The organism is Pseudomonas sp. GW821-FHT09C10 (genome assembly GCF_059418085.1).
On the sequence record NZ_JBWKPE010000001.1, the window covers coordinates 342927 to 455330 of the forward strand.

Consider the following 112404-nt stretch of genomic DNA (forward strand, 5'->3'; position numbering starts at 1 on the left):
CAAGCGCCAACGTAAGCAGTGATTGAATCGGCACCCGGAGGTTGTCAGGTGCTCTGATGAGCGGAAACCTGACAAATGACTACATAAAATATCGGTTGTAACGAGCCACAGCATTGTTCATAAGCGAATCAAAGACAGGTCTGGCCATGTACCGTACTACTGCCTGACTTCCATAAACTGTAACTGGAAAGTCGTAGAGGAATTCCGTGAACGCGTCAACCAAATCCGCAGTTTGCTGCGTTTGGGTTAGGCCATGAGCATTGATCCACACAAGCTTGGTTAAGCATGAGGGCAACGGCCCAGGCAGCATGAGCCGAAGAGTACCTATCTTGTCCCTGAGTCGGTCAGTCGCATGAAACCAGGCGAGTATTTTCCTCGACGGAAATGAAACGAACATCCCTACATCCGCCTGCGCCCCGAGAACCCCGCCATCTTCGGTAACGGCAAATGGCAGGGAAAAGCGAACCTGCGTTACGAACTGCAGCAGCATATCTCCTCCCGATGATAACTATCCAACCCTGCCACCAAACGCTGCAATAAATTCTGCCAGGTAAGGGCTGTGAAATTTGCTTGAGAGCTGAATCAATTGCACGAAGAGCTGCCTTCCATGTTCTGGAGTGAAGACGTTAGCAGATCGACCCAAACCGGCTGGGCTATCAAAAAAGTAATGATGGCGGTCAAATGATTGAAGATACTGCTCCGCTTCTAGTCGCTCACCTTCCTCCAAAACATTCAAGATCAAGCCAGTCAGCAGTATTGCTAGCTGCCTACGCATTACCGGACTTATTAACGGCCCCAAATGAAAGTTATATCGGAAAAACCTGGCATCAGAACTAGTCGACTGCTTGGGGAACAAAGAATTAATTATGCCATATCGGGGATAAAGCAATATTCGTATTAGAGTCTGGATTAATCGCCACTCAGAATTCTCTCCATCACCCGAGGCAGAAATCTCAACGCTGGACATATACGCCTGCACTGACAGCATAGCGTCAAACACCTTAGGTGTCAGAGTGGCACGGGGAAATTCTACCGGACTTGACTGGGCATGGTAGTAAGCGAAGATCTTCACTGCAATGTTAAGTTTGTAGCTCTGCTTTCCGGGCGTGTCGAGCAGCGGAACTGCGTGTGCAGGGCACACAGTTTGAATAACTGAACACCACTCAGTAAGCATTGTGGGAAGCCTAAATGATCGAATGTGATCACAGAAGCATTCGTAGCAGAAGGCTCCGCGATAATAGCGTGGTATTAGCCACGCGCTCTTCGGTGCAAACATAGAAAGATCAGAGTCTGTCTTTCCAAGCCGTTCAAGCGCGACGCTACTAAACTTGTTAGGCAAACAAAAATCAGGATCGAAGTTCGCATGCTGCATTGAGGATTGATAGATCTCCAACAGATCATCAATAGGTCGACCCGCATCAGTTGGAATGGCTCCTTGGCGGTACAGCCAGGAAGTAAATAGTTCGTTCGAGACTGGGAAGATGGCTCCATTCATTTGATATGCACATTCCTTATTTCCACTTGCGTTTCAAAAGGGGGTGACAAAGATGCTGCATGGTTGAAGCGAGATTTCCGTCAGTAATTTCATACAGTCGCGTTAGTGCCATGTTCGATAGATCATGCAATCCAAGCGATGCGGCGACGCCTTGAAAGTGATCAATGTACTGCGCCATACCTGAAAAGCTGCGCAAATAACACTCATGACGCGTCTGAGGCCCCTCAATATGATTGTGACGGATACTACGATCGCGATCCCACCTCGACAATGTCTGAGAAATGATTAGACTCATACCCGGCAACGCTGAAGAAATTTTGCTCAAATGCCCTATAGTCATCTTTCTTATCGGGATAGTTATAGCAAAGTCATCGATATCTTCAATAATCACTCCGGTGATCGGCTGCAATTCTATGAGAGGGGATACAAAAGCCGGAATAGGTGAACGGTGTGAGATACCCTCAGCGCCTAGTCCCAAATGACAGTAAAATGTTTCAAGCAGGTTGCGTCCATTTATGGCTGGCCTCGATGTGAGGGGAATACATGCTGCCCCGATAGAATTCGTGATCTTTTCCATTAATGTCGAAAGGCCTGAACCTGGCTCGGCATTTAATATTATTATAGAGGGCTCAGGCAGCGCCAACTGATCCGAGACCAGATCATAAACTTCTTTCTGGCATGGTGTTAGCCTATCGTTGAGTAGACAACTCTGCATTACGATCACTCTTTGGAATATGTACGTTAAAACCGAATCGCATAGCAATGTTATGCAAACGAGGGAATTGTTCCAGCGAAATGCGCTCGACTCCCGAGTCAATTGCATCCATGGCGAGACATTTCATTATCTTGACAACGTTATCCATGATGCCGTACGACTCGGTATGAATTAGCGTTCTAAGCTCTTCTTCTGAGAGGTCGGATTTGAGTTTGAGCGGAAGATGTGCCTCATAGGTTGCAATGAAATCAACGAAGTCTTGACCCATCTCCCAATCCTTGATGGCAAACTGCACAAACCGCCGATCAATGATACGATCCAGCATGAGGACGCTACATGCTTCAGTATTTCCAAATGCAATTACGCATAGTTTTAGAGTTCCCGACAAGTTACGCATTAGTGAAAGAAGCGTACGTTTCTGAGCGTACGGTTGTAGAAGCGCATCGTTTAGTTCATCAATAACGATGGCACAAATATTGTTCGCCTTAATGTATTTGAAGATTAGCTCTTCTTTGTCAGCAGTGCTACGGCGACCGATCTCAATGCCAAACGCTTCCAGGATACGATCGTGTAACTTGAAGCGATTAGTATTCTCGGTCAGTTCGACAAATACCATTTTCCTGTCAGAGTTTGCGCTGAGAAATTTCAGCCGATGCCACGCAGCTGATTTCCCATCCCCACCCGCACCGTGTATAAAGATGCAAGACGATTGAATCTGATTGCGGGTGTACAACATGTGGTCAATACACTCAAACATCAAAGCGAATTTTGGTGTGTCGATCCAAAAATCATGCCTGCAGATCTCAATACGCTCAGTCGCAGAGAGTTGAAGATTATGGCGAAGTTCTGGTAACACGTGTTCGTATGATGAGAATTCGTCCATGATCATTTTTTGAACCTGTCAATTATCAGTGTAGGCTGCAAAACCTCGGGCGCACCTCGACTACTTTCAATGATACGTGGTGGGCCAATTACTGGTTGGACTGCTGGGTGAGTAGGTAGCCGCTCCGTTTTCGCGGTGATATCTTTGGGCGGCCTTGGCTTTTTATTTTTTTGTGTCTCAACCTCAACTGCTAGTTCGCGCTGCCTTTTTTGGGCTGCCAAAGCATGCTCATCGTCAATCAGCCCTGCGGGCGCGCTATGACCGACGTGTCGGGCACTAGACAAGGCTTTATGGCTACTATAAGACTCCCAATTTTTGGACAGTTGATTCTTGGTATATATGCACGGGACATGTAGAAATCTCCCTGGCACCATAACCCAGATTGAATCCAGGTCATAAGGCTGAAACCTTATCTCCACATCTCTTGCACCAATATACGGGTCAAGTTCGATACTATGATACCTTCTGCCCGCAAAATTTATCCCATATGATTGAATCGTGTGATTGTAAGATGGCGCCAAAAAATCAATCTCAAAGCGCTTCTGTTGATCCGGCCTAATCACCCTCTCATGATCTAGAAGCCCTTGTGAATCATAATGAACCCACGCCTGGCGCGGAGTGCTATGCAAGCCTTCATGCACCGTACCATGGTAAATAATCGCCTGTTCAAGCAGCCACTTACCACATTCCACTATGTTATATCTAGCGTCTCGCTCTGGATTTAAGCCTGCTCGTTGAATCACATTACTACCTGTGGTTCCGGGCAGGAAGTGAACTTCCCCCATGAAAGTTCCTATTACGCGCTCGATCAACCCGCCGTACCACTTTTTGTCGACTGGACGATGATCCCAATCCATCCCCCATCTCCTACACGTTGCCATGAATCTAGGACTTGTGAACTCAGCAGCATTGTCCGTGTATATCAAAAAGGGGATGCCGTAAAACGGATATTCCCTGGGATCGATCCCGTAGAGTTCTAAAAACCTAGACTTGTCCTGGACTGCAAAGGCGAGAGCGCTTGCTACAGTTATTAAGTTCGGGGGGCGGAAGCTCAGATACATCCCAAGTATCACCCTTGTGAGGGAACACATGATTATTGTCAACCAAGGGCGCCCTAGCAAAACCTTGCGATCAAACTCGTCGACCAAAAGCATGTCAACCATAGTGTGATCCATCTGGACTTGCTGAAGCACACGCTCCATAATTTTTTTCTTGGGCTTCGGCTTGTATTTGTTGTCGCCAGCCTCCTTGCCATACTTTCTGTAATACTTTTCTTTTTCCGGCTTTGCAGCCACAAACTTCCTACATTGATACCTGCTGGGCGGCAACTCATCTTCAGGCACCAGTCCTTGTGCCCCCTTCCAAACTTTCGCTGATGATGCTTTTGGCCCCTTATAATTCTCCTGATATGAAAGTTCGAGAGCGCTGAGCTGGCCCGGTGTTAGCTTATGGTTTCCGGGCTTGGTTCCGCGCTTTTTTCTAGTTAGCTCAAGATAGCTAGTCGACTGTAAAAATGACCGATAGAGATTGTAGAACTGGCTTTTTTTGACCTCCAAAAGCTCCATGGCTTTGGCTTGACCTATCAAGCCTAGTCTCAGTTGCTTGAATATCGCATCGCGCTTCCGCGCAAGCCGTAACTCTGCATCGCTCACATCGAGAGCTTCATAAGGCACGGCGGATTGAGTAACTGTAGCGTTAGCTGGCTTCCAAGGCCGTGGGATCTTCAGGGGTGGAACCTTAACTCGAACCGGCTTAGAAGCATGAATAGTTATGGCCGTGCGAATTTCCTTACTCACCTTAGTTATCACCTGTCATGTCAAACTCATAGTAGTAATCAACCATCCGAGACCCATTGACTCTTACATGCTCGTGGTTAACACCATCACTTTATTTCACTAAAATGGTGAGGCGACCTCTTGGAACCATGACTCTGCGCCGCCATCAGAATGATCTTGGTTGAGGTAATCGCCGCCGCTGGTAAGTGGCCGGCGCTCGCCTACATCAAACCTTTTGCAGCCGTATGCCGGCCAGGTCTTCATGGGCATGCAGTCCCATCACGCAGGACTTACGTTTTGATAGACGACTACTGAAATCTATCAGAAGACTACACGTCAGTTGCTAGTGACAGACGCTAGCTTACAACGCCGATAGCCACAACAACTTTTATTAACGCACTACCGTCAACAAACTGGCAGTCCGAATAATGCTTAAATTGAAATTTAAACATTGGGATTTATTTGGTATTTTTTTCGATGTATTTTTCCTGCCAGCACAATCACTTGTGAGCGAGCAATTTAATTACCTATAAATTGAAAATCGCAATATATAAATAAAGCGACGATCCGATTACCCCCAGACATGGTTATAACGCCCGAAAGAATATGAAATTTTTCGTCTATTAAATCGCGTCTCTTATGAGTGCAGGATAGCATCTGCATCCCTGATGGTATGGCGTGAACCTCGTTCCAGAACTGAATGTACTTTCGCCTGGACGCATTCTTGTAATGCAACCATCGGCTTCCTTGGGCTCGTTGGGTAAGATTTAGACGAGCCATTTAAGCGCTTAGGAGAGCGAACGCGTTGAATTCACTTTCTGAAAAATGATTGCGGACTGCCAGTCTGTTTCCCGGCGATGACTAACCGCCGTTGACAGCTGAGCTCGCGGCGAGGCAGCGACAAAGCCCCTTAAAGACATTCGCGCTTGGCCTGTGACTGAGTTCAGGATGGGGCTAGAGGTTGTCGTACAACTGGTCGACTAAGCCCCCGTTCAGTGCAGTCGTTGAGTGGAAAATGGCTGGAATTGCAGCTTTTTACCGGAAAACAGAAATCTGTTTTCCAATCTAGGGCTAGCACTGTTCATTTTGCTCAATGAAATCAACCGCTTGTACGATTCCGATAAAGCGGTGCCCGTCACAGTTCGTACCTGACGGCATTACTCATCGCCGGAGGGAACGCTAATGCTTGACTTACTTCTCAGCGAATCAAGATTCATGAGCGTGTTCCCGGAACGCTTACGTATTCGGCATCGTGAATCCGGCTTTACGTCCATGATAGCGCTCGAAGCGTTTAAGGGAGAAAGACGAGAGATCCAAGTCGGTCGAACCGCGTATGCACCACTGTGCAAACGCTTCGCCTAACGCGGCGGAATGTTTGAAGCCGTGACCGGAACAGGCGGACACCACCAAGGTGTTCTGCCACGACGGATGCTCATCGATAATGAAATGGCGATCCGGCGTCACGGTGTAGGCGCAGACAGCAGACTTGACCACGTTCGAGGTAACACCGACGATGCGGCCGCGCACCTGGTGCTCATACATGTCCCGCTCTTCCGCCGACGAGACCGTACGATCCATTGTTTGCGGCAACGAAGTAGTGTGGTATTGCGCGGTGGCGATTTTCAGGCTGCCCTCGCCGTGTAATGCGGGAAAGCCGTAGTTGATTTTGTCGTCGCCACGGCCGTGAGTGAGGATAAACGTCGGTGAGTGATCCACCCACTCGGCGCCCTCCTCCAGCCCGAACCAGAACAGCTTCTGCCGGTAGACGCTGAGCAGGCTGTCAAACGGCTCGCCCAGCAAACCGCCGCTCCAGTTGCCGGCGCTAATCACAAGCTTGTTAGCAAAGAGCGTGCGCAGATTCGTAGTGACATGAACTCCCTGCTCATTCGAGCTAATCCCAGTGACGGTTTCGCCTTTGTAGAGGATTGCTCCGTGTTGCTCGGCCAACTTGAGCTGCACATCAATGCAACGTTCAGGACGTACAAAACCTCCACCTGGCTCGAAATAGCCGATGGCAGTGTCGTGTACGTTGGCAAATTGTGGAAAGCGCTGGCGAATCTGTTCGGCGGATAAAACGTCGTGCTCGATACCATAGGCCTGTGCTAGGCCGATGGTGCGCAATGTGAAGTCGGTTTTATCGTTGGGGTCAAACTCGGGACTCGAAGTCAGAACCAATAGACCCGACTGTTCGAACAGCGACTCCCCGGACAATTGCTCAAGCTCGCGCCAGATGCGGTGGGAATTGCGCACAATGGGCACGTACTGCGCGCCCTCACCCACCGAAAGCCGGGTAATACGCGTATCGCCATGGCTGGAGCCCAGGTTGTGAGGTGGGTGATGGCGGTCGATACCCACAACATTCGCACCCGCCTTCGCCAACTGATACACCGTAGCGGCCCCCATGGCCCCCAATCCCAGTACCACTACATCACACCGCTCGGACATCAACGCTCACCGGTCAAAAAGAAGCCAGTTGAAAGTGAAGCCGATTAAGAATCAACGACTAAAAGAGCATATGCATATTATCAACCGAGCATCACCGGCCGCTCTGCTGCTGCAATACTACGCAGTGCTGAGTCCAAACACGCGCCTCTCCCGGCAACACAGGAGAGGCCGTCTGCCTGCATACCGTTGAGCTATCAGAGGAATAGAAAAAACAACATCATAATGATGGCACTGTCTGATACCGTGCACATAAACACAGCCACTCCGAGGATTGTCATGGGCGCAGGCGCTCCTATTCCGCCGAATGAAATTGAACGGCTTAAAGAGGTCGCGAAATTTTGTCCAGCTGACAGCGAGTACGATACTGTCTTCGATAAAATCGTCGAGATGGTTTCTGCTTACTTCAACGCACCCATAGCGCTGATTTCGATCGTCGATGAGCATCAGCAATGGTTCAAGGCGCGCGTAGGGCTTGAAGAGACGCAGACACCACGAGAAGTGTCCTTCTGCGCTTACTCGACGCTGGAAAACGCCCCGCTGGAGGTATTGGACGCGACGCTTGATCCCCGTTTTAAAGACAATTCCCTGGTAACGGGGCCTCCGTATATTCGTTATTACACGGGCACCCCACTGATTACCGAAGAGGGTTTTACGCTGGGAAGCCTGTGCATCATTGATACAGTCTCACGCGCCGCTATGAGTGAGCGTGATAGCGCGATGCTCAGCGGTTTTGCTGAACTGGTGATGATGCACATCCACAGCATGCGCTCTCGAAACTTCGTCGACCAACCCACAGGGTTATTTAATCGACTCCGGTTTGAGGAGGATATACGCCAAGCGCTCAAGACCCACAGCGCGTGCCAAGCGTATGCGGTTGACATCATCTCGCCAAAGTTCCTCAACGATATCGTGAAGGCGCTGGGTTACAGTTTTGCCACAGACTTGGTCCTGGCAATCAAAGCGCGCCTACAAAAACTATTACCGCCACAGTGTCTACTTTATAAAATTAGCCCGACGCGGTTTGGTTTCCTCCTTGAGGAGGATCAAACGGCCGAGCACATTTGTGAAAACATCCTCAAGGACTTCAAAAAGCCTGTCGAATGCCACGCCATCCCCATACTCATGCAAGTCGGGATTGGCGTCCTGCCTATTCATAGCTCAGGGCTCCAGCAAGACTGGCTTCGCCTGGTGGTCAGCGCTGCGGATGAGGCGCGTGACCGCAGGCTGGGATGGTCGCGCTATGAACCCCATTTTGATGCGGCTCAACAACGCGCGTTCATGTTGTTGAGTTCGTTGCCGGAGGCGGTCAGCGCCGACAAACAGTTCAGCCTGGTGTACCAGCCAAAAATCAAACTGCCCTCAGGACGGTGTCATTCAGTAGAAGCACTATTACGTTGGACACATCCTTTACTGGGGCCCATCAGCCCTGCTGAATTCATACCCTTGGCTGAAAAAACCGCACTCATACCCTCCGTTGGATTGTGGGTGCTCAACGCAATCATCCAGCAAGCGGTTATTTGGAAAGCGCAAGGTGTGCGCCTGCGGATAGCGATGAACATTACCGTCAGCGATCTTGAAAGCGCCGAATTCGTCGACGCGATGATCCATGAGATTCAACAGCACGGCCTGGACCCCGCTGGCTTTGAACTTGAGTTTACCGAAAGCATGCTCATGACCAACCCTGAAGAAGTCATCCGGCAACTGGAGCGTGTCCGTAAGTTTGGCGTAGAGGTTGCTGTTGATGACTTTGGCACCGGCTACAGCAACTGGGCTTATTTGAAGGAGCTCCCGGCCAATACCGTCAAGCTTGACCAATCTCTGATCAGCGGGCTGGGCAGCAATCAAAATGACAAGCAACTGGTTAAAACCCTGATCGGACTGGCTAAGGGGCTCGGCTACCGGGTGGTTGCAGAAGGCGTAGAAAATCAAGAAATCCTGGACCTGTTAATACAGTGGGGATGTTCCGAAGCACAGGGTTATTTGATAGCCAAGCCTATGAGCGCCGAGGCATTAGAAGCCTGGATAGCACAAGGAATCGATGGAGGTCGGGGCCGGTAGAATGACTGCCGGGGACGCGCAAGCAAGGACTCTGTAGATCGCGGAGATCACCTGCATCGTTGCGTCCTCGATCGTGCCTTCATTACGGCACAAAACCCAACCGTGATCTGCAATCGCTCGCTCGAATGCCTGGGTACAAGCGCTATGTTCTTCCAGCTTATGGATCACGGTACTGCTCAGCCCACGCCGTCGTGCCGCTGCCCTCGCCCATGAAATCTCAGGGGCGGTGACAATCCCGACATGCAGGTCTGGCACTCGCACGTTTCGATCAATGTTCAACTGCAGGATCTCTGCAAACGGAATTATCCGGCGAAACGCGGCATCCGACGGGTACCAGCGATCGATCAGGATGATGCTGCCTGGTGGCTGTTTAGCCAGCACCTGCCGGGAAATCCAGGCGCGGCTGTCAGCAAAGCGTTCACACACCCGCAGCTCCAACTCCCGGGAGGGACTTCTGACGAGCTGGTTAACAAGCGCCATTGTTCCCTCCCGGTACGGATCGCTTTTTCTCTCGCAAAGCCGGATCACCTTTTTGTTGTCTGCCCTCAGTGCTTTCGTAACGGCCTCCAACAGCGTGGTTTTGCCGGTGCCCTTGGGCCCATCCAGAGAAACAAACAGCGGATGATTCATTCTTCACTTAACAATTGAGATACCGTTTTTTTGCCCTGTCCGGACGCTGGAACCACTGAGGGCGACTACGCGAAGGCCCTTATGAACAGAAAGTGATGAACACTCTACCCTTGTTTCGGCTCACGGCCCCCCAATCCACGGAGACAACCGCTGATGAGCATCGGTTATCGCCCATCAGTCATGTGTGATGGCTCATTGCGGCCACTGTTCAAGCAGTATCGAGACGAATTTTTCTGCCGCCGGCGAAAGCGATGCTCCCCGGCGATAGACCAGGCCCAAGGAGCGGTTCACAACCGGCTCGATCAACGGGACGCTGACCAAGGTTGGATGATCTTCAGCCGGCATGGCCAGGCTCGGCATCGCCGAAACCCCCAGGCCGGCCTCCACTAGGCCCAGCGAAGTCGAGAGGTGCTGGACCTCGTAGAACCATTGCGGCCGCCAACTCAGGCCAGACAGCGCGTGATCGAGCAACATGCGGTTGCCGCTCAGGCGCCCTACCCCGATCAGGCGGTAATCGCTCAATTCGGACCAGGTGACCGAACTGCGTCCAGCCAATTCATGATCACGCCGGCACGCCAATACGAAAGGCTCGCTGACCAGGGGCACGAACTCAATGTCCGGATGCTGCCCGCTCATCATGTTGATCCCGAAGTCGGCCTCCCCCCGCAGCACCGCTTCAAGCCCCTCATTGGCACTCAAGTCCAGCAGGCGGATGCGGATTTTTGGGTAGCGCTCGTTATACAGGCGAATGACTGACGGCAAGAAATAGAAAGCCGCAGTCGGGATACACGCCAGGGTTACCCGGCCAATCTGGCGTTCGGCCAGTTCACGGATATTGAGAATCGACTCATCGAAGTCATCCAGCAACCGACGTGCCTTGGGCAGAAAGTCACGACCGACACTCGTGAGGCTGACCTTGCGCGTGGTGCGATCCAGCAACGAGGTGCCCAACCCCTCTTCCAGTTTTTTAATTCGGCGACTGAGTGCCGGTTGAGACAGGTGCAAGGCATCGGCTGCTTCGTGAAAACTGCCAAGTTCAGCGATTTTCACGAAGGATCGAATGTCATTCAGCTCATATTCCATGTCTTATCTCACCCGCACAAGGCGTCAAAAGGAAACTCAGCGTAAATTCATCATTCGAAAAACGCAATAATCTCTTCAATCTTTGCATTTGAAACATTTTTTAAAGCTTGAGACTCTTGCTCCAAGAACATCAATTACACCGATTGATCAACAAGAGTCAGTATCATGCAAAGAATTCCCTGTGTGCTGATGCGCGGCGGCACCTCGAAAGGTCCGGTTTTTCTCGACTGGGATTTGCCCGCCGCCGTGGAGGCCCGCGACGAACTGCTGCTCAACCTGATGGGCTCCGGTCATGAACTGGAGATCGACGGCATCGGCGGTGGCAGCCCGCAAACCAGCAAGGTTGCGATTGTCAGCCCTTCGCTGCACCCGGATGCGGACGTTGATTACCTGTTCGTTCAAGTGATGGTTTCACAACGCAGGGTCGACAGCGCACCCAACTGCGGCAACATGCTGTGCGCGGTGGGCCCGTTCGCCGTCGAGCAGGGTCTGGTCAAAGGCACCCCGGAGCGCACCCGTGTGCGTATTCGCAACGTAAACACCGGCACCTTTATTCACTCCGACGTGTACACGCCGGATGGCAAAGTCAGTTACGAGGGCGATACCGCCATTGATGGCGTGCCCGGTACGGCCGCACCGGTGCAACTGACGTTCCTCGACGCAGCCGGCAGCAAGACAGGCAAGCTCTTTCCCACCGGTAACACGCAGGACGTGATCGATGGCATTGCGGTGACCTGTATCGACATGGCGATGCCCATGGTGCTTGTCGAAGCCAGCCAACTGGGCAAGCGTGGCGATGAGAGCCCGGCGGAACTGGACGCCGATAAGGAATTCCTGCGGCGCCTCGAGACGCTGCGGCTTCAGGCGGGCCTGGCCATGGGCCTGGGCGATGTCAGCGACAAAGTGATTCCCAAGCCGGTACTGGTTTCGCCCGCGAAAGCCGGGGGCACGATCCAGGTTCGTTACTTCATGCCGCACAACTGCCACCGCGCGCTCGCCATTACCGGCTCGATTGGTTTGGCCACTGCGTGCGTGATCGAAGGCAGCATCGTTGCGCAGATGCTCGGCGGGATCAGTACGCCGCGCCTTGAAGCGGTGCGGATCGAACACCCGAGCGGCGGAATTGATGTCGTATTGTCCTACACCGGCGTGAACGGTGAGACAATTCAGGCCTCAGTCGTACGCACCGCCCGCAGGCTTTTTTCCGGCTACGTCTACGCCACTGACTCGCAGCGCCTTGCCGGATAAATTCCGATAGTCGTTGGCATTTTTGCATCCGCACAATTCTAAAAATGGGTGATGCCATGAAAGTTGTTAAATCGCTCTACTTCCAGATCCTCTGCGCCGTGGCGCTCGGCATCGTGGTCGGGCATTTCTGGGCCCAGCAGGCCATTGCACTCAAACCCCTGGGTGACGCGTTCATCAAACTGATCAAGATGATGATTGCGCCCGTGGTGTTCTGCACCATCGTCACCGGCATCGCCGGGATGAGCGACAAGCGCTCCCTCGGGCGCCTGCTGGGCAAAACCATGCTGTTGTTCTTCGTCCTCACGGTGATCAGCCTGGTGATTGGCCTGGTCGCGGTGTACATGTTCCAGCCGGGCGCCGGCATGAACATCGATCCCAGCCAGCTGAGCACCAAAGGATTGGCCCAGTACACGGAGTCGGCCGCAAAACTTGGGGTGGTGGAGTTTTTCATGCACATCATTCCCGAGACGTTTATCGGCGCCTTCAGTAAAGGTGAAGTGTTGCCGGTGCTGTTTATCGCGGTGTTGTCCGGCTTTGCCCTGTCGTCGCTGGGCGAGCGTGGCAAACCCGTGCTCGACGTGCTCGAATCCGCCTCGCAAATGGTCTTCAAGATCTTTTCCTACCTGATGCGTTTTGCACCGGTCGGCGCTTTCGGGGCCTTGGCGTTCACTGTCGGCCAGTACGGCATCACTTCGCTGGGTTCGCTGGCCAAGTTGATCATGACCTTGTACATCGCCTGCGGCTTTTTCGTCTTCGTGGTACTGGGCAGTATTTGCCGCGCCAACGGCTTCAGCCTGTGGAAGCTGCTGCGCTACTTTCGGGAAGAGTTCCTGGTGGTACTCGGCACCTCCTCCACGGAACCGGTGATGCCGCGCATGCTGGAGAAACTCGAGGCACTGGGCTGCAAAAAAGGCGTCGTCGGCCTAGTACTGCCCACCGGCTACTCGTTCAACCTGGACGGCACGGCCATCTACCTGTCGTTGGCGGCGATTTTCATTGCCCAGGCCTGCAACATTGATCTGAGCCTGATGCAGATCATCACCATGCTGGCGATCATGCTGCTGTCCTCCAAAGGCGCCGCCGGGGTTACCGGCAGCGGGTTCGTGGCACTGGCCTCGACCCTGACGGTCATTCACGACATCCCATTGGCCGGCCTGGCATTGCTAATCGGCGTTGACCGCTTCATGTCTGAAGCTCGCGCCCTGACCAGCCTGGCCAGTAACGCCGTAGCGACGGTGGTGATTTCGATGTCTGAAAATGCCTGCCACCGCGACACGCTGAACCGGATGCTCGACGCAAAATCTTCTGCCGCACCGGGAAAAGCCTGGGACGACCTGAAGGACGCCAAACGCGTCTAGAGACAACCGGATAACGCTTCCCCCCTGACTTGACTGAACCCCCCTCCCCGCCAGGCGCGTTGTGCCGCCCGGCGGGTCAGGGCGCGTGCGCCTCGGCGTCAGCCATTTTTACGATAACAACAAGAGAATCGTCCTATGCTCGCTTTCCTTGGCTTGGCCATGGTGGTCGTATTCACCTATCTCATCATGACGAAGCGCTTGTCGCCCATCGTCGCGCTCACCGTGGTTCCCATCGTCTTCGCGGTGATCGGCGGCTTTGGCGGCACCACCGGCAAGATGATGCTCGACGGCCTGAAAATGGTCGCCCCGTCTGCCGCGTTGCTGCTGTTTGCGATCCTGTTCTTCGGCCTGATGATCGACGCAGGCCTGTTCGACCCGCTGATCCGCAAAATCCTGAAGAGGGTCAATGGCGACCCGATGAAGATCGCCGTAGGCACGGCCCTGCTGTCGTTGCTGGTAGCGCTCGACGGCGACGGCACAACGACCTACATGATCACCTGCGCCGCAATGCTGCCGCTGTATAAACGCATCGGCATGAACCCGATGATCCTGGCAACCATCTCCATGCTGTCGCTGAGCATCATGAGTGGCATGACGCCTTGGGGCGGCCCTGCGACACGGGCTATTGCCGCGCTGGGCCTGGATGCCGGCGAGTACTTCGTGCCGTTGCTGCCGACCATGATCGGCGGTGCCCTGTGGGTGATCTTCACGGCCTTCATACTGGGTCGCGCAGAGCGCAAACGTATCGGCAACGTGCAGCTGCAAAGCGGCGGCGGCGATTGCTACATCGAGGCGATTCTCGAGGACACGCCCCACAAACGTCCGAAGCTGGCCTATGTCAATCTGGTGCTGGTGATCGCGGTGATGGCGGCGCTGGTGATGGGGCTGATGCATTCCGCGATCCTGTTCCTGATCGGCTTCGTGCTCGCGCTGATGATCAACTACCCGCAATTGGACATTCAGAAAGAACGCATCCTGGCGCACTCGGGCAATGCCATGACCGTGGTGTTGCTGGTATTTGCCGCCGGGATCTTTGCCGGGATCTTTTCCGGTACAAAGATGGTGGATGCCCTGGCACAGACCCTTGTCGACTGGATCCCGCCATCCTGGGGCCACCTGTTTCCATTGGTGGTTGCGATCACCAGCATGCCGCTGACCTTTGTACTGTCCAATGACGCCTACTATTTTGGCGTGGTGCCGATCCTGGCCAATGCCGCCGCCGCTTATGGCATCGACCCGGTCGAAATCGCCCGCGCCTCGATCCTGGGCCAGCCTGTTCACCTCATGAGTCCGTTGGTGGCCTCGACCCTGCTGCTGGTGGGCATGGTCGATCGCGATATCGGCGACTTCCAGAAGGCCACCGTCAAATGGGCCGTGCTGACCTCCCTGGTCGTCACCGCCCTGGCCTTGTTGACCGGTGCCATCAGCCTGTTCACCTGATCCACCCATAACCCCTGCTGCCTTCCAGCGCGCCTCACTCACGAGGCGCGTGCCGACCTGTACCCCAAATAACAACAACGAGTCATTTGCCATGAACCCTATGTATACCCGTCGAGCTTTGTTTTGCGCGTTAGGCCTGGTACCCGTCGCGGCGGCCAACGCCGAAGGTTTTATTGATGACAGCAAGCTCAAGCTGCAACTGCGCAATGTGTATTTCAACGAGAACTTTCGCGACGAGCACGGCTTGAGTGCGCGGGCCGCCAGAACGGCAAAGAGCGAACGCACCGAGTGGGCCCAGGGATTTCTGCTGGACTATCAGTCCGGATTTACTGCGGGCACCCTCGGCTTCGGCGTGGACGCCCTGGGGCTCTATGGGGTAAAGCTCGATTCAGGGCGCGGGCGCAGCGGCACTGGGCTCATGCCGGTGCATGATGACGGGCGGGCGGCCGGCGAGTTTGCCAGCGCCGGCGCTACGGCAAAAGCCAGGTTCGCCAAAACCACGGTCAAGTACGGCACCTTGCTGCCCAAGACGCCGGTGCTGATTTACAACGATGCGCGCTTGTTGCCCCAGACCTACCAGGGCACCCAGGTCAGCAGCAGCGACATCGAGAACCTGACCGTGACCGGCGGGCATCTGGACCGTTTCAAACTGCGCGACTCCACCAACAGCATGCCGATCGTGCCTGATGGCTACAGCGGGGAAAAATCCGGTGATTTCAACTACGCCGGGGCTGAGTACAAATGGGGCAAAAACCTGCGCTTGAGTTATTTCTACGGGGAACTGGAGCACTTCTACCGACAGAACTTCGCCGGTATCCAGCATGACCTGCCGCTGGCCGGTGGCGTGCTGACCAGCGACCTACGCTACTTCAACAGCGTTGATAGCGGCTCGGCCTACGCAGGCAAAATCGACAATGACATGTTCAGCGGCCAGTTGTCCTACGTGATTGCAGGCCATACCCTCGGTGGCGGCTACCAGGCCCTTCGCGGTGATGCCGGATTACCCTACATCAGCGGCGCGACCGTCTACTCGTTCAGTAATGCCGGCATCGGCAAATTCATTGAGGAGGACGAGAAGACCTGGATGCTCAACTATGGCTACAACTTCGCCGCCGTCGGCGTGCCCGGCTTGACCTTCTCAACGCGCTACCTGAGCGGCAATGACGGCAAGTCCGCGACAACGGTCAAGGAATGGGAGCGTGATACCGAGCTGGCTTACGTTGTGCAAACCGGCACGTTCAAGGGGCTGGGCGTGCGCATGCGCAACTATGTCTACCGTTCTGAGTTCTCCCGCGGCCGCGACAGCAATCGCCTCTACCTCACCTATGACATTGCCCTTTGGTAAGTCGACGATCGCGGCCCTTGCGGCCGCTTTCCTACAGATTCAGGTGAGGAACCCCACGCATGCTGTTTAAAAACAAAGTACTGATGCTGGTGCTGGCCCCGGTGGTGCTGTTGTCCACGGTACTGGCGCTGACAACCAGCACCACCTTGCTGTCGAGCGCCGAGCAGGAAGTCACGGCGACCCGGGAACGCCTGCTGGATGAAAGCCGGGAACGCTTGAAAGACTACGCCAACCTTGCCCGAACCTCGGTAGCGGAACTGTATGCGCAGGCCGAGACAGGGGACACAGCAACGCGTGCGCTGGCGATCGCGCGGCTGTCCCGGATGAAGTATGGGGACGACGGCTATTTTATCGGCTACGACAGTCAGGTCGTGCGCCTGTTTCGTGGCGACAGCAGCGAAGGCGTCGGCACCAACATGAGTGAGCGCAAAGACAGGAACGGGCTTTACCTGAACCGGGAAATGGTTGCCGCCGCGAAGAACGACACCCACTTCGTCAACTATTCGGGGGCCCTGATCAATACGGATAAAGTCGTTCCCAAGCTGGCTTACAGCTTTTACCTGCCGGCCTGGGACATGGTCGTGGTCACCGCGATCAATCTCGACCGAATCGAAAGCCAGGTTGCCCAAGTACGAGGGGAAATCCATCAGCGTGTGCGCAGCCTGGTCTACGGGATAACCGTCATTGCCTTGATTGCGCTCGGGATCACCGGCGTGCTCGCAGTGTTAATGGTTAAAAGCAGCCTGCGTCCCCTGTCGCGGATTCGCGAACACCTCGATGAGATCGCCGCGGGCGAAGGCGATCTGACGCGGCGCTTACCCATCAGCCGCGACGAGTTCGGCCAGGTGGCCGTGTCGTTCAATGCCTTCGCCGATAAGATTCATGGGCTGGTCGGCCAGATCGTCGGCATGGCCAGAGAACTGAATACGTCCGTGACCCAGGTGGCCGAACAGAGCAAATGCATCGATCAGGTCATGGAACAGCAACGCCAGGAAACCGATCAAGTCGCTGCAGCAATCAATCAGATGTCATCTGCGGCGCAAGAGGTCGCCAACAGTGCCCAGAGCGCTTCAGAGGCAGCAGGCGAAACCGATGTGCAGGCCCAGCACGCCAGGCAGGTCGTCAATGAAAGCATCACCCGATTGGGCAGCCTGACCGAGGACCTGTCCGCGGGAGGCGCCTCGCTGAAAAGCCTGCAAGGCGATGTAGCAGGCATTGTCACGGTGCTGGATGTAATCCGCTCGATCGCCGAGCAAACCAACCTTCTCGCACTCAATGCCGCGATCGAAGCCGCCCGGGCCGGGGATGCAGGTCGTGGATTTGCCGTGGTTGCCGACGAAGTACGCGCGCTGGCAAGCCGGACGCAACTCAGCACCCAGGAAATTCAAGCGATGATCGAGCGCCTTGACCAGGCCACCACCAAGGTCGTCACTGCAATGAGTCACTCCGGCGCAGCAGGTCATGGCGCCAGCCTGCACGCTGAACAAGCCGGGCAGTCGCTGGGCAAGGCGGTCGAGTTGATCGTTACCATCAACACCATGAACGCGCACATCGCCAGCGCCGCGCAAGAGCAGACGTCGGTTGCCGAAGCCATCAATCGCAGTGTCCACCAGATAGCCCGCGCGATTGAAAACGTCGCAGACCAGACCCAAAGCGGCGTACACACGGTCGATGAACTGTACGCCATCGGTCATCGCCTGGAAGGCCTGTTGAGGCAATTCAAGATTTAACCGGCGTGTTTTCGGTGCCCAGTGCGCTGAGGCATTGTCCGCGGCGCTCAAAGCGCGGAATCGGCAACCCCAGGCTTTCGCGCAGGGTCGTCCCTTCATACGCTTTGCGATACACGCCACGGGCCTGTAATAACGGTATGACGTCCTGGGTAAAACGCTTGAATTGCTCGGGGTGGCCGATGTAGATGTTGAAGCCATCCACGGCGCGGGCCTCGAACCAGTCGGCCATTTCCTGCGCGACCGTGTCAGCTGTGCCGACAAATGCGCCGGGACGCAGTTGTCGACCAAACTCTACGGCCTGGCGCAGCGTGAAACCTTTCTCGCGGGCCTGATCGGCAATCCGTTTGGCCGCAGTAAAAAAGCTGCTGCGCGCAGACTCGAGGCTTTCCTGGGGAAACGGCGCATCGAGGTCGTACCGGCTGAAGTCATGCCAGCCAAAGTTACGTCCGAATTCCTTCAGCGCGAGTTCAAAGCTGTGGTCGACCTGATGGTAGTGCTGCTCGATTTCACGGGCGTGCTCATCCGTGTCGCCGACGTAAATTTCAGCGCCAGGCATGACCAGTATCTGCTCCGGGTCGCGCCCCCGTTGTGCTGCCCTGCCCTTTACATCCCGATAGAACGCCTGGCCCTGTTCGATACTGGCGGCATGGGTAAAGATCACATCGGCCGTGGCGGCACCCAGCTCGCGCCCCTGGGGCGAATCACCGGCCTGGAATATCACCGGCTGGCCTTGGGGTGAGCGTTGGATGTTCAGCGGGCCGACCACCGAAAAGTGCTCGCCCTGGTGATTCAGGCGATGCAGTTTGCTCGGGTCAAGAAACTGCCCGGTCGCCCGGTCGCGCACGAAGGCATCTTCCTCGTAGGAGTTCCACAAGCCCTGCACAACCTGGACGTGTTCAGCCGCTCGGCCGTAGCGCGTGTCGTAATCGTAGTGTTCGTCCCGGCTGTAATTGCCGGCGGTACCGGCATCGCCGCTGGTCACCACGTTCCATCCCGCGCGACCTTTGCTGATCAGATCCAGTGAGGCCAGGCGCCGCGCAACGTTGTAGGGCGAGTTGTAAGAGGTGGTCAGCGTACCGACCAAGCCTATATGGCGTGTGCTCACGGCCAGCGCCGAGAGCAGCGTCAGCGGTTCCAGCCGATTCAGATAATGGGAGGGCGACCCCGGTGTGATGAACTGGCTGTCGACGATAAACATCAAGTCGAACAACGCCGCCTCGGCCTGACGCGCAATATCGATGTACCAGTCGACGTTGACGCTGGCGTCAGCCGGTAATTGAGGATCGAGCCACAGGTTATGGCGACCCGGCCCGCCACTGCCCATCGTCAAGGCACCCAGTTTGAGCTGTCTGTTGGTCATGTTCAGAGTCTTCCTTGGCGCCTTCACGGCTGGATCTCAGCGACGGCCGGCTGCAGGGACGCCGCGAATGACTGATCGAACAGATTGGCTGCCGGGTACGACTTGACCAACCCTTGGCCGGCAAAAAAGTCCACGGTCTTTTGCGCCTCTATTGGCGACTGCGCCGTCACGGGCTCGACGGTCGTGCGCGCACGGGCAAACCAGGCCCGCGCTATACCAGCGTCCGCACGCGTACGTCTGGCCCACGCATCGGCATAAGCGTCGGTGTTGGCCGGGGTTTGGCGAGCCCAGTCACGCGCCTTTTTCAGGCGCAGGAGAAAATCGCTGATCTGCACACGCTTGGCTTCGACGGCGCGGGCGTTGGCTGCAATGAAGCTCTGGGCCGGAATCAATCCATCAGCCGTCGCAAGCACCCGCGCGCCTTGGCGTTCCTGCTGCGTAACGTAAGGTTCCCAGGTGGCGATAACGTCCACCGAACCGCCTTCCAAGGCATGGGAGGCGTCCAGCGCACTGAGGTAGCGCAACTCCAGTGAATCCGATGGCACGCCGGCTTTATCCAGCGCAGTCAACAACAGTTGCTGGCTCCAGGAGCCTTTCCAGATGGCCGCACGCTTGCCTGCAAGGTCTGCAAGGCTCCTGATCGGCGAATCGTTTTTCACCAGAATGGCCACGCCGTCGAGATTTTGCCGACTGACCGCAATCACCTTGATGGGCGCGCCCAATGCGCCCAGGAACAGCACGGGCGCATCACCCAGCAAGCCAATGTCCAGGCTGCCGACGTTGAGTGCTTCGGCAACCGGCGACCCGGCGGTGAACTGCTTCCATTCAAGGGTATAGGGCAGGTTTTCAAGCACCCCCGCCGCTTCCATCGCGGCCTGGGCGTTGTAGCTTTGGTCGCCCACCACCAGCGTTTGCGCATTCGCGGTCAGGCACAGCAATACGGCCGCCAACCCGGCCGCCAGTCTCGTCAGGTAACGCACGTTCGTCTCCAGATGCCTTGTCAGGCCGTTCAAGTCGATCCGCGCGTACGGTCTCGGTAGTGTTCACAGGAATAATCTGCCCACACCATAAGGACCGGACTGGCCGCTGTAAACTTCCTATAATGCATAACGTAATTCTATAATAATGCGGAATCAGCATTTTAAGGCCGACGTGCACCATCTGTTTCCAGCATACCCCATGCTCAAACGTCATAATCCCCGCCCCGCCTGCATGGTAATCTCGCGCGACCACGAATAGACATAGATCGTCACATGACGATGACCAGAGCCAGGAAAGAACATGCCCAAAAAATCTCACTCGACGCTGCGCCGCAACTTCCGCGAACTGCTGGCCAAGCCGAGCTGCGTTGAAACCGCTTCCGTATTCGACCCCATGTCCGCCCGTATCGCGGCAGACCTGGGGTTTGAGGTGGGTATCCTGGGAGGGTCAGTTGCGTCGTTGCAGGTACTGGCAGCACCCGATTTTGCCTTGATCACGCTGAGTGAGTTCGTCGAGCAGGCCACCCGTATCGGCCGCGTCGCCCAGTTGCCCTTTATTGCCGATGCCGACCACGGTTACGGCAATGCACTCAACGTGATGCGCACCGTCGAAGAGCTTGAGCGCGCCGGCGTTGCGGCATTGACGATTGAAGACACGCTGCTGCCGGCACAATTCGGGCGCAAATCCACTGATCTGATTTCCATCCAGGAAGGCATCGGCAAGGTCCGCGCCGCCCTGGAAGCCCGTGTCGATCCTGAACTGTCGATCATCGCCCGGACCAACGCCGGCGTATTGCCGACTGAAGCCGTTATCGAGCGTACCCTGGCCTATCAAAAGGCCGGTGCCGATGGGATTTGCATGGTTGGCATCAGCGACTTCGAGCATCTGGAAAAAATCGCCGAAAACCTCACGGTACCGCTGATGCTGGTGACCTACGGCAACCCCAAGCTCCATGACGCCCAACGCCTGGCCAGCCTAGGCGTTCGCGTGGTAGTTGCCGGTCATGGCGCGTATTTTGCGGCGATCAAGGCCACCTACGACAGCCTGCGTGCCCAGCGTCAGTTGACCCACAGCACCTCGAACCTCAGCGCTACCGAACTGACCCATACCTACACGTTGCCAGAGAGCTATGTGGCGTGGGCTGAAGAGTTCATGGATGTGAAAGAGTAATCCCGAACCATCACCCTCCTTGCCTGGGTTGACTGACCCATGCACCTGCCCAGGCTTGGGCCTGCCCTTAGCCTGGTCCTGCCTTAAATTCTCCCGCCTTGGCTGCCAATTCTGGCCATTTGCCTCTATGCTTGCCGGCTTGACCGCCACACCTATCGAAAAGGACTCCGATGTCGACTGAACACGCCCCTAATCAAGCCGTTGCGCTGTGGAATATCCTCGTGGCCTCCGGTCTCGCGTCTTCGCCTCAGGTCGCTGTCGAGCAAATTGCCTGCCTGATTCTGATCAAGTATCTGGAGCACCTACGGTTTGACCGGTCCTGGACCGCGCTGCTGGAGAGCGCCGACCCCGCTCCCCTCCTCGCGGGCAATGTCTTTCGGCGCCTGCGGGACTATGAAGCGATTCACGATGTGTCCGACAAGGTGCGCCTGGACTTGAATGGGCTGTTCAGCGACGCCTATTTCCAGTTGGAATCCTCCAAACCCGAAGCCTTGCTCATGCTGTTGAAGGCCGTGGACGGGCTGTTCAACTTCGTTGAAAAAAGAACGCTTACAGCCCCGTCGGCCGGCAAGGCGTTCGATGATCTGCTCAAGCTCGCCGCCGTGGGTGGAAATTCGCTGAATACCACGCCGCCGCGACTGTCGCGATTTATCGTGTCGTTGTTGGACCCCACACCCGGTGCCCGCTTGATCGATCCCGCTGTGGGCACGGCGCGGTTATTGCTCGACGCCGAGCACTACATGATGAATAGCGGCAGCAAAGCTTCGCGCAGGATCCCTGTGGGCATCGACGTAGACAAGTCAATGGCGCGCATCGGCTGGATGAGCATGCTCTTGCACAAGCTCAATCCCACCCAGTTGCACACCGGTAACAGTGTTTCCCGACTGCTCGACGGTCAGGCCGTCAAAAGGTTGCTGCAAAGCGCTCATTACGATTATGTCCTGTGTGACCTGCCACTGGGCAACGTAGGTGATGATGCCCTGCCGGCCAGTGCGGGTTACCTGCCGCCTAGCGCATTCAGTGAAAAAGATAAACTCACCCGCCGGCTGGAGCTGCTGTTCATTTGGCGCTCCCTTGACCTGCTTAAAATCAAAGGCCGTGCCGCCTTGATCGTGCCCCAGGGCGTGCTCTACGGAACCACGCGAGCACAGCGCCGATTGCGCCACGAGTTGCTCGTGCGGCATGCCGTCGAGGGGGTGATTCTGCTGCCGCCCGGAACACTGCCACAAGTCTCTACCCCCGTCGCCTTGCTGATCTTCAAGAAAGTCCAGAGTTCGGAGCATGCCTCAGCGCTGGACACCCACACCGCCCCCAAGACCGGCAGCGTGTGGTTTTACGAAGTCGGGGACGACAAGAACGACCTGTACGACGCCATGGTGCACTTTCGGCGGCGAAATAAGCGGTTGGAAAGCGGTGTGTATTATCAGCCTCTGGATGGGACAAAACAGGCCACTCGCGACTACTTTGTGAACGAAGTGATCGCACTGTCTACAAACGACCTGGATGGCAGTGCTCCGGGCCGTCAGTTCATGCAGTTCTTCCCAAGCCGGGCCAGCGTTACCAAGCAATGGCGAGTGCCTGTTCGCGAGTGGGTGCCCAACCCCGAATGGCAGGACCTTACCGGTCAAATCAAGGGTTCCCACGACGAGGCCCAACGCGTGCGTCCGGAATACGCGGCTGAGATGGCGCGGCAACTCTATGTCGACGGCGTCCTGCAGGAGGGTTTCCTGGCCCCCCACTGTATCGAGGCCAACCAATGGAGCCTGGATCTCAATGATTACCGCTGGCCTGAAGCGCCGAGGGTTCCTGAGGGCGCCAGCACGCTGGAGCTGCTTGATGAGCTTTGCGCGATAGAACAAAGCATTCTCGACCGGTTAGGCGACTTACGTGGGCTGCTGGAGGCAGGCCAATGAGTGCCGTTTCCCGTTGGCGGGAAATGCCGTTGCTGCAGGTGTGCAAGCTCAACCCGAGGCACAGCCTGCCCGCCGATGAATTGTCGGTCGACTACGTCGACTACGCGGGAATTGACGATGAAACCGGCGAAATCCTGAACACCAACCAGCGCTTGTTGGCCGACGTCCCTGAAGGCACCGCCATGTTTTGCCAGGGCGATGTGTTGTTTGCCGGCGTCACGTCAGGGCGTTGGATTTCGGCGGTGGTCGGCGACTTGCCACAGGGGGTGGGATTCGGCCCCCAGATGAGCGTTCTACGCCCAGGCCCCCAACTCTCTGCCCACTATCTCTGGCATTTCTTCCAACAACCTTGGCTCCGGCAACTCGCCGCACGCAGTAACACCTCAACGCGCAGCCAGCCCACCTTGTCCCATGGCTTTTTTCGCAACCTGCACATTGCGTTGCCCTCAATCGACGAGCAGCGGTATATCGTCGACGCGCTTGAGCAAGCGAGTGTCCGTCCCTATCGCGAAGCCGTAAACAGAGCCCACCACCTCAAGCGCGAACTGACAACGCGGCTCATGTTGCCACCTGCCGGGACAACAGGGCCAGGCTGGGCACTGCTGACGTTGGCTGACATCGTTTGGATCAACCCTCACGATGACGGGGCCAAGGCTGGGTACGCAGCGGATACCGAGGTGGCGTTCTTTGCCCACCGGGATCTTTTAATGTCCCACCTACGGCCAACCTTGGTGCGTTTACACGACATGCCCAATCCCGGCCGTGAAGTTCGCACCGGTGACCTGTTGCTCGGAGCACATCCCGACCGGGTTACCTATGGCCAAGTGGGCGTCGTGCCCGAGGGGGATATGCCGAAATTCGCCTCACGCACATTGACCGTCTTGCGCCCAAAGAATGAGGTTTGCGCTGACTACCTCGCGTCGTTGTTCCGATCGGCCTGGTTCGGCCTGACCGTAACGACCGAACGGCCTCTCGTTGAAAAGTATCTGGGGCGCATGAAGGTTGCACTGCCGACTCGGGCCGAGCAGCGCAGCATCCTTGGAATACTTGACGCGGTGCCTGTGACCGCGCTTGAGCAGGCCAAGAAAAAGTCCCGTGTTCTCTATCATGCAATCGCTAGGGACGCCTTCGACGGCAAGTTGTCCGCACGTTGGCGCGCGCCTTCACCGCCGTATGTGGCGCTATCGGTACCCGACGATGAAATCGACGCCAGTGAGGTTTCACCGGTCTTATCCAGCGCATTCAGACGTGCCTACCGCACCACGGCGACTGAACAACTCTCCTTGCTCCAACGCCTGGTATGGCGCGGCCTGCGTGGACGCCGCCAGGCGCTGATTGTCGACGACCCTGAAAGCTTCGACGCCTTCTGCACCTCGCACACCTTGAACCCTCTGCATGAATACGTCAGTCCCAGCCAGATCCGCCGGACCTTGGAGCAACTCTGTGCGCTGGGCTTGATCCAGCACATCAGCCTTCCGCCCCGTGGCCAGGGCGATGCAGCGCCCTATCTGGCAGCGTTCCGCGCCTATCGGCAGAGCGCGGACGGGCACGTAAAAGACGGCCTGGCATCACGGGATGCCAAAGCATTGAGAGCGAGCATTCTCGAAGCCGAGTTGGGGTTATAAATGCGCCTGCGTTATCTGAGTATCGACCGTTACCCTCCACTGTCCCACGTAAAGATCAGTTTCTCGAACAAGGCCCCTTGGCCGGTGCTGGGTGATGAAACCAACCGCTGCGGGATCCATTTCATCGCCGGGCTTAACGGAAGTGGCAAGAGCCATCTGCTCAGGGCGATTTCCGCAATCTTCCTGGCAATGGCGGACGGGCAGCTCCCGGGTTTTCCCTTTACGCTGATCTATGAGTTGGGCGCGGATGAACAGTTTTCCGAAATCGTCTTCGACAACCCTGGCAAAAAAAGCGAAGCCGCCATCTGGCAACGCACGGAGAATCCTTTTCCCAAGCATTGCGCCGAAGCCACGTTCACCCAGTGCCTTGCCGCGTTGCGCAAGGGTGAGCATGAGTCACTTGGATTCGTCACGCGGGTACCCAGGGGCAGCTTCCCCCAGGGCGTGAAAGATCTGCTGCCCAAGGTCCTCGCCTACACATCCGGGTCGTGGAGGCCCTGGCAAGCCATCTGGCAGCCACCGCTCAGCGCCGATGCGCTCCCCGATATCAACGATCAGGAGCTCTACGGCCAGGGCATGGAGCGCCCGGCCGGCTGGACTCATTACGATGAGAGCAGCGTACGGCTCACCGAGTTGCCGAGCCCGCCAACCAGCCCCTTGGAGTATACCAACCGGGATGCCAGTGACCTGCTCAGTCGGCCATTCCTGCTGAGCGACAATCGTCCTGATGCAGCCCTGCTGGCGGTGGCGCTGCACGATAGCCTGGTTACCCGCAACGGCCAGGGAGAGCCTCGGTTGGCCGCGCTGCTGCAAACAGCAGGCTGGCATCAATTGGTCAGTGTGGGCCTGCTGATTGACTTGGATAAAGTGAAGGACGCGCCGCCCGCGTTCCAGAAAAAAATCCATGACCTGCTGCTGATGGCCGGTGATGTGATTGCAATCCCCCATCCGAATCGCTCCTTGCGCAGGGTTTATTTCGATATCGAAGGAGATGTGCCTGCTACGCGAACGTCCTGTTTCGACGCACGCTTTCACAACCAGGGCATTCAACATCAGGGCGACGTACTGGCGCTGATGCTTGGGGAAGCCAGCCAAAGTCCATTCAGTCGCTTCCATGAGTTGATCCGCTGGATGGCCCTGGGCTTGGTTGGCGATCTTGAGATGTGCATTCGTCGCGATGGCAAAACCAGTCGCGAAGACGCCCTCCACGACCAAGGCATCATGGCCTACAGCGAAATGTCGGACGGCGAACAGATGGTCCTGCGGCGCTGGGCGCTGTTTTATCTGCTGGCCGGCGAGCCGGATGCGCTGTTGCTGTTGGACGAACCCGAGACCCATTTCAATGACAGCTGGAAGCGCGAAATTGTCAGCATCATCGAGCACGCCATGGGCAGGGACAACAGCGCCGTGCTGGTGGCCAGCCATTCGTCAATTGTGTTGTCCGACGTGTTTGACGAGGAAGTCATTTTCATCGCCAAGGACAGCGTCGGCCACTCCCGCGCCGGCACATTGAAAACACGCACCTTCGGCACCGAGCCTGGGGCTCTGTTGATGTCGGTGTTCAAGGCCAAGGACAGCATCGGTTCACGGGCGAAGGCTCGCATCGAGAAATTCCTGGACGAGGTGAAAGGTATCGAAGTGCCGCTGGCTGAGGACATTGCCCGCGTCGAAACCTTGATTGCGCACCTGGGCACGGGTTTCCACCGTTCGGAACTGCGGGTGCTGTTAAACCGCTGGAAGGAAGATGACGAGGTCAGGGCATTGAAGCAACTGCTGCCAAGCTTGAAAGACGGTGCGATGCGCAACGGTGTCCTTGAGTTGCTCAAGCAACATTACGAGGGCAAATCGGATGCTTAAGCCGATTCAATACAGCAAGTGGGCACCGGCGTTGGCAGCCTGCCAGAAAATGATGCACACCTTTGCCTTGTGGTTGTGTGAACCCACGGTCCACAGCGGCCGACTCACTGAAGCAGAACTCATCAAGGCACTCGGCACGCGGATCGAGGGTAAATGGCTCTGGCACTTTCTGGGGCGAAAGGTGGGTAAAACACCGCTGTTGACGCACGCCATTCGATTGGCCGATCTCAGCGTCAGCGACAAAAACAACCTGAAACAGTGGGTGATGAAAACCAGCGATGTGTCGGGCTATTTTTCATTGGCGCCCAACACCCCTGTGCTCCCGATCAAAAAACCATTCCAGACCGATGCCGACTGGGACGCGCTGCAAATACTGATGGAAGCGTTCTACTCGCCAGGGTTACGCAAGGGATTGCCCTATGGTGTCGCGGGCAATGTCACTGACGACAAGCCCAGCCAGGTTACCTACGAGTTCTTCAAGCAGGACTTTCAGCAGATCCACAAAGTCGACGACCATCCCGATGCTCGCGAGGCGTGCGTAGTGTGTGGGGATGAACTGGGCAAGGCGCATGTGGATCACTGGGTAGCCAAAGCGCAATTCCCGATGTTGTCAGTGTGCAAAGACAACCTCATCCCCATGTGCGACGACTGCAACGAAGCCCCGAATAAAGGAACGGACAAGGTCCACACAGATGGCTCGTTTCAAGAGTGGTTCCATCCCTACAAACGGCCACCGGCGGGAAAGTTTGCGCTGAAGCTGCTGCCGGTCGACCTTAAGGTTGAACTGGAAAGCATCGACCCGATTGATGCACCAAGGGTTGTCAACCTGAATGGCGTGTTCAATCTGAGCGAACGCTGGAGCAAAGAAGTGCGCGCCGAATACCGTCGGGTCCAGCGCTGGCTGGAGCGCTGGCAGGTGGATAAAAAGGCCGCCCTGACAACCCAGGAACTTGATCGGGAAGTGTTGGATATGGCCAAGCGTCTTTGCGCGGCAGAACCCAATCATGCCGTGCATCAGGCATTGTTTGAGGTGATCTGCGATCCAGCTCGACTGCTGGCGTGGCAGACCGAGCTAAAAGCTGACTTCGAGGAGAAAGTAGCACTGGGCCTGGTCTGAGCCCTGCCCGTGCAGGTAAGCCTGTCGGTACGCGGGAATTATCCCACCCAGCCGACAGCCGTCTTGGGAATAACCTCCGACTCATCCAGTTTCGACGCAAACATACTCACGGCCTGCACCGCATCACTGGTGCTGGTGCGGATCTGCAAAATCACCGAACCCGCCTGGTCCGCCAGGTTCACGCCACGCTGCGCGCCTTCCTGGGTGGCGCTCATGCTGGCCACCGCGTCGCGGGTTTCCGAAAGGATCATGCCGATCATTTCAGAGATCTCCGCCGTGGAGCGGCTGGTACGCCCGGCGAGTTGCCTGACCTCGTCGGCCACCACCGCAAAACCACGGCCCTGATCCCCCGCGCGGGCGGCCTCGATCGCCGCGTTGAGCGCCAGCAGGTTGGTCTGGTCGGCGATACCGCGAATGGTGTTGACGATGGCGGTGATTTGCTCGGAGCGATCACCCAGTTGGCCGACCAGCCGTGCGGACGCGCCGATGTTGTCGGCGATCCGACGCATTTCACTGGCGGTCTCCTGGATGACCTGGGTACCGTGCTCGGCAAACCGCTCGGTCTCGGACGAAATATGGTAGGCGCGAGAGGCGCCACGCGAGTCTTCCTCGAACTTTTCCACGCGCTCGGTAATGTCGCTGGCAAACTTGACGATTTTGATCAGTGTGCCATCGCCGTCATAGACCGGGTTGTAACTGGCCTCGAGCCAGACCACCCGGCCCTGTTTGCCCAGGCGCTTGAACTGCCCGGTGAAGAATTCACCGTTGTTCAAACGGCGCCAGAAGTCCGCGTACTCATGGCTGTTGACCAAGGCCGGTTCGCAAAACTGACGGTGGTGCTTGCCCTTAATATCCGCCAGCGAATAGCCCATGACGTTCAGGAAGTTCGCGTTGGCATCCAGCACCTGGCCGTTCAAATCGAACTCGATCACCGCCATGGCACGATCCACCGCAGTCAATTTGCTGCGGGTGGCGGCCTCTTGTTCGACCTTGGCGGTGACGTCCAGGGCGTACTTGACCACTTTCAGCACTTGGCCACGCTCATCCAGTACCGGGTTGTAGCTGGCTTCCAACCAGATGGTCTTGCCGTGGGCATCCACGCGTTTGAAGGTGCCCGACACGAACTTACCGGCCTTGAGCTCACCCCAGAACTGGCTGTAGGCCGGGCTGTTGGTCAGCGCCGGCAAGCAAAAGTCCCGGTGGGATTTGCTCGCCAATTGGTCGCGACTGTAGCCCAGGGTTTTCAGGAAGTTATCGTTGGCACGCAGAACCTTGCCGTTGAGGTCGAATTCGACGACCGCCATGGAGCGTTCCAGGGCGCTGATCAGTCCTTTGTACTCGGTGACTTCGGCCGTCCTGGCCGCCAGTTCTTTTTTGAGTGTTGTATTGAACATGACGAGCCCTCAGCCGTGCGGAAAAACCTCTGTCTTGACTCGCTATCGGCTGGGAAATACGCGACTTTAAGGGGTGCAGCAGGATTATTTTCTGGCGTCAAATTATTGCTTGAGCCCGCAGGATTCAAGGCTTTGCGGCAAGCGAAGCCAAGCGCTCCCGCATACCGGTACTGGCCGCCGGGCCGGCCTGCAACACACAGTCCTCCAACGCTACGATGTGTCCCTCTGCACTCGCCAACATCGGCTGCACCGGCCGCCCCGTGTCCCGCTCGACCAACTCGACACTGGTGCCCTCTTCGGCGTAATGCCGGTTACCCCACGCCACCAGCGACATCAGCACCATGCGGAAATCCTCGCCCTTGGCGGTCGGCACATATTCATAACGCGGCGGCCGCTCACTGTAGGCCCTGCGCTCCAGCATCCCCGCCTCCACCAACGCTGTCAGGCGACGTGTGAGCATGTTCGGCGCGATGCCCAGGCTGCGCGAGAACTCATCGAAGCGGCGCAGCCCCTGCAACGCGTCGCGCATGATCAGGATGCTCCACCACTCCCCTACCCGGTCGAGGCTGCGGGCGATGGGGCATTCGTCGCGGGTCAGGGACTTGCGTTGCATAAGGATTCCTTGGGGCCGGTGCACAGTTGTGTGATGCCATGTTACTTTCATCATGATAGTGACGTCCATAAGGTCTGGACCCTCAACGCAACCGGAGTCGATTGATCATGAGTAAACGTATCGTTGTGACAGGCATGGGTGCGCTGACACCGCTGGGCGCCGATGTGGAGTCAACCTGGAAGCGCCTGTTGAACGGGCAGTCGGGCATTCGTCGCCTGCCTGAAGAACTGATCGGCGACCTGGCCATCAGCATCGGCGGCCAAGTGCAGAGCGTGCTGCAGGACCCTGAAGCCGGGTTCGATCCTGATCGCCTGCTGGCGGCAAAAGAGCAGCGCAAGATGGACCGTTTTATCCTGTTCGCACTGGCGGCGGCCGACGAAGCCTTGAAGCAGGCCGGCTGGGCACCGAACACCGTGCAGCAGCAGGAACGCACCGCCACCATCATTGCCTCGGGCGTCGGCGGTTTTCCGGCCATCGCCGAGGCGGTACGCACCACCGACAGCAAGGGGCCGCGACGCTTGTCGCCGTTCACCATTCCATCGTTCCTGAGCAACATGGCCGCCGGGCATGTGTCGATCAACTATGGCTTGAAAGGCCCGTTGGGGGCACCGGTCACGGCCTGTGCGGCGGGGGTGCAGGCGATTGGCGACGCTGCGCGGATGATCCGTGCCGGTGAAGTGGACGTGGCGGTGTGCGGTGGCGCCGAAGCGGCGATCCACCGCGTCAGCCTGGGCGGCTTCGCGGCGGCACGGGCGTTGTCCAGCGCCTTCAACGACGCCCCCGAGCGCGCCTCGCGCCCGTTCGATCAAGCGCGTGACGGCTTTGTGATGGGCGAAGGCGCCGGCATCCTGGTCATCGAGGAACTGGAACACGCCCTGGCACGCGGTGCCCGGCCTATTGCCGAATTGGTGGGCTATGGCACCAGTGCCGATGCCTACCACATGACCGCCGGCCCGGAAGACGGCGACGGTGCGCGCCGGGCGATGACGCAGGCGTTGCGTCAGGCGGGGATCGAGGCGTCTGCGGTGCAGTACCTGAATGCCCACGCCACCTCGACCCCGGTGGGCGACAAAGGCGAACTGGCAGCCATCAGGACCGTATTCGGTGCCGGTGGCCCCCTGGCGATCAGCTCGACCAAGTCCGCCACCGGCCATTTGCTGGGCGCCGCGGGCGGCATCGAGGCGATCTTCACCGTACTTGCCCTGCGCGATCAGGTCGCACCGGTGACCCTCAACCTGGAACACCCGGATGACCTGGCCGAGGGGCTGGACATGGTGCGCGGTGATGCGCGGGCGATGGCGATTGAATACGCGCTGTCCAACGGCTTCGGGTTTGGTGGCGTGAATGCCAGCGTGTTGTTCCGCCGCTGGGTATAAGCCAGCGGTTTGCCCCTGGGATTGTTTTCGGGGACCATGGCGCCTTTCCGTTATTGCCAACAAGAGGCGCCCATGGCCAACCACGACCTGTCCTACACCCCCGATCCGGATGCCGACTCGATTTCCTCCGACGTTATCGGTTTCAACGGCATCCTGGTCTCCACCCAGATCCCGACCCGCGCCGACGGCAGCCTGGAACTGGGTGACATCACCCTGCAAAGCGAATGCACCCTGCAAGCGCTGAAAGTCGCGCTGGAAAAAGCCGGCAGCTCCATGGACCGGGTCATGCACCTGACCATTTATCTGACCGATATGGCCGACCGCGCCGCGTTCAATGAGGTCTACAAACGCTTTTTTGCCAAGCCCTGGCCCGTGCGCGCGGCGGTTGGCGTGGCTGCGCTGGCGGTAGACGGTATGCGCGTGGAAGTCACCGCGATGGCCGCTCAAGCCTGAAGTAATGCCGGTCAGGCATTTCACAGCTACAATGCGCGCCTCAACCGTGACAAGCCTGACTAAAAAAACTATGTCCTTGCCCAAGCATCACCTGGAATTGCTCAGCCCCGCCCGCGATGTCGCCATCGCGCGCGAGGCCATCCTGCATGGCGCCGACGCCATCTACATTGGCGGACCCAGCTTCGGCGCGCGCCATAACGCGTGCAACGAAGTGAGCGATATCGCTCAACTGGTGGAATTCGCCCGTCGTTACCACGCCCGCGTCTTCACGACTATCAACACCATCTTGCATGACAACGAACTCGAAGCCGCGCGCAAGCTGATCCATCAGCTCTACGACGCCGGTGTCGACGCGCTGATCGTGCAGGACCTTGGGGTGATGGAGCTGGATATCCCGCCCATCGAGCTGCACGCCAGCACCCAGACCGACATCCGCACCCTGGGCCGCGCCAAGTTCCTCGACCAGGCCGGGTTCTCGCAGTTGGTGTTGGCCCGCGAGCTGAACCTGCAGGAAATCCGCGCCATCGCCGACGAGACCGATGCCGCCATCGAGTTCTTTATCCACGGTGCCCTGTGCGTGGCGTTCTCCGGGCAGTGCAATATCTCCCACGCGCAAAATGGCCGCAGCGCCAACCGTGGCGACTGCTCCCAGGCGTGCCGCCTGCCGTACACCTTGAAAGACGACCAGGGCCGCGTCGTGGCCTTTGAAAAGCACCTGTTGTCGATGAAAGACAACAACCAGAGCGCCAACCTGCGCGCGCTGGTGGAAGCCGGCGTGCGTTCGTTCAAGATCGAAGGCCGCTACAAGGACATGGGCTATGTGAAGAACATCACCGCCTATTACCGCCAGCGCCTCGACGAAATCCTCGAAGACCGTCCGGACCTGGCACGCGCGTCCAGCGGCCGTACCGCGCACTTCTTCCTGCCCGACCCGGAAAAAACCTTCCACCGTGGCAGCACCGACTACTTTGTCAGCGACCGCAAGATCGACATCGGCGCCTTCGACACCCCGACCTTCACCGGTTTGCCGGTGGGTATGGTGGAAAAAGCCGGCAAGCGTGACCTGCAAGTGATCACCCATGAGCCGCTGTCCAACGGCGACGGCCTCAATGTGCTGGTCAAGCGCGAAGTGGTGGGGTTCCGCGCCAACATCGCCGAGCCCAAGGGCGAGTTCGAGGAAGACGGCGAGAAGCGCTACCGCTACCGCGTCGAGCCGAATGAAATGCCGGCCGGCCTGCATCAGTTGCGCCCGAACCACCCGTTGAACCGCAACCTCGACCACAACTGGCAGCAGGCGTTGCTCAAGACCTCAGCCGAACGCCGTATCGGCCTGTCATGGGTCGCACGTTTGCGTGAAGAGCAGTTGGACGTCACCGCCACCAGCGAAGAAGGCATCCACGCCAGCGTCACCCTGCCCGGCCCGTTCGGCGCGGCCAACAAGCCGGAACAGGCGCTGGACACCCTGCGCGACCTGCTTGGCCAACTCGGTACCACCGAGTATCACGCCACCCGCATCGAACTGGATGCACCCCAGGCGTTCTTCATTCCCAACTCGCAGCTCAAGGCATTGCGCCGCGAAGTGATCGAAGCCCTGACCGCAGCCCGTGTTGCCGCCCACCCCCGTGGCGGGCGCAAGGCCGAGACCACGCCGCCGCCGGTCTACCCGGAAGCGCACCTGTCGTTCCTGGCCAACGTCTACAACCAGAAAGCCCGCGACTTCTACCACCGTCACGGGGTGAAGCTGATCGACGCAGCCTTTGAAGCCCATGAAGAGAAAGGCGAAGTGCCGGTGATGATCACCAAGCACTGCCTGCGTTTCTCCTTCAACCTGTGCCCTAAACAGGCCAAGGGGGTGACAGGGGTGAAGACCAAGGTCGCGCCGATGCAGTTGATTCATGGCGACGAAGTGCTGACCTTGAAGTTCGACTGCAAACCCTGCGAAATGCACGTGGTGGGCAAGATCAAGGGGCATATCCTTGGGTTGCCACAACCGGGCAGTGTGGTGGAGCATTTCAACCCGGAAAATATCATCTTTCAGGGCACGCACTGACCCTATGGGAGCGGGGCCACCACCAGCCCCGCTGCAACCCCGCCGCCGCCAGCAGAATCGCCGCCACGCCCAGCCATTGCAGCCAACCCAGGCGATGCCCGAAGGCAATCCAATCGACGAAGATCGCCGCAATCGGGTAGATAAACGACAGAGCGCCGGTGATGGCGGTGGGCAGTTTCTGGATCGCGCCATAGAGCAACACATACATCACGCCGGTGTGCACCACGCCGAGCGTGACCAATGCCGCCCAGGCGTTGGTGGTGACCGGCAAGCTATGCCAAGGTACCAGCGGCGCCAATAGCAGTGCGCCCGTCGTCACTTGGATCAACGCCATCAAATGCGGCGGTACGTCCTTCAAACGCTTGATGATCAGTGCGGCAATCGCGTACAGCAATGCCGCGCCCAGCGCCAAGGCAATGCCTGCAAGGTAGTCGTCGCCGGTTGGCTGATCGCCATGGGCGGTGACAATCGCCAGCATTCCCAGGAACGCCAGGCTCAGCCACGCCAGTTTCTGCACGGTGATCTTTTCTCCCAGGAACAGCGCCGCCAGCATCACCAACATGAACGGCTGCACGTTGTACACCGCCGTGCTGATGGCGATCGAGGCGCGGGAATAGGATTCGAACAGCAGCAACCAGTTGCCGACAATCGCCACGCCACTGAGCGTCGCCAGGCCGAACGTGGCCCAACTGAGCAGGTCCAGGCGCAGGTAGCCGAGCAACGCGCACACCAGCAACAGGGTCAGGCCGCCGATCACGCAGCGCCAGAACACCACTTCGATCACCGATACGCCGGACACCAGCACGAACCAGCCGATGGTGCCCGAAATCAGCATGGCGGCGATCATTTCCCACGAACCGCGACGGATGGATGAATCCATGATTGATGCTCCTCAAGTGAGGCTCAATTATGGCAATCTGCTTGTGCGCGGCTCCAGTGGGTAAAAAAGGCAGAATCCCGCAATCACCTTTTCTTATTAGGCGAACACCATGATCGACACCATCGACCAGCAACTGATCGCCGCCTTGATGGATGACTCGCGGCTGTCCCTCAAGGCCCTGGCGGGCATCACCGGGCTGTCCTCGCCCAGTGTGGGCGAACGCCTGCGCCGCCTGGAAGAACGCGGCGTGCTGACCCACTACACCGTCGACATCGACCCCAGGCACTTCGGCTACCTGCTGCAAGCCATCGTGCGCATCCGCCCCCTGCCCGGCAAATTGCAGGAGGTGGAGCGCCAGATCCAGGCGATCCCCGAATTCACCGAATGCGACAAGGTCACCGGCGAAGACTGCTTCATCGCACGCCTGCACGTGCGCACCCTGGACCATCTCGACAGCCTGCTGGATCGGATCAATGCCTATGCCGAAACCAACACCGCCATCGTCAAGAAAACCCCGGTAAAGCGACGTTTGCCACCGCTGACCAACGACTGAACAACAACACACCGATTCCTGTGGAGAGTGGGCCGGGTGTGGTGAGCAGGCTTCCTGTGGCAAGCAGGCCTGTTGTGGTAAGTGAGCTTGTTGTGGTGAGCGGGGCTGTTGTGGTGAGCGGGCTTGCCCCGCGCTGGGGCGCGAAGCGGCCCCTAAACCTGACTACTCACCATGCCTGGATAAACGCGGTGCCTTTATTGGGGCAGCTTCGCAGCCCAGCGCGGGGCAAGCCCGCTCACCACAACAAGCTCACTCACCACAACAGGCCCGTTCACCACAACAGGTCTGCTCACCACAACAGCCCCACCCACAACAGGAGCCTAATCGTGAAGGGCCTTGGCGGCGGGCAGCAAACTTTGAAACTTGCGATAACGCGCCGCCAACACCGGCTGCTGCGTCAGGTCAGGTGTGTACCGGGCTTTAACCGGCATCCCCGCCGCGAGTAACTCAGCCCCCTGCCCCATCGCCACAAACCCGAGCTTTGCCGCGCCAATACACGCGCTCAATTCACTGCCCTGCAACGTGAAGATCTCCCGCTGCAGGATATTCGCCAGCAGCTGCGCCCAGTACTCACTGCGCGCGCCGCCCCCCACCAAGGCCAAAGCGGTAACGTCGGCGCCGGTCGATTGCACCGCGCGCAACGCATCGAGCAAACCGAAACCCACCCCTTCCATCACCGCATAACCGAGCATCCCCGGCGTGCAATCGTGGCCCAGATTCATAAAGCCGCCGCGCAGCAAAGGATCATTATGGGGCGTGCGTTCACCGGCCAGGTACGGCAGGAACAACGGCGTCCCCAAAGGCACGTGCTGTTCAATCGGCAATTGCGCCTGCACCTGCTCCAGCAACGCTTGCTCATCGGCCGTACCCGTCAGACGTGTGACCCAGCGCAGGCAACTGGCGCCGGCGAGCATGGCGCCCATGGTGTACCAGCGGTTGGGCAGCGCGTGGCAGAAGCTGTGCACTGCACTGGCCGGGTTGCCTGCAGCGTGACCGGTGATCGCAACAATGGCCGCGCTGGTGCCAAGGGTGATAAAGCCATCACCGGCGTTGACCGCGCCGATGCCGACCGCCGCCACAGGGTTGTCACCGCCACCGCCGGCAATCACCACGTCAGCTGACAGGCCCAGTCCCGTGGCCGCCAACAACGCGCTCGCCGCACCACCCTCCACCAGCCTGGGCAATTGCTCAGGCGTAAGGCCTGTAGCGCGAACCATTGGGGTAAACCATTGCCGCCGCGCCACATCCAGCCACAACGTACCCGCCGCGTCGGACATCTCGCTGATGCGCTCGCCACTCAAGCGCAAGCGCAGGTAATCCTTGGGTGACAGCACGCAGTCAATCGCCTGGAACACCTCGGGCTCATGCCGTTGCAGCCACAGCAGTTTCGGCGCGGTCAGCCCGGCCATGGGCAGGCTGCCGGTGACGTCGGCGAGGCCGGGGCCCAGCTGTTCGGCTTCCGCCACCGCACGGGAGTCGTCCCACAGGATCGCCGGGTACAACACGCGGTTGTCCGCCCCCAGCAACACCGCGCCGTGCATCTGCCCCGACAGGCCGATACAGGCCACGCGGGTAAACGCCTGGTGCTGGCGCAGTTGCTGCAACGCCTGCAAGCAGGCTTGCCACCAGTCTTCCGGCGCCTGTTCAGACCAGCCGCTGTGCCGGCGCGACACGCTCAAGCGCACGCCGGCATGAGCCAGCACCGCGCCCGTGGCGTCCATCAGGATGGCTTTGAGTTCCGATGTGCCCAGGTCAATGCCCAGGGAAACAGGACTGTTCATGCGTGTGTTATTCCCATCAATGACAGCCACAGGAGTTACGTAACTGCAGGGTCGGTGCCAGGCGCACGCTCTGGGGCGCTGCGTCAGGCGACGCCATGCGTTGCAGCAACAGGTCGACCGCGCGGGCGCCAAGGGCCTTGACCGGCTGTGCGATCAGGCTCAGGCGCGGCACGAAAAAATCCGCCCAGTCAAAATCATCAAAACCCACCAGGGCCATTTGTCTCGGCACTTCAAGCTGCGCGTCACGCAGGGCGTGCATCGCGCCGAGGGTCATCAGGTTATTGCCGGCCATGATCGCCGTGGGTGGCGAAGCCAGGCCCAGCAACTGGACTGTGGCCTGGCGCGCCGGCTCGGTATTGGAGCCGCCGTTGACCAGCAGCTGTGGATCGAAGGCCAGCCCCGCCGCGTGCAACGCCGCGCGGTAACCCGCTACCCGCTCATCCGTAGTACTGAAACCCGTGCGCCCGGCGATAAAGCCGATGCGGCGGTGCCCGTGCCCGATCAGGTGCTCAATCAGGGCCTGGGTGGCCTGGGCATTCTCCACCCCGACCTGGTCAAACTGCTCGCTCATCATGCGGTCCACCAGCACCGCCGGAATCGCGTTGGCGCGCAGGTATTCCAGGGCCATCGAACCGTTCGACGGCGCCAGCACAATACCGTCGACCCGCCGATGATGCAGCGCCATGACGACCCGCAGCTCCTGCTCCGGGTCGTCGTGGGTGTCGACAAACAGCATCATGTAGCCGTGCTTGGCGCACTCGGTTTCAATCGCGTGCACCGTCTCGCTGAAGTAATGGTTGGACAGCGCCGAGATCGCCACGCCGATCGTGTTGGTACTCGACCGCGCCAGCGAGCGCGCCAGGGTGTTGGGGATATACCTCAGTTCCTGGATCGCCCGCTGCACTGCCAGCACCGTGGCCGGGCTGACCTTGCGGGTACCGTTCAACACGTGTGACACGGTCGACGTCGACACCCCCGCCCTGCTTGCCACGTCATCCATGGTCACCACGACGCTGTCCCTCTCACGCTATCAGTGTTTACTCGACCAGCCGCTGTACGTACCGACGTTGTCGCGGGTGATCAGTTTTGGCGTGAGCAGGGTCACCGCTTCGGCCGGGGCCTTGTCGTTGAGCAGGTCATTGCCGACATTCACCGCCGTCTGCGCCATGGCCCATGGGTCCTGGCTGGCTGACGCCTGAATCTGGGTGTCGGTCTTCAGCGCGTTCTCGATATCCGGCGCGCCGTCCACCGAGGTGATGATAATGCCGCTGCGCTTGAGCTGCTTGGCCGCCAGGTCGCTGCCGATGGCTTGCGGGTCGTTGATCGCAAACAGGCCGTCGATTTTCGGGAAGCGCGTGAGGTAGCCCTGCATCACGTTCAGGCCGCCTTCGCGAGAGCCTTTGCCGTCCTGGTCGTCGGACAGCACCTTGATCTCCGGCGCGCCGGCCAATGCGGCTTTACAGCCTTTGACGCGGTCGGTCACGGCGGTGACTTGCGGACCGTTCTGGATAATCACGTTGCCCTTGCCGGAGAGCTTGTCCACCAGGTATTGGCAGGCCAGCTTGCCGGCTTCGACGTTATCGGTCTGCACGGTGGCATTCACGCCCTTGGCGTCCACATCCACCGCCACCACGACGATGCCGGCATCGCGGGCTTTCTTGATCGCCGAGGCCATGGCTGACGGGTCGACGGCGTTGATCAGGATCAGGTCGACCTTGGACGAGATAAAGTTGTCGATCTGCGAAAATTGCTTGCTCAGGTCGTAGTCGGCGGACACCGAGGTGACCTTGACGTTGGGGTTCAGCTCCTTGGCCCGGGCCGTGGCGCCATCGGCCAGGGTCACGAAATACGGGTTGCCGAGCGAGCCCATGCTGATGCCCAGGGCCTTGAGTTCGCGGGCCTCTGCGGCTTGGGACATCAGGGCAGCCAAGGCAATGACGGGAAACATGCGTTTAAGGTTCATGCGGGTCTCTCTTGTGATTGTTATGGAAGTGAAATCAGGTCCGCGCACCGGACTGGCGGTAGCGATCCAGCGCGACCGCGCCGATGATCACAATGCCCTTGATGATGTACTGCCAGATGTCCGACACCCCCAGCAGCACCAGGCCGTTGGTGAGTACCGCGATGATCAGCGCGCCGATCAGCGTGCCGCCGATGGTGCCGACGCCACCGGTAAAACTGGTGCCGCCGAGGATCACCGCGGCAATCGCATCCAGCTCGTAGGATTGCCCCAGTTGCAGGCCGTTGGCGGCAAACAGGCGCGAGGCGCTCATCACCGCCCCCAGCCCGGCCAAGGCGCCGGACATGGCGTAGACGAACAGCAGCACCTTCCACACCTTGATCCCGGAGAGTCGCGCCGCTTCGGGGTTGCCGCCCACCGAATAGATCTGCACGCCCATCACCGTGCGCCGCAGGATAAACCACGACAGCGCCACCACCGCCACGGCGATCACCACCAGCCACGGCACGCCGAGGATCGAGTCGTTGCCGATAAAGGCAAACGGCAGGTCGGGGTTGAACACGGTCTTGTCATCCGCCAGCAAACGCGCCAGGCCGCGCATGGCGGTGAGTGCACCGAGGGTGACGATAAACGGCGGTAGGCGCATGAAGGCAATCAACCCACCGTTGACCAGGCCCAGCAACAGGCCAAAGCCGATACCGGCCGCAATCCCGAACATGCCGAACTGCGGCGACATCGACGCCTGCAACGCCACCACGGCCGACGCCGCCAGGATCGCCCCCACCGACAGGTCGATCCCCGCGGTGAGGATCACAAAGGTCATGCCCGCCGCCAGCACCACGTTGACCGAGGCCTGCTGGGTGATGATCGACAGGTTCTGCATGGTCAGGAAGTTCTCGCTGGCCAGGGCGAAGCCCACCAGCAGCAAAATCAGCACCGGCAACATGCCGACGGTGCGCATCAGTTCGCGGGCACGTTCGGCCTTGCCTGTTGTTGCAATCATCGAATCAGCCATGGGCAACCACCTGATCGCCACCGGTGGCGAGGTCAATAATACGTTCCTGGGAGATGACGTGGCCGGAGGCCCCGCCGACTTCGGCCACCAACTGGCCTTCGCGCATGATCAGCACCCGGTCGCAGGTGCCGATGATTTCCGGCAGCTCGCTGGAGATCACCACGATGCCCACGCCGGCCTGCGCCAGTTGATTGATGATGCGGTAGATCTCGGATTTGGAGCCGATGTCCACGCCGCGTGTGGGTTCGTCGAGGATCAGCACGTGTGGCTTGACCTCCAGCAGCCGCGCCAGCAGGACCTTCTGCTGGTTGCCGCCGGACAGCGTGCCGACATTGACCTTGCCCGACGCCACGCGAATCGACAGTGACTTGATTGCATCATTGGCGCGTTGCCAGCCATGGCCACGGTCGAGCACGCCACCGGCGCGGGCATCCGGCACACAGGCGCAGACGTTGATGTTGTCGGCCACGCTCATGTCCAGGAACAGGCCCTGGGCCTTGCGGTCTTCGGTGAGGTACACCACGCCGGCACGAATCGCATCCGCCGGGTTGCGCAGTTGGGTCACGGTCTTGCCCACCACTTCCAGGGTGCCGCTGGTGCGCGGGTCGGCGGCGAAGATCAGCCGCGCCAACTCGGTGCGCCCTGCCCCGACCAGCCCGGCGATACCCAGCACTTCACCGGCGTGCAGGTCGAAACTGCAATTACGCACGCGCCTGCCATCGGCCATGTCCCGCACGCGCATCACCACCGCACCGGGGTCGTAGGCGGCGTGTTCCTTCTTGTAGAAACCGGACAGATCGCGGCCCACCATCATCTTCACGAGGACCTCAGCCGACAGCGCGTCGCGGCTCAGCTCGCCGATGTATTGGCCGTCGCGCAGCACCGAGACACGGTCCGACAGTTCATAGATCTCGGCCATGCGATGACTGATGTAGATGATCGCCAGGCCCTGGCTGCGCAATTGCTTGATCAGCGCAAACAGGCGGTCGGTCTCGCGGGACGACAATGGCGTGGTCGGTTCGTCCATCACCAGGATCCTGGCATGGGCGTGCAAGGCCCGGGCGATTTCCACCAGCTGGCGCTCGGCAATCGAGAGGCTGCTGACCTTAGTGGCTGGAGTGAATTCGGCGCCCAGACGCTGCAGGACTTCGACGCAACCGGCTTGCATGCCCTTGCGGTCGATGGTCCAGCCACGGCGCAGTTCGCGGCCCAGGTAGATGTTCTCGGCCACACTCAGGTTCGGGCACAGGCTCAATTCCTGGTAGATCACGGCGATGCCGAGGGCTTTGGCGGTGGCGGGGGTAAAGGTGGCGAAGGCCTGGCCGGCCATGCGGATTTCACCGCCGGGATCGGCCTGGTAAGCGCCGGAGAGGATTTTCATCAGGGTCGATTTGCCGGCGCCGTTCTCCCCCATCAAGGCGTGGATTTCGCCGGGGTAGACCTTCAGGCCGACATTCTTGAGCACGCGCAAACCGTTGAAGGTTTTGCTGATGCCCTGCATCTCGAGCAAGGGTTCAAGGCTCATCAATGAGCTCCTGGTTTTATTATTTTTGTCGTTCAGCCCCCTTTGATCAGAGCCGATTGCCACCGACTCTAATCAGATACATTTACTTACGCAAGCGCTTGCGCAGCCCGTTTGTCGCTAGAAGAAACGTTTCATCAAGCACATAAAGTGCAATTTTGGCATTTTTAACGTTTTGGCAGCAGGTGCTCAGGGTGTTCTGCGCGCGGGCTTTCAAGGCGTAATCGCGACTTTCATCACCCCATCGCGCTGATGGGCGAACAGTTCATAGGCCGCCTCGATGTCGTCGAGCTTGAAGCGGTGGGTCACCAGCGGAGACAGGTCCACCCCGCCGCTGGCGACCACCGCCATCAAGCGACGCATGCGTTCCTTGCCGCCGGGGCACAGGGTCGAGACGATGCTGTAATCCCCCAGGCCTGCGCCAAACGCGTCATAGGGGATGCGCAGGTCGCTGGAGTACACCCCAAGGCTGGACAAGCGGCCACCGGGACGCAGCACGCGCAAGGCCGATTCGAAGGTGCCTTGGGTGCCCAACGCCTCGATGGCCACATCCACGCCACGCCCGTCGGTCAGGGCCATGATCTGCTCGACCACATTGCCTTGCTTGAAGTCGACGATATGGGTCGCGCCCAGGCCACGGGCGACGCCCATGCGTTCGCTGACGCCGTCGACCCCAATGATCATCGACGCACCTTTGAGCCGTGCCCCCGCCACCGCGCACAAGCCGATCGGCCCGAGGGCAAACACCGCCACGGTGTCGCCAATGTTGACCTCACCACGCTCGGCACCGGAAAAGCCGGTGGACATGATGTCCGGGCACATCAGCACCTGCTCGTCGCTCAGGCCATCGGGGATCGGGCACAGGTTGGCCAGCGCATCGGGCACCAGGACGTATTCGGCCTGGCAGCCGTCGAGGGTGTTGCCGAATTTCCAGCCGCCGGCGGCACGGAAACCATGGCGGGTGTCGGGGCCGTCCTGGGCGCCGCAGCCGCACAGGCAGGCATAGCTCTGCCCGCTGGGCGTGATTGCGCCGGCGATCACCCGTTGCCCTTCGACGAAACCGCGCACCTGGGAGCCCAGCCGCTCGATGACGCCCACCGGCTCATGGCCCACCGTCAACCCTTTGGCCACCGGGTACTCACCGCGCAGGATATGCACGTCGGTGCCGCAGATGGTCGTGGTGGTGATCCGCACCAGGGCGTCCAGCGGGCCGACTTCGGGGATCGGTTTATCCTCGAGGACGATGCGGTTTTTCTCAACGAAGACAGCGGCTCTCATGGTTGCCATGGTGTGACCTCCTGCTGGGCATGTGGGGTGGAACCAGACTGCGCCGCGACGGCGCGCCGAACGTTGATCATCGTCAACCCTTTGCCGATGCACATGACCGAACGTCGCCTGCCCTGCCCGGCGGCCAGGCGTCTTGATGCAGATCAATGGCGCCCCTGCTCCCTGGGGCATGATCGAACAAGGCACTGTTGCCCGATGCTGACCGCCAGGAGCCCACCATGCCTACCCTCGAAGCACGCAACCGGCGGGCCGCCCTCGCCTACGCAGCGCAACCGAGACCCCACTGGATCGATCGGCTCGACGATGGCCGTCATGTGCTGGTGCGCCCCCTCGGCGCCGACGACCGTGAACGGGAATACACGTTCATCAAGGGCCTGTCCCGTGAATCGCGGCACGCGCGCTTCCTGGGGGAAATCAACGAGCCCGGCAAGACCCTGATGGACCAATTGATGGATGTCGATAACCAGCGACGCCTGGCCTTTATCGCCCTGGTGCACGACAACGGCCAGTTGATCGAAATCGGCGTGGCCCGCTATGCAGAGGCCAGGACGGATGAATGCGAATGCGCGGTCACCGTGGCCGATGCCTGGCAGCACCTGGGCCTGGGGCGCCTTTTGATGCTGCACCTGATGACGGCGGCCCGCGCCAATGGCTTCAAACGCATGTACACGGTCGACGCGGCAACCAATGCGCCGTTGCGCGAATTGAACCAGGCCTTGGGATTCCACAGCGTCATCGACCCGGATGACAGCACCCAGGTCATCAGCAGCGTGCTGCTCTAAGCCACGCCGCACGGTAACAGGGCGGCCCGCCGCCCTTTGCCGGCGTACACCCGTTTGAGTGTATCCATACCGTAGTGCGGACAGTATCTGCTATTGTCCGGGGATCTCATCTCCTCCTCATCGCGTCCACGCGATTTTCTGTGAGCATGCTCTGCGGCCCTGTCATCGACATGGCCGGGCCGATCTGCCTGGAAAACACCGCCATGGACAAACCCGTCACTGGACCACCGCTTGAAGCCCAATCACGGGCTGAAAAAATCGTCGAATTCAAACGCCAGAAAACCCTGCTGAAAACCGGTGCCCTGCAAGACGCAATCTTCAACAGCGCCTACTTCTCTAGCATCGCCACCGATGAAAAGGGCGTGATCCAGATCTTCAATGTCGGCGCCGAACGCATGCTCGGCTATGCCGCCGAGGATGTCCTCAACCGCATTACCCCCGCCGATATCTCCGACCCCGACGAACTGATCACCCGCGCCGCCGCCCTCAGCCTGGAGCTGGACACGCCGATCACGCCGGGCTTCGAAGCCCTGGTGTTCAAGGCGTCCCGTGGCATCGAAGATATTTATGAGCTGACCTATATCCGCAAGGACGGCAGCCGCCTATCGGCCATGGTCTCGGTGACGGCGCTGCGCAACCGTCACGACACCATCATCGGTTACCTGCTGATCGGCACCGACAACACCGCACGCAAACACGAAGAAGCCGAACGCAAGGGCTTTGAGCGCGCGCTGGAGGAAAAGAACCTGGAGCTGGAACATGCCAGCCATATGAAGTCCGAGTTCCTCGCCACCATGTCCCACGAATTGCGCACACCGCTGAATGCGGTGATCGGTTTTTCCGAGGCGTTGAAGGACGGGCTGGTGGGCGACATGAGTGAGACCCAGCGCGAATACATCGGCGACATCTTCACCAGCGGCCAGCACCTGTTGTCGCTGATCAACGACATTCTCGACCTGTCCAAGGTCGAAGCCGGGATGATGGACCTGGAGCTGGAAGCCGTAGAGCTGGCGGGCCTGCTGTCCAACAGCCTGTTGATCGTGCGCGAAAAAGCCGCCCTGCAACGCATCCAGTTGAAGCTCGAAAGCCAGGGCGACTTCGGCACACTGGCCCTGGACCTGCGCAAGACCAAGCAGATCATCTACAACCTGCTGGCCAATGCGGTGAAGTTCAGCGCCCACGGCAGTTCCGTGACCCTGGCGGTGCGCCAGGTGGCCCGCGCACAGGTCGGGCGAGTGCCCGGCGATTGGCCGATGCACGGGTTTGTCCTGCAACCCAGCGCCCACCAGCAGTTCCTCGAATTGAGCGTCAGCGACACCGGTATCGGTATCGCCGAGGAGGACATGGGCAAGCTGTTCAAGGCCTTCAGCCAGATCGACAGCAGCCTGGCGCGCAAATTCGAAGGCACTGGCCTGGGCTTGGCGATGGTCAAGCAACTGGTCGACCTGCACGGTGGCAGTGTTGCGGTGGCCAGCCGTGAAGGCCTGGGCGCCCGGTTTGTGGTGTGGCTGCCACTCCACCGCGGCACGGAGGCGCAATGGCCCATATCCTGATCGTCGAAGACAACGAGGCCAATATGCGCCTGGCCCGACTGCTGCTGGTCAACGTCGGGCACACGGTGGTGTGGGCCGCCGACGCCGAGAGCGGCCTGACCCTGGCCCGTGAAGCCCAACCGGCGCTGATCCTGATGGACATCCAGCTGCCGGGCATGGACGGCCTGGCCGCTACCGCGCTGCTCAAGCAGGACCCGCACACCGCCCATATCCCGGTGATTGCCCTCACCGCCATGGCCATGAAGGAAGACCGTGAAAAGACCCGGTTGGCCGGTTGCGATGCCTACATCAGCAAGCCGCTGCGCTACAAAGAGCTGTACCAGGTGATCGACACGCTGTTGCAACACACCACCCTCTCCCCCCTCAGATGAGTCCTCTCCATGGCCAGCCAACCCGCAACGCTGTTGATCGTTGATGACGAACCCCAGGTTCGCAAGCTGCTGGAAACCCTGTTGCAACACGAGGGCTACCAGACCCTGACGGCGGCCAGCGGCGAGGAAGCCTTGCAACTGGTGGCCAAACAGCCACCTGACCTGATCCTGCTGGACATCATGATGCCGGGCATGGACGGCTACGAAGTGGCCAGCCAGCTCAAGGGCGATGCGGCCACGGCGAGCATTCCGATCATCATGCTGTCGGCTCTCAGCGAGTCGAGTGCACGGGTCAGTGGCCTGGAAACCGGTGCCGAGGAGTTCATCAGCAAGCCGGTGGAGCGAGTCGAACTGTGGCTGCGCGTGCGCAACCTGCTGCGGCTCAAGAGCCACGGCGATCAACTCAAGCGCCATAGCCAGTTGCTTGAGCAGCAACTGCTACACCATGCCGGTGACAGCGCACGCATGAACGTGCACGACCTGGCCCGCCAGGACCTGGAAACCGCCCTGCGCCAGGCCGTGGAGCGCGAGGAATTCACCTTGCACTACCAGCCGAAAGTCGCTTTGGCCGACGGGCAGATCTGCGCCCTGGAGGCACTTCTGCGTTGGGAGCGCCCGGGTTACGGCGCGGTATCGCCAGCGGTGTTCGTGCCTGTTCTGGAAAGCCTGGGCTTGATCATGGAGGTGGGCCGTTGGGTGATCCGCAGCGTGTGCCAGCAGATTGCGACGTGGCAGCGCAGCGCGATCGGCGCCGTTGAGGTGTCGGTGAACGTCTCCGGTCATCAGTTGATCGAGGGCGACCTGATTGCCGATATCGCGCGCATTCTCACTGAGACCGGCGTCGAACCCCATTGGCTGGAAGTGGAACTGACCGAAGGCTCGCTGATGGAGAATACCCAGCACACCATCGCCAGCCTGCAACGCCTGCACGCCATGGGCGTGAAGATCTCCATTGACGACTTCGGTACCGGCTATTCGAGCCTGGCCTACCTGCGACGCTTCCCCATCGACACGCTGAAGATCGACATTGCGTTTATTCGCGAAGTCACCAGCAACCCCCAGGATGCCGCGATCACCCGCACCATTATCGAGTTGGCCCATAGCCTGAACCTGCGGGTGGTCGCCGAAGGTGTGGAAACCCAGGCGCAATTGGCATTCCTCAAGGAGGCGGGGTGCGATCAGATCCAGGGCTACCTGTTCAGCCGGCCGCTGCCAACTGAAGACCTGGAGCGCCTGCTGATCAATCGCCAATGAATTCAAAGCGACGCAATCACATTGAACCTGCAGTCGGCGACACGCCTCGAACGTGAATAGACCACGGCCCTGGATACCCTCCCGATGACTTTTATTCTATGGATGGCCGTCCTCGGTGCCGTGCTGCTGACCCTTGCCCTCACCTCCTCTTACCTGCGCTGGATGCCGGTGACCACCTCGGCGGTGTGCCTGTTGCTGGGCGTGGGCATCGGCCCCCTCGGCGTGGACCTGCTGCACCTGGATATCAAGCAGTCTGCCCGCTGGATGGAGCACCTCACCGAAGTCGCGGTGCTGTTTTCACTGTTCGTCAGCGGGCTCAAACTGCGCCTGCCCCTGGGCCATCGCACCTGGCGCATCGCGTTCGGCATGGCCGGGCCGGTCATGCTGTTGACCATCCTCGGCAGCTGCCTGGCGCTGCATTACGTGTTTGAACTGTCATGGGGGGTGTCGCTGCTGGTGGGTGCCATTCTCGCACCGACCGACCCGGTGCTGGCGGGGCTGGTGCAGGTCAATAATGCACAGGATTACGATGCGCTGCGCTTCGGTTTGTCTGGAGAAGCCGGGTTGAACGATGGCACGGCCTTTCCCTTTGTGATTTTTGCCTTGGTCTTCATGCAGCACGGCGGCTTTGATGGTGACTGGCTAGGCGGTTGGGCGTTGAAGAACCTGCTGTGGGCGGTGCCGGCAGGGCTGTTGATCGGTTACTGGATGGGCCGGGGCATTGGCCGCACGACCCTGTGGCTGCGCGTCAACAACAGTGATAGTACGCTCTCCCCCAATGACTACCTGACCCTCGCCCTGATCGCCCTGGCCTACGTGGTGGCCGAAGCGGTGGGGGGTTACGGCTTTCTGTCAGTGTTCGCCGCCGGGCTCGGGCTGCGTCAGGCAGAGTTCAGGTCAACCGGCCACTCGCACACGCCATCGGAGCATTTGGCGCTGCCGGTGGTGGGTCATCTTGAGGTGGAACCGGAGCACGCCCTGCAAGGGGATGTGAGCGAGCTGGCCGAGACCCAGATCGCCGCCGGCGTAATGATGGGCGACATGCTCTCGTTCGGCAGCCTGGTGGAGCGCTCGATGGAAGTGTTCCTGGTCACGGTGCTCGGCATCGTGCTGGCCAGTCATTGGGATTGGCGGGCATTGCCGTTGGCGGCGTTGCTGTTCTGCGTGATTCGACCGGTCAGTGTGTTTGCAATGCCCTGGGGCCGCCTGGTCGATCGCCAGCAGCGCGGGCTGATGGGCTGGTTCGGGATTCGCGGAATCGGCAGCATCTACTACCTGTTCTACGCGCTCAACCATGGCCTTGTCGGCACCAGCAGCGCGGTGGCGGTGAACCTGACGTTGTCAGTGATCGCCTTGAGCATCGTCGTTCATGGCTTGAGTACCCAGCCGATGCTCGCGTGGTATGAACGACGTGCCCAGGCGAAAGCTCAGTCCTGACGCTCGGTATTGCCCACATCCGCCGCGTCATCCAGATCATTGAGCGGTACTTCTGCATCATCCATCAGGGAACCCGGGTCTTCATTGCCCGGATCGTTGAGTTCTTCTTCCAGTTCTTTGGACATGACCGTCTCCTCTAACCGCCTTGGGTGTCGATATCGGCATCGGTTTCAGGCTTGGGCTCGCGCTCAGGCTTGAAGTCTGGACTGTAGTCGTTTTCCCTGGCTTTGGGGTCGGCGGCGGGTTTCGGGTCTTTCGGTGCATCGGCCGCCGTGCCTGGGGCCGGTTCGCCGCCGTCGATTGCCGGGTCGTTGCGGTTGCTGACTTGGGGATCATTGTCTGGGCACATGGGTCACCTCTGTTGAAAAAACGCAGCCTAGGTAAAGTTAAGGCCCCTTATGGCGCGATGAAGTTCCAATTGCTTCGCCATAGGCACCTGCTCAGTCGGCTGGTGCCTATGGAAACCTCAGAGCGCCTGCTTGCGTTATAAGCGTTTCAGCCCGCGGGTGAAAACGTGACTGGCCGATAGGTGAATGTCCAGGCTTTGATAGGGTTGTAATGCGGATTTTTCTTCGCGACTTTGAACGCCTGGCTGGCGAATTTGTATTCCACGTAGAAATTAGCGAGACCATCAACAGCCTTGCGCTCTACCGGAAGCAGCTGCTCTTCCCCTCCCAGGGTTCGTGAAATGTATTGTGTCGATTTGAGCTTGAGTTCGTTGATGAGCTCCGGTGTGACATAGGCCGACAGGGTGCCCTCGTAGCCCTTTACCGGCTTGCCGATCAGCTTGCTGAATTCGGCGGCAAAGGAGTTCTCTTTGCCATTGCCGGAGTAGCACATCAATAACCGCACATTGTCATATTCGCTGGGATCGACCCCTTTGGCTTTCAACGTATCCAATAACTCTTGTGGCGTGTGCGGCTTGCCGTCGTAAAAAATTCTCGTTGGTGTCTTGGTGTCAGTGCTCAATGTCCAGGTATTTGGCTCTTCGCCGTGCGCCAATATATTCAAACGCACCTTGGTGTCTTTTTTATTGAGATCGGCAAAGGTAAAGAGGCCATCACCCGCTTCCTTGAGATTCTCCATGGTGCCCCCCAACTTAATCAGTTGGCCGTTCTGAACAGACATTTCGCTCACAGGTTGTTTGCCGTTCACAGGGCTATGCGAGGTCTCCTCAGGCAACTTTTCTGTCGCGCCCGGTATCTTGGTCCGCACCGAACTTTTAGGTTTGCCAAGCATCTCTGAGGCAGGTATGTTTTTTCTGGCGGGGCTGTCAGGTTTCAATGCAAGCGCATCCGCCATGTCCCTCGTCTCTTGATCACTGAGCGGTTCATTTCTTATCGCCTTAGCAAGCAATGCCCCCAACATTCTTGCCTGCCCATAAAAAGGAACAAAACCCTGGGCTACGTTCCCAACGCCACTTAATATCGAATCCATTTCTACTTTTTCGAGACCGAACACCTTGCCGATCTGATTATTCTTATTCAAATCCAGCAGCAGTGCGCTGAAGGGATTATCCATGTAGCGCTCTATGCTGTCTGCGGTGCTTTTATCGACACCAAACACCTGCAATGCGTCGCCAATACCGTTGAAAGGATGTTCAAGGTGTGTCAGAAGTTCTTCGTACAGCCCTCGAATATCATTGGCGCCTACGTTATTGGCCGCCTCGTTCTCAACCTTTGCGGCGAATTCTCCGGCCGTCATCGGCACCAGCGGCTTGTAGGTATTCAAGCCCCCTTTGATAAAATAAAAATTCTCTTTTTTATCTTCTCCGATGAAGTTCCCATAAGCGTCATATGTATAAAGTACTTTTTCTCCGTCAGGCTTCACGCCGGAATAAAAAACACGCCCTTCAGGGCTGACGCGCTCTTTTTTAAGGCTGGTCAACCCGTTGACTTTAGCCGGAGGTTCAGAGTTTTGTTTATCCAGTCGATTGAATACATCTTCGCCCTCATTGGCATAGGGGCCAACGATGGCATTGATATCGTTATTCTTAAACCGGGTCATGGTGTCGATGACATGATTTTTTGCCCCGGTGCCACCCTCTGCAAAGTGCTGACTGAAAGAATCCAGCTGAGTGGTGTCACTCGCCACTGTTTTTAGCCAGTTATTCATCTCCTCCATGGTGTTGAATGCCTGAAATGAAGTACCGTCCTTTTGAGGAATGAAAAGCACGATATTGACGCTGTCTGTACGAGTAGGCACACGCTGCATGAAAATTATATCGCTGGCTTGTATACCATCCACGGCAAAAGTCTTGACTTGGACATTAGGCAAATTTTTTTTGCCCGGTGATAACAATGCTTCAACGATATTATTCGTGTCCGGTGTCACACGGCCACTAGTCAAATCCTTCACCAGAGCTTCACTCAACTTTTCCTGGGAATTTTTGAGCGTATAAGCGGTATGTGACGGCTCTGCGGTGCCAGAAGCCGTTGGGGCACCTGACGATTGCGTCTTGAACTTGAATTCATTACGGGGAGCAGACCAGGCAGAGGGAGCTATAGACATTAGTTTACCAAGATCGATGGAATTATCGGAGTAATGACTCAGCAACGCAGGATCCTTCCGGCGAGGTGATCGATCTTATGTGATTTTGTTATAGGAAATTGTTCCTACAGCAACTATTACTTATTGTTTCAACAGTAACTATCATCAGTTCCAAATGCCTAGGAGCCCGGATTATCCACCTGAATGTAAAACGCATACGCCCCCAGCAACACCCAGAACACCATGAACAGCCACGGCGCACGCATGGAGAACAACAGCGACTTGCGATAGCCCTTATGGGACGACTCCATTTCGGAAAACAGCGGCGACTCATCGTAGGCCATGCCCATCACCGGCTCGCTGCGCAGCAGTTCGCTCTGTTTATAGTGCCAGTGATCGATGATTTCATACGCGGCCCGAATCCCCGGCCAGGCATTCAGGGAACTGAGTATGCCGAGCAGCGTCAGGAACACCGGCACCACCAGGGTGAACAACTTGCCCCACTCGGGGTTGAGGTTGCCCATGCCGGAGACAAAGGCAATCACCAGGAACGACTGCGCCGTCAGGTAGGCATCGGTGCGGTTGGCAAGGATGGTGGTTTCGTATTGGATTTCGCGACGGTAGAAGTCCAGGCGGTCCTTGGGCGAGCCGAAGATCTTGGCGTTGTGCTCGCTGTGGTCGGCCAGGTTCGCTTCCGGGGTGTCGGGTGAAATGATTCTGGGCACATCCGTGCTCCCTGCTGGGTTCAAACCCCTTAGAAGAATCGGGTCGTGGCGAAGTTCAAGTTTGTTGCTGCACCATCTCTGTGCGCAAGCCGCTCCCTTATGGTGAGCAGCCTTGTCATGGCCTGCCTTTTTTCTGTGATAAGCGGGCTCACCACAGCAGTCCAGCTCCCCTCCCCAGCATTCCAGCTCACCACAACAGCCCAGCTCACCCCAGAAGGCCCGCTCACCACAATGGGAAATCAGCGCGGGATGCCCATTCCGGCACACGCATTGCTTTATCCATTCATCTGCCCGAATACAGGAACATTCGTTACCCCCCGACCCAGAGCCGACCCCATAAGAAAGTAAGGACCAGGCCCGGTGGCACCCTCAGCCACGGGCTCATAAAAAAATGCGTTTTTTAAAGCGGCAGTGCCACCCAAGGCAACCCTCGGCACTGACAAGGTACTGGAATGGCTCGATCTTTCTTCGATGAAATGAATGACGCAAACGGCGTGTGCCGTGCGCACTATCAGGACTTCTCCCGCTGGCTGGCCAACACGCCGCCGGAACTGCTGGCCCAGCGCCGTCGCGAAGCCGATCTGCTCTTCCATCGCGCGGGAATCACCTTCACCCTTTATGGCGACGAGCAGGATACCGAGCGCCTGATCCCCTTCGACATCATCCCCCGCAGCATCCCCGCCAGTGAATGGAGCGTGATCGAACGCGGCTGTATCCAGCGCGTCAATGCACTGAACATGTTCCTCGCCGACATCTACCACGACCAGCGCATCATCAAGGCCGGGATCATTCCGGCCGACCAGGTGCTGGGCAACGAGGGTTACCAGAAGGCCATGGTCGGCCTGGATCTGCACCGCGATATTTATTCCCACATCTCGGGGGTGGACCTGGTACGTGATGGCGACGGTACCTACTATGTGCTCGAAGACAACCTGCGCACCCCCAGCGGCGTGAGCTACATGCTCGAAGACCGCAAGATGATGATGCGCCTGTTCCCCGAGGTGTTCGCCAAGCAGCGTATCGCGCCGGTGGACCACTACCCCAACCTGCTGCTCAAGACCCTGAAAAGCTCCAGCCGCCTGGATAACCCCAATGTGGTGGTGCTGACGCCTGGGCGCTTCAACAGCGCGTTCTTCGAACATGCGTTCCTGGCGCGGGAAATGGGTGTGGAACTGGTGGAAGGCGCCGACCTGTTCGTGCACGACCTCAAGGTGTTCATGCGCACCACCGACGGGCCCAAGGCGGTGGACGTGATCTACCGGCGTATCGACGACGCCTTCCTCGACCCGCAGGCGTTCAACCCTGAATCCATGCTCGGCGTGCCAGGGCTGGTCGCGGCCTATTGCGCCGGCAATGTGGTGCTGGCCAATGCCATCGGCACCGGCGTGGCGGACGACAAATCGATCTATCCCTATGTGCCGGCGATGATCAAGTTTTACCTGGATGAAGAGCCGATCCTGCAAAACGTGCCGACCTTCCAGTGCCGCAAGCCGGATGAACTGTCCCACGTACTGGCCAACCTCGCCGACCTGGTGGTCAAGGAAACCCAGGGCTCCGGCGGCTACGGCATGCTGGTAGGCCCCGCTTCCAGCGCCGCCGAGATCGAAGACTTCCGCCAACGCATCAAGGCCCGCCCCCATGCGTATATCGCCCAACCGACCCTGAGCCTGTCCACCTGCCCGACCTTTGTCGAAAACGGCATCGCACCCCGGCATATCGACCTGCGGCCCTTTGTGCTCTCGGGCAAGGAAACCCGCCTGGTGCCGGGAGGCCTCACCCGTGTGGCACTGAAGGAAGGCTCGTTGATCGTCAACTCGTCGCAAGGCGGCGGAACCAAGGACACCTGGGTGGTGGAGGGCTGAGTATGTTGAGTAGAACCGCCGCAGATCTGTATTGGATGTCCCGCTACCTGGAGCGCGCCGAGAACCTGGCGCGCATGCTCGAAGTCAGTTACTCCCTGTCGCTGATGCCCCAGGCCGGGCGTAGCGATGGCCTGGACGAACTGGCGATGTCGTTGCTCAGCAGCGGCACCCTGGACAGTTACCTGGAGCGCCACCAAACCCTGGATGCCGAGCGCATGCTGCACTTCTTCGCCCTCGACGAAGAAAACCCGGCCAGCATCTACAACTGCCTGCGCGCCGCGCGGGGCAATGCCCATGCGGTGCGCGGACGCATCACTGCCGACATGTGGGAAAACCTCAACGCCACCTGGCTGGAAATGCGCAGCATCGCCGCCGGCGGCCTGGCACGCCATGGCATCAGCCACTTCTGTGACTGGGTCAAGCAGCGTTCGCACCTGTTCCGCGGCGCGACCTCGGGGACCATCATGCGCAACGACGCCTATCGGTTCATTCGCCTGGGCACCTTTGTCGAACGCGCGGACAATACCTTGCGCCTGCTGGACGCGCGCTACGAGATGTTCGGCGAAGAGTCGGAAGAAGTCAGCGACCTGTCGGCACGCGGGTATTACCAGTGGAGCGCCCTGCTCCGCGCGTTGTCGTCGTTCGAGGCGTATACGGAGCTGTATCCGAATGCGCTGAATGCGCGGTCGGTGTCGGAGTTGCTGTTATTACGCAGTGACGTGCCGCGTTCGTTGCATGCCTGTATCGAAGAGTTGAGTCATATCCTTGCGGACCTGCCCGGCAGTTACGGGCGCACCGCACAGCGCCTGGCGGCGGAGTTCGAGGCGCGGCTGAGGTATACCGGGATTGATGAGATTCTCGAAGACGGCCTGCATAGCCGTCTCACGGAGTTCATCGACACCGTGCGCGAGTTGGCGCGTGCGATCCACAGTTCCTACCTGGAAGTGGTCTGACGGTTCAGTGCCGACCCAGGAAATCGAGCAGCAACGTGTTAACCCGCGCGCCCTGCTCGTTCTGGATCCAGTGCCCGCAGTTGGCCAACACGTGCAGCTCCAACTGCGGCACGCATTCGGGCATGCGTTTGAGCGTATGGGCCTCGAATACGCCCACCGGGTCGCGGTCGCCAATCAGGAACAAGGTCGGTTGCAACACCTGGCGGCCGGCGAGGAATTCGGTGCGCTGCCAGTTGCGCTCGAAATTGCGGTACCAGTTCAACGGGCCGCGAAAGCCCTGTCCAGCGAAGGTTTCCACGTACACGTCGAGGTCCGCCGGTGTACACCAGCGCGGCAATGCACCGGGCGTTGAAGTGCCCTCAAGCAACGTGGCGGTGGCCGGTTTCTGCTGTAGAAACACATCCTGGTCCTGCATGAACAGGCGCAAGGTGCGTTCGATATCGGCATCCAACTCCTGCTCGGCCACTCCCGGTTCCTGGAAATACAGGATGTAATTGAAGCGGTCGGCATACAGCTCGCGCATGATGTCGATCACCGGCCGCCGAGCACGCCCGGCAAAAGGCACGGACATTGTGACCAACCGAGTGACGCGCTCCGGCTCGAGCAACGCCAGGTGCCAGGCCACCACGGCGCCCCAGTCATGGCCGACCATGGTGACCTGATCATGACCGAAGTGATCCATGGCCTGCTGGATATCGCCACACAGGGTCAACAGGTCATAGTCGGCAATCTCGGCGGGCGAACTCGATGGCCCGTAACCGCGCATTTGTGGGGCAAACACCCGATAACCTGCCGCGGCCAACGCCGGAATCTGTTCACGCCAGGAGTGCCAGCACTCGGGAAATCCATGGAGCAGCCAGATGGGGCGGCCCTGTTCCGGCCCCGCGACATGCACCCATAGCTCAATACCGTTTACAGGGATCTTTTGCGCGGGCAGTTGGCTCATGGTCGGTGCCTTTCCTGGAAGTTTTTGCCTAGCCTGGGGGATCCGTCGTGCAAGAACCAGCATTATTGATGGCAGGAATAGCTCAATAAACCGTCCACCATCCCGGCAACAACTGGCGGACCCGCGCCTCCCCGAACCGATCATCCATCAACATCACCACGCCCCGGTCGTGCTGGCTGCGGATCACCCTCCCCGCCGCCTGCACGACCTTTTGGATGCCGGGGTACAGGTAGGTGTAGTCGTACCCTGCGCCAAAAATCGCCGCTATGCGCAGTTTTATCTGCTCGTTGACCGGGTTGAGTTGCGGCAATCCCAGGGTAGCGATAAATGCGCCGATCAGGCGTGTGCCCGGCAAGTCGATGCCTTCACCGAACGCGCCGCCCAGCACGGCAAAGCCGACGCCTTGGCTGTGCTCGGTGAATTGGTCGAGAAAGCCTTGGCGTTCGGCCTCGGCCATGCCCCGCGACTGTTGCCACAGCGGGATCTGCGGGTGTGTTTCGGCAAGCAGTTGCGCCACCTGTTGCAGGTAATCAAAGCTTGAGAAAAACGCCAGGTAGTTGCCCGGTTGCCGGGCAAACTGACGGGCGATCAGCTCGACAATCGGCGCCAGCGAGGCTTGGCGATGCACGAAGCGGGTGGAGATGTCGTCAACGATGCGCACGTGCAGTTGTTCGGCCTTGAACGGCGATTCCACGTCGACCCAGGCCGTGTCCGCTGGCAACCCCAGCAGGTCGGCGTAATAGTGGCGAGGGCTCAAGGTGGCGGAAAACAACACGCTGCTGCGGGCCGCCGTCAAGCGCGGCCGGATGAATTCGGCGGGTACCACGTTGCGCAGGCACAGGGTCGAGCTACTGCGTTTGCCGCCGAGCTGGCGCTTGCTGATGTCGAAGATGAAGTGCTCGCTGAACAGCTCGGCGACCTTGGTAAATTGCAGCGCTTCGAAGTAGAAGGCTTGCAGGTCACCGCTGAGGGCTTCGGGGTGGTCGTTGAAGTAATCGCCCAGGGCGCTGGTGCACAGGTTCAGGGCCTGGAGCAGTTTGTCCGGGCGCAAGCTGTAGGCCTGGTATGGCGCGAGCTGGTCCTTGTGCAGGGCGTTCCATTCGCGGTTGAGGCGCTGCAGGGGTTTCTTCAGCGGCTCGGGCGCGGTGTCCCGCAGGATCTTCAGGCTGTACTGGTCGAGGCTGGCGCTGTACATCGAGCGGGCGCGCTCGACCAGGTTGTGGGCTTCGTCCACCAGCACGGCAGCGCGCCATTGGTTGAGCTGGGCCAGGCCAAAGAGCATGGCGCCGAAGTCGAAATAGTAGTTGTAGTCGGCGACCACCAGGTCTGCCCAGCGCGCCATTTCCTGGCTCAGGTAATAAGGGCATACCCCGTGAGCGAGGGCGACATCGCGCAGGTTGCGCTGGTCGAGCAGGCGCACCTTGGACGCGGCGATGCGTGCGGCGGGCAGGCGGTCGTAGAAGCCTTTGGCCAACGAGCAGGAGTCGCCGTGGCAGGCTTTGTCCAGGTGTTCGCAGGCCTTGTCCCGCGCCACCAGTTCGAGAACGCGCAGGGGCAGGTCGCTGCTGGCATGCAGCACCGTGGCGGCATCGAGGGCGAGTTTGCGACCGGGGGTCTTGGCGGTGAGGAAAAACACCTTGTCCAGTTGCTGGGGCGCCAGGGCCTTGAGCAGCGGGAAGATCGTGCCGATGGTCTTGCCGATGCCCGTTGGCGCCTGGGCCATCAGGCAACGGCCGGTGCTGACAGCCTTGTACACCGACTCGGCCAGAGTGCGTTGGCCGGGGCGAAAATCGGCATGGGGGAAACGCAAGGTCTGCGCCGCAGCGTTGCGCGCTTCGCGGTGCTGCATTTCCTGGCGGGCCCAGCCGAGAAACAGCGCACATTGCTGATTGAAGAACGCTTGCAGCTCGTCCGCCTGGAAACGTTGATTGAGCAGGGTTTCGCCTTCGCCGACGATATCGAAATACACCAGCGCCACGTCGATATCCGTGAGGCCAAGCTTCTGGCACATCAACCAGCCGTACACCTTGGCCTGGGCCCAATGCAGTTGCCGGTGGTTGGCGGGTTGGGCAGCCAGGTCGCCGCGATAGGTCTTCACCTCCTCCAGGCGATTGGCGTCCGGGTCATAGCCGTCTGCCCTGCCCCGCACCTTCAGTTGCTGGTAGTCGCCTTCGAGGGCCACTTCGTTCTGGTAGTGCGCGCTGCGACGCGACGCGACGGTGCGATGGCCCGCTATACCTTCCTGGGCGCTGGGCGACGGGGTAAAGCGCAGGTCCAGGTCGCCCACCTTGGCGGTGAACTCACACAGCGCCCGCACGGCTACGCTGTAGCTCACGCGGGTTGCTCCGCCCAGCGTACGTAGCAGACGGTGACGGGCATCTGGTATTCGCCGCAGAACTCCAGCCAACGCAACTGGTTGTCTTGCAAGCGGTCGCCAGGGCCCTTGACCTCGATCATGCGATAGGTCTTCTGCGCCGGCCAGAACTGGATCAGGTCCGGCATGCCGGCACGGTTGGCGCGGATATCCAGCAGCAAGCGTTCGAACCAGTAGCGCAGGTGTTCGGCCGGCAGGCAGGCCAAGGCTTGTTCCAGCAGGTCTTCACTGAGCAGGTTCCAGAACACAAAGGGCGACTGGATCCCCCACTTATCGAGGTAGCGTTGGCGGATGGTGGTCGTGTAGCGCCCGTCCTGCAGTTGCGCAAAACACGCGTCAAACAGGGGGACGCGGCGCGCGTGGAAGTCTTCGCTGTGCAGGTCCGCCGGCCCACGCTGGAACGGGTGGAAAAACGCCCCCGGCAGCGGCGCGAAGATCGCCTCCCAGCACAGCAGGCCGAACAGCGAATTGATCAGACCGTTCTCGACGTAGTGCACCGGTGCATCAGGTGCGCTCAGGTGGGCCTGGACACAGGACTCCACCGACATCAACGGCTCCGGCAGCGCAAGTTCCAGGTCCAGGCGCGTGACTTCACGGGATTTGAGCGTCGGCAGCCGGGGTTCGCCCAGCTTGCGCCGCAGGCGGGGCATCACGCGCAACAGGTGCTGCTGTTCGGCGGCACTTTCCGGTGCCTGTTGCGCGACGCTTGCCAGGGCCATGGCCTGGACGTAATCCTCCTGGCGCTCCAGCACGCGAATCAGCCGCGCGCGGGCGCCGGGGTAGGCGCAGGTGCGGTAGATCTGCTGCGCCAGGTCCAACTCGGCACTGCGCTCGCAATACTGGCCGAGCTGGAACAACAGCTTGGCCCGGCGCTTTTCCAGCCAGGGGTTGTCGGTGTTCAGCGTGGCCACTTCAGCCAGCACCTGCGCCAGCGCCTCACCGCGTTCAAACGCCTGCTGGCATTGGTGCAGGAACAGAAAACCGTGCACGTCGGCGCGGCTGCGCAACCCCCGCGATTCGGCGCAGAACTCGACTTTTTCATAGGTGTAGATGCCCAGGTCGGCGAGGACGAACTCGGACCAATCCTGGTGCAGGTTGCCGAAGAACATCAGCCGCAGGCGGTCGCATAACTCCATCACGGTGAGGCTGTACAGCGTGTCGGCCAGGTCCGGGCACCAGTCGGCGAAACGGCGCGTGTCGGTGAACTGCGCCGCCAACCCGTGCAGCCAGTCGGCCTTCCTGCCCTTGGGCTGGTCGATCCAGGGGGCGAAGGTGCTGAGGATCTCGCCTTTTTGCAGCAAGGCGAATAATGCTTCAAATGCCAGAAGATGGTTGTCGTCCACCCATCCCAATTCCCGCAAAGGCGCGGCAGCGGCATGGGGGCAACCAATCTCCGCGTAGTGCAGCTTGCCCGCACGAAAATGCACGCCCTTGCGCATCACCATGCGCACCAACAGCGCCTGGGACGCTTGCGGCAACCTGTCGAATTGCTGAATGAAATGCTGTTCGTCAGGGTCGAGCAGATCGGCATAGCGTTGCCCCAGCCAATGCAGGACCTGGCGGAAGTTATGCAGGTAATAGAGCGGATCGTCGAGGGGATTGGGCATGGCGGGCGCAGGTCAAATACTGGTTATGCATACAGAGTGCCGCTCCCCATACTGTGTTGCAATCGGTAATAGATAAATGGCGCACGCAACTTTTTGTATAAAAGTGATCAGATGGGGGAGTCGATGGCGTAAAATTTATGGCCCGCAGCCTTGGCGCGGGACTTTTCAGGGTTAACGGTAAGGGTTATGAACATGAAGAATTTGGGGCTGCCACTGGTTGCACTCACTTTTCTGGTATTGGCCGGTTGCGCGACGCAAACCGTAGTGACGCTGCAAAATGGCACGCAGTATTTGACCAAAGACTCTCCAAAAACCAAGACGGCCGATGGTTTCTACGAGTTCACCGACATTGCCGGTAAACACATCCGTGTCAAAGCCGACGATGTGGCGACAGTGCGCAAGGAGGACTGATTTCCAGCGGCCCGCACTGATCAAATGTGGGAGAGGGCTTGGCCCCCTCCTGACGCCGCGCGCGAAAAAATCGCGCCCTAACGTGAGATAAATAGCTTCAGGTTCTTTTGCGTCTGCTGCAACAGAATATCAAAACAGCCCGACTGAATCGGGCCGCTTAGCCGCCTCTTACTTTTTCAAATTCGTCCTGCCAGCCAAGATGGTACAGAGGGGCGATGCTCAATCAGGGGAAACTCTCCCGCTTCCGGCCAACTGCGCAGCGCTCGGCGGTAAGCCTGTAGGTCTGTGTACTGCTCGGGTGTTAACGTGGTTTTCACCCCGTCCTCCAATTCATCACGGTGCCGCGAGACAACACCGTCAGTCTGAGCAAGCTGTTCGTCACGCCATGCACGCTCAACCGCCGCTAGAAGGTCTGGGGATGGCGCCGGTGGAACAATTAATTTCGGATAGCCTCTTTCATCGGAAGCAATCACCTGGCCGTCAGCCTGCCCTTGCAGCAGCGCGGCATGTTCTTCCTCCGTAATTTCTACACCGTCGCTGCCACGGGGAAGGAACAGGAAACGCTGATCCTCAGCCAACCACTTAGCCCAAATAGTCATGCGACTTGTCCTTTTGCAATGTAATGGCAGATAGTCGATGCGAGGTTACAGTGGCCGTTGAATCCCGAAACGGTAGCGGAGTCGTGCCAGGCGGAAACCGCCGCCGTTGAGGTGCTAACCGGCGTTATCACCAGCTGACTGATCGATCCAAACCCCAAAGGGAATGTTACGTTTACCGGCGCTCCGGGTGTAGGGCTGGACGTGAATGTTCCCCGGCATTCTTGCTGGCCGCTCGGTAGCCTCTGATAACCGGTAACCCCGGACGACCCAGCCATTGAGAATGCGTATTTAAGCGCCATTGAACCGCCAACCAATCGCCACTCGCCCGTCAGCCTCGCCAGTACCGCCGAATCACCTTGTCCAAGGACAACGGCAATTGCACTGCCGCTCAAGTTCGTAAGAGCTTCGCCGTTCGAAGCCAGCAGGGTTACAGTTCCGACCGCACTGTTTACCACCATAATCGCGCCACCAGACGCGATTGGCGCAGTGAGTGGAAAGGTCAGGTTGACTGGTGTTGCAGACCCGATATTTACGATGCCGCCAACACTTCCATTGCCCAATACCGTACTGGCGGTGAACGTGCTGAAGCTTGACCATTCGAACCCCATCCGCTTTACAAACTCAGTGGTTGCAAACGCTTGGCTGTTGTCGAACTGTGGTCTTGTTGTCCAGTTTGATCCGGACATTACGGCCGCGTATTTAAGGGCCATGGAGCCGCCACGCAAGCGCCAGGAGCCAGAGACTTTCACAAGCGCGGCGTTATCCCCTGATCCTAAGACGACAGCTATCGCACCCGCGAATGGGGACGTCAGAACGTCCAACCCGGTAGTCAGAACAGTTACCGCACCTGCTCCTGCATTCACGACGTCGACCGTCGCCCCGTCCGGTACCCCTGCGGTCGGCGGTAAAGTAATGTTAATAGGTGCAACAGATGCTGCGGCCACAACACCGCCAATGCTTGAAGCCCCCAGCGTTGTGCTGGCGGTAAGCGGCGCGAAGCCCGAATACTCGACGCCCATTCGCTTTGTAAACTCGGTAGTGGCGAGCGATTTGTCCTTGTCAAATTGAGGCGCGGTAATTCCCTCTGGCAGGTCATTCGCGCCAAGTGCAGCCCCACCAGTGACAAGGCCCTTGGCATCGACCGTTACCTTTGCGTAACTGCCTGCAGTAACCCCACTGTTCGCCAAGGTCAGGGTGATTTCGGTATCTGCACTCCCGTCGAAGCTACCTGTGCCTGTTGCGGCACCTTTTAACTTCAGATTTCGAGCTGTCTCCAACCGAGCGGTCTTACCAACCGAGGTCACACCCCCTACAATTTTATCGAGCTGATCCTTGAGCCACTTCGTGCGGTTCGCAAGCTGCTTACCCTGGAGGTTGTCTATCCCCTCAGGGCCTCCTAACACCGGATCGGACGTTTCCAGTTGGTAGATACCAAGCGTCCATTCATTTGACTCGGGTAGATTGGCCATTAGCTGCTCCCATGGTTGTATTGGCCGTCCCGGCGCGCTGAGCCGTTATGCCTGATAGCCACGGACTGATAGTCCAAGGCAGCCAGCTTGCAACGTGCAGGTGCGACGGAAAGAAGAAGGCGGCGCAGTAGCGCAGCCTGGTCATTGGTGATGGCTCTCTTCAAAAAGACTCGGTAAAGCGGCCAGGCGGATGGATCACCATGAACATGAGTACCTGTTCTGTTGATAGATCCGTTGCGGATTTGATTGTTGAGGCCTTCTTGGATTGTTACCTCCCCGAATCCGAGCAGGCGAATCACTTCACGGATCGCCCAGGGAGTGCCCTTGTAGCGGTGCAGTTCGGCAGAGTTCTTGATCAGGTTACGCTTGGCTTCCTCCGACTCGGCCAATAGCCAGGCAGCCTCATCGAGCAGTGAAAACTGGTCGGCCAGTACTGGTAGCAACGTCGGCTGTACCAGGTCAACCAAGTAAACCAGCATCGAATTCAGATCCAGAGCGCCCAAAGCCTCGTCGAGTAGCTCCAACAGCAAAGCAAAGCGCTCATCCCCCTCCAGAGCAGGTGGCAACTGCTGCTTAGCCATTGGCAACGCCTGCATCGAATAACGCTATAGATGTGCAGTTCGCCCATTCATTGCCTTCAACCACACGTGGCGCACTCGGGAACTCCAGATCTGCCCGATACACCCCATTAACCTGGAGTACGGCAATCAACTGTTCCTGGATAAGATCACGGCCCAGGCCCGCACGCCGTTCAACGGCATAGGCATCCGCTGCCGCACGGGCAGCCAACATTGCGCCAGCACGATCAGCGGTTGCATAGAACGTTATATGGGCCTTGATCTGATAGCTGATCTCCAAGGGGGCATAGGCGTGCACCGTGTCACACAAGGGCCTTAGCTTTTCGCCTGTGACCTGGTCTTTGATCTGCTGCAACAGGTCCGCCGAAGGCAGTCCTGTGTTCGTCAGTGGATACAATGCGACATGGCCAGGTGGTTGGCCCTCGTCAGGACCCTGGACCTCTACATCTATAATTGACTGATGCACAGCCAGCGCGTGATAACGGTACGCACCACGGCTTCCGGCATTGCTGAAGGCCTCGGGTGCCAGAATGATGCGCTCGCGATAGCGGTCATCACTCTCGTCCTCTGCACCGTCAGCGGTCACGTTGGTGTTACTAGCGACCAAACTTTGCGCCGGGGGATTACCAATACTGCTGATCTGGCCGACGGCCCAGCCGTTGCCTTGCTCACCCGCGACAAGGCACGTTGCTGTAACACTGACATTAGTCTGCCCTACGGCAATCATGACATCCTGGTCCGTCAGGAACGTCAGTTTGGTGTCCTGGGTACTGACCCGAGTGCCAGCAATGATCAACAACGGCTGCTGAACAGCTGCTGGCAGACTGAACCGCATGATGCAGCGCGCCGGTTTTGCCAAAAGTCGAGGTGTAGCCACCAACTCGCCCAGGTAATCAAGGATTGCGCCATTCGAGAAACGCACGAGCAGCTGCTCGCCAGCATTCTGAATACCCATCTGTAGACGGGTAACGGCATAAGCGATCTGGTCTATAAACAGTCGCTCAACTTGAGCCGGGTACAGGGTCTTTTTGGACTTTTCCTCATATCGAGCGATCAGGCTTGCCTCATTGGCAGCTGGATCAATCTCAATAAATACCGGTTTAGGCAGCTCGCGCATAAGGCACCTCGGTCAATTGAGGTATGCCGTCGGCTACACGCCATCGCACACGCACAGTGATGTGTTCGACATCAATGCTGACTTGCACCTGGACGACTGTTACGCGGGTTTCCCAGCGACGGATTGCGTCGACGGCTTCACGCACCAGGTGCGGAGTGACTCGGTTTGTGGGCCAGTCGATATATAGATGTAGGTCGCTGCCGAACTCTGGCCGGTGGGCATCGCTGCCCTTGGGCGTGGTCAGGATAATGCGGATAGCCTGGTCGATGTCGCGCAGGCCTTCGACCACCTCGCCGGACGTGCCGAGGGTGGGCTGCCAATGGGCGGCGGCGATGCTGGTGTAGGGAGTGGGCGTTTTCATGCACCCAATGATGCAAAATGCCTAGCGTGTTGGCTTTTAATCGAGTTTAAAGAGAATGAACTCACACAAGCTTAGAAGCCTTAATATATCGAAAACAGACAAGAGAAAAGCTCATGACAAAATTTGTCCCCCCTGAAGCTGGCAAGAAGAGTTTTAATTGTCCTTTCTGCTTAGCGTTGACAGGAATGCAGTGGGATCAGCTGGCGCTGGAAGATGATAATTTGTCCGACTTCTTAGCTGCGACTTGTCATAGCTGCAATGAAAGAAGCATTTGGACGTACGTAGCGCGATCGACCCAAATGGTCTATCCACACGTAGTACAGGCCGAACCTGCTCATCCACAAATGCCTGAAGAGATAAGAGAGGGGTACGAGGAAGCAAGGCAAATTGCCTCGCTTTCCCCACGGTCCGCAGCCGCCCTACTTAGGCTTTGCATTGAAAAACTATGCTTAGTGCTAACCAAGCAAGAAAAGGGTGATATCAACACGATGATAGCGACTCTCGTAGAACAAGGATTATCTACGAAAATTCAAAGGGCTTTGGATACAGTCCGGGTGATTGGGAACGAAGCAGTCCATCCCGGCGTACTCGACCTTTCAGATGGAGATAAATTTGTTCTCCCTCTCTTTCGCTTGATCAATCTCATCATTGAGGAGCAAATTGCTCTACCAGGTGAAATTGATGATCTTTTCAATCTGCTACCGGAGAGCAAGCTTAAAGGCATTGAAGACAGGGACGCAAAGGCAAAAGCCAGTAAGGCTGGGAATAATTAACTCAATGTGAGTGATGATTTGAATTCCCACTTACATCCATGATTGTCCCGATTGCATCAATGTTCCCATCCACCTGCAGGTTTCCTTTTATCAGCAGGTCTCCATTCAAGGAGACCTGCGGTACATCTAACGTTGCTGAAGGCGCCTTCACAACCACCGGTTCCCCAGCTTCAACCGTGATGTTTCGTCCACACTTCACAAGCAATGCCCCCACACAGTCCAGCGTCATAACCCCAGCTGCACGGTCGTAGGTTGAAACCGTCCCGTCACTGAAGCGGACATAATCAGTATCTTCGTCTACGACTGGCGGCGGCTCAGCAGTCGAGTAGATCCCACCCAGATACACACCACCGACACCATCGGCATCAAGCAGCACTGCGCCCTGTTCCCCCAGTTCGGGCATCAAAGGACGACGCTGAGTCCCCTGCGTATTGCGCTGGGGCACGTGGAGCCAATAGCTCTCAACGCCATCACGGTCATCCAGGCGGACCCGCACGCGGCAGGTTGGGTAGTCCACGCCACTGATCTCTCCATACTCAAGCTCAATGCCCATCAGGCCACCACTTCATGCTGAATGCCGTAGGTCGACAACGCCAGGTCGGGCTTGGTGTTGGTCAGGCTTAGGTTGATCAAGGGTGCCGAGATGCGGCAGACCTCTTTCTCCACGGTATAACCAGAACGGGTCACCCGGTGGTGTGAGGCAGTAATCAAGTAGTTACCGCCTAGCATGCCCGCCGCAACCAGAGTGACGACATTGCCGCTCACCAGGTCCGGTCGACCAATGCAGCTCCAACTGCCGGTGGTGCGTTCCCTGTTGGTTTTGGCCAGCTCAGCTTTAGCCTTCGCTTTGGAGACTTCTGCCGAGGCGCTGCGCTTACGCTGCTTCTTCGTATCGGCGCTGGTGGTGGTCTTGCTGGAACTGCTGGGCACCGCTACGGTTTCTCCGTTTTCCATCTTGTAGGCGATCAACTGCTTTTTGGCCGGGTCTTTGTGCTTCACCTCAACTGCCTTAGGCACCACAGTGATCTGGTCACGCAGGCGGACACTGGCAAGGTCCTTTAACACCAGACTGGCAACCGACACGCCCTTGGCCAGGTCGCTGATTGCGTGGAACACCATGCGTCTGCCGGTCACCTTGAAGGCGTAGTCGTACTCGCCAGCCAGGTTACGCAGGAAGGCCAGGTCCGACTCCTGTTGAGTTAGGCGATCCAGCTTGATCGGTTCGATACGACCGATAAGCTCCAGCCCTTGACGGGTGGCGATCTGCTTGGCGACCGCGTCCAGTGTCATGTTTTCGTAGGCTTTATGCTCAGTGGTGCGCAGCGCTGTTTGAATACCTGCGCCAAGGGCACGAATGCTGATGGTCGACGGCGGACAGTTCAATTCGACCTCATCTATTTCAAAGCTACCCACAGCCCGCAATGGTTCGCCTTCCCAGCCTATGGACAGCTTCAGTGTATCGCCGTGCCCTGGGTACCAGGCGTCCCGCCATTTGCCTTCGGTGTCCTCCAGTTCTACCTCCAGGCTGTCAGCTTCCCCTGTCAGGAAGTCGTCGTAGGTCAACGACAGCAAGTGCTTGCTGACATCACGGGTGATGTTGCGTTGCTGATAGGTGAGTACAAAGCGCGCCTCGGGTACCAGCTTTGGAATCAACGCATCCATGGTGGGAGATCCTCGGTCGACGTTACGGGTTCCAGCATAGGGATGGCCAGCGTCAGTCCAGCTGGAAGCGCGGCGGTGATGGGGACATGGGTGTTTGCTTCCACAATGGGCAAATAGCGGTGAGCGTCACCGTAGTAGCGCCAGGCTAACTGATCCCAGCGCTCTCCCTCGGTGGTTACATGGGCGATAAACATCAGGCTCTCCGGGTCAGGACTTGAGCTGCCAGGCCTGCAAGGCGAGTGCTGGCGCTATTCAGGGTGGCCGCCGCCTGTCCAAGAGACTCGCGGGAGCTGGCGAAGCGGTCGGCGATGTTGCCCAGGTCAACCGGGTTGAGGCTGGATTGAGCGCCCATCACGCTCCCCAGCACGCTGTCGCTCAGCCGTGACAGATCGGCGCCGTCATCGAACAGATCTGCAGCGCCCTTGAAGCCTTGGAGCGGCTCAATCGCCCGAGCGGTGATGCCGAGCAGTTGCGGTACCTGGCCAAGGATCATGGACGGGCTGCCGCTTTTGACGGAGTCGTACACGTTCATCCCCGTACGCAAGACGTTGCCCACCGTTTTCGCATGAGCAATAGCCATCTGTGTGGGGCTGGCTGGCGGCGTCAATTTAGAAATCAGCCCCGGCGATCCCATGGCTGCTGCAGCTGTCCCGCTAAGAGCAGGATCAAACAGTCCCGGTCGGAGTACGTTGCGGTTAAACGCTCCGGTGTACTCCTTCAGGCTGACCTGGACTGTCGCGGCGGCGATCTGGCCCACAGCAGTCCCACGTCGCATCGTGTTACTGATGTCGGTGATGACGTAGGCGCCCAAGTACTCGCCGCTGCCCATCACGAAGGCCAACGGTTCATGCTTGCTCTTGGCCTGTCGCAGTGCCCGCAGCCGCTCCTCAGGATCACCCAGCATCGGATGCAAAACCATCGTCAGGTTGCAGGCGTCCAGGCCTTCGCCAATCCACTCCAGTAAGGGCTTGCCCTGAATACGAGCATGCTCAGCCCAATCAGCGGTACCGCTTTGGTCCAGACCACTGATGCCGCCTGCAACGGTGAACTCAATGTCTCCCAGGATCGCGAACATCAGGCAAATCCTTCCTCGGGTGAGCCGTAGCTGCGGCGGCGCTTATCGTGGTTGTAGCGCTCCATGAATTTGACCCAGTCGGCATAGCCTGCCTGCAGACCCTGTTCTATCTGGCTGCGTACATCAGAGCCACCGGGCACGGTGATCTGCGGGGAGAAATTGTAGGTGGGCTGAACACTCGCACCAGGTGCAGTCCCTTGTCCCGCTCCTGCAAAGCCTCCCATCATGCTCGCCCTGGACATATCAGCCGGGTTGGGCGGCAGCATGTCGACCTTCGACTGTGTTGCCATTCCCAAGGCTGCCCTGCGCACCAGGTCGGATTGCGAGGTGATGCCAATGGCGGCGCCTTCGCTGATGTTCGCCCCATACCCCATGAACACACGGCTTGGCGATTGGATGCCCAGGGTCTCGGTAAACCAGCCTTTCACCGACGATCCGATGCCTACCACGCTATCTTTCAGCGCCCCGGCCATATTGCTGATGCCGTTGACCAGCCCTGTCACCAGCATCCCGCCGAACTCACTGAATTTGCCGGGTAACTCGATCCCGAAATAGCTCATCACACCCGCAAAGGCCCGGTAGAACAGGCCGAGCGGAGAGAAGTTGATGATCAGCCCGGTGATACCCGCAAACCCGCCGCTGAAACCGGCTTTGATCTCTGTCCACAAGCCGCTGAAGAAACCCTTGATGGGTTCCCAATAGCGGTAGATCAGATACGCGCCCAAGGCGATGCCGGTGATCAATAGTCCGATAGGGTTCATCAGTAAGGCTCGACCCAGCCAGAGGACGGCCTGACCCGCGAGCTTCAAACCGAACAGCAATGTTCCGCCGAGGATCTTGCCCAGGAACAAACCACCACGCGCCACCATCATCAACGGTGCGCCGAGGGCCATAGTGACGCCACGTAAGAACAGGCCACTGTACCGGGCAACCGTGAGCAATCCGCTGCCAATACGGGTCAGGCCGCTGACCAGGGGCGCGAATTTGCCCATCTGCCACATGCCGCGCAACAGAGTCCATTTGGCGGACACCGTAGTGATGGTGGTGGACATGGCCACGAATGGCGACATCACCAGGTTGGCGCCGTAGGCGAGACCAATAAAGGCAAGTTTGCCTGCCAGCAGACCGCCGACAAGGCCCACAACCCCCTTGATGATTCCGGGGTTCTCACTTGCCCAAGTGGAGAATGAAGCCATCACTGGCACCAGGGCTTTGGTCACATCTACCAAGGCAGGTAACAACGCATTACCTACCGAAATACCTATGTCTGAGAGATTGGTCTTTAAGCTTTTCAGCTGCTCTTTAGAGCTGCCCATTCGCTTATTCCAATCCTCATCCAGTACACCTTTATCCGCAGCATCCTTACTACCAGCCTTGATACTGCCAAGGTCTTTTTGGTTTGCGAGGGCAGGACGAACAAACGAAAGCACCTGTTGATCAGCAAAAAGCTCCCCGAGTTTGTAGGCTTCATCCAACCGAGCGAGGGCGACTTGCTTTTCCTGGTCGTCTTTTAGATCCAGCGCCTTCCCATATTCTGCAGCAGCTGCGGGCGCTTTCTTTCCGAGATGTACCGTCAATATTTTGATCATTGCTTCAGCGGGTGAAAAACCCTCGCTGACTAAGTTTTTCATACTGCTTTTAAGATCAATACCCGCCTTCTCAAAGGCCTTAATCGAGTCGGGGGCGGTTATCTTCGAAAGGAAGTTTTTGAAGTTGTTAGCGGCCTCATCATTCGTGCCTGCTCCACGTCGGGCTATTTGCAGTGAAGCCCCGATTTCAGCAACCGCTCGTTCACCTGTAACCCCCAGCGCAGCGAACTGAGGTGTCAACTGTGGCAACCATTTTGCCATGTCCGCAAGTTCAAACTGGCCGCTTTTCCCGGCAAACGCCAGCATGTTCATTGAACGCTCTAAGCCAGCCGCGCCAATACCCAGGTTATCGTTCAGTGCGATAGCTACAGAGCCGAGATCGTCCATGCTGGCTCGGGTCGCGGTTGCGGCCTTGGCCATTACTGGAGCGTAATTTGCGAGTTCCTTCGCGTTTGATATGCCCCCCGCGATCAAGACGCCAGTACCCTTGGCCACGTCAGTTTGAGTTTGATTCCACCTCAACGCCGCCCCACGCATTACGTCGCTAAGCCGTTTTTCCTCAGCCTCGTCGAAGCCACCTGTAATGGCGATGTCACGGGTCTGGTCTTGAAAGTCGATAGCCGTACGCATCGACTGCACTACAGGTGCGCCTAGGGCGACCCCAGTGCCGATGGTCTCCATCGCCTGGCCACGCAAATCCCCGCGTTTGTTCTTCAGCGTTTCGCCACGGGCAATACTGGTATTGAGGCGCTCCTGCTTGGCCTTGAGCTGTTCAATGGTGCGACCGACCTGGTCGTATTGCCGGCGAAGGCGCTCGACACCGGTACCGCCTCTGGCGATGGACGCCGCCAGTTCTGTGCCCATCAGCTTCTGCTTGGTGGTCAAGCTATCGGTAGCGCGGCCCAGCTGCTGCACGGTCGACTTAGCCGAGCCAAACGCGGCGTGCAGGCTGCCCGATACTACGGCACCAATCTTTAACCCGACCAGGACTTCATTAGCCATAATTTGCTACGCTGCAAGCATGTTTGAAAAAGCCGCTCTGCTCACCGCCAAAACCCTTTATGCACTGGCCATCGGCGTCGGTGTGATCTGGCTTGCCTGGCTCTGCCTGGCGAACCTGCCCTTGTGGGCGGCGGTGCTGATGTTCTGCCTGGGACTGCCGTTGCTGGCCCTGGCAGCCGCCCCAATCGCAGCGGGCGGCGCATTACTGGCGGGAGTGGTGGTTGGGTTGGTAGCGATCAGCGGTTCATTTGCTCGGAAAGTTCGATCCGGCGGTTGATCTCTCGCTCACAAACATCAACCCAAAACCAGTACCGCTCCATCTCCAGCTCGTCAATCTCAGACGGTTGCATCCTCAGTACCAGGAGCAGCGCCTCGTCCCAGGAATTCAGCAATGTCTCGTCCGTTGGACATTTCCCGCAACACCTCAGTGGCTGACTTGGAGTCAGCAATATCAAACTCCAACAGGTCTTCCAGAGTAATGCCGAGCATCTTGGCGCAGAGCATGTCTTCCATGGCGCCTTCGTCCTTGGCCACTGCCTGAGCTGCACTGATGTCTTTGCGCTTGAGACGTTTGATAGGCAGAGATTTGAGCTGGTCGCCCGTACCTGATTTGAAGGGAAATTTGAGGGTAAAACTGACTTGGTCGGCCACGTTTGATACTCCAGGTTGATCGAGTGATCGGTTGCTCTATGAGAGCCCTGAGTGTCGCGCCTGGACGCGGCGCTGGCTTTTAATCGAGTTTAAAGAGACAGTAATTCTTGGGAGCACCAGTCACCTTGCGCATTACTGTTCATTACGAAAGGAGTAAGAAAGTATGAGTAACGATCACGAGTTCAGTTTCAGTGGTTTGGTAAGGACGATACTCAACTTATTGATAGATTCTTGTCCTTTGCAGGTTGAGATTACCGTTGAAACACTGAACCTTCCAAAGGGGAATTACGAGAAGAGTCCACCGTCTAGTGGGTTCATTCTGGGTTTCTATAATCAGACTCCAGAGGAGGAAGTTCTGAACAGCACGCTTGAATGGCTTATCGCGGAGGGCTACATCCGAGCAGGAGCGCGTGATCACTACGTTGCTACGTTGCAGACTCTGAAGCTTTACGGATCAGTTCCAAGCGCGCTGAGCTCTTAACAGGCCAACGAGCTATCAGTGAGGGATTGACAAAACTGAAGGCATTTTGCTTAGCAAAATGCCTTCAGTTTTTATGCCTGACCGATGTTCTTCCGGTACTTGGACAACTGATCCTCACCGCCCACGCGGAAGATATTGGAGAGGTAGTCCAGTCGCACGATTTCCTCACCGTTCAACAGCTGGCGCACGTACGTGGCCGAGAACGGCGTTTCGAACTTGGTGGGGTCACGTGGTTTGTAACTGCCCAGGGCGTATTCCTTGAAGGTCACCGTCATCAGGGTGACCAGAGGGATTTCATCCACCAGCCCCGCACTGTTGAACACTTGTACGTTCGAACGGCACTGCAGTTGAACACTTTTGAACGGTGTGGCCAGCTTCTTCGCCGCGTCGTAGTAGAGGCTGTTCCACACGATCTTGCCTTCCAGCTTGTCGAGGCCGTCGGGCAACTCAATCAGACCGACCATGCCTAGTCCTTGGAAGTCAGACATCACCGCTTTTACCGTGCCGAGTTCGATCTCCTCGCAACGAGCAAAGTAGCTGTTGCCGTCCAGGTATACGTTCGCGTTGGCGATCCGATGCGCGCTAAAGCCAGCCATTATTCGGCTCCCAGTTTGACCAGGTATTCCCCGGTGATTTCGGTTTCAAAGGTGCCGCGTTCAAAGGGCACCGGCACGGTGAGCTTATAGTTGATCAGCAGGTTGCCCAGTTCGACCTGCGTCTGTGGATTACGTGTCGGGTCAAACCAGCACTCACCGCCGAGCAGAGCCTCGTCGCCGATCAGCTTGCGGAAGAACTGGTTGACGCTTTCAGTCAGGCTGTCGATCAGCGAGTTGGTGATCGGCATGTCAACGAATTGCAACGAGCTGTAGCGAATCGATTCGTCGGCCACATCCTTGGTCCGGCGCACGTTTTCGAAGTTGCGCATATGGGTCACGGTGGGCCATGCCGCCGTTCGGTTGCCCCAGAGACGCAGGCCGGTACCGAACGAATTGAACACGGTGGTCACGCCGTTTTCGTTAAGCAGGTTGACTTCGCTGTTCGGATCGTCGACCCGCGCCGTCAGTGGCCGCTCCAGACCGATGACCCCAACCAGCTCCTGGTTGGAGCTGGACCACCAGTAGCCCTTGTCGTTATCTACCTTGGCCCGAAGGCCAGCGGCACGGATCGACAGAGGCTGTAGTCGCTCGCTGTTGGTGCGTGCGTTATAGACTTTCACGTGGGGATAGCACAGACGCGCCCGGTCGCTGCTGGTGTTGAAGTTAATAACGCCACGTGGCCCGCGACCCGCGATTACCTGCTGCACGGTGCTGCCGATGGGCGCATCAATGTAGGCAACGCCGCCCAGTTGGGTTGCTGACGCGATCAGTTCCACGCTCACCGAGTTCAAGGTACTGAACCCTGGCGCGATGAAAATCTTGGGGAAGAAGCCAAACAAGTTGTAGCTGTCCGGGAACGCCTTCAAGCCTGTGCGGCGACCAGCCAGGGTGACCGATCCAATGATGTCAGCCGGAGTGACCTTGCTCGGGTCAGTATGGGTGTAGTCCGCCTTGACGTTCGCAGCGGCAGGAATGGCACCCGACGGCAGCCGTGTGACGCGACCGGTCAACAGGTCTACCGAGTAGTCGGTACCAGGCACATAGGTTGTGGCACCGTCCTCGGACTTCAACGCCAGATTTTGCAACGCGCCGTGCTGCACCTGCAGCAAGTCGTTGTCTCCGAACGGGTGAGCCTGGCCGACGACATTGCTGCGATGCACCGCTGGATCAAGCACGTTGATCACCAACACAGTCCCGGCGCCAAACACGTGAATCCCCGCAAGTGCGTCGGCGACGCTAAAGCCTTCAAGATCTGGACCAAACTGGGCGTCGTCCACTTCAGTCTGCGACAAGGTCAGCTCGTTGACCGGACCAATTGGCGCAGTGCCAACCAGGGCGATGACTGCAGACTTGACCACGCGAATAGCCCGAGGGCCGCGCTCGACCTCGATAGTCTCGATGCCGTGTAGATAGTTAGCTGGCATTGGCTTTTACTCCTTTCCTTTCAGTGGTCGGCAGCAACACCAGGTGCTTCAGCTCCAACAACACCTTGGTGTATTCGTGATCAGCTGGAAGCTCGACCGGCTGACCAGGTAACAGCTGCACGTCGAGCAGTTCACGCGACTCGCCAACGCGCAGGGATGCGCAGCTCTGAGGGCCGGTGTAACGGTATCGGGTCAATGTCATGGGTAAACCTCGAAGGGGACTTCTGTCAGTAGCGGGCCGTCTTCAAGACCCATGGTTTGTAATTGCACTGCACGAGTGGCAATGCTCAGGCCGTATTGCCAGAGCCCCTGAACCTGGCCGATAAAGTTCTCGGCAGTTGGGCGACACGTCATGTCGCAGTGCGGTGGCTTCCAGCCGGTCAGGCATTCGCGAATCCGATCCAGGTAGCTGATCGCGCCGCTGGTGCCATGAAGCTGGCGAAACACCAGAGTCAGCTGAAAGCTCATGTTGCGTGCCTGAAACACGGCATCAGTAGACTCCGACGCACCGAACGTCGACTTGCCGTAGGCCACTAGGATCGCGCCACACGCATGGTTCAGCCGGTACTGGGCGGGGTTTTCGGGGAACAGCTCAATGGCCAACTCGCGGTCAAAGTCCTTTTTCAACCGAGTGACAAAAGCGTCCAGCAGCTGCTCGGTTTGTGTCTTTGCCCTGGGCTGACTCATCAGTAGCGCTCCCAGCGGTCATCAGTGAATTGAGGACGTCGCGCACGAACCCTGATCTCACCGGGCTCTGGCGCGGCTTGGCCGGTCGGCATACCCAAGGTGACTACGCCGTCGCGGATGCTTTCCAGCAGCTTGATGGTGTCCTTGCGGCTGTCCTTAACCGCATCGGGCACCATACCTTCCGGCCTACGCTGATAAAGCCAATGCCGAGCCAGATACACTGCCGCATCCCGCAACACCGTCGGCACCGGATCAAGGGGCAGGTTGTAGCGACCACGTAGGTAACCGTCGACCAGCTCCTCTGCCTGGCGTACACCGTCCTCAATGACTGACTCGTTGGGTGTCTCAGCCGCCGGATCATCATTGGATAGCTGAATCAGCGTGCGCTCAGGAATGGCGTTGTTGACGTCAGTGCGAGTGCAGTAGCGCATAGGTCAGCCCAACTTCATCTCGACCAAGGCTTCAGGGAACAAGCACATGGCCAATGGGTTGCCCTGGGCTTCCAGGTCCCAGCCTTTACCCAACCGACGTGGCTCGGCCTTGCTGTAGAACGGTTGGCCGAGGGTGTTCACGGTCTCGTTGTAGTTGGCTGGTGCGTTAAACATGCGGAACACGCCACGGGCCAACGGGAAGACCTGGGCGATATCCGTTGGAATAAACCGTTGGCTACTGACCGTAACGTCGTATTCGATAAATTCGACGCCGCCGAACGTGAACCCAGAGCGCACATCACCACCGAGTCGATCCTGGGCTTCCTGATAATTGGCAAAAGCTGCCTTGACCTTCTCATGGTCAATCAGTGCATCGAACCAATCCGGCCCGCACAACGCACGAAAACCGGTGACCATCACACCGCCGAGCTTCGACTCGGAATGGCGCTTGGCGTCGAGGCATGCCTTGCGCACGTTGGTGCTGGCATTGCTCAGGGCCACAGTCACTTTCTTCTGAGTGACTTCAAATTCCTTGTACAGGTCGAACATGGTTTCGCCGTCCGCATCCAGCAGCTTGCCGCGCAGCGCGCCGACACGTTGGAACTCGCGGGTGGCCTCAATGCTGTTTTTCAGCTCCTGCAGGTTGTCATTGATCACGGTCGCAACTGGCGCAGCAGCACCTTCCTGACCAAACGCGGCAACCCCTTGCAGTTGGCTTGGCAAAAGAGGCCGCGAGATTGGCAGGTGCAAGGTTTCAAAGCTGCGGCGTTTGCGTTTACCTGCTTTTACCGGCGCAGGATCGTCATTACGTGACGTATTGGGCACCAGGACCAGACGCCCCTCTCGCTCGTCGATCACTACGCTGGTGCTGTTGACGCCTTTCTCGTCGAACAAGCCCATGGCGCCGACTTTTCCCGGAATGGCCGGGAGTTTGTTGATGGCCGCCGTGAGGTTGGCAACGCTGAACATGTCTTGCAGATTCATGGAGTACTTCCTAGTCAAAGGGCCGCACGAGCCACAACGCCCAAGGCATTGAGTTCGTCCAGGGCGGTCGATTTTTGGGCTTCGGTAATGCCTTCCGGCCAAACCAGTTCGGCGGTGGCAACAACAGCACCGCGAGCAATCGCGACACCTGTCGTGTCACCTGCCGTTGCGTCGATGTGTTCGCCAAGTACCGCAGCTGCCTTTTTTGCGGCACCAGTGCCTGCAAGGTCGAGCACCTGAAACTTGCCAGCCACCTTGGCCAGCACCTGCCCGAACGCGTAATTGACGCCCCCCAGCAAGGTTGCTTTTTCTTTGGTCCAGCCTGGAGCGACCTCTACCAGCAGCAAGTCACCCAGGTCTTTGGGCTGATTGAATGTGGCCATGGGGCCTCCTATCGTTGAGCGCGGGCTTCAGCGTCTGCCAGCAAGGGGTTGGTGGATTGGTTGACGGTCTTTCCAACGCGAGATTTGGTGGCCACCTCGGCGAAGCTGACGCCGCCCGCTAAGTCGTTGAAGATGGCTTTCAAGCCATTGCTCAACGGCTCACGTTCGTCCTCTTCACCGAACTCCAGTGGGGTCTCGCTGGAGTCGGCGTAGTCCAGCGCCGCGATCACCGCCGATGCATGAATGGGTTTCATGCCCGCTGCAACGAGCTGTTCGGCGTATTCAACGTTCGATGTGTGAATGGCAGCCTGGGCGGCGGCGCGGTCTGCTTTGTCGCGTTTGGTGATGACTGCTTGAAGGCGTTTGTTCTCCGCCTCCAGGGCGGCGCTGTCTTGCTCGGACATGTTGGTTACCTCAGTGGCGCGAGTGGGTTCGGAAAAGGCGGTTTGAAGGGGTTGATCTGGTTGGCGTGAAGTTTCGGCGAGGCTGTCGATTGCCCAGGATGGAGCGACCTGGTCGGCGGTTTCTTTGTCGAACTTGCCAATGAGCCACTCGCGAAAGCGGCGCCACAGATCAGAGCTGACTTCGTGCCCGTAGTCGCCGAACTCGACGACGCCTTGCTCACCGTCGGCCAGTTCGATGGGGCGTAACCCTTTCACCGATGGCGGTTGGGCGCCCAGGAAGCCGACGTGGCGCAGGTAGTACACGCCTGGCACAGGGTTGTTGGCAGCATCGGGGTGGTAGAAGGACGCGGAAATTTTCTTGTAGCTGCCCTTGGCCACTTGTTCGGCGAACTCAGTATCGACCTGCGCTGGGACGGCGATCAGACCTTCTGGGGTAGCTGTGAGTGACTGAATCCAACCGGAAGCTGGGCCGTCATGTTTGGGATGGCCGATAACCATCGGCGCTTCGTGCAGGGCCGGGTCGTACGCACGCACGGTGGCAGCCAGATCCGACTCGCTGAAGTCGAAGCTGGCGCCGCTCATTGCGGTGTGTTTTCCGGGTTTGAAGATGTGCAGTGGTTTCATGACTGTGCGCTGCGTGGAGGTGATGCGCACAGCTTGGGCCGGTGGATGGCCCAAGACTTTTAATCGGGTTTAAAGAGTGGTTCCCAGGTTTTATCTAATTTGTTGTACATATCCTGATCGTACTGAATCGGGGAGCCATTAATCTGCTCGGCATAATGGTTTTTCAGGCTCATTAAGTCTCCGAAGACCTTGCTGTCTGGTAGAAATAATGGCTGATTTTCAACCGTGGCAGCGATGAGGATGGATATTGCGATCCCAAATTCGACACACTGGATGAGGCTTCCACCGATGTATCTCCCCCAGCCATACAAACATCCATAATCCACCAATTCACCGTTATTCTCATTGGTGGTGATGTGTCCATGCATAGCCCGAGGGTTAGGGTGCCCGCCAAAATCGATTGCCGCTTCATAAAGCGATTTTATCAACGTGGCGGCGTCATCATCTATCTCGCTAATGACAGCTGCTGCCGAAGACACTGCTGCTCCGAACGCTTTTTTTTGAGCCTTTAGATCCGTCTCACTTTTATGTCTGCTTTGCCAAATCTCTACCAGGCGCTCATCACGTGCGACCAGTAAGGCGTAGCAGGCCGACTCTAGTGAGGTCCGCAAGGGAATTGATACGGCCGCTGCATGGCCTGACAGAGCGGTACGTATACCTGCCATGTAGATAAATAGAGAGTTCGTCGCCAATGACTTTGCAGCTGTGTTTGTCTCGCTGGCCTGAATTAGCTGATGAATGAGATCTACACATTCACTAGCTAGCAGCAGTATTTCGGGTTGCTTATTCTTCACCTCATCAGAGGTTTCATCAGCAGTGCTCAAGTACCTGTGAAGGTTACTCCCGTCAAAATTTCTCACAAAAGTTTTCCTGGGTTATCACCTGATGAAGCTGCGGCTCTCAACGAGCCGCATAATTTAAGGGCCTATGGCTATCGTGCCCAACGGTCTGTAGCGACACCAGTGCTGACGCTTAGATGCTCCATGTGATGGTAGTGGTCAGAAGATTCATCCCCCTTTTTCACCACCTCAATGTCGCAGTAATAATTTCCTGTGCCGTAAATTGATTGCACGATTTCAGTTAAGCGGCCTTCGAGCTGTTTTTCAGCTTGGCTGGTCGTAGCAACATGAATGCTGTAGACGCAGGCTTTATCGTCAAAGAAAATTCGGACCAACCGGGCGTGTTCAGCGTTGTGGTCCAGCGCCTTGGCAATTACCGCCGCGATTAGCTTTTGATCATCATCAGGGTAGCTTGCTCGAGCCTCCAGCAAAACGCGATGATTACCAACGGTGAACCATTCAGAATGGAAACCTTCAACTGGCATGTGAATCTCCTTTCACAATATGCGGGAGATAGCTTTATAAAGGCTTTACGAGGTTTTTTCGAGCTGTCTCCAGATGACCAGTCCAGTTTCTCCTAAAGATGCCTTGTGAGCCTAAATGCGGGCCGCTTGTTCCAAGTGCGTCAAAGCTAACTGGAGAATGGCTTCCTCTGATTCTTGCTGCAACGAACCATTGCCATCCATTGGAAGAAACGGTCTCCCAGGAATATCACCCCACAGGTGCGGAAAGGCCGATTTGCTACCTCCGAAATGCATCATGGCTGCATAGGGCTTGTTACTACCCACCAATGCCGAACTGTCATCCGCATGGCTGGTGACCGACGCCGCCAGCCCTGCCGAACTGATCTGCAACATCTGCCCAGGCCAATTACCTGTCTTCGCTCGCCGCTCCGTGGTCGTCTCTGAGAGGTCCGCCCAATCAGGCCGACCTTCTTCCGCAAAGTTCTCCTCAGTCTGACTAACCAACTCAGCAGCGATGCCGCGCATCAGCGGAGCGACATCTCCCACGGCCCACTCAACACGGCGCAGGGCGGCCTGCAGACGTTCGTGATCCAATTCAACAGTGATCATCTCAAATCCCCTACGCAGCCGTTTGTTTGCGTTTCAGCATGTCAGCGAGGCCAGCACCTGGTGCATGGTTGAACCCTGGGTCCGTACGGAAGGTAACTGCCTTACCTGCCGCATCCGTGGTGCGCAGGCCCGTGACCTCGGCGGTGCGTATCTCGCCAGTTCGTTTATCCGTGCCTGTTTCAACCGTTTCGGTGAACATACGGCCCTCACTTGAAACGATCCTCAGACCACGACGCTTCACCGCCGCCTCCGTAAGCGCAACGACACGACAGCGGCAGTTGAAACCATTCGGTGGAAAGATCGCCGCCCAGATCGGATCATCGTGGCGGAACGCCTGACCATGTAACGCTCGATGGCTCGGCCTTGTTTTTCCATCCAGAATGGCGACGTACATCCAATACGGATGGGTGTCCGTGGTTTCTTCCATGTCGGCCTTCCGGCCAGCCATGTAGGCGCTCTGCAGATTTGTCTGGTAGATCGTTCGAAGCCTGCGCGGACTGCCGAGCTGCACCAGCTCACCCACGCCTTGGCTATCAACGATTACCCGCTGGCCCCACCAACCTTGAGATTCCAGCGTTGGTTGCAGTGCGGCAATGAACTGTTTGAGCGTTTGCCCATCCTGGAGCGCCGTCTCCAGGGCGACACGAATGTCGGACAACAGATCGAGACGCATGGCCTTGGCCACGGTGAAGGCCTGGTCATGTGCCTGATCGAGCATTTCCTGCCAGTTCCACGTGATCGCATACCCTTTGGACTTCAGGTACTCCATAGCCTTTTCTGGCTCCAGGCCGAAAATCGCCTTAAGGTCAGCCGGGTTCACTGGTTTTGTAGCGCTGGCCATGTCAGCTCTCCCGGTCTGCGCTGGCGCTCAAGCGGCCCCAGGTGTCGGCGATGAACATCAAGCGTGCCAGCGCCTGCTCAAGGGCTTGGGTATCCATCTGGGGGTAGGCCTCGGCCAACAGCCCGAGCGCTTCGCTGTCTGCACGGCCACGTTGCAACGCTTCGATCAGTGGCCCTATTGCCCGTTCGCTTTGCTCCTGGAGCAACGACGCAGGCAGACCGTTTATGGCCTGGTCGAGTGCAACCTGGTCAAGGATCGGTTTGAGCGTGGATTCAGCGAACTCTGGGCCGATATCGGAAGGCATCGTTTCAACGATGTCGCCGTCCTGCAGGTTGTAGGTGCGTTTGAAGTATTGCGGGGTGAAGGTGACGCCTGACTCACTGAGGCTTTTGTCTCGCTCAGCCAGCACCTTATCAATCTCTTCCTGCTCCCACAGCTCGTAAACGGGAGCGATCACTTGTTCGCCAAAATTGATATCGACGATGCGACGAATCACAGCATTCAGTGATGCGGCAACAATTCCGGCATCGCCGTCACGAATATCCTTAGTGACCTCAGCCCCCGCCGTAGCGCTTGCACGGGTGCTGTCTTTCTCTGTGGTCTGGTTTTGCCCGAGCATGGCCACGTTGATTTCGCTGCGGCAATACTCCAACAGTTCACGGTAAACCTCTGCGCTGCCAGCCTTACCAGCGGCTTCAATGATCTGCACGCTGGAGTCATCAGGGATCGCCGCGACGGCGTCCTGCACCATCGCCTCCAAGCTATCGAGAAGCAGATCGGTCTCGCCGTCAGTGGCACCACGCGGGTGTTTTCCGATAACCCACGGGCTGCCGTACTTCTCGGTGAACTGCACCCAGAACTTCAACCCTCCCTTCATGAAGGTCGCGGGCCAGAAGCACATGCTGAGGTCCGGGAAACCGTATGGGTTCGCATAGGTAGCGTCCTGGCGAGCAACGATAAACCGCTGCGGGTCGCACAACTCGCCGTCCTGGCCTGCTTCTTTGGATCGAAAGCGCAGTTCGTTGTCCTTGTCATAGAAGAACCATTCTGCAGGTTTGCCGAGCAGGTCTTCCGGCACGAGGTTCATACCCAATGGCCGCCACATCAGTTCGACGGGCTGGTATCCAAACAGCGGCGCGTCGAGCAGTTCGCGGATGATGCGGTCCAGATCCAGATCCGTCAGCCAGTCGCGGATGAAGCGCTCAACCTTGATAGGCGCAGCGCCGCGTTTGATCCCGCGTTCCAGTGAAAGTACCGACGCTTTGCGGCGGCGGATATTGCCCCCAACCAAAGCCGAGCTACGCAAGTCACGATAGACCGTAATGTCCTTGCCCTGTGCCTTGAGGATCGGGTCAGGGTTTGGCAGGTTGGCGCCGCTGAAGCTGCCTGCATCGGATCGGCCACGGGTGGCGATATGTTGATTGAGCGTTGAGCCGCGCTTGGCTTCGGCAAAGCTTACGAACTCCGTGGGGCTAACCCACAAGCCTCTCTTGTTCATGCGAACCCCTGGGTGATGCGTTTGCCCTGACGGCGGCGACGTGATTTGACGGAGACCGGCCCGGAAGTGACCTCCAGCGTGGCAAAGTTGGCGAGCGCACCTGCGCCCGCGAAATCGCCATGGCGGTACAGGTCCGGGTCTTTTAGATCTTGGGAGCGGGCTTTAACGATCATAGGAATGCCGTCCACCTGCTCGATGGCGCGCACATCTTGGTGCAGGTTGTCGTCCTGGGGCATGGTGATGGTGTTGTCTTCAAATAGGCCGACGAACTTCGGCATCCAGGCGCCGTACCAGGCTCGACTGATTTTCACTTGTTTGATGAGGTTGTGGCCGAACTCGTCGGCGGTCTCTTCGGCGAGCGTTTCACCGTTACCTGACGCATCGAGTGCCGCGCCGCTGAAGCGGGGTAATCCACGCAGGGTGTAGAACAGCACGAGTTTCTGCTGACGCGCGGGAACACGATGCATCTCGATGACAAAGGGCACGTCTCGGTGGCGTGACTGGTCGACTGACATCGGGCAGGCAATGGAGAAGTCGCGGTGGCGGGCGTAGTCCATTCCCAGGTAGTGGCGCAGATCGAGAGGGAGCTGCTTTACCAACGGAGCCAAATACCGCTCTATCCAGTCTTCAACGTAGGCGTCGCGCCGTTGGACCGATTGCTGGGTGAAGTCGTCCGGCAGCGCCAGGCGCAGTACTTCTCGACCTGCTCGCATAGCGTCGTCGATCCACACGCCAGGAATGCAAACACCGTTGCCGTCCCGTGGGATCGCGTCCAGCTCTTCGCGCATCTGTGCTTTGCGCGGGCCGTAGGCATTGCGGATCTTCTTGTACCAGGCTTCCTTGCCTTCCGCTGTGGCGGGTTTCCCGGCCATGAAGCACACACGTTCATACAAACCGTTGGCCACCGCGTCATCAAACGTTGCCCGAAACACCTCAGCACTGTCCCCATAACGCTTGTCCTGGATGTCGTTGACCATCTGATTGAAAGGGTTGGATTTGCCGTTGTGGGTACTGATGATGACGATACGACCGCCCCAGATCAGCAAGGCAGTAGCGGCATCCAGCACGGCGGACACGTCACGGTGAAACGCTGCTTCGTCGATGATCACTTTGCCCTGCAAACCACGGACACCGGCGGGGTTACTCGAAAGTGCAACGATCTTGAAACCTGACGCATAGCGAATACGGTAGGCGTTGATTTTACGGGTGTTGCCTTCGTCGTCCTGGTCATCGAACAGGAACTCCTCAATCTGACTAACACCTGAGGTTTGAGCTTCTGCGATCACTCGGCTGAACTTGGCGCAGTAACCGATGAACTCAAGGCCCTTTTCCTTGGTGTCACCGATGTAGAAGCAATCCATGCCACCGGCCACATTCTGAGATGCGGCAGTGATCACCGAATCCAACGCTTCAGCAAAGGTGATGCCTGTACGGCGTCCCTTTTCACAGAGCTTTATCTGAGCGTCCAACGCCAACCAGGCGGACTGGTGGGCCATCAGGATGCCCTCTGCCAATGGGTTATAACCCTCGGGGATCTGACGAACGCTGGGTGGCAACTCGTCCCATTCGATGACACGAACAGTGCTAGACGATGGTTTCATTGCCTCACGCCCAAGAATTTCTGACGCCAGAACATAGCCTGGTCTTCTGTCATACCTTTGGCTTTCACAGCACTGTCCAGCTCAGCGGCTTGTTCCTGGAGCAATCGTTCGCGGGCGACTTTTTCGATGACCTGGCGTTCTTTCACACTCATTGTCCGCGCCTCCATGGTGGCCTTGGCGGCACGGGCCAAGGCCGAGACTTCGGCGATGGTGACCTCGTCCTTTTCATGTGCGCCCATCGCTGCCTGGTAAGTCAGGGTTGAAATCGCTTCCACCAGCAATACGCCGGTTTTGTCAGATGCATCCTCGCCAAAGGCACCGACAAAAGCTTCGGCCATCTCCCGCTGCTGGCGGACCTTGTCGGTGAGTTCGTCGAAGCCCAGCTTGAAGCGACCCAAGGCGCTGCGGCTAGGGGGCTTCTCATTGGGGAAGCGCCCCTGAATGTCGGCCAGCATGTCATCCAGTGTCATGCGATCTTCGCGCAGCAGCTTCTGGATGTATGCCTTGACCATGGGCGGCAGGCGGCTGATGGATGACTTGCCCGCCATGGTTACGCTCCTGGCCGCTTGATACCAGGCACGCGAGCGCGTCCTGCAGCAATGTCCTGCCCGCGCTCGGAGAGCGTGGCCACCATCACAGGGCCGACATCCTGAAGGGTCAACGCCCCTTGCTCGGCCAGCCAGTGCAGCTCAGTTTTGACTTGGTCGCGGCTGAGAGAGTGTCCGTAGCTATCAAGGGCCATGGTCAGCACGGAGCTGTTGGCACGGTAAGCGGTCATTTCCACCAGCAAGCGAAGCAACACTAAGCGGACATCCTGGCGGATGAAGTCGGAGTATGGAGTCATGTCTTCTCTCTCAGCAGGTAATCATTGATCCGGTCCAGCGAACGTGCCAAAGGGCCGAGCGCATCCTTCATTCCAGAAAGCTCGGCCCGCACCGCTTTCATATCTCCCAGCAGATCGGTGACGGCAGTTTGGTCAGGCAGATGCCGAACGTGTTCTTCCAGGGCGACAATCCTGGTACGCAGCACCAGCAGCTCCTGGGTGCTGGCTGCCTGGCGATTGGTGAGCCAGGTGTAAATGCCGATCACCGTGAGGACTACCCACTGCATGGCGGTGAAGCTGAAGTTCAGTTGTTCCAGGTTCATCGAAAACCCCGTCTATTCATGTGTTGTAAAGCGTCTTCACAGTCGCTGCAGTGTTCGGTGCCTGGTTCGTTCTGGCGGCGGTCCTCCGGGATCGCATCGCCGCATGCGTCACAGCGATAGGTTGAACGGCCAGATCGCCGTTGCAGCCCTTGGGCGTGAATTCGTGCTTCCGACTCATCGTCGTCCTGCTCTGTAGCGTGTTCGGCTACATCCATAGAGCGTCAGTCCTTTTTCTGTAGATCCAGCAAGCCGTTGAGTTGGGCGAAGTTGTTGCGGGCCCACACGCCGTAGTCCTGGGCGTGGGCAAGAATGTCTGCGGGAGTGACGCCGCTTTCCAATAGTTCGGCGTCAGTGCCGGGGGCGGCCCAGGGCGCTTGCGCAGGTTGGGTAGCAGTGGCGCCTGCTCCTGGGGCGGGCACACCAAGGGCGGTGTTGTAGTCGCGCAGCCAGCCAGCAGTGAACACGCAACGAGGGATAGGCTGAGCAGCTGCGCCAGGCGCAGGACGGTATTGGGTCGTGACATGGGGGATGCGCTCCTGGAGCAGTTGTTTCTCTTTGGCGTACTGGTCCATCAGGTTGAACAGCAGCGACTCGCTTTCGTTGGCTCGGGCAACCTGCTGCAGCAGCTGCAGGCGGTTGGCGCTTTCTGCTGCCAGGGCTTGCTCTGCGTGCTTGGATTTGAGGTCTGACAAAGCAGTCGCGCCCAAGGACTGGGCATAACGAAAGCCGAAGCCATACGCGATTGAACCGGCAGCTGAGGCGCTTAGCAGGCATGCGAGCCCGACAGCAGCGAGCCGAGCCGGTAAGGGCCAAACCAACTGCTCAAGCGCGCCCATGATGATGCCTCTGGCGGTTGCGTGATTTGCGCGCACGACGTTTGGCAGCGACGATGCCGGTCTTGCCGTGCCGATAGGAGGGTGTGACTGACGCCCTGGTCCAACTGCCGACGGCGGAACTGGACACGGGCCAGCGAGGCACCCACGTAAAACTCGCGAGCAATGCCGAAAAGAGACGGCCAAACAAGTTGAACTTCATGCCGATGCCCCCTGATCCGGACCTTGCTTGATCAGGCGAGCGACGAAAAGCACCAGCGCCAAACCGCTGTTGAGGGCGGTATAGGCACGTGGTGAAAGTTGGGCCTGCCACATTGGCAGCAACTCAAGTTGAGCGAACCCCAGCAGCGCGATCAGGATGGTGATCTGGACGCTGTAGAGCCGGTAGCAGCAACGCCAGCCGCAGATGGGTTTCATGCCGCCACCCCATGCTTTGCCCAGCGCTCAATACCAGCGAGAGCCAGCCCATCGGCAATGATTGCATCGCCATACCAATGACCACCGGGCAATGGGCCTGGGCCGTTTTCATGACGGACGATGGCGCTGACAAGTGTGCGCATGACGTCGAAGTCGTACACGTCCACGCCTTCATAGTCAGGGTGAAGGCCAAGCGCACGTGCCACGCTAGCCGTGTAGGCATTGGTGTTGTTTTCGGAGGGTGGCGCCCAGCGTTCGATGAACTCGCGCACGGTGTCAATGCGGCTGCCGTCCTTGGCCAGGCGCTTGTCCTGATAGGTGATCAGCACGCGGGCGATGGCACGGATACCCCAGCGCGGGGCGGTGAACTGGACGAACTCCGTGTCGCCCTGGGCGATGGCCATACCTTGCCAACGCACGCCCTTGGCATGGCGGATATTGCCGGGGTTGAAGTTGCGGATACCGCGAGGGGTTTCGGGTCGCATGGGACGCCTCCTGTAAAGGCGCCGTAGGTTTCAGGCGCCAGAAATACACACGCCGCCATGATCGGCGGCGTGGGAGAGGAAGGCTTTTAATCGGGTTTAAAGAGAGGCTGTGAACAAAAACGTAGGTCGTTGAGAGACGACGCCTTACGCAGGCTAGGCCCTTTTTTTGTTATCTGGATCTAGCGCGTATATACGCCCTTTAGGGGTTAGCTCCCAATAGTTGTAATAGTTAGCATCATACTCAGTGTGTATTAGATACTTGCTGGTAAGAACATCAATGGCAGCCTGAGTTGGGAGCGGCGTGAGATTAAGCTGATTCATAATGTCCTGATCATCAGGACGTTGGTTTTTTTCGAGCAGTGCAGCGATTGTCATGAGCACGGAATGCTCGGTATCACTAAGCTGTGGCGTTGCAGGGGTTCTCTTGGGTGGGTTTTTAAGTCTCTCGATCTCAAAATTAGCTGCTTGCAATGCTTTGTTTTTGAAATAAAACAACAAAAATAGGGACAGTGCCAAGACCAAAATACTTAGTAGGCACCATAAAGGTGTTGGTATTTCTTGCTGGAGGAGAGCTATTCCATATAGGACGCCGCCCCACAATGTAGACAAAATCGTAAAGTCAAGGAAGTGGTCGAGAGCTTTGGTTGCACCCCAGGCAATGACAAAAAACACACCCGACCACACAGCTTTTTTTATTGATGACGCTGTGAAGATTCCATTCATGTTCATTTCTAGTTCCAAATACTAACGTGTGCAAGCCCCCCCGTGTGGGGGCAGCGTCCAATAATCGACGATTCGAATGATAAAACTCTATCCGCTAGCGTTTACAATGATCGGGCTTAGCTTTTTCAACCATTTCCTTTGTCTTTGGATCAACGCCAAAAACTGTTAGGCATTCTGATTTTTGGTTGTCTTTTAGGGATTCGGTAGAGACATTAGGTAGAGCGCTTTTTAAGCATTCGGCACTGTTCGCTCGGAATTGTTGTAGCGCTTCCGATAACGAGCCTGGTACAGACTCTGTACCACCTCTACGGGCAGCAACAACTTGCGCTTGCCACCAGCTTTGAGCATAAACACCTGCAGCACTGCAATGCCCTAAGGGATCAAGAGTTGATGATCCAAACAACGCCTGGCCCGAATTGACCAGGGATTTAAAGTGTTGGCTATGGGCCGCGACGGCTTTCAGTTCACCTGTCTTCAGTATTGCCGAACCGTCGTTCATCGCTCGATCAAGCAGATTCATCTGAGTCGAGGCTTTTTTGAATGAGTCTGGACCAGGTTCGGTAAACGGAGAAGCGTTGCTGACCGAGGAAAGTATCAGGCTAAAAGCGCCAATAAGGCTCGTTACTGTACCGGCCCTCATTGTTTGCTCCCTTTTATCAACCTGAGGATAAGTTTACCGGCAAGAGACAACGCTTCAGCACCGTTAAGCAGCCACCACTTCTGAAAGGCACTCCAAGCAGCCGCCCCGAGGATAACAATCAGCGTCGCAATAGCTCCCAACTCGAAAAAACTAACAGGCGGAAAACCTGGAGCGCGGCCATTCAACCACTGCAGCAATACGCCCCACACCACCATAATTGCAAAGCCATAACGCAAGAGCCGTTCGTTACGAGCTTCTGTCTGAAGCTCGTGGCGGCAATGATTGCAGATGCTCACGTCGGCGCTTACAACCCGATCTTCGCATCGGGCGCAGGGTTTGATGGCTACCTGCATAAGCTGCTCGGGCGTCAATTTCAAAAACGTGTTCTGTTCGTAATAGTCGCGTCCTGCTACTCGATTGTTATCCCCATTGATGCCCATTTCCCATATCACTCCTTTGTATTGAAATCTCGCCCTGCTACTCGGTGACCAGATCCGGAAACGGTTTGAGTATTCGTGCGCGATGCCTGCTTCGATTCTCCTAAGGCAGTGATTTCCCCTGTCAGCATGGCCGCGAGCGCGCGTTTTTTGCTCGGGGTATCAAGCGCTCGGTATCCATCGAGCAGCACTTCTTCATCAGGTGCCAGTTTGCTGGGCAGATGCTGAGTGCGATCACCAGTTAGGACATACATCGCGTCCACACCGATAACCAAGAGGTTCGCCACAAGGTCTGCCGGGCACTTTTGCCTGCCCGATACAACGTCTTTGAGCCTCTGAGGGCTCGATTCATTTGCAGCACGAGATGCCGCTGCCAGCGAAAGGCCGCAGCGGTCGATTTCTTCGCGCAGCCTTTCGTGTATTAATCCCACCAAATCAGTTGACACGGTGTATATATCCCACCAAAATAATTCACACAAACATCAATCATCTTTGCATCACAGGAGCCACCACCATGGCCACCCATGCCAAAGCCCTATCCGCCGACCAGGTGAAAGAAAACTTCCGTCGGGTTGGCAAAACCATCACTGAATGGGCTACCGAGAACGGCTACACCCGTAACGAGGTGTACCGCGTACTCAATGGCCAAGCCAAAGCCCATTACGGCAAGGCTCACGATATTGCGGTGAAGCTTGGACTTAAACCTTCATCGGCGTTGGCAGCGTAATGGCTGCCGTGCAGATGGACGTCGACCGCTTCGGCTTCTTGCTTGTCGCGTCGTTGATTGGCGCGCCACGCGGGCTTCCGCCAACTGATCGCACAGCCAGCCCAGCGTTCTTGTGGCTTCGGCCTCAATTGATTGGCCTGACCAACGAATCGGTCTTAGGGCCTGTTCAAGGCTCTCAGCCGTCACAAGACCTTCAACCTCAAGAACTGCCGCAAGGCGTAACCAGCCCTGCGCCAAAGCATTCACTTGCGCCTCAAGCGCATCAATACGGTCGGTCATAGCCATGTCTCAGTTTGCGAATGTACCGCAAAACTTTGCAGCTGGCGCAACCCGTTTGGCTAGTTGCAAAAAATGCATTTGTTTGGAAGGCCGTCTGCTGGAGGGTTTCCAATGAATCGTCGTCGCTGGAAGAACGTTCGTCCTACATCGCTGCGCCACGCCCTAGAGCTGTGCAAGGACTTTGCAATCGATGCTCACAATAAAAGCGTGCAGCGTATCGCTGATGAGATGGGCCTCCCTGATCACTGGGCGCTTTATAAATGGTTACAAACTGGCCGCATGCCCGCCAACTTAATTCGCCCCTATGAGCGTGTTTGTAACTGCGATTTCGTCACTCGTTGGATCGCGGCAAGTGCAGGGCGGCTGACTATAGAAATACCCACCGGGCGTAATTGCACCGCCCAGGACACCCAGGCCCTACAAGAACTGCTGACAACCGCCGCTGGGAAGCTGCTTGCTTTCTACGCCAAAAACAGCGAGGCCGACGAAACCCTAGCCGCTATTCAGGCCGCTATGGAAGGGCTCGCCTGGCACCGGGGCAATGTCAGCCAAACCCAACACCCACAACTTGAACTGGAGGGTCAGCCATGAGCCGCACCGCCTCAGGAGCTGCCCGTGTGCTGGGCGTGCTGAAAGCTCTCAAGGGCCACACCGTCACAGGTCTTAGCAATACCGAGCTGGCTCAACTGACCAAGGACAGCCCGAGCAACATCACACGCGCTATGCAGACCCTGATTGAAGAAGGGTTGGCGGTGAAGCTGGACAACGGTCGGTTTGCCCACTCAGTGGCAATGCTGCAAATCGCCCAGGCCCATGCTGAGCACATGGCTCGCCTGACCCAACGGATGCAAGAAATCAATCAGCGCATAGCCGCTGGCTCAATGAATTAAGGAGACCACCATGGCACGAGCTAAAGCCCAACCTACCGCCCCAATGGAATTGCCTGCTTTGAATGGTGAAGTACTGACGGCCACTCAAAACTCTATGGCCACGGCAATAGCATCACATACCGACGAGCGCGACCTACTTAATCAGCTCCTCGGCCAAGCTCAGATGGCAGAGTCATTTTCAAAGTTTTCGCTGACCGTCAGCACTTCCAAATTGGCCTACGTAAAGGAAAGCAAGCTGTATCGGGCCTTAGGCGGAAAGAAAACCGCTGACGGTCAGCAGTTTTCAGGAACGTGGGATGAGTTTTGTTCCTTGCTTGGCCGCTCCCGTCAGCAAGTTGATGAAGACATAGCAAACCTTCGGACCCTTGGGGAAGATGCCCTGGAATCTATGTCCCGCATGGGTATCGGCTACCGCGAAATGCGCCAGTACCGCCGCCTACCTGAGGACGCCCAAGCCGCCCTGATCGAAGTCGCCAAGGCTGGTGATAAAGATGCCTTCGTCGACCTGGCCGAAGAAATTATTGCCAAACACGCCAAGGAAAAATCCGAACTCACCCAACGCCTGGACGAGGTTAACGCCGACTACGACGCCCAAGGCGAAGTCATGGCGAAGAAGACCAAAGAGCTGGACAGCACCAAGCAGGAGCTGGAGAAGCACCGTAAGCGCATCCAGACCGCAACGCCGGACGACGTCATCAAAGAACTGCGCACCGAGTTAGTTGCCCTTCAATTTGAAGTGGAGGCCAAGATCCTGGGCGAGCTGCGCGAAGGGTTTTCCAAAATGGCGGAACACGCCGCCGACAATGGCCAGGACCATCGCGCCTATCAGGCCGACTTGATCCTGCAGTTGGAAACAACCCTGGCCACTGTACGCAGCGAGTTTCATCTGCCCCATCACCAGGGCGCTAACCCTGTGTGGATGGACCAGGCAGAGGCGTAACCCATGAACCCGGTACAGACCCAGCAACTGGCCCAGATCGCCCAACGGGCAGCCAATGCCCCGCACGGTCAGCGCACCGCCATTTACAAGGCTGGCGCAGCCGAGCTGGGTGTTTCCCTTCAAACCCTACAGCGCAAGCTCAAGGAGGTTGCGGTGAGCAAACCCCGTAAACGTCGCAGTGATGCAGGCAACAGCGCGTTGCCCTTGGATGAGGCGCGCATGATCTCAGCCGTGTTGTTGGAGTCCATCCGGGCTAACAACAAACAGCTGTCCACCATTGAGCGAGCTGTTGAGCGCCTGCGTAGCAATAACTTAATTCTCGCGGGCCGCGTGGATGAGGCGTCAGGAGAGTTTCGGCCATTGACTAACGGCGCCATCAGCCGAGCCTTACGCACTTACAAGCTGCACCCGGAACAGTTGCTGCACGATGCACCCGCCGTGTCGCTGGCCAGCAAGCATCCCAATCACGTCTGGCAGGTCGATGCGTCAATCTCGACGCAGTTCTACCTGGCGGACGATGGCGCACGGGTGATGCTCAAGGCCGAATTCTATGATGGCAAACCGGGCAATCTGAAGAAGATCGAACGCCAACGTCTTTGGCGTTACGTGATCACCGACCACACCAGCGGCACGTTGTATGTCGAGTACGTGCTGGGGGCAGAGTCGGCTGAGAACCTGTGCAACGTGCTGATCAACGCTATGCAGAAACGCAGCGAGTCAGACCCATTCCACGGCGTGCCCTGGATGCTGATGACCGACCCCGGCGCCGCCATGACCAGCGGGATCTTCCGCAACCTATGCCGCGCTATGTCCATTGAACTGATCATCAACCAGGTCGGCAACGCTCGGGCCAAAGGGCAGGTGGAACAAGCTCATAACATCGTTGAACGCGAGTTTGAGAGTGCACTGAAATTCCGGGCCGCCAGCAGCCTGGAGCAGATCAATGACTGGGCCGGTCAATGGATGCGCTATTTCAACGCGACCGCCATTCACACCCGTACCCGCCGCAGCCGCTACGGCGTGTGGCAGATGATCAAGCAAGACGAATTGCGCCTGGCGCCCAGTGTTGAGGTTTGCCGCGAGCTTGCGGTCAGCACGCCGGAGCAGCGCAAGGTCAGCAACCTGTTGCGGGTTTCGTTCCGAGGGGATCAGTTCGATGTCAGCTCGGTGCCGGAGGTGATGGTGGGCGACAAGCTGCTGATTACTCGCAACTGCTGGCGCGATAAGGACTCAGCCATCGTCGTGATGATCGGCGCCGACGGTCGCGAGCATTACCACGTCGTTGAGCGGATCGGCATGGACCAATTCGGCTTTGCTCAGACGTCAGCGACCATCGGTGAGCAATACAAGCGCCATGCGGAAACACCTGCGCAAACCTCGCGCAAGCTGCTGGAGCAGATCGCTACCGGCACTACCAGCGAGGTCGACGCACAGGCAGCCCGTAAGGCCAAGACCCTTCCATTCGGTGGGCTCATTGACCCGCACAAACACGTTACCAACACCGTGCTGCCAGCCTACCTGCCGCGTCGTGGCACGTCCCTGAACGTCAACGCTCCGACTGTCGAGCATGCACTTTTGTCGCACGTCGAGGCCGCGAAATTGCTGCGTCCGCGGATGGCGAATCTTTGGTCAGCCGAGACATTCAGTTGGCTGCAGCAGCAGTACCCGGAGGGCATTGCCCAAGAGCAGCTCGACAACATTGAAGCCGAGCTGAAACGACCTGTAGAGGTCATGCGAAAACCGCTCAGCCTGGTTCGGGCTGCGGTTGGAGGTGAGTGATGTTGAAACTGAAGCACGTTTTACAAGGGGTGGGCCGACCTCAGTCGGCCCTGGCTGAGTCGCTGAAACTCAGTGAAGCCGCTATCGCCCAGTTGCTGAATCACGGCCAATGGCCACGGAGCTTAGATAGCGCCGATCTGCAGGGACGCATCCGTATGTTCCTGACCGAGTCTGGCGTCAACGATGCCGATATCGCAAACGCCTTTGAAGAAGTGGATCTGCCGTGCGCCAACACGGCAGATCCGGCCCTTAAGAAAGAGCCGTCCGGGGAGGACGAACCTATGTTACTGCCAAAACAAACTCTGCTGCCATCTACCCGCAAGGCATTCAGTCTTTTCCGCGATCCGTTTGATGAGCTTTCCTGTGCCCAGGACATGTGGGTGAGCCCGGATATTCGCTACGTCCGTGAGGTGATGTACCAAACCGCACGGCACGGTGGGTTTCTGGCGGTTGAGGGTGAATCGGGTGCGGGTAAAAGTACCTTGCGCCGCGACCTGGTTAACCGGATCGCAGAAAACAACGACCCGGTGTTGATTATCGAGCCCTATGTATTGGCCTCGGAAGATAACGATACCAAGGGTAAATCGCTGAAAAGCACTCACATTGCCGAGTCAATGATGGCGGCAGTCTCGCCCCTGACCAAACCTAAGAACAGCCCTGAGGCGCGCTTTGCCCAGCTCCACAAGGTGCTGAAAGACTCTTTCGCCGCAGGCTACCGCCACTGCCTGGTCATCGAGGAGGCCCACAGTCTGCCGATCCCGACACTCAAGCATCTCAAGCGCATCTTGGAGCTGGAGATGGGTTTCACCAAGCTGGTCAGCATCATCATGATCGGCCAGCCCGAGCTGAGTGTGAAATTGAGCGAGCGCAACGCCGATGTGCGCGAGGTGGTCCAGCGATGCGAGCGCGTCACGCTGCCGCCAATCGAAGGCGCACGTCTGGAAGAGTTCTTGAGGTTCCGCTTCGAGCGTGCCGGTAAATCGCTGGACGAGGTAATCGACGCCAGTGGCATCCAGGCCATTACAACGCGCCTGTCCCAACCAGACCGCCGTGGTGGTCGCGACGACACAGTCTCGCTGCTGTATCCGCTGGCCATCGGCAACCTAGTGATCGCCGCGATGAACCTGGCCACCCACCTCGGTGTGCCGACAGTCACCGCCGATGTTGTGAAGGGGGTGTGAGATGGCTGCGTTCTATTTGGTCAGCGTGCAAATGACTCAACCGCTCAGCATCCTTGCGGAGGAGTTCCCGGTGAAATTGTCAGCTTTCAACGAACTGACCCGCGATATTCGCGATGCCGGTATTGGGATCAAGCACCTGGTGCTGGTGGACAACAAAATCTTTATCGATCAGGGCAGCGTTGAGCTGTTCTTGCGGCGGTTTGGACATGAACTGCGTGGGTTGCGTTACACGCCTGCTGGGCGATTCACACGTAACACCGTGACGGTGCGTGGTGTTGATGTGGCTTGGTACTCCTTGGTAAAGGAGCAAGACCAATGAATCACGCACTCGATGTCTCGATTAAAACCCTGAGAGCGGCTGTTGACTGCAAGGTCCCGTCCTTGTTCTGGCAGGAGGCAATGACGCATGTGGCTGTATTACTGGACCATGTTGAGCAGGTGCCTGACTCATCACAGGCGTTAGAAGCCGCTCATACGGCCATTGCTGAAGATCGCTTCCCGGACGCTATCCAGCATTTGCACCAGGTCATGAACTGCCTGCACGCCGAGTGCAGCGAACACGTTATCCAGTTAGCCGGTTTGTTGGTGGCATTTGACGCGGCTCTGGAGCGACTTCATTTCCTTTGGCTGGAGATTGGCTTCAACCGAATCAGTGGATGGATGATCACGGTATACGACAAGGCTGGCGGTGTAGAGCGTGTCGTTGTGCAGGCACTGGGCCTGCACGCTGACGACGTCTGCCAATGGGCCACCTTGCATCTTCAAGCTCTTATAAAGGAGAGCAGCCATGTCTGACTTCAAGATTCCAGAAGGTTTCGTCCGCAATGCCGTAGGTCATCTGGTCCCAGTCGACCAGGTACGTGACCAGGACAAACTACGCGACCAAGTCGCCCGCGAACTGGCTGAAGACGCGAAGGCGCTGAACCTGGCGCTGAAGAACTTCAAACAAAAATCGCTCGGTGACGTGGCCGATCTGATCAGTATTGCCGGTGAGCGCTACGGCGTTCAGATGGGCGGTAAGAAAGGCAACGTCACCATCGCGACCTACGATGGCCAGTTCAAAGTGCAGCGCTCATATGCTGACCGGCTGACGTTCACCGAGGAAATGGAAGTGGCGAAGGTCTTGGTCTACGACTGCATTCGGGCATGGAGCAAGGGCGCGGACGGCCATTTGCTGGCTATCGTCGACAGGACTTTTAGTCCAAACCGTAACGGACAGATCAAGACCTCTGATGTGCTCGACCTGCTGCGTCTGGAAATCAATGACGACAACTGGAAGGCGGCGATGCAGGCGGTAAAGGATTCGATCCTGGTCACGGGGAGCGCCGTGTATATCCGTGTATATGAACGGATCGGCGACTCGGACAACTACAAAGCGATCCCTCTTGACCTAGCGGTGGTGTGACATGACTGATCTGGCCAAAGCAAACATCCGCGACCATAACGTCTTGGAGATTATCGAAATGCTCCAGCAGTGGCATGCCAACCGCATTGAGAAACTGCAGATGATTGTGCAGGCACCTTCGGATACCGAGTTGGTGTTGCGCGGAAAGAATGGGCAGCAAGTTTCACTGATCGGCGAGGAACGTAAGGGCTTCAAAGCTGGTTGCGCCACAGCACTGGAACTGTTTGGCAAGTTCCCACTGACCATGACCAAGGTCGCCAGCGACGACACAGACGCGGAGCAAGAGTGATATGGACAACAACCGCACTCTGGAAAAAATCAAAAAATGCCTGGAGATGGCCAAGTCCAAAACCAGCAACCCCCACGAGGCTGAGACCGCATTACGCCAAGCCCATAAGCTGATGGAAATGTACAACCTGGAGGTGGGTGATGTACTCGCCAGCATGGCGAGCGAGCACACAATCCTTGCGGGCTCTGAGGGTTCTCCACCTGTTTGGCGTGTGCGCCTGGCCCAAGTCTGCGCAGATGCATTCGGTACCAGGATCATCATTTCCAATCCTCGGTGGAGTGCCGCGCGCTTCATCTTTGTTGGCTGTTCAGCCGCACCTGAGCTGGCCGGTTACGCGTACCAGGTACTGGGGCGCCAGCTGCAGAAAGCACGCCGTGACTTTCTGGACACTCAGAAGCGTTGCAAGCGCTCGACCAAAGTTGCCCGAGGTGACGCGTTCGCTAACGGTTGTCTGGATGCTGTGCACAGCAAGATTCAGGCTTTCGCGGGAGTTGAGGACAATATCGCGGAAGCAATCGAAGCCTTCATGCAGAAACATCACCCTGAGTTGGAGAGCGTCGAACTCAAGCGCCGCAAGGTCAAAGCACGCAATGAGGGTGCCAGTGATGCCGGTTATGAGGCTGGTAAATCCGCTCAGCTGCACCAGGCGGTGAATCACCAGCCTCGTGCACGCTTAACCATGGGGCTTTGAAATGACCACGACCAGCACAGGGAAACTTTCAGCCGGTGTATTGGAGTTCCTGGCGATCTGCGATCAGTGCCAGCGCCCCCGGAACACCGGCAACCACACCAAATGCAGCAAGGCTCGGCAACAGATTCACGCTGCCCGAAACCAGCAGAGCAATAGCGCACGTTCGACGCAGGGAGGTGCCCAGTGAAAGCCGCGCCTTCCAACCCGAACCGCCTGCGCTTGATCAAGCTGATCCATGTCGCCCGACGTGAGCTACGCATGGAAGATGACACCTATCGCCTGATGCTGGCTGGCATGAAGGGTTTGGACGGCGCAACGTCCACCGCTGATCTGAGCGTTCCAAACCTGCTCAGGGTTTTGGAACAGCTCAAGCTAAAGGGTTTCAAGGCTCGTCCAAACAAAGAGCAGAAGCGGCCTCTGGCCGACGACATCCAATCGAAGAAGATCCGATCACTGTGGTTGGAGCTGCACGGCCTGGGTGCGGTGCGCGACCCCTCCGAGGCGGCTCTGGCCAAGTTCGTACAGAGCATGACTCGTGTCGAAGCGCTGCAGTGGCTGACCACGGCCCAGGCAAGCCGGGTCATTGAGAACCTGAAACAATGGATGGGGAGAGTCCAGCAATGAGTACATTACGCGGCAGTGATCTTTTGAGCGAAGCCGTCGAGCCTATTGCCAAAGTGATTCGCGACACTCTAGGGGTCAGCCCCGAACTTGCCGAAGCGACGAGCGTGGAAATCACCACGCTGTTCGCATTTTTGTGGGGGGGCCAGGTGGTATACGTCCCGAAGGGCGTTTTTATCCAAGCTTCGAAGCTCCACCAAAAAATCTACGATGACTTCACAGGACGGAATCACCACCAGGTGGCGACGAAGCACGGCGTCTCTGTTCAGCACGTATATACAGTGGTGAAACGTATGCGACTGGCAATCATCGCCCGTGACCAGGGAGACTTATTCCCACCACCGGACGACGAACATGCTTGAGCCCAATAGGATCTAAGCCCCGTTACATGCCCCCGCCAGCAGCAACTGATCGGGGGCCACTTCCAATTGCACTAGCTGCAACTCCATTTCACAATCCATCCCAACCCAGGCCAGCGTATCCCGGATTAGCTCGGGTTTACCTCACCACCCCCTATGGATTTATCTCAGTCCTAAACACCCTCCCACCGTTTTAACCGATCACAATCCCCTCCCCCGACAAGCCAACCACCCCCACCAACGTCACCGAGTCCGCGCCAAAACTGATCACCGTATCCCCGCCCACGACCTTGGCGTGATCACGGTAATCCGCACTCCCCTCAACGTCCCTGAACACCAGCTTGTCCGTTGCTTGATAGCCGATAATCCGGTCCTGGCCAAACGGCCCGCTGAACAAAAAGGTGTTATGCCCGCTGCTGTCGCGGATCGTGTCATTGCCCTTGCCGCCCTCGATGAAGTCCGCGCCCTTGCCGCCCTGGATCAGGTCATTGCCGTCGCTGCCAATGATGTAGGTATCGCCCTTGTGCGGTTCGGCATTGCGGTTGAGGTCCTGCACCCAGGTGGTGGCGCGTGCCGGGTCGGACAGGTTGGCGACGATAATCGTCGAGTCGCGGCTCATCTGCCCATAGAACCCGGACTCGAGGATGCGCGTCATCCCATCGCCATACCCCGTAGGCAAATGGGAGATCCAGGTCGGCAGGTTGGTGATGGAAAACGGCAGCACATTCCACAGCGTCGAAGCGTAGTGGTCGTTGAAGCTGACGATATTGTCGGTGGTCGATTCATGGGGTTTGTCATGCACGCCCAACGATGACCAATTGAAGGATGAGCCGTCCAGCGCCCGGAATACCGGGTCGTTTTCGTAGCCGATATTAAGCACCTTGTCGCCGGCGCTCTGGGTCGGCGAGGCGTAGGCCAGGTAGTTGGCGTCCTGGTAGAAACCTGCCCATTTGCTGCTGCTCAAGTCGGCCATGCTGTTGACCGCCAGGCCGCCCAGGCTGTGGCCGCTGACCACCACGTCGTGGCCGCTGAGGCCGTGGGCACTGGCGTAGTCGGCGACGTTCTTGAGCAGGCCGCCAAAGGCTTCGCCGGCGTAGTTCTTGGCGTAATCCTTGGGCCCCAAGGCCGCGAGCAGATCGCTGACCAGATCGCCAATGGAGTCGCTGACCAGCGTTTCCCGAGGGCCCGACGTACCGCGAAAACCGATACCGATTTCCAGCAACTTGCCGGCGTCATCGTACTTGCCCAGCACCTCGACCTGGGCCGTGGTGTAGCCAGCCTTTTCGCCGAAGAACGTACCGCGGGCGTCGACCTTGCCGGTATAGCCCAGGGTGCTGGCGCTGATGGGGGTCCAGCCTGCAGCCTGTACGGCGTCCAGGGCGGCTTTTTCCGAATCCGGGTTCCAGGGAATGCCGGGAATCACGCCCTGGGAATCCGTGCTGCCCAGCAGTGCGCCCACCAGCGTGGCGGGCAAACCGAGCCCCAGACCGTTGTGCTGGTAGCCCACGGCAAAGCCGTTATCCAGGTTGTGGTAGGTATACAGCGTGATCGCCATGGCATCGGCGAACAACGCTTTGGAGCCCTCGGCCCCGAGGTTTTTATAGTCAAACACGCCCATGGTCTTGCCTCTCTGTTGTTGGAGTTGTCGAGAAAGTCAATTAATGCGGTGCCGGCCCGAACGCCTCATCCACCTTGGCCAGGTCGGTGTCGCGCAGGTTGCCGGCGTAGTAGTGCAATTTGGTCCAGGCCATCAGGTAGTCGTAACGCGCCTGGGCCAGGTCGCGCCGCGTGCTGTAGAGCTGTTGTTCGGCATTCAGCGCATCGAGGTTGACCCGCTCGCCACCGAGGATGCTCTGTTTGGTCGACACCACCAGCGCTTGCGCCGAGGCCAGGGCCTTTTGATAGGCGCGCAGTTTGCTCACGCCGGACAGACAGGCACTGAACTGCCGACGCAGTTCGATCAGGGTCTCGCGGGTCTTGCCTTCCAGCTCATACTCGGCCTGTTCCATGGCGCGGCTGGCCTGGCGAGTGGACGCGGAGATGCCGCCACCGGCATACAACGGCAGGCTCACTTCGACGCCGATGGTGTTGGTGTCGTAGCGCTGGTTGTAGGTGTTGCCGCTGTCGGACTCCTGCTGGCGCGAACTGGCATACGCAGTGACCTTGGGCAGGTGCCCGGCGCGGTTACGCTCCACTTCATAACGCGCGACTTCCAGGGCCTGGCGCTGGGACGCCAGCGTGGGGTTGTTGCTGATCGCCAGTTCATGCCAGGTGTCGTAGTTCGCCGGGGTCAAGGTGAACGCGGCAAAGCCTTCGTTCAACGGGGCGAGGTCGTGGATATTGACGCTTTGCACACCGATCAGCGCGCCCAGTTCTCTAAGCGAGGCATCCTGTTCGTCCAACGCCTGGATCTCTTCGGCGGTGGCCAGCTCATAGCGCGACTCGGCTTCGAGGATATCGGTGCGGGTGCCCTCGCCCTGCTGGAACAGGTGCCGGTTCTGCTGGAACTGCTGCTCGAAGGCTTTCTTCTTGGCCCGTGCGATGTCGATCTGGTCCTGGGCAAACAGCGCCTGGGTGTAATAGCTCAGCACCCGCACCAGCAGCGCCTGGCTCTTGTCGCGAAAGCTTTCATCGGCGAACAGCGCCTGGGCCACGCCCTTGCGGTAGTTGGCGTAGGCCTCATAGTCGAACAGCGGCTGTTGCAGGCTGAAGGTCGAGCCGTAGCTGTTGTAGTTGCGGTCGTCGTGGTAATTGCCGCCGCGCCCGTCGGGCAAGGTGGCCTGGGAGTTGTTGCGGCCCTTGTTGTAGTTATACGACAGCTTGGGCAGCAAGCCGGCGCGGCCGATGGTGCGGTTTTCCAGGCCGGCGTCGCGCTCCTTGACCGCACCGAGAAACACCGGATCGTTACGCAAGGCCTGCTCGTACACATCGAACGGGCCCATGGCGGCCTGGGCATGGACGCAGGTGAACAGCAAGGCGATGAACACAGCTTTCATGCTCATTCCTCGGTCAACGCGGAGCCGGCGCGGTCGAGCAGCGGCTTGAACAGGTAATTGAGCAACGAGCGCTCGCCGGTGCGCACGAACATCTCGGCGGGCATGCCCGGCTTGATCACCAGGCCGTGGAGGGTCTCCAGCGCCGCCTCGCTGACGGTGGTGCGCAGCACGTAATACGGCGCGCCGGTTTTTTCGTCGAGCATCTGGTCGGCGGAAATCAGGCTGACCTCCCCCGGCACACGCGGGGTGCGGCTCTGGTTGAAGGCGGTGAACAGGATATCCACCGGCAGGTGCGTGCCGACCTTGTCCACCAGGTGCACCGGCAAATGCCCTTCCACTTCCAGGCGCGTGCCCTGGGGCACGATTTCCAACAGGGTTTCACCGGCACGCACCACGGCGCCTTCGGTGTGCACGCTGAGGTTGACCGCAATGCCGTCGGCCGGTGCGTTGATCTCGCTGTGTTGCAGATCGAAGCCGGCCGAGGTGAGTTGCTGCTCCAGGGTCAGGCTGCGCAATTGCGCGTCGGCCAACTGGCTGCGCACGTCCTTCTGGTATTCCTCGCTGTGCTGCTGCAATTTCAGGCGCGATTCAAGGATGCCCTGCTCCACCCGGCCGCTTTCGCCGGTGTTCTGCGCCAGGTCCTGTTGCACCTGGGACAGCTGGCGTTGGTACTCCATCAGCCGGTTGCGCGGGATATAGCCGTTGTCCGCCAGGGGTTGCAGGTTGCTCAGTTGGTCGCGCAGGGACTGGGCCTGGGCGGTCAGGTCGCTGCGGGCGCGGCGCATGCCGTTGAGCTGCGCGGTGGCGCCCTCGATATTCGCGCGGATGCCCGCCTGTTCACGGGCAAAGGCTTCGCGACGGCTGCTGAACAATTGGCGCTGGCCTTCCAGGACCAACGCCAGTGCCGGGTCGGGGTTGCTGCTCAGCTCGGCGGGAAAGGTGATAGCGGATTGGTTGTCGCGCTCACTCTGCCACCGCGCGACGCTGGCCCAGGCCATGCGGTACTGGGCTTGCAGGGACTGCACGTCGGCCTGGTGCTGGGTCTGGTCGAGACGGAACAGCGGCTGGCCTTGCTTCACCAGTTCACCCTCCTTGACCAGGATCCGACTGACCACGCCGGGGCTGAAGGTTTGCACCGCCTTGCGTTTGCCCGACACCACCACCGTGCCCTGCACCGGGATGCCCTGGTCCAGGGGCGCCAGGCTGGCCCAGAGGAAAAAGCCACCGGCACCGACCAGGGTCAGCAGCCAGCCCATGCGCGCAAAGAACCGGGCGTCGCGCTCTTTGAAACGTGATTCAACAGTGATACTGCTCATGCGCCTGGATTCCTTCCGGCTTGATACTGACGGCTGAAACTCACACCGGGTTTATCCTTCGGTGCCTCATGCTGGCCCGACAACGCCCGCAGCACGTCCTGGCTTGGCCCGAATGCCTGCAAACGCCCTTCGTTGAGCACCAGCAATTTATCGGCCTGAGCCAAGGCCGAAGAACGATGGGTCACCAGCACCACACTGCTGCCCTGGGCCTTCATCTGCACAATGGCGCTGGCCAGCGCGGCTTCGCCGACGGTGTCGAGGTTGGAATTGGGCTCATCCAGGACGATCAAGCGCGGCCCACCGTACAGCGCACGTGCCAGGGCTACGCGTTGTTTCTGGCCGCCGGACAGACCACCGCCGTTATCGCCGAGGACCGTGTCATAACCGTGGGGCAGGCGCAGGATCAAGTCATGCACGCCGGCTTGCTGCGCAGCCTTCACTACCCGCTCGGGGTCGGCCTCGCGAAAACGTGCGATGTTGTCGGCGATGCTGCCGCTGAACAGTTCGATGTCCTGGGGCAGGTAGCCGATGTGCGGGCCAAGGTCGTCGCGGTCCCAGCGGTGAATATCCGCACCGTCCAGGCGCACGGTGCCGGCCAGGGTCGGCCACACGCCCACCAGCACGCGGGCCAGGGTGGATTTGCCGGAGCCGGAGGCGCCAAGCACGCCGAGCACTTCGCCGGCGCCAAGGCTGAAGCTGACCTGATGCAGGGTGGGCATGCGCCGCCCGGGCGGCCCCGCGCTGACCTGTTCGAAGCTGACATGGCCCTTGGGTGCGGGCAATTTCATCTGCTCCACTTCCGGCGGAAACTCGCGCAGCAGTTCGTCCAGCCGCTGATAGGCCAGCTTGGCCGAACTCCATTGCTTCCAGACCGCAATCAACTGGTCGATGGGGCTGAGTACGCGGCCCATCAGGATCGAGCCCGCGATCATCATCCCGGCGGTCATGTCGCCCTTGATCACCAACAGCGCGCCCAGGCCCAGCACCAGGGATTGCAGGCACAGGCGCAGGGATTTGCTCAACGAGGTGATCACCGACCCGGTATCACTGGCTCTGTTCTGCAAACCCAGGAACTGCGAATGCACAGCAAACCAGCGGTGGCGCAACGCACCGAGCATGCCCATGGCCTGGATGGTTTCGGCGTTGTGCAAATGGCTGGTGGCCAGCTGCGTCGACTGCTGGGAGAAGCCACTGGCCTCGCCCAAGGGTTTCTTGGTCAGGTATTCGTTCAGGCACGCAAGGCCGATCAACAGCACGGCACCGGCGGTGGCCAACACCCCGAGCCACACATTGAAGAGGAAAATCACAAACAGGTAGATCGGAAACCACGGCGCATCGAAGAACGCGAACAGCGCCGGCCCGGTGATGAATTGGCGGATATGGGTCAAATCCCCCAAGGATTGCCCGGCATGCCCCTGGCCGCGTTGCAGGTTGCGTTCGAACGCGGCCTTGTATACGCGCAAGTTGAAACGCCGCTCCAACTGGCTGCCGATGCGGATCACGATAAAACTGCGGATGACCTCGAGCAGGCCAATAAAGGCAAAGAAGCCCACCACCATCAGGGTCAACATCACCAGGGTGGTTTCATTCTGCGAGGAGAGCACACGGTCATACACTTGCAGCATGTAGATCGACGGCACCAGCATCAACAGGTTAATCAAAGCGGTAAAACAACCGACGCTGATCAAGATGCTCTTGTATTCACCCAGCGCCTTGAATAAAGGCGCAACCGCATGGGGCCTGGCCATAGGTTCTGATCTTCCTTGAATCAAATTACGCGCATAAGTTTGCCGTCCTCCGCGATAGAGGCCGCTCAACTAATGAAATCGAGTTATAGGCTTATAACAACAACTAAGGCACTCGTTTTAATTCAACCACGGTGCCGGACTTTGTCCGTGCCTGGTACTCACCGTCTTTCTGACGATTCAAATGGGTGATCCCGCTGCCTTCGGCATTGAACAGCCAGATACCGTCGGGGGTGGGCGACCAGGTCAGGGGCTTGTCCCCCAGCCACTGCGCCACACAGGCCACATCGCCGCCCAGGGCATTGGCCTGCTCGAGCAGGTCCAGTGCACACACCTGATCCTGCTGGTGCAACTGCCAATGCCCGGCCAGTTGGGCGCTGGTAGGTAAAACAAGACTGCTCGCCATTGCGTGGGCTCCTGCCGACACGAACATCACCTGCAACACGCAGGCGATCACATTGTAAAAACGCTGCATCTGTACGCTCCAGCCTGGAGGCGCGGCGCTTGCGCGCCGCGCCCGTGCATCATGCCACGATGTCGCTGACCGCTGCCTGGCCGACGGTGGTGACGAGGAAATCCGCCACGCCGTGCCCGGAGAAGTCGACCGCCAGGGTGCCCAGGTTGGTACCTGCCGCGTAGGTCAATACCGCATCGCCGGCATGCCCGGTGAAGGCATTGACGAAGGTCAGGCCGGCCCCTTTGGTGATGCCGCTGAGGTCGATCTTGTCGGAGCCCGAGGTGAAGTCAAAGATCTTGTCCGCCGCCCCTGGCTTGGAATCGGAACTGGCGCCGAACACAAACGTGTCGTTGCCCGCGCCGCCCCACAGTTGATCCGCGCCGCCGCCACCGTAGATAAAGTCGTTGCCGGCCCCACCCTTGATCACGTTGGCCGCGTTGTTGCCGATGATCAGGTCGTTGCCCGCACCGCCGAACGCGTTCTCAATGGTCACGCCCTTGGCGATGGAGACGTTGCCCACCAGGCCGCCAACGTCGGAGAACGAGGCCTCATTGAGGTTGATCTTCTGGTTCTGGGTGAAGCCGGAGAAGTCCAGGGTGTCATTGCCGCCACCGTCCCAGACCGAGAACACCAGCTTGTCGGCGTTGGACGTGGCGCTGAGGAAATCACGCCCGGTGTTGGAGTTGAACCCGTAGGTGGTGTCGCCGGCGCGGGTGTTGTAATTGGCACCGTAGAGCTTCTGGATCGCGGCGATGTCGTCGATCAGCGGGCCGGAGGCATAGGCTTCGACCCCGCCTTTACTGAAGTTCTGGTTGGTGTTGCTCTCGCTCCAGTAACTCATGAGGCTGTAACCACGCGTGTCCTGTCCATAGGTCGCGTCGTTGTAGGTCGGGGCGCCTTCGCCGGCGTTGTAGTCGCCAGGGTGAGCCAGGCCCAGGGTGTGCCCGATTTCGTGGGTCAGGGTCTGCCGGCCGTAGTTGTTCAGGTCCGGGGTCTTGTTCGGCGTGTAGCTGTTGTTGGTCAGGTACCACGAGGTGCCGTCGTAGCCTGCACCGGTGCCGGGCAGGTAGGCGAAGGCTGCCGCGCCGTCCTGGCCGCTGCTGTAGTTGCCGAATGTCATGTGGCCGTCACCGCCGCTGGCTTTCTCGGTGAAGGTGACGTTGGCCACGTCCGACCAGGATTGCATGGCCAGGGCGGCCTGTGCTTTCTGCTGGGCGTTGAACTGGCTGAAGCCCGAGATGCCATGTTTGTTCATGGTGCTCGAGGACGCCGAGGTCAGGAAGGTGTAGGTCAGGTCGATCTTGCCGTTGCCGTCAAAGTCCCGGTACGCGGCGCCGTCGCGCAGCAGCTGGGTGGCTGCCTGGTCAACGGAATAGGAGGGTTTGCCATTGACCGTGAGGTTGCCACCACGGTCATACAGATGGCTGAAGCTATCGATTTGCGAGTAAGCGGTGCTGGCTTGCGCCGCCGACACGATAGCCTTGTCTTTAACTTTTGACATAAACGTACTTCCTTGTTTGCAAGTTCATCAGTCTTTGATCGATAGGAATCTCGCGGGCGAGATCGTCCTATCACTCGCCTCTTTTGAAGGCGTCACGAAACTGACACAACTTGAAATCTTTCGTCTACATCTTTTCCAGCCTGAAAAACGCACCCACAATAGCGCCAACAAGTTTGGCTCCGTATTTATTGGGTGGCGTTGCTTTTGTCTGACAAAACACACCGGGCACTTATTTAAATATTAAATAGCGTTAATGCCGCTCAAGTTGAGCGGCACACTTGATAATTGGATCCATAATATTGTCACGGTGTCATTGGCAACATTAAACAGCCACTATTTATATGTATATATCGGCGTTGTCCCCTATTACCGGGACACGCGCCAACCCGTGTCGTGCAATGCCTGTAACAAGATCTCGCTTTTCAAACCCGGCACCTGTACGCCGTCGTCGGTCACCATGTCTTCGCCCGCCAGGATCGCGTTGATGATCGCTTCTTCTACCGCTTCCGCCGCAGCGCTGAACAGCGGGGAAATATGATCGTTATTCACCATCTGTAAGGTGCTGCTCAACGGCAGGCCCTTGCGCGCGTAGTCTGCTGGCGGCAGATCCTGGTTGCCGGTGGCGAAGGCCAGGAACAGGTCGCCGCTGGAGTCCTCGGTGCCGCCGCCGGTGCGCGCGATGCCGATAGACGCGCGTTGTGCCAGGCGCTGGCATTGGTGCGGCAGCAGGGGCGCATCCGTGGCGATGATCACCACGATCGAGCCCATGCCCGGCGTGCCTCGTTCGGCGAAGGGTGACGGGATGTCCATCAAGCGGCGGCCCACCGGATAACCGTCGACCCGCAGCTCCTGGCGCTTGCCATGGTTAGCCTGCACCAGCACGCCGACGGTCCAGCCGCCCTGCTCTGCCGGCAAGCGCCGCGAAGCGCTGCCGATACCGCCCTTGAATTCATGGCAGATCATCCCCGTCCCACCGCCCACGGCGCCTTCTTGCACGGGGCCGCGTTCGGCGCTCTCCAGCGCCTGGCGCACATGCTCGGGGGTGACGTGCTGGCCCCAGATGTCGTTGAGCAGGCCGTCGTAGGTTTCCATCACCACCGGCATGCACCAGTACACCGCCGGATCCGCCAGGCGCTCGCGCTCCAGGGCAATCAAGGTGTCGCGCACGATGCCGATGCTGTGGGTGTTGGTGATCGCCAGCGGCGTGGTCAACAGGCCTGCCTCGCTGATCCATTCCAGGCCGGTGGCGTCGCCATTGCCGTTCAGCACGTGATACCCGGCAAAGCACGGCTGCAACCGCGCCTCCCCGGCGCGGGGCTGGACCACGCTGACACCGGTACGCACCTGTTTACCGTCGACACGGGTCTTGAGCGTACTGTGACCGACCCGAACCCCGGGAACATCGGTGATGGCATTCAACTCACCGGGTGTGCCCAGCCCCAACGTGATGCCCAATTGACGTGCACGCATAACCACTCCTTACAATTTCTGAAAGGCCGGACTCGACCGGCCGCTGATGCAATACAGAATCACCGACAGGGCCAGCAAGCCGATGATGATCATGATGTCGCGTACTGACGCGGCGTAGATCAAGGTCACCAGCAAGTAACCCGCGCCCAGCACAGCCAGCAGCGCCGGCAACGGCCACAGCGGCATGCGATAGGGATGCTCACGGTCGCGCAGCAGCACGCGGCTCATCAGCGCGCTCAACGCCACCACCAGGTACACCAATATGATCAGCAATACGCTGAACGAGGTGAGGTCGGCCAGGTTGGAGCTGAAGCTCAGCAACGCCGACGGGATCGCCAGGAACAGCGTGGCCAGCCAGGGTGAATCCCAGCGCGGATGAATGCGGGTGAACAGCTTGTTGATGGTAGGCGTCCACAATGCATCGCGCCCGCTGCTGAACACCACGCGGCCGATCTGGATAACGATGGCGACGATGGCATTGAACACCGACAGGAAGATCCCCGCACTGACCAGGCGCGACAGGGTTTCGTTGCCATGGCTGGTGAGCAGGTAGCCGATGGGGTCCGGGCTACTGATCATCGCACTCAGTGACGGCGCGCCGATCAACAGCGCCGTGATCGGCACCAGCTCGATCACCACCACCAGGCCCAGGGACCACAGCACCGCCTTGTGTACGCCCTTGCCCCCGCATTTCATGTCTTCGGCCAGCAATACGGCGGGGCCGTAACCGTTGTAGGAAAACAGGCCAATGCCTACCGCGCCTATCACCAGGGCCCAAGGCGCCAGGTGCAATACACCGTTTTCGACGATCTGGGGTTGAAACAGCACGCTGGCGGGCTGCACCGGGTTACCGAAGCCGATGCACACGATCACCAGCAACGCCGCGACTTCCAGCAGCAGGCAGGTCCCGGTGATCCAGGCGTTGAGTTTGATATTGAGGATGCCCAGGGCGTAGCTGCACACCACGATCACCAGGGCCACGGTTTGCGCGTCGAAGGTGGTACCCAGGGCATTGTTGAGATAGGTTGCGGCACCGGTGGCCAATACCGGCGGAATAAACAACAGCATCACCAGCACGGTCAGGAACGTCGCGTAGCCGGCCATGCCACCGAACACGCGCTTGGCATACACATACTCGCCACCGGCGCTGTTATGGGCGCGGCCCAGTTCGGCGTAGCAAAACGCGAACATCAGCGCCAGCAGCCCTGCCATCACGAACGCCAGGAACACGCCGCTGCCGGCCTGCTGGATGGCAAAGGGCGCGATCACGAAGACGGAACTGGCGGGGGTCACCGCTGAAACGGTGATGGCCACCACATCGAAGACGCTCAGGGTGGGTTTCAGCACGCCATCGGGCGTGGGGGAAGTGCTCATATCGTTATCCTCTGTCGTTGTTCTTGGTGTGAGGCAGAAACGAAAGGTCTGAACGTGGCGGGATATGTTTCCCGCTGAATGCTACCGACGTTAACGGTTGGGCTAGTGCCAGCCAATTCCCCTATTGGCGTACTCCCCTTGACGGCACCCGGCAAAAGCCGAACCCTTGGGGCGATCTTTTGTTGGCGGGAGCCTGCTACATGAGCCTGTTTCGTGAAGTCGGCATGCACGCCGGCCTTGGCCGCACCGTTGCGCACATCGGCACCGAGCGTTTCTGGAAACAGCTGGTGCTGTTGTTGCACCAGTGCGTGCCCTTCGATAACGCGCTGGCGATCTTCTACCCCGTGGAGGGCCCGCCCCAGGCCCTGGAAGAATACGACGCCCAGCCGAGCAGCAAGCCGGCGTCGATGCTGGTGTACCTCAATGGCCTGTATTTGCTCGATCCGTTCTTCCAGGCCTGTCGCGAGGGTTATGCCAGCGGTGTGTATCGCCTTGAGGAAGTGGCGCCGGACCATTTTCGCCAGAGCGAATATTTCCTCAGTTACTTTCACGACAATGTGCTGGAAGACGAGGTGCAGTTGATCCTGCAATTGCCGGGCGCGGGGACGTTGTCGCTGTCACTGGGCATGCAGCGGCGATTCAGCGTTGAGGAAACCGGGCTGATGACCACCCTGTCGGCCTGGGTGCTGCCGTTGATGCAGCAGCACTGGCAACAAAGCACCCGGCGTTTGCCGGCCATGGACAGCCAGATCCGGGATGCGCTGAGCCAATTCGGCTGCGGTGTACTTTCGGACCGCGAACTGGAAATCGCCCGCCTGGTACTGCGCGGGTTCTCGTCCAAGGCCATGGCCGAACGCCTGCATATCTCGCCGGATACAGTGAAAGTGCACCGCCGGCATCTGTACGCGAAGCTGGACATCTCGTCACAGCCGGAACTGTTTTCGTTGTTTATCCAGTCGTTGGGGCATGACCTGGAAAACCCCTGACATCGGCGGTGTGCCGACGCAGCCTCGCTTGCGCTCGGCAGCTGCTACGGAGCGCGGTAGAGAGTGCGGGCCACCGAGTCCACGAAAAACAACTCGCTGCCCTCACTTGCCCACGCCAGTCCATTGGGCAGGCTGACGCCGTCCAGTATCACCGAGGCATTCAGGCCGGCGTCGTAGCGATAGAGCTTGCCCGTAGTGCGGCTGTGACCTTCATCCATCAGCCGGTGATGAAGCGGCCCTGAGGGTCGCATGCACCGTCATTGAAGCGATAGGACGACAGCGTAATGGCCAGCTTCGAGTTCTGGATGACCCGCAGGCTGGTGCGATCGAGGATGGCAACGCCAGCATTCTGGGTGAAAATCAGGTTGTCCTTTTCAGTCAATGCCAGGCGCCAATGCGCGCAGGCGACTTATACAGCCGCGTCAGGTGACCCTGTTGGTCCAGGGCATTGATCTGGCCGCCACTGATGTCGACAAACAGCAGGCACTGATGGGTTTCATCCCAGACCGGGCTTTCACCCAGGTCGGCCTGGCACGCTGAAAACAGTTGGAGCTCTTCCTGAGCAGGCATATTCAACACTCCTTGATTTGGTCCCAAAGCCGGGCAACTTGTTCGGCATTGGTGGCCTTTACTCGGGCCAGATCGACGGGGTAGTCGACACCCGGGTTTTCGACAAACCGCGTCGCCGTAAACTGGCCATTGCTGGCACGCAGGACATAACCGGAGTCCTGGCAGTGCTGCGACGCCAGGAACACCACGCCAGGCGTCACCCATTCAGGCTTGAGGTTCTCCGGCTCGCCCGTCACGCCCCACATGCGGGTCTTGGCCACCGGGGATACCGCATTGACGAGGATGCCGGCCTCCGTGCCTTCCATGCTCAGCGCATTCATGATGCCCAGTTGTGCCATCTTGCCGGCGGCATACGCCACCAGGCCCGGTTGGGCATATTGCTGGTACATCGCGCGGTCGGATGACGTCAGCACGACCCGTGCGGCAGCAGACTGCTTGAGGTGTTTCCAGGCATGTTTGCATAACCACACGGGGGTATAGATATTGATATCCACCGCGCGGCCGATGAAGGTTGCATCGGCCTCTTCAATCGCTTGATAACCGACCCAACCGGCGTTGTGAATCAAGATATCGAGTTGGCCAAACGCCTCGATGGCCGTTGCCACCAATTGCTCGCAACCCTGTTCGCTGGACAAGTCGCCATGATGCCCCACCACGTTGAAACCTTTGTCCCTGAGGGTTTGCGCAGCCTCCATGGCGATGGAGCCATCGCCCCCGGCGCCCAGCTTGTCTGCGCCGATATCACTGATCACGACATTGGCGCCCAACGTGGCTAGCGCCTGCGCATAACTAAAACCGAGCCCTCGGCCAGCGCCCGTTACAACGGCCGTCTTTCCTGTAAAGTTCATTGGCTGTTTCCTCTTGAGTGCCACCTCACCTTAACAATGTATATTCACGCTGTTTAATACTAACGGCGGCGCAAGTTGATACCTGGTTCATATCAAGTTGATGCTCAACCCGAATGGTCCCTTCAGGCCAATGTTTATTCCTTAGTCGAGTGCCTGTTTACCGGTACCCTTGCCGCACCCAGTCCACAGATCAGTTCAAATGAAGGAACAGAAGAAATGATCGAAACCCGCCTGCTGCGCCAATTCATCGCCGTGGCTGAAGAGCTGCATTTCCATAAGGCTGCCATTCGCCTGCACATGGCCCAGCCTCCGTTGAGCCAAGCCATCAATCGGCTGGAAGACAAACTGGGGTTCAGTCTGTTCACGCGCAATAAACGCGGGGTCAAGCTGACCCCGGCAGGCGGTGCATTCCAGAGCGCCGCGTACAGCACGTTGAAGGCGTTGGAGCTGGGCATCGAACATGCACGCCAGGTCTCCGAGGGCATTGCCGGCAAACTCACGGTGACTGCGGTGTCGATCACCTACTACGAGTCACTGCTCGGTACCCTGCGCCAGTTCCGCGAGACCTACCCCAAAGTCCAGTTGATCATCAAGGAGATGCCCTCTTCCAGCCAGGCCAAGGCCATTCTGTCGGGAGAGGCGGATATTGCCTTCATGCGCAAGTTGCCGATCTCGGCGGAAAACGTCGAGTCCCGCCTGTTGCTGGACGAAGAGATCGTGATGGCGCTGCCCGCCCATCACCCGAAGGCGAAGGAAGGTCCGATCGACTTGAGGGATTTCGCCGGGGAAGACTTCGTATTCACCCCCGAAGCCCTGGGCACCGGCTATCACAGCCAGCTGATCGCCTTGTGTGACGCCGCCGGTTTTTACCCCAAGGTGGTGCAGGAGGCCGCGCAGATCCATACCTTGATCGGCTTGGTGGCCTGCGGTTTCGGCGTTGCCCTGGTGCCTGAGTCGATTGCCAACTCAATCATGCGCGAGAAGGTCCTGTTCCGCCGGATCTGCCCCGTGACCGCCTCCCCCAACCCGGCCATCGGCCTGTACATGAGCTGGAACACCCACAACGAATCACCGTTGATGGACAGCTTCATGTCCATGCTCGACTTCAACGCCGCTCCCCGGGTCGAGGGAATGCTGGCCGCCCAGGTCAGTTAGAGCGCCAACTGGTAATCCTTGAGCCACGCGGCAAGGGACGAGGCAGTTTCCAGGTTATTGCGCTTGAGGGCCCGGCAACCTCTACAGAAATCCACCCAAGCCCCGAAGCCGTGCACTGAAACACCTAAGCCGTTGCCTGAACGAACGTGCTTCATTTGTCCAGATTCATTGGTTCATGCATCCGTTCGCCTATTATTGCGCGCAGCCATGCAGCATGAAGTTCCATGTCTTCCAGAGAAGTCCCCTCAGCCAATCGATATTCGAACTCCTTGCCCCTCCGCCCCTGACACACGACGCTGAAATGGCCATGGCGGTCATAACTGGCGAGCAGGTAAGGGCTGATACAAATGATATCGCTGAAGGGCACCTGCACTTCGGCGGGTTTACGGCCGCGACGGGTGACGGTGAGAGTCAGCAGTTGCCGGTTTTCGTCAAAGGTGAAGGCCAGCACTCTGGACGCAGAGAACATCCACGCGAAAACCAGCCCCATGAGCACAACAACACCAAGCATAGCCAGGATGAGAGGCGACGTGGTGGGACTCGCCCCATCGCTGGACGATGCGCCTTGCATCGCTTCGAGACCGAAAAGGATCAGCACCGTCACCCCTATGACCGGCAGGAACATAAGCAGCACAAAACAGAAACCCAATATGGCCGCCCCAGTGCTGCCGAAGGTGGGTAAGTCCGGATTGCCATGCCACATAGGTGGGTGAGCGCGCGGTTTTTCAGGGCCTGGCGCGGCGGGAGGCGTTGCGATGGGGTGAACTGAAGTTTGATGGGGCATCCAGCAGGCTCCGGGGGGACTGCGTAGACAGTAGCACTATCGCCAGACAGTCTGGTCCGCTACCCACCGATAGACGTCAACACCTGGCTCACACTGCCGGCCGGCAGACGGGGGGACGCCCTCCCGCAACGGTTCAAATCGCAGCCCGCAATTCACGGGGTGACAGGCCATAGTGTGAGCGAAAACGCACGGCAAAACGTGAGGCCGAGGCGTAGCCGCAGGCGCCGGCAATTTCGCCGATCGGGCGAGACGTTGTCTGCAGCCGTTGTAATGCTGTCGACAGTCGAACGCCCTCCAGAATGTTCCTGAAACTATTCCCCTCGTTCGCCAGTTGGCGACGCAAGGTCGACTCCCCCAGGTTCATGTGCTGTGCGATGCTCGCAACCGTCCAGTCTCGCTCCGGGTTGGCCATTACCAGGTGCTGCACCCGCTCGCACAAGGGATCGTTGCGCCCCATCAGCAAAGGTCCGACCTGGCCGCCAAGGCATAGGCTCAGCAGCACCGCTTCCCCATAATGTGTGCAGAGCGCCTGCGGGGCGTTTGCATGGATGGCGACCAGCAACTGCTCCCATGCCTGGGTGGTGTGCCTGTCCAGGGGAACGCATAGATCGCTCTTCAGTGCCCCGCGACCACTCTTGATCTGCTGGCTATATCGACTGCTGAATTGACGCAATGTCGAGACGGGAAAGGTCACCGCATCGGCGATGTAGTGACCCTGAGGGCCGGGGAAGTTTGAGATAC

At 58.4% G+C, this 112404-nt stretch carries 114 protein-coding genes and 3 pseudogenes (1 of these 117 cut by a window edge); 41 read left to right on the forward strand and 76 right to left on the reverse strand.

All coding sequences use genetic code 11. The features are described from left to right. Window positions 1-79: 79 nt before the first annotated feature. The 6 genes from AC07OT_RS01515 to solA form a co-directional block, all read right to left on the reverse strand. Window positions 80-490 (reverse strand): hypothetical protein, encoded by a 411-nt coding sequence (locus tag AC07OT_RS01515; protein WP_495107231.1) that lies wholly within the window; start codon window positions 488-490, stop codon window positions 80-82. A gap of 18 nt (window positions 491-508) precedes the next feature. Continuing rightward, window positions 509-1495: a TniQ family protein gene (locus AC07OT_RS01520; protein WP_495107232.1), complete on the reverse strand. Its 987-nt coding sequence runs from the start codon at window positions 1493-1495 to the stop codon at window positions 509-511. Window positions 1496-1511: 16 nt separating this feature from the next. Then, a complete protein-coding gene (locus AC07OT_RS01525) occupies window positions 1512-2072 on the reverse strand; it encodes a hypothetical protein (RefSeq protein ID WP_495107233.1) in 561 nt (186 codons plus the stop codon). 112 nt (window positions 2073-2184) lie between these two features. Beyond that, entirely contained in the window at window positions 2185-3099 is a 915-nt protein-coding gene (locus AC07OT_RS01530) for a TniB family NTP-binding protein (RefSeq protein WP_495107234.1), read from the reverse strand. Then, entirely contained in the window at window positions 3096-4889 is a 1794-nt protein-coding gene (locus AC07OT_RS01535) for a transposase (protein ID WP_495107235.1), read from the reverse strand. Before AC07OT_RS01535 ends, AC07OT_RS01530 begins: the two co-directional genes overlap by 4 nt. Window positions 4890-6104: 1215 nt before the next feature. Continuing rightward, window positions 6105-7313 carry an N-methyl-L-tryptophan oxidase gene (gene solA, locus AC07OT_RS01540; protein ID WP_495107236.1) on the reverse strand — a complete coding sequence of 403 codons (1209 nt, stop codon included), beginning with the start codon at window positions 7311-7313 and terminating at the stop codon, window positions 6105-6107. A 276-nt stretch (window positions 7314-7589) separates the two neighbouring features. Here solA and AC07OT_RS01545 point away from each other — a divergent pair, with 276 nt between their 5' ends. Further along, window positions 7590-9371 (forward strand): sensor domain-containing phosphodiesterase, encoded by a 1782-nt coding sequence (locus AC07OT_RS01545; protein ID WP_495107237.1) that lies wholly within the window; start codon window positions 7590-7592, stop codon window positions 9369-9371. Here the strand turns inward: AC07OT_RS01545 and AC07OT_RS01550 are convergent. Both AC07OT_RS01550 and AC07OT_RS01555 read right to left on the reverse strand, forming a co-directional pair. Further along, a complete protein-coding gene (locus tag AC07OT_RS01550; protein ID WP_495107238.1) occupies window positions 9324-10001 on the reverse strand; it encodes a dTMP kinase in 678 nt (225 codons plus the stop codon). The two genes, AC07OT_RS01545 and AC07OT_RS01550, sit on opposite strands and share 48 nt — an antisense overlap. 192 nt (window positions 10002-10193) lie before the next feature. Continuing rightward, window positions 10194-11084 carry a LysR family transcriptional regulator gene (locus AC07OT_RS01555; protein ID WP_027605835.1) on the reverse strand — a complete coding sequence of 297 codons (891 nt, stop codon included), beginning with the start codon at window positions 11082-11084 and terminating at the stop codon, window positions 10194-10196. Between the two features lie 165 nt (window positions 11085-11249). Between AC07OT_RS01555 and AC07OT_RS01560 the strand changes: the two genes are divergently transcribed. From AC07OT_RS01560 to AC07OT_RS01585, 6 genes and pseudogenes are all read left to right on the forward strand, one after another. Then, on the forward strand, window positions 11250-12332 hold the full coding sequence (locus AC07OT_RS01560) for a 4-oxalomesaconate tautomerase (RefSeq protein ID WP_065941473.1): 1083 nt from the start codon (window positions 11250-11252) through the stop codon (window positions 12330-12332). Between the two features lie 44 nt (window positions 12333-12376). Continuing rightward, on the forward strand, window positions 12377-13690 hold the full coding sequence (locus tag AC07OT_RS01565; RefSeq protein ID WP_495107239.1) for a dicarboxylate/amino acid:cation symporter: 1314 nt from the start codon (window positions 12377-12379) through the stop codon (window positions 13688-13690). 135 nt (window positions 13691-13825) lie between these two features. Continuing rightward, on the forward strand, window positions 13826-15130 hold the full coding sequence (locus tag AC07OT_RS01570) for a CitMHS family transporter (protein WP_065941471.1): 1305 nt from the start codon (window positions 13826-13828) through the stop codon (window positions 15128-15130). Window positions 15131-15230: 100 nt separating this feature from the next. Then, entirely contained in the window at window positions 15231-16475 is a 1245-nt protein-coding gene (locus tag AC07OT_RS01575) for an OprD family porin (RefSeq protein WP_495107515.1), read from the forward strand. 83 nt (window positions 16476-16558) lie between these two features. Then, window positions 16559-17347, forward strand: a pseudogene (locus tag AC07OT_RS01580) (cache domain-containing protein); the annotation flags it as partial. Window positions 17348-17449: 102 nt separating this feature from the next. Beyond that, entirely contained in the window at window positions 17450-18205 is a 756-nt protein-coding gene (locus AC07OT_RS01585; protein WP_413771008.1) for a methyl-accepting chemotaxis protein, read from the forward strand. Here AC07OT_RS01585 and AC07OT_RS01590 read toward each other — a convergent pair. Then, the gene (locus AC07OT_RS01590) at window positions 18195-19565 is read right to left on the reverse strand and encodes an LLM class flavin-dependent oxidoreductase (protein ID WP_495107240.1); all 1371 of its coding nucleotides are present in this window, start codon (window positions 19563-19565) and stop codon (window positions 18195-18197) included. The genes AC07OT_RS01585 and AC07OT_RS01590 overlap by 11 nt on opposite strands. A 23-nt stretch (window positions 19566-19588) precedes the next feature. Beyond that, complete coding sequence (locus tag AC07OT_RS01595) at window positions 19589-20545, reverse strand: ABC transporter substrate-binding protein (protein WP_495107241.1); 957 nt, start codon at window positions 20543-20545, stop codon at window positions 19589-19591. A gap of 301 nt (window positions 20546-20846) precedes the next feature. Between AC07OT_RS01595 and AC07OT_RS01600 the strand changes: the two genes are divergently transcribed. The 5 genes from AC07OT_RS01600 (at window position 20847) to AC07OT_RS01620 (ending at window position 28228) form a co-directional block, all read left to right on the forward strand. Next, on the forward strand, window positions 20847-21716 hold the full coding sequence (locus AC07OT_RS01600; protein WP_065941466.1) for an isocitrate lyase/PEP mutase family protein: 870 nt from the start codon (window positions 20847-20849) through the stop codon (window positions 21714-21716). Between the two features lie 170 nt (window positions 21717-21886). Continuing rightward, entirely contained in the window at window positions 21887-23629 is a 1743-nt protein-coding gene (locus tag AC07OT_RS01605) for an HsdM family class I SAM-dependent methyltransferase (RefSeq protein WP_495107242.1), read from the forward strand. Beyond that, window positions 23626-25254 (forward strand): restriction endonuclease subunit S, encoded by a 1629-nt coding sequence (locus AC07OT_RS01610; protein ID WP_495107243.1) that lies wholly within the window; start codon window positions 23626-23628, stop codon window positions 25252-25254. Before AC07OT_RS01605 ends, AC07OT_RS01610 begins: the two co-directional genes overlap by 4 nt. After that, on the forward strand, window positions 25255-27111 hold the full coding sequence (locus AC07OT_RS01615) for an AAA family ATPase (protein ID WP_495107244.1): 1857 nt from the start codon (window positions 25255-25257) through the stop codon (window positions 27109-27111). It abuts the gene before it with no gap. After that, window positions 27104-28228: a hypothetical protein gene (locus tag AC07OT_RS01620; protein ID WP_495101433.1), complete on the forward strand. Its 1125-nt coding sequence runs from the start codon at window positions 27104-27106 to the stop codon at window positions 28226-28228. The genes AC07OT_RS01615 and AC07OT_RS01620 overlap by 8 nt, the downstream gene beginning before the upstream one ends. 38 nt (window positions 28229-28266) lie before the next feature. Here AC07OT_RS01620 and AC07OT_RS01625 read toward each other — a convergent pair whose 3' ends face one another. The 3 genes and pseudogenes from AC07OT_RS01625 to AC07OT_RS01635 all read right to left on the reverse strand — a co-directional run bounded on the left by AC07OT_RS01625 (window position 28267) and on the right by AC07OT_RS01635 (window position 30235). After that, on the reverse strand, window positions 28267-28851 hold the full coding sequence (locus tag AC07OT_RS01625) for a methyl-accepting chemotaxis protein (protein WP_495101550.1): 585 nt from the start codon (window positions 28849-28851) through the stop codon (window positions 28267-28269). Between the two features lie 3 nt (window positions 28852-28854). Next, a pseudogene (locus tag AC07OT_RS01630) lies at window positions 28855-29622 on the reverse strand (PAS domain-containing protein); the annotation flags it as partial. A 124-nt stretch (window positions 29623-29746) separates the two neighbouring features. After that, window positions 29747-30235, reverse strand: coding sequence for a winged helix-turn-helix transcriptional regulator (locus AC07OT_RS01635; RefSeq protein ID WP_141157735.1), 489 nt, complete (start codon window positions 30233-30235; stop codon window positions 29747-29749). A gap of 107 nt (window positions 30236-30342) precedes the next feature. Here AC07OT_RS01635 and fabF point away from each other — a divergent pair, with 107 nt between their 5' ends. The 3 genes from fabF to AC07OT_RS01650 all read left to right on the forward strand — a co-directional run bounded on the left by fabF (window position 30343) and on the right by AC07OT_RS01650 (window position 34114). After that, the gene (fabF, locus tag AC07OT_RS01640; RefSeq protein WP_495107245.1) at window positions 30343-31611 is read left to right on the forward strand and encodes a beta-ketoacyl-ACP synthase II; all 1269 of its coding nucleotides are present in this window, start codon (window positions 30343-30345) and stop codon (window positions 31609-31611) included. Between the two features lie 72 nt (window positions 31612-31683). Then, the gene (locus AC07OT_RS01645) at window positions 31684-32064 is read left to right on the forward strand and encodes a RidA family protein (protein WP_065941458.1); all 381 of its coding nucleotides are present in this window, start codon (window positions 31684-31686) and stop codon (window positions 32062-32064) included. Window positions 32065-32134: 70 nt separating this feature from the next. Next, a complete protein-coding gene (locus AC07OT_RS01650) occupies window positions 32135-34114 on the forward strand; it encodes a peptidase U32 family protein (protein ID WP_495107246.1) in 1980 nt (659 codons plus the stop codon). On the opposite strand, the gene AC07OT_RS01655 is transcribed toward AC07OT_RS01650, so the two are convergent. After that, window positions 34092-34994 carry a DMT family transporter gene (locus AC07OT_RS01655; RefSeq protein WP_495107247.1) on the reverse strand — a complete coding sequence of 301 codons (903 nt, stop codon included), beginning with the start codon at window positions 34992-34994 and terminating at the stop codon, window positions 34092-34094. The two genes, AC07OT_RS01650 and AC07OT_RS01655, sit on opposite strands and share 23 nt — an antisense overlap. A 109-nt stretch (window positions 34995-35103) precedes the next feature. Between AC07OT_RS01655 and AC07OT_RS01660 the strand changes: the two genes are divergently transcribed. Then, entirely contained in the window at window positions 35104-35547 is a 444-nt protein-coding gene (locus tag AC07OT_RS01660) for an Lrp/AsnC family transcriptional regulator (RefSeq protein WP_115487350.1), read from the forward strand. A 320-nt stretch (window positions 35548-35867) separates the two neighbouring features. Here AC07OT_RS01660 and xylB read toward each other — a convergent pair whose 3' ends face one another. The 6 genes from xylB to AC07OT_RS01690 all read right to left on the reverse strand — a co-directional run bounded on the left by xylB (window position 35868) and on the right by AC07OT_RS01690 (window position 43112). After that, window positions 35868-37328 carry a xylulokinase gene (xylB, locus tag AC07OT_RS01665; RefSeq protein ID WP_495107248.1) on the reverse strand — a complete coding sequence of 487 codons (1461 nt, stop codon included), beginning with the start codon at window positions 37326-37328 and terminating at the stop codon, window positions 35868-35870. A 16-nt stretch (window positions 37329-37344) separates the two neighbouring features. Beyond that, the gene (locus AC07OT_RS01670) at window positions 37345-38337 is read right to left on the reverse strand and encodes a LacI family DNA-binding transcriptional regulator (protein WP_495107249.1); all 993 of its coding nucleotides are present in this window, start codon (window positions 38335-38337) and stop codon (window positions 37345-37347) included. Between the two features lie 21 nt (window positions 38338-38358). Then, on the reverse strand, window positions 38359-39291 hold the full coding sequence (locus tag AC07OT_RS01675; RefSeq protein WP_115487353.1) for an ABC transporter substrate-binding protein: 933 nt from the start codon (window positions 39289-39291) through the stop codon (window positions 38359-38361). 34 nt (window positions 39292-39325) lie between these two features. Continuing rightward, a complete protein-coding gene (locus tag AC07OT_RS01680) occupies window positions 39326-40303 on the reverse strand; it encodes an ABC transporter permease subunit (RefSeq protein WP_027605811.1) in 978 nt (325 codons plus the stop codon). Continuing rightward, window positions 40296-41828 (reverse strand): sugar ABC transporter ATP-binding protein, encoded by a 1533-nt coding sequence (locus AC07OT_RS01685; protein WP_495107250.1) that lies wholly within the window; start codon window positions 41826-41828, stop codon window positions 40296-40298. The genes AC07OT_RS01680 and AC07OT_RS01685 overlap by 8 nt, the downstream gene beginning before the upstream one ends. 210 nt (window positions 41829-42038) lie before the next feature. After that, the gene (locus AC07OT_RS01690; RefSeq protein ID WP_145338115.1) at window positions 42039-43112 is read right to left on the reverse strand and encodes an NAD(P)-dependent alcohol dehydrogenase; all 1074 of its coding nucleotides are present in this window, start codon (window positions 43110-43112) and stop codon (window positions 42039-42041) included. Window positions 43113-43330: 218 nt separating this feature from the next. Here AC07OT_RS01690 and AC07OT_RS01695 point away from each other — a divergent pair, with 218 nt between their 5' ends. The 5 genes from AC07OT_RS01695 (at window position 43331) to AC07OT_RS01715 (ending at window position 48509) form a co-directional block, all read left to right on the forward strand. Further along, window positions 43331-43894 (forward strand): GNAT family N-acetyltransferase, encoded by a 564-nt coding sequence (locus tag AC07OT_RS01695; protein ID WP_495107251.1) that lies wholly within the window; start codon window positions 43331-43333, stop codon window positions 43892-43894. Between the two features lie 203 nt (window positions 43895-44097). Continuing rightward, entirely contained in the window at window positions 44098-45447 is a 1350-nt protein-coding gene (locus AC07OT_RS01700) for a sensor histidine kinase (RefSeq protein WP_495107516.1), read from the forward strand. Further along, window positions 45432-45818, forward strand: a complete 387-nt coding sequence (locus AC07OT_RS01705; protein ID WP_065941451.1) for a response regulator — start codon at window positions 45432-45434, stop codon at window positions 45816-45818. The genes AC07OT_RS01700 and AC07OT_RS01705 overlap by 16 nt, the downstream gene beginning before the upstream one ends. Before the next feature lie 9 nt (window positions 45819-45827). Next, complete coding sequence (locus tag AC07OT_RS01710) at window positions 45828-47072, forward strand: EAL domain-containing response regulator (protein WP_495107252.1); 1245 nt, start codon at window positions 45828-45830, stop codon at window positions 47070-47072. Between the two features lie 84 nt (window positions 47073-47156). Further along, on the forward strand, window positions 47157-48509 hold the full coding sequence (locus tag AC07OT_RS01715; RefSeq protein ID WP_065941449.1) for a cation:proton antiporter: 1353 nt from the start codon (window positions 47157-47159) through the stop codon (window positions 48507-48509). Here the strand turns inward: AC07OT_RS01715 and AC07OT_RS01720 are convergent. The 4 genes from AC07OT_RS01720 to AC07OT_RS01735 form a co-directional block, all read right to left on the reverse strand. Next, window positions 48500-48634 (reverse strand): hypothetical protein, encoded by a 135-nt coding sequence (locus AC07OT_RS01720; RefSeq protein WP_256097785.1) that lies wholly within the window; start codon window positions 48632-48634, stop codon window positions 48500-48502. The genes AC07OT_RS01715 and AC07OT_RS01720 overlap by 10 nt on opposite strands. 11 nt (window positions 48635-48645) lie before the next feature. Beyond that, entirely contained in the window at window positions 48646-48858 is a 213-nt protein-coding gene (locus AC07OT_RS01725; protein ID WP_495107253.1) for a hypothetical protein, read from the reverse strand. 146 nt (window positions 48859-49004) lie between these two features. Continuing rightward, window positions 49005-51065 carry a dermonecrotic toxin domain-containing protein gene (locus AC07OT_RS01730; protein ID WP_495107254.1) on the reverse strand — a complete coding sequence of 687 codons (2061 nt, stop codon included), beginning with the start codon at window positions 51063-51065 and terminating at the stop codon, window positions 49005-49007. A gap of 113 nt (window positions 51066-51178) precedes the next feature. Beyond that, on the reverse strand, window positions 51179-51724 hold the full coding sequence (locus AC07OT_RS01735; RefSeq protein WP_027605795.1) for a hypothetical protein: 546 nt from the start codon (window positions 51722-51724) through the stop codon (window positions 51179-51181). 452 nt (window positions 51725-52176) lie between these two features. Between AC07OT_RS01735 and AC07OT_RS01740 the strand changes: the two genes are divergently transcribed. Next, window positions 52177-53586 (forward strand): circularly permuted type 2 ATP-grasp protein, encoded by a 1410-nt coding sequence (locus AC07OT_RS01740; protein WP_495107255.1) that lies wholly within the window; start codon window positions 52177-52179, stop codon window positions 53584-53586. Window positions 53587-53588: 2 nt separating this feature from the next. Beyond that, the gene (locus AC07OT_RS01745; RefSeq protein WP_065941447.1) at window positions 53589-54539 is read left to right on the forward strand and encodes an alpha-E domain-containing protein; all 951 of its coding nucleotides are present in this window, start codon (window positions 53589-53591) and stop codon (window positions 54537-54539) included. Between the two features lie 4 nt (window positions 54540-54543). Here the strand turns inward: AC07OT_RS01745 and AC07OT_RS01750 are convergent, their stop codons facing one another. The 3 genes from AC07OT_RS01750 to AC07OT_RS01760 form a co-directional block, all read right to left on the reverse strand. Further along, on the reverse strand, window positions 54544-55485 hold the full coding sequence (locus tag AC07OT_RS01750; protein WP_495107256.1) for an alpha/beta fold hydrolase: 942 nt from the start codon (window positions 55483-55485) through the stop codon (window positions 54544-54546). 82 nt (window positions 55486-55567) lie between these two features. Next, window positions 55568-57820 (reverse strand): ATP-dependent DNA helicase, encoded by a 2253-nt coding sequence (locus AC07OT_RS01755; RefSeq protein WP_495107257.1) that lies wholly within the window; start codon window positions 57818-57820, stop codon window positions 55568-55570. Next, window positions 57817-59466 carry a VRR-NUC domain-containing protein gene (locus tag AC07OT_RS01760; RefSeq protein WP_495101448.1) on the reverse strand — a complete coding sequence of 550 codons (1650 nt, stop codon included), beginning with the start codon at window positions 59464-59466 and terminating at the stop codon, window positions 57817-57819. The genes AC07OT_RS01755 and AC07OT_RS01760 overlap by 4 nt, the downstream gene beginning before the upstream one ends. 186 nt (window positions 59467-59652) lie before the next feature. Between AC07OT_RS01760 and AC07OT_RS01765 the strand changes: the two genes are divergently transcribed. Continuing rightward, window positions 59653-59877, forward strand: a complete 225-nt coding sequence (locus tag AC07OT_RS01765; protein ID WP_065941443.1) for a YgdI/YgdR family lipoprotein — start codon at window positions 59653-59655, stop codon at window positions 59875-59877. A gap of 176 nt (window positions 59878-60053) precedes the next feature. On the opposite strand, the gene AC07OT_RS01770 is transcribed toward AC07OT_RS01765, so the two are convergent. The 5 genes from AC07OT_RS01770 to AC07OT_RS01790 are packed head-to-tail and all read right to left on the reverse strand — an operon-like array spanning window position 60054 to window position 64001. Continuing rightward, the gene (locus AC07OT_RS01770; protein ID WP_181639929.1) at window positions 60054-60476 is read right to left on the reverse strand and encodes a phage tail assembly chaperone; all 423 of its coding nucleotides are present in this window, start codon (window positions 60474-60476) and stop codon (window positions 60054-60056) included. Continuing rightward, window positions 60473-61945 carry a hypothetical protein gene (locus tag AC07OT_RS01775; protein ID WP_495107258.1) on the reverse strand — a complete coding sequence of 491 codons (1473 nt, stop codon included), beginning with the start codon at window positions 61943-61945 and terminating at the stop codon, window positions 60473-60475. Before AC07OT_RS01775 ends, AC07OT_RS01770 begins: the two co-directional genes overlap by 4 nt. After that, window positions 61945-62526, reverse strand: coding sequence for a phage tail protein (locus AC07OT_RS01780; RefSeq protein WP_495107259.1), 582 nt, complete (start codon window positions 62524-62526; stop codon window positions 61945-61947). Before AC07OT_RS01780 ends, AC07OT_RS01775 begins: the two co-directional genes overlap by 1 nt. After that, the gene (locus AC07OT_RS01785) at window positions 62519-63640 is read right to left on the reverse strand and encodes a baseplate assembly protein (RefSeq protein WP_495107260.1); all 1122 of its coding nucleotides are present in this window, start codon (window positions 63638-63640) and stop codon (window positions 62519-62521) included. Before AC07OT_RS01785 ends, AC07OT_RS01780 begins: the two co-directional genes overlap by 8 nt. After that, the gene (locus AC07OT_RS01790; RefSeq protein ID WP_495107261.1) at window positions 63624-64001 is read right to left on the reverse strand and encodes a GPW/gp25 family protein; all 378 of its coding nucleotides are present in this window, start codon (window positions 63999-64001) and stop codon (window positions 63624-63626) included. The genes AC07OT_RS01785 and AC07OT_RS01790 overlap by 17 nt, the downstream gene beginning before the upstream one ends. A 113-nt stretch (window positions 64002-64114) precedes the next feature. Between AC07OT_RS01790 and AC07OT_RS01795 the strand changes: the two genes are divergently transcribed. Next, complete coding sequence (locus AC07OT_RS01795; protein ID WP_495107262.1) at window positions 64115-64774, forward strand: DUF4145 domain-containing protein; 660 nt, start codon at window positions 64115-64117, stop codon at window positions 64772-64774. Window position 64775: 1 nt separating this feature from the next. Here AC07OT_RS01795 and AC07OT_RS01800 read toward each other — a convergent pair whose 3' ends face one another. From AC07OT_RS01800 to AC07OT_RS01820, 5 genes are read right to left on the reverse strand one after another with little or no spacing between them, the layout of a single operon-like run. Continuing rightward, entirely contained in the window at window positions 64776-65327 is a 552-nt protein-coding gene (locus AC07OT_RS01800; RefSeq protein WP_495107263.1) for a phage baseplate assembly protein V, read from the reverse strand. Beyond that, window positions 65327-66436, reverse strand: coding sequence for a phage late control D family protein (locus tag AC07OT_RS01805; protein ID WP_495107264.1), 1110 nt, complete (start codon window positions 66434-66436; stop codon window positions 65327-65329). The genes AC07OT_RS01800 and AC07OT_RS01805 overlap by 1 nt, the downstream gene beginning before the upstream one ends. Continuing rightward, window positions 66424-66630 carry a tail protein X gene (locus tag AC07OT_RS01810; protein ID WP_094066634.1) on the reverse strand — a complete coding sequence of 69 codons (207 nt, stop codon included), beginning with the start codon at window positions 66628-66630 and terminating at the stop codon, window positions 66424-66426. Before AC07OT_RS01810 ends, AC07OT_RS01805 begins: the two co-directional genes overlap by 13 nt. Beyond that, complete coding sequence (locus AC07OT_RS01815) at window positions 66630-67511, reverse strand: phage tail protein (RefSeq protein WP_495107265.1); 882 nt, start codon at window positions 67509-67511, stop codon at window positions 66630-66632. The genes AC07OT_RS01810 and AC07OT_RS01815 overlap by 1 nt, the downstream gene beginning before the upstream one ends. After that, the gene (locus AC07OT_RS01820; RefSeq protein WP_495107266.1) at window positions 67511-70102 is read right to left on the reverse strand and encodes a phage tail tape measure protein; all 2592 of its coding nucleotides are present in this window, start codon (window positions 70100-70102) and stop codon (window positions 67511-67513) included. Before AC07OT_RS01820 ends, AC07OT_RS01815 begins: the two co-directional genes overlap by 1 nt. Window positions 70103-70121: 19 nt before the next feature. Between AC07OT_RS01820 and AC07OT_RS01825 the strand changes: the two genes are divergently transcribed. After that, a complete protein-coding gene (locus AC07OT_RS01825; protein WP_495107267.1) occupies window positions 70122-70379 on the forward strand; it encodes a hypothetical protein in 258 nt (85 codons plus the stop codon). A 59-nt stretch (window positions 70380-70438) separates the two neighbouring features. On the opposite strand, the gene AC07OT_RS01830 is transcribed toward AC07OT_RS01825, so the two are convergent. From AC07OT_RS01830 to AC07OT_RS01955, 26 genes are all read right to left on the reverse strand, one after another. Further along, window positions 70439-70753: a phage tail assembly protein gene (locus AC07OT_RS01830; RefSeq protein WP_495107268.1), complete on the reverse strand. Its 315-nt coding sequence runs from the start codon at window positions 70751-70753 to the stop codon at window positions 70439-70441. 552 nt (window positions 70754-71305) lie between these two features. After that, window positions 71306-71830 (reverse strand): phage major tail tube protein, encoded by a 525-nt coding sequence (locus AC07OT_RS01835; RefSeq protein WP_495107269.1) that lies wholly within the window; start codon window positions 71828-71830, stop codon window positions 71306-71308. After that, window positions 71830-73254 carry a phage tail sheath subtilisin-like domain-containing protein gene (locus tag AC07OT_RS01840; protein WP_495107270.1) on the reverse strand — a complete coding sequence of 475 codons (1425 nt, stop codon included), beginning with the start codon at window positions 73252-73254 and terminating at the stop codon, window positions 71830-71832. Before AC07OT_RS01840 ends, AC07OT_RS01835 begins: the two co-directional genes overlap by 1 nt. Beyond that, on the reverse strand, window positions 73244-73456 hold the full coding sequence (locus tag AC07OT_RS01845) for a hypothetical protein (RefSeq protein ID WP_495107271.1): 213 nt from the start codon (window positions 73454-73456) through the stop codon (window positions 73244-73246). The genes AC07OT_RS01840 and AC07OT_RS01845 overlap by 11 nt, the downstream gene beginning before the upstream one ends. Then, window positions 73453-73941: a Gp37 family protein gene (locus AC07OT_RS01850; protein ID WP_495107272.1), complete on the reverse strand. Its 489-nt coding sequence runs from the start codon at window positions 73939-73941 to the stop codon at window positions 73453-73455. The genes AC07OT_RS01845 and AC07OT_RS01850 overlap by 4 nt, the downstream gene beginning before the upstream one ends. Continuing rightward, complete coding sequence (locus AC07OT_RS01855; RefSeq protein WP_495107273.1) at window positions 73941-74372, reverse strand: gp436 family protein; 432 nt, start codon at window positions 74370-74372, stop codon at window positions 73941-73943. Before AC07OT_RS01855 ends, AC07OT_RS01850 begins: the two co-directional genes overlap by 1 nt. Window positions 74373-74375: 3 nt before the next feature. Then, window positions 74376-75356 (reverse strand): major capsid protein, encoded by a 981-nt coding sequence (locus tag AC07OT_RS01860; RefSeq protein ID WP_495107274.1) that lies wholly within the window; start codon window positions 75354-75356, stop codon window positions 74376-74378. 14 nt (window positions 75357-75370) lie between these two features. Further along, window positions 75371-75739 carry a head decoration protein gene (locus tag AC07OT_RS01865; RefSeq protein ID WP_495038788.1) on the reverse strand — a complete coding sequence of 123 codons (369 nt, stop codon included), beginning with the start codon at window positions 75737-75739 and terminating at the stop codon, window positions 75371-75373. A gap of 8 nt (window positions 75740-75747) precedes the next feature. Further along, window positions 75748-76767: a peptidase gene (locus tag AC07OT_RS01870; RefSeq protein ID WP_495107275.1), complete on the reverse strand. Its 1020-nt coding sequence runs from the start codon at window positions 76765-76767 to the stop codon at window positions 75748-75750. 59 nt (window positions 76768-76826) lie between these two features. Next, the gene (locus tag AC07OT_RS01875; protein ID WP_495107276.1) at window positions 76827-77627 is read right to left on the reverse strand and encodes a hypothetical protein; all 801 of its coding nucleotides are present in this window, start codon (window positions 77625-77627) and stop codon (window positions 76827-76829) included. Window positions 77628-77698: 71 nt separating this feature from the next. Beyond that, complete coding sequence (locus AC07OT_RS01880) at window positions 77699-78091, reverse strand: hypothetical protein (protein WP_181639922.1); 393 nt, start codon at window positions 78089-78091, stop codon at window positions 77699-77701. Window positions 78092-78202: 111 nt separating this feature from the next. After that, window positions 78203-78679 (reverse strand): phage virion morphogenesis protein, encoded by a 477-nt coding sequence (locus tag AC07OT_RS01885; protein WP_495107277.1) that lies wholly within the window; start codon window positions 78677-78679, stop codon window positions 78203-78205. A 10-nt stretch (window positions 78680-78689) separates the two neighbouring features. Continuing rightward, the gene (locus tag AC07OT_RS01890) at window positions 78690-79520 is read right to left on the reverse strand and encodes a phage head morphogenesis protein (protein ID WP_495107278.1); all 831 of its coding nucleotides are present in this window, start codon (window positions 79518-79520) and stop codon (window positions 78690-78692) included. A 1-nt stretch (window position 79521) separates the two neighbouring features. Continuing rightward, on the reverse strand, window positions 79522-81018 hold the full coding sequence (locus tag AC07OT_RS01895) for a DUF935 domain-containing protein (protein ID WP_495107279.1): 1497 nt from the start codon (window positions 81016-81018) through the stop codon (window positions 79522-79524). Then, window positions 81015-82619 carry a hypothetical protein gene (locus AC07OT_RS01900; protein ID WP_145335499.1) on the reverse strand — a complete coding sequence of 535 codons (1605 nt, stop codon included), beginning with the start codon at window positions 82617-82619 and terminating at the stop codon, window positions 81015-81017. The genes AC07OT_RS01895 and AC07OT_RS01900 overlap by 4 nt, the downstream gene beginning before the upstream one ends. After that, a complete protein-coding gene (locus AC07OT_RS01905; RefSeq protein WP_495107280.1) occupies window positions 82616-83167 on the reverse strand; it encodes a phage protein Gp27 family protein in 552 nt (183 codons plus the stop codon). Before AC07OT_RS01905 ends, AC07OT_RS01900 begins: the two co-directional genes overlap by 4 nt. Window positions 83168-83169: 2 nt before the next feature. Beyond that, window positions 83170-83463 (reverse strand): VpaChn25_0724 family phage protein, encoded by a 294-nt coding sequence (locus AC07OT_RS01910; RefSeq protein WP_094066615.1) that lies wholly within the window; start codon window positions 83461-83463, stop codon window positions 83170-83172. Next, window positions 83460-83765 carry a DUF2730 family protein gene (locus AC07OT_RS01915; RefSeq protein WP_094066614.1) on the reverse strand — a complete coding sequence of 102 codons (306 nt, stop codon included), beginning with the start codon at window positions 83763-83765 and terminating at the stop codon, window positions 83460-83462. Before AC07OT_RS01915 ends, AC07OT_RS01910 begins: the two co-directional genes overlap by 4 nt. Beyond that, window positions 83762-83980, reverse strand: a complete 219-nt coding sequence (locus tag AC07OT_RS01920; protein WP_495107281.1) for a TraR/DksA C4-type zinc finger protein — start codon at window positions 83978-83980, stop codon at window positions 83762-83764. The genes AC07OT_RS01915 and AC07OT_RS01920 overlap by 4 nt, the downstream gene beginning before the upstream one ends. A 6-nt stretch (window positions 83981-83986) precedes the next feature. Further along, window positions 83987-84457: a lysis protein gene (locus tag AC07OT_RS01925; protein ID WP_495107282.1), complete on the reverse strand. Its 471-nt coding sequence runs from the start codon at window positions 84455-84457 to the stop codon at window positions 83987-83989. Window positions 84458-84796: 339 nt separating this feature from the next. Next, window positions 84797-85015, reverse strand: coding sequence for a DUF7940 domain-containing protein (locus AC07OT_RS01930; RefSeq protein ID WP_495107283.1), 219 nt, complete (start codon window positions 85013-85015; stop codon window positions 84797-84799). Then, complete coding sequence (locus tag AC07OT_RS01935) at window positions 85012-85500, reverse strand: structural protein (protein ID WP_495107284.1); 489 nt, start codon at window positions 85498-85500, stop codon at window positions 85012-85014. Before AC07OT_RS01935 ends, AC07OT_RS01930 begins: the two co-directional genes overlap by 4 nt. 153 nt (window positions 85501-85653) lie before the next feature. Then, window positions 85654-86223: a helix-turn-helix domain-containing protein gene (locus AC07OT_RS01940; RefSeq protein ID WP_495107285.1), complete on the reverse strand. Its 570-nt coding sequence runs from the start codon at window positions 86221-86223 to the stop codon at window positions 85654-85656. Window positions 86224-86317: 94 nt separating this feature from the next. Next, window positions 86318-86863, reverse strand: a complete 546-nt coding sequence (locus tag AC07OT_RS01945; RefSeq protein ID WP_495107286.1) for a hypothetical protein — start codon at window positions 86861-86863, stop codon at window positions 86318-86320. Next, on the reverse strand, window positions 86860-87303 hold the full coding sequence (locus tag AC07OT_RS01950) for a hypothetical protein (RefSeq protein ID WP_449103653.1): 444 nt from the start codon (window positions 87301-87303) through the stop codon (window positions 86860-86862). Before AC07OT_RS01950 ends, AC07OT_RS01945 begins: the two co-directional genes overlap by 4 nt. A gap of 8 nt (window positions 87304-87311) precedes the next feature. After that, window positions 87312-87746, reverse strand: coding sequence for a hypothetical protein (locus tag AC07OT_RS01955; RefSeq protein WP_449103654.1), 435 nt, complete (start codon window positions 87744-87746; stop codon window positions 87312-87314). Window positions 87747-87814: 68 nt separating this feature from the next. Here AC07OT_RS01955 and AC07OT_RS01960 point away from each other — a divergent pair, with 68 nt between their 5' ends. From AC07OT_RS01960 to AC07OT_RS02020, 13 genes are all read left to right on the forward strand, one after another. Next, window positions 87815-88027, forward strand: a complete 213-nt coding sequence (locus AC07OT_RS01960; RefSeq protein WP_005789410.1) for a DNA-binding protein — start codon at window positions 87815-87817, stop codon at window positions 88025-88027. 390 nt (window positions 88028-88417) lie between these two features. Further along, window positions 88418-88897: a hypothetical protein gene (locus AC07OT_RS01965; protein ID WP_495107287.1), complete on the forward strand. Its 480-nt coding sequence runs from the start codon at window positions 88418-88420 to the stop codon at window positions 88895-88897. Then, on the forward strand, window positions 88894-89196 hold the full coding sequence (locus tag AC07OT_RS01970; RefSeq protein ID WP_069672605.1) for a helix-turn-helix domain-containing protein: 303 nt from the start codon (window positions 88894-88896) through the stop codon (window positions 89194-89196). Before AC07OT_RS01965 ends, AC07OT_RS01970 begins: the two co-directional genes overlap by 4 nt. A gap of 10 nt (window positions 89197-89206) precedes the next feature. Then, the gene (locus AC07OT_RS01975; RefSeq protein WP_495107288.1) at window positions 89207-90136 is read left to right on the forward strand and encodes a hypothetical protein; all 930 of its coding nucleotides are present in this window, start codon (window positions 89207-89209) and stop codon (window positions 90134-90136) included. 3 nt (window positions 90137-90139) lie between these two features. Beyond that, complete coding sequence (locus AC07OT_RS01980) at window positions 90140-91915, forward strand: TnsB C-terminal domain-containing protein (protein WP_495107289.1); 1776 nt, start codon at window positions 90140-90142, stop codon at window positions 91913-91915. Beyond that, on the forward strand, window positions 91915-93096 hold the full coding sequence (locus AC07OT_RS01985) for an ExeA family protein (RefSeq protein ID WP_495107290.1): 1182 nt from the start codon (window positions 91915-91917) through the stop codon (window positions 93094-93096). Before AC07OT_RS01980 ends, AC07OT_RS01985 begins: the two co-directional genes overlap by 1 nt. Window position 93097: 1 nt before the next feature. After that, a complete protein-coding gene (locus AC07OT_RS01990; protein ID WP_495107291.1) occupies window positions 93098-93415 on the forward strand; it encodes a hypothetical protein in 318 nt (105 codons plus the stop codon). Continuing rightward, window positions 93412-93891 (forward strand): hypothetical protein, encoded by a 480-nt coding sequence (locus AC07OT_RS01995; protein ID WP_495107292.1) that lies wholly within the window; start codon window positions 93412-93414, stop codon window positions 93889-93891. Before AC07OT_RS01990 ends, AC07OT_RS01995 begins: the two co-directional genes overlap by 4 nt. Beyond that, window positions 93884-94501 carry a DUF3164 family protein gene (locus tag AC07OT_RS02000; protein ID WP_094066600.1) on the forward strand — a complete coding sequence of 206 codons (618 nt, stop codon included), beginning with the start codon at window positions 93884-93886 and terminating at the stop codon, window positions 94499-94501. Before AC07OT_RS01995 ends, AC07OT_RS02000 begins: the two co-directional genes overlap by 8 nt. A gap of 1 nt (window position 94502) precedes the next feature. Further along, window positions 94503-94790 (forward strand): hypothetical protein, encoded by a 288-nt coding sequence (locus tag AC07OT_RS02005; protein ID WP_495107293.1) that lies wholly within the window; start codon window positions 94503-94505, stop codon window positions 94788-94790. Between the two features lies 1 nt (window position 94791). Continuing rightward, window positions 94792-95481, forward strand: a complete 690-nt coding sequence (locus AC07OT_RS02010; protein ID WP_495107294.1) for a DUF2786 domain-containing protein — start codon at window positions 94792-94794, stop codon at window positions 95479-95481. Between the two features lie 183 nt (window positions 95482-95664). After that, window positions 95665-96105, forward strand: a complete 441-nt coding sequence (locus AC07OT_RS02015; RefSeq protein WP_495107295.1) for a gp16 family protein — start codon at window positions 95665-95667, stop codon at window positions 96103-96105. Continuing rightward, window positions 96102-96464, forward strand: a complete 363-nt coding sequence (locus tag AC07OT_RS02020) for a Mor transcription activator family protein (protein WP_083266235.1) — start codon at window positions 96102-96104, stop codon at window positions 96462-96464. Before AC07OT_RS02015 ends, AC07OT_RS02020 begins: the two co-directional genes overlap by 4 nt. A 190-nt stretch (window positions 96465-96654) precedes the next feature. Here AC07OT_RS02020 and AC07OT_RS02025 read toward each other — a convergent pair whose 3' ends face one another. The 8 genes from AC07OT_RS02025 to AC07OT_RS02060 form a co-directional block, all read right to left on the reverse strand. Next, window positions 96655-98079, reverse strand: coding sequence for a polyurethane esterase (locus tag AC07OT_RS02025; RefSeq protein ID WP_141157719.1), 1425 nt, complete (start codon window positions 98077-98079; stop codon window positions 96655-96657). Between the two features lie 40 nt (window positions 98080-98119). Beyond that, on the reverse strand, window positions 98120-99457 hold the full coding sequence (locus AC07OT_RS02030) for a TolC family outer membrane protein (protein WP_495107296.1): 1338 nt from the start codon (window positions 99455-99457) through the stop codon (window positions 98120-98122). A 2-nt stretch (window positions 99458-99459) separates the two neighbouring features. Further along, complete coding sequence (locus AC07OT_RS02035; protein WP_495107297.1) at window positions 99460-100773, reverse strand: HlyD family type I secretion periplasmic adaptor subunit; 1314 nt, start codon at window positions 100771-100773, stop codon at window positions 99460-99462. Beyond that, entirely contained in the window at window positions 100770-102521 is a 1752-nt protein-coding gene (locus AC07OT_RS02040; protein WP_495101452.1) for a type I secretion system permease/ATPase, read from the reverse strand. The genes AC07OT_RS02035 and AC07OT_RS02040 overlap by 4 nt, the downstream gene beginning before the upstream one ends. A gap of 103 nt (window positions 102522-102624) precedes the next feature. Further along, complete coding sequence (locus AC07OT_RS02045) at window positions 102625-102993, reverse strand: AprI/Inh family metalloprotease inhibitor (RefSeq protein ID WP_027605779.1); 369 nt, start codon at window positions 102991-102993, stop codon at window positions 102625-102627. Between the two features lie 49 nt (window positions 102994-103042). Further along, window positions 103043-104476 (reverse strand): serralysin family metalloprotease, encoded by a 1434-nt coding sequence (locus AC07OT_RS02050; protein ID WP_495107298.1) that lies wholly within the window; start codon window positions 104474-104476, stop codon window positions 103043-103045. A gap of 366 nt (window positions 104477-104842) precedes the next feature. Beyond that, window positions 104843-105946, reverse strand: coding sequence for a DmpA family aminopeptidase (locus AC07OT_RS02055; RefSeq protein WP_495107299.1), 1104 nt, complete (start codon window positions 105944-105946; stop codon window positions 104843-104845). A 9-nt stretch (window positions 105947-105955) separates the two neighbouring features. Beyond that, a complete protein-coding gene (locus AC07OT_RS02060; protein ID WP_281112764.1) occupies window positions 105956-107320 on the reverse strand; it encodes an APC family permease in 1365 nt (454 codons plus the stop codon). Between the two features lie 200 nt (window positions 107321-107520). On the opposite strand from AC07OT_RS02060, the gene AC07OT_RS02065 reads away from it, so the two are divergent. Further along, the gene (locus AC07OT_RS02065) at window positions 107521-108306 is read left to right on the forward strand and encodes a helix-turn-helix transcriptional regulator (protein ID WP_495107300.1); all 786 of its coding nucleotides are present in this window, start codon (window positions 107521-107523) and stop codon (window positions 108304-108306) included. A gap of 44 nt (window positions 108307-108350) precedes the next feature. On the opposite strand, the pseudogene AC07OT_RS02070 reads toward AC07OT_RS02065, so the two are convergent. The 3 genes and pseudogenes from AC07OT_RS02070 to AC07OT_RS02080 form a co-directional block, all read right to left on the reverse strand. Further along, window positions 108351-108688: pseudogene (locus AC07OT_RS02070) on the reverse strand (SMP-30/gluconolactonase/LRE family protein). Then, entirely contained in the window at window positions 108685-108876 is a 192-nt protein-coding gene (locus tag AC07OT_RS02075) for an SMP-30/gluconolactonase/LRE family protein (RefSeq protein WP_495107301.1), read from the reverse strand. Before AC07OT_RS02075 ends, AC07OT_RS02070 begins: the two are co-directional and overlap by 4 nt. 2 nt (window positions 108877-108878) lie before the next feature. Beyond that, window positions 108879-109724 (reverse strand): SDR family NAD(P)-dependent oxidoreductase, encoded by an 846-nt coding sequence (locus AC07OT_RS02080; RefSeq protein WP_495107302.1) that lies wholly within the window; start codon window positions 109722-109724, stop codon window positions 108879-108881. Between the two features lie 216 nt (window positions 109725-109940). Here AC07OT_RS02080 and AC07OT_RS02085 point away from each other — a divergent pair, with 216 nt between their 5' ends. Then, complete coding sequence (locus AC07OT_RS02085) at window positions 109941-110879, forward strand: LysR family transcriptional regulator (RefSeq protein WP_495107303.1); 939 nt, start codon at window positions 109941-109943, stop codon at window positions 110877-110879. Window positions 110880-111030: 151 nt separating this feature from the next. Here the strand turns inward: AC07OT_RS02085 and AC07OT_RS02090 are convergent, their stop codons facing one another. Further along, on the reverse strand, window positions 111031-111663 hold the full coding sequence (locus AC07OT_RS02090; RefSeq protein WP_495107304.1) for a hypothetical protein: 633 nt from the start codon (window positions 111661-111663) through the stop codon (window positions 111031-111033). A 133-nt stretch (window positions 111664-111796) separates the two neighbouring features. Continuing rightward, window positions 111797-112404, reverse strand: partial view of a helix-turn-helix transcriptional regulator gene (locus AC07OT_RS02095; RefSeq protein ID WP_495107305.1) — the 3' portion only. The gene runs 211 nt beyond the window's last position; 608 of the gene's 819 nt are visible here — the last part of the coding sequence; the start codon falls outside the window, past its right edge; the stop codon is at window positions 111797-111799.

Bases quoted from the DNA above. Each gene is read 5' to 3' on its own strand.
- AC07OT_RS01585 (WP_413771008.1), top strand. From the start codon at position 17,450: ATGGAACAGCAACGCCAGGAAACCGATCAAGTCGCTGCAGCAATCAAT.
- AC07OT_RS01840 (WP_495107270.1), bottom strand. From the start codon at position 73,254: ATGCCAGCTAACTATCTACACGGCATCGAGACTATCGAGGTCGAGCGC.
- AC07OT_RS01645 (WP_065941458.1), top strand. From the start codon at position 31,684: ATGGCCAACCACGACCTGTCCTACACCCCCGATCCGGATGCCGACTCG.
- AC07OT_RS01980 (WP_495107289.1), top strand. From the start codon at position 90,140: ATGAACCCGGTACAGACCCAGCAACTGGCCCAGATCGCCCAACGGGCA.
- AC07OT_RS01565 (WP_495107239.1), top strand. From the start codon at position 12,377: ATGGGTGATGCCATGAAAGTTGTTAAATCGCTCTACTTCCAGATCCTC.
- AC07OT_RS01905 (WP_495107280.1), bottom strand. From the start codon at position 83,167: ATGGCGGGCAAGTCATCCATCAGCCGCCTGCCGCCCATGGTCAAGGCA.
- AC07OT_RS02025 (WP_141157719.1), bottom strand. From the start codon at position 98,079: ATGGGCGTGTTTGACTATAAAAACCTCGGGGCCGAGGGCTCCAAAGCG.
- AC07OT_RS01900 (WP_145335499.1), bottom strand. From the start codon at position 82,619: ATGAAACCATCGTCTAGCACTGTTCGTGTCATCGAATGGGACGAGTTG.
- AC07OT_RS02075 (WP_495107301.1), bottom strand. From the start codon at position 108,876: ATGCCTGCTCAGGAAGAGCTCCAACTGTTTTCAGCGTGCCAGGCCGAC.
- AC07OT_RS01810 (WP_094066634.1), bottom strand. From the start codon at position 66,630: ATGTTTATCGCCCATGTAACCACCGAGGGAGAGCGCTGGGATCAGTTA.
- AC07OT_RS01520 (WP_495107232.1), bottom strand. From the start codon at position 1,495: ATGAATGGAGCCATCTTCCCAGTCTCGAACGAACTATTTACTTCCTGG.
- AC07OT_RS01720 (WP_256097785.1), bottom strand. From the start codon at position 48,634: ATGTCCAAAGAACTGGAAGAAGAACTCAACGATCCGGGCAATGAAGAC.
- AC07OT_RS01935 (WP_495107284.1), bottom strand. From the start codon at position 85,500: ATGCGACCCGAAACCCCTCGCGGTATCCGCAACTTCAACCCCGGCAAT.
- AC07OT_RS01680 (WP_027605811.1), bottom strand. From the start codon at position 40,303: ATGGCTGATTCGATGATTGCAACAACAGGCAAGGCCGAACGTGCCCGC.
- AC07OT_RS01760 (WP_495101448.1), bottom strand. From the start codon at position 59,466: ATGCCCAATCCCCTCGACGATCCGCTCTATTACCTGCATAACTTCCGC.
- AC07OT_RS01815 (WP_495107265.1), bottom strand. From the start codon at position 67,511: ATGTTCGCGATCCTGGGAGACATTGAGTTCACCGTTGCAGGCGGCATC.
- AC07OT_RS01895 (WP_495107279.1), bottom strand. From the start codon at position 81,018: ATGAACAAGAGAGGCTTGTGGGTTAGCCCCACGGAGTTCGTAAGCTTT.
- AC07OT_RS01915 (WP_094066614.1), bottom strand. From the start codon at position 83,765: ATGAACCTGGAACAACTGAACTTCAGCTTCACCGCCATGCAGTGGGTA.
- AC07OT_RS01800 (WP_495107263.1), bottom strand. From the start codon at position 65,327: ATGGGCATTGAGCTTGAGTATGGAGAGATCAGTGGCGTGGACTACCCA.
- AC07OT_RS01725 (WP_495107253.1), bottom strand. From the start codon at position 48,858: ATGTGCCCAGACAATGATCCCCAAGTCAGCAACCGCAACGACCCGGCA.
- AC07OT_RS01745 (WP_065941447.1), top strand. From the start codon at position 53,589: ATGTTGAGTAGAACCGCCGCAGATCTGTATTGGATGTCCCGCTACCTG.
- AC07OT_RS01790 (WP_495107261.1), bottom strand. From the start codon at position 64,001: ATGAAAACGCCCACTCCCTACACCAGCATCGCCGCCGCCCATTGGCAG.
- AC07OT_RS01715 (WP_065941449.1), top strand. From the start codon at position 47,157: ATGACTTTTATTCTATGGATGGCCGTCCTCGGTGCCGTGCTGCTGACC.
- AC07OT_RS02000 (WP_094066600.1), top strand. From the start codon at position 93,884: ATGTCTGACTTCAAGATTCCAGAAGGTTTCGTCCGCAATGCCGTAGGT.
- AC07OT_RS01550 (WP_495107238.1), bottom strand. From the start codon at position 10,001: ATGAATCATCCGCTGTTTGTTTCTCTGGATGGGCCCAAGGGCACCGGC.
- AC07OT_RS01795 (WP_495107262.1), top strand. From the start codon at position 64,115: ATGACAAAATTTGTCCCCCCTGAAGCTGGCAAGAAGAGTTTTAATTGT.
- AC07OT_RS01770 (WP_181639929.1), bottom strand. From the start codon at position 60,476: ATGACTATTTGGGCTAAGTGGTTGGCTGAGGATCAGCGTTTCCTGTTC.
- AC07OT_RS01870 (WP_495107275.1), bottom strand. From the start codon at position 76,767: ATGAAACCACTGCACATCTTCAAACCCGGAAAACACACCGCAATGAGC.
- AC07OT_RS02090 (WP_495107304.1), bottom strand. From the start codon at position 111,663: ATGCCCCATCAAACTTCAGTTCACCCCATCGCAACGCCTCCCGCCGCG.
- AC07OT_RS01620 (WP_495101433.1), top strand. From the start codon at position 27,104: ATGCTTAAGCCGATTCAATACAGCAAGTGGGCACCGGCGTTGGCAGCC.
- solA (WP_495107236.1), bottom strand. From the start codon at position 7,313: ATGTCCGAGCGGTGTGATGTAGTGGTACTGGGATTGGGGGCCATGGGG.
- AC07OT_RS01975 (WP_495107288.1), top strand. From the start codon at position 89,207: ATGGCACGAGCTAAAGCCCAACCTACCGCCCCAATGGAATTGCCTGCT.
- AC07OT_RS01865 (WP_495038788.1), bottom strand. From the start codon at position 75,739: ATGGCCACATTCAATCAGCCCAAAGACCTGGGTGACTTGCTGCTGGTA.
- AC07OT_RS01835 (WP_495107269.1), bottom strand. From the start codon at position 71,830: ATGGCTGGCTTTAGCGCGCATCGGATCGCCAACGCGAACGTATACCTG.
- AC07OT_RS01600 (WP_065941466.1), top strand. From the start codon at position 20,847: ATGCCCAAAAAATCTCACTCGACGCTGCGCCGCAACTTCCGCGAACTG.
- AC07OT_RS01685 (WP_495107250.1), bottom strand. From the start codon at position 41,828: ATGAGCCTTGAACCCTTGCTCGAGATGCAGGGCATCAGCAAAACCTTC.
- AC07OT_RS01950 (WP_449103653.1), bottom strand. From the start codon at position 87,303: ATGGGCATCAATGGGGATAACAATCGAGTAGCAGGACGCGACTATTAC.
- AC07OT_RS01615 (WP_495107244.1), top strand. From the start codon at position 25,255: ATGCGCCTGCGTTATCTGAGTATCGACCGTTACCCTCCACTGTCCCAC.
- AC07OT_RS02005 (WP_495107293.1), top strand. From the start codon at position 94,503: ATGACTGATCTGGCCAAAGCAAACATCCGCGACCATAACGTCTTGGAG.
- AC07OT_RS01860 (WP_495107274.1), bottom strand. From the start codon at position 75,356: ATGAATCTGCAAGACATGTTCAGCGTTGCCAACCTCACGGCGGCCATC.
- AC07OT_RS01885 (WP_495107277.1), bottom strand. From the start codon at position 78,679: ATGATCACTGTTGAATTGGATCACGAACGTCTGCAGGCCGCCCTGCGC.
- AC07OT_RS02020 (WP_083266235.1), top strand. From the start codon at position 96,102: ATGAGTACATTACGCGGCAGTGATCTTTTGAGCGAAGCCGTCGAGCCT.
- AC07OT_RS01610 (WP_495107243.1), top strand. From the start codon at position 23,626: ATGAGTGCCGTTTCCCGTTGGCGGGAAATGCCGTTGCTGCAGGTGTGC.
- AC07OT_RS02080 (WP_495107302.1), bottom strand. From the start codon at position 109,724: ATGAACTTTACAGGAAAGACGGCCGTTGTAACGGGCGCTGGCCGAGGG.
- AC07OT_RS01960 (WP_005789410.1), top strand. From the start codon at position 87,815: ATGGCCACCCATGCCAAAGCCCTATCCGCCGACCAGGTGAAAGAAAAC.
- AC07OT_RS02030 (WP_495107296.1), bottom strand. From the start codon at position 99,457: ATGAAAGCTGTGTTCATCGCCTTGCTGTTCACCTGCGTCCATGCCCAG.
- AC07OT_RS01995 (WP_495107292.1), top strand. From the start codon at position 93,412: ATGAATCACGCACTCGATGTCTCGATTAAAACCCTGAGAGCGGCTGTT.
- AC07OT_RS01635 (WP_141157735.1), bottom strand. From the start codon at position 30,235: ATGCAACGCAAGTCCCTGACCCGCGACGAATGCCCCATCGCCCGCAGC.
- AC07OT_RS01530 (WP_495107234.1), bottom strand. From the start codon at position 3,099: ATGATCATGGACGAATTCTCATCATACGAACACGTGTTACCAGAACTT.
- AC07OT_RS02050 (WP_495107298.1), bottom strand. From the start codon at position 104,476: ATGTCAAAAGTTAAAGACAAGGCTATCGTGTCGGCGGCGCAAGCCAGC.
- AC07OT_RS02065 (WP_495107300.1), top strand. From the start codon at position 107,521: ATGAGCCTGTTTCGTGAAGTCGGCATGCACGCCGGCCTTGGCCGCACC.
- AC07OT_RS01700 (WP_495107516.1), top strand. From the start codon at position 44,098: ATGGACAAACCCGTCACTGGACCACCGCTTGAAGCCCAATCACGGGCT.
- AC07OT_RS02035 (WP_495107297.1), bottom strand. From the start codon at position 100,773: ATGAGCAGTATCACTGTTGAATCACGTTTCAAAGAGCGCGACGCCCGG.
- AC07OT_RS01825 (WP_495107267.1), top strand. From the start codon at position 70,122: ATGTTTGAAAAAGCCGCTCTGCTCACCGCCAAAACCCTTTATGCACTG.
- AC07OT_RS02045 (WP_027605779.1), bottom strand. From the start codon at position 102,993: ATGCAGCGTTTTTACAATGTGATCGCCTGCGTGTTGCAGGTGATGTTC.
- AC07OT_RS01555 (WP_027605835.1), bottom strand. From the start codon at position 11,084: ATGGAATATGAGCTGAATGACATTCGATCCTTCGTGAAAATCGCTGAA.
- AC07OT_RS02060 (WP_281112764.1), bottom strand. From the start codon at position 107,320: ATGAGCACTTCCCCCACGCCCGATGGCGTGCTGAAACCCACCCTGAGC.
- AC07OT_RS01785 (WP_495107260.1), bottom strand. From the start codon at position 63,640: ATGCGCGAGCTGCCTAAACCGGTATTTATTGAGATTGATCCAGCTGCC.
- AC07OT_RS01515 (WP_495107231.1), bottom strand. From the start codon at position 490: ATGCTGCTGCAGTTCGTAACGCAGGTTCGCTTTTCCCTGCCATTTGCC.
- AC07OT_RS01910 (WP_094066615.1), bottom strand. From the start codon at position 83,463: ATGACTCCATACTCCGACTTCATCCGCCAGGATGTCCGCTTAGTGTTG.
- AC07OT_RS01655 (WP_495107247.1), bottom strand. From the start codon at position 34,994: ATGGATTCATCCATCCGTCGCGGTTCGTGGGAAATGATCGCCGCCATG.
- AC07OT_RS01690 (WP_145338115.1), bottom strand. From the start codon at position 43,112: ATGGCAACCATGAGAGCCGCTGTCTTCGTTGAGAAAAACCGCATCGTC.
- AC07OT_RS01590 (WP_495107240.1), bottom strand. From the start codon at position 19,565: ATGACCAACAGACAGCTCAAACTGGGTGCCTTGACGATGGGCAGTGGC.
- AC07OT_RS02010 (WP_495107294.1), top strand. From the start codon at position 94,792: ATGGACAACAACCGCACTCTGGAAAAAATCAAAAAATGCCTGGAGATG.
- AC07OT_RS01710 (WP_495107252.1), top strand. From the start codon at position 45,828: ATGGCCAGCCAACCCGCAACGCTGTTGATCGTTGATGACGAACCCCAG.
- AC07OT_RS01940 (WP_495107285.1), bottom strand. From the start codon at position 86,223: ATGAATGGAATCTTCACAGCGTCATCAATAAAAAAAGCTGTGTGGTCG.
- AC07OT_RS01705 (WP_065941451.1), top strand. From the start codon at position 45,432: ATGGCCCATATCCTGATCGTCGAAGACAACGAGGCCAATATGCGCCTG.
- AC07OT_RS01805 (WP_495107264.1), bottom strand. From the start codon at position 66,436: ATGGATGCGTTGATTCCAAAGCTGGTACCCGAGGCGCGCTTTGTACTC.
- AC07OT_RS01920 (WP_495107281.1), bottom strand. From the start codon at position 83,980: ATGGATGTAGCCGAACACGCTACAGAGCAGGACGACGATGAGTCGGAA.
- AC07OT_RS01605 (WP_495107242.1), top strand. From the start codon at position 21,887: ATGTCGACTGAACACGCCCCTAATCAAGCCGTTGCGCTGTGGAATATC.
- AC07OT_RS01650 (WP_495107246.1), top strand. From the start codon at position 32,135: ATGTCCTTGCCCAAGCATCACCTGGAATTGCTCAGCCCCGCCCGCGAT.
- AC07OT_RS01965 (WP_495107287.1), top strand. From the start codon at position 88,418: ATGAATCGTCGTCGCTGGAAGAACGTTCGTCCTACATCGCTGCGCCAC.
- AC07OT_RS01985 (WP_495107290.1), top strand. From the start codon at position 91,915: ATGTTGAAACTGAAGCACGTTTTACAAGGGGTGGGCCGACCTCAGTCG.
- AC07OT_RS01845 (WP_495107271.1), bottom strand. From the start codon at position 73,456: ATGACATTGACCCGATACCGTTACACCGGCCCTCAGAGCTGCGCATCC.
- xylB (WP_495107248.1), bottom strand. From the start codon at position 37,328: ATGAACAGTCCTGTTTCCCTGGGCATTGACCTGGGCACATCGGAACTC.
- AC07OT_RS01695 (WP_495107251.1), top strand. From the start codon at position 43,331: ATGCCTACCCTCGAAGCACGCAACCGGCGGGCCGCCCTCGCCTACGCA.
- AC07OT_RS02085 (WP_495107303.1), top strand. From the start codon at position 109,941: ATGATCGAAACCCGCCTGCTGCGCCAATTCATCGCCGTGGCTGAAGAG.
- AC07OT_RS01970 (WP_069672605.1), top strand. From the start codon at position 88,894: ATGAGCCGCACCGCCTCAGGAGCTGCCCGTGTGCTGGGCGTGCTGAAA.
- AC07OT_RS01945 (WP_495107286.1), bottom strand. From the start codon at position 86,863: ATGAGGGCCGGTACAGTAACGAGCCTTATTGGCGCTTTTAGCCTGATA.
- AC07OT_RS01560 (WP_065941473.1), top strand. From the start codon at position 11,250: ATGCAAAGAATTCCCTGTGTGCTGATGCGCGGCGGCACCTCGAAAGGT.
- AC07OT_RS01880 (WP_181639922.1), bottom strand. From the start codon at position 78,091: ATGCCAGTTGAAGGTTTCCATTCTGAATGGTTCACCGTTGGTAATCAT.
- AC07OT_RS02055 (WP_495107299.1), bottom strand. From the start codon at position 105,946: ATGCGTGCACGTCAATTGGGCATCACGTTGGGGCTGGGCACACCCGGT.
- fabF (WP_495107245.1), top strand. From the start codon at position 30,343: ATGAGTAAACGTATCGTTGTGACAGGCATGGGTGCGCTGACACCGCTG.
- AC07OT_RS01575 (WP_495107515.1), top strand. From the start codon at position 15,231: ATGTATACCCGTCGAGCTTTGTTTTGCGCGTTAGGCCTGGTACCCGTC.
- AC07OT_RS01660 (WP_115487350.1), top strand. From the start codon at position 35,104: ATGATCGACACCATCGACCAGCAACTGATCGCCGCCTTGATGGATGAC.
- AC07OT_RS01890 (WP_495107278.1), bottom strand. From the start codon at position 79,520: ATGGCCAGCGCTACAAAACCAGTGAACCCGGCTGACCTTAAGGCGATT.
- AC07OT_RS01850 (WP_495107272.1), bottom strand. From the start codon at position 73,941: ATGAGTCAGCCCAGGGCAAAGACACAAACCGAGCAGCTGCTGGACGCT.
- AC07OT_RS01930 (WP_495107283.1), bottom strand. From the start codon at position 85,015: ATGAAACCCATCTGCGGCTGGCGTTGCTGCTACCGGCTCTACAGCGTC.
- AC07OT_RS02040 (WP_495101452.1), bottom strand. From the start codon at position 102,521: ATGGCCAGGCCCCATGCGGTTGCGCCTTTATTCAAGGCGCTGGGTGAA.
- AC07OT_RS01525 (WP_495107233.1), bottom strand. From the start codon at position 2,072: ATGGAAAAGATCACGAATTCTATCGGGGCAGCATGTATTCCCCTCACA.
- AC07OT_RS01675 (WP_115487353.1), bottom strand. From the start codon at position 39,291: ATGAACCTTAAACGCATGTTTCCCGTCATTGCCTTGGCTGCCCTGATG.
- AC07OT_RS01775 (WP_495107258.1), bottom strand. From the start codon at position 61,945: ATGGCCAATCTACCCGAGTCAAATGAATGGACGCTTGGTATCTACCAA.
- AC07OT_RS01855 (WP_495107273.1), bottom strand. From the start codon at position 74,372: ATGCGCTACTGCACTCGCACTGACGTCAACAACGCCATTCCTGAGCGC.
- AC07OT_RS01990 (WP_495107291.1), top strand. From the start codon at position 93,098: ATGGCTGCGTTCTATTTGGTCAGCGTGCAAATGACTCAACCGCTCAGC.
- AC07OT_RS01750 (WP_495107256.1), bottom strand. From the start codon at position 55,485: ATGAGCCAACTGCCCGCGCAAAAGATCCCTGTAAACGGTATTGAGCTA.
- AC07OT_RS01570 (WP_065941471.1), top strand. From the start codon at position 13,826: ATGCTCGCTTTCCTTGGCTTGGCCATGGTGGTCGTATTCACCTATCTC.
- AC07OT_RS01545 (WP_495107237.1), top strand. From the start codon at position 7,590: ATGGGCGCAGGCGCTCCTATTCCGCCGAATGAAATTGAACGGCTTAAA.
- AC07OT_RS01820 (WP_495107266.1), bottom strand. From the start codon at position 70,102: ATGGCTAATGAAGTCCTGGTCGGGTTAAAGATTGGTGCCGTAGTATCG.
- AC07OT_RS01740 (WP_495107255.1), top strand. From the start codon at position 52,177: ATGGCTCGATCTTTCTTCGATGAAATGAATGACGCAAACGGCGTGTGC.
- AC07OT_RS01765 (WP_065941443.1), top strand. From the start codon at position 59,653: ATGAACATGAAGAATTTGGGGCTGCCACTGGTTGCACTCACTTTTCTG.
- AC07OT_RS01780 (WP_495107259.1), bottom strand. From the start codon at position 62,526: ATGGCTAAGCAGCAGTTGCCACCTGCTCTGGAGGGGGATGAGCGCTTT.